The organism is Pseudocitrobacter faecalis (genome assembly GCF_965231525.1).
Taxonomy (GTDB): Bacteria; Pseudomonadota; Gammaproteobacteria; order Enterobacterales; family Enterobacteriaceae; genus Pseudocitrobacter; species Pseudocitrobacter faecalis.
Genome location: NZ_CBDDNJ010000002.1, coordinates 3,624,230 through 3,739,572, shown reverse-complemented (window position 1 = coordinate 3,739,572; position 115,343 = coordinate 3,624,230). Strand labels below are relative to the sequence as shown.

Genomic DNA, 115,343 nt, shown 5'->3' with positions numbered 1-115,343 from the left:
AATACCCATCGTGGTCTCGGCTACAGTCTGGTGAAAGCCTGATGCGCATCGGCATGCGCGTACTGCTGGGCTACTTTTTGATTGTGGCGGTGGCGGGCTGGTTTGTGTTGTCGATCTTCGTGCAGGAGATCAAACCCGGCGTGAGGCGCGCAACGGAAGGGACGCTGATTGACACCGCCACGCTGCTGGCGGCGCTGGCGCGTGACGACATGCTGGCGGGTAACCCGGCGCAGGGCAAACTGGCGCAGGCTTTTCGTCAACTGAGCACGCAGCCGTTCCGCGCCAATATCAGCGGTATCCATAAAGTTCGCAATGAGTATCACGTCTACATGACCGATGCGCAGGGGCGGGTGGTCTTTGACTCGGCCAACATTGCCGTCGGGCAGGACTACTCTCGCTGGAATGACGTTTGGCTCACGCTGCGTGGGGAATACGGCGCGCGCAGCACTGCGCAGGATCCCCGCGATCCTGAAAGTACGGTGATGTACGTCGCCGCGCCGATTGTTGATGAGGGTAAGATCATCGGCGTACTCAGCGTTGGCAAACCTAACGCCGCCATCGCGCCGGTGATTAAGCGTAGCGAGCGTCGCATGCTGTGGGCGGCAGGCGCGCTGCTGGGCATTGCGTTGCTGATTGGCGGCGGCGTGATTCTGTGGATCAACCGTTCTATCGGTAAGCTGGTGCACTATGCCGACTCGGTCACGCATGAACAACCGGTCCCGTTACCGGAACTGGGCAGCAGTGAACTGCGCAAGCTGGCGCAGGCGCTGGAAAGTATGCGCCTGAAGCTGGAAGGCAAAAATTATATCGAGCAGTACGTTTATGCCCTCACGCACGAGCTTAAAAGCCCGCTGGCGGCGATTCGCGGTGCGGCGGAGATCTTACGCGAAGGGCCGCCGCCGGAGGTTGTGGCGCGCTTTACAGACAATATTCTTCAGCAGAATGCACGCATGCAGGTGCTGGTGGAAACGTTGTTGCGCCAGGCTCGGCTGGAGAATCGCCAGGAAATTACGCTCGCCCCGGTGTCTGTGGCAACAATATTCAACCAGCTACAGGAATCACGTAGCGTCACGTTGGCGGCGAAACAAATTGCGCTGCATGTCGAACCTACTACCCTGAGCGTGGCGGCGGATGAAGCCCTGCTGATGCAGGCGATGGGCAATCTGCTGGATAACGCGATCGATTTTACGCCTGAGGAGGGCTGTATCACTCTTTGCGCCGAGACGCAGGGCGACAGCGTGATGCTGAAGGTGATCGACACAGGCTGTGGTATTCCCGAGTTTGCTCTGTCGCGCATCTTCGAGCGTTTTTATTCGCTGCCGCGCGCCAGTGGCCACAAAAGCAGCGGCCTGGGGCTGGCATTTGTCAGCGAAGTCGCGCGCCTGCATCACGGCGACGCCCGATTACATAACCGCGAGCAGGGCGGTGTGGAAGCTACGCTCACACTTCACCGGCACTTCACATAACTTCAAATTCACCGCACATAGCCCGTTTACTCTGCTGCCATTGCAAAGGAGAAGGTTATGTCGAAATCAAAATCACCGCTGGTTGTAAAAACCGTTACCCTGATAGGCACAATGCTGGTGCTGTTCATTCCGCTGATGGTTATCAGGGGATTGATTGTTGAGCGTGCCGATTACCGTGGCGAAGTGGAAGAAGCGATTAGCCGGAGCACCAGCGGCCCGCAGAAGTTGGTCGGGCCGCTGATCGCGATTCCGGTGACGGAAATGTATACCACGCTGGAAAATAACCACGAAGTCTCACAAAAGCGCACGTTTATTCATTTCTGGCTGCCGGAGTCGTTAATGGTTGAGGGCAATCAGAACGTCGAACCGCGTAAAGTGGGTATATATGAAGGGCAGGTGTGGAAAACGGACGTCAACATTAAGGCCGAGTTTGATACTTCGCGGCTGGAGAGTCTCAATCACGCCAATATTACATTAGGGAAACCGTTTATGGTGATGGCTGTGGGCGATACGCGTGGCATTGGCGTGGTGAATGCGCCAGGCCTGGAAGGAACGCCGCTGCAGGTTGAGCCCGGCACCGGAATTTCCGGGGAGCCGCAGGGGCTGCATGTTCAGTTGCCGGATTTCCCGTTCACACCGAAGAAATTTAACCTCGACTTCTCGTTGGTTCTGAGTGGCACGGGCAATTTTTCTGTCGTTCCTCTTGGGCGGAACAGCGAACTGGTGCTTAATAGCAACTGGCCGCATCCGAACTTTATCGGCGATTTCCTGCCCGTGAAACGGGAAGTCAGCCCCACCGGTTTTCAGGCGCGTTGGCAAAGCAGCTGGTTTGCCAATAATCTGGGGGAGCAGTTCGCCGATGCCGACAAATTTGCCTCACCGGATCTGCCTTCGTTTAACGTTGCCGTCGCAACGCCCGCCGATCACTATCAACTGACCGATCGTGCCACCAAATATGCGCTTTTGCTGATTGCCCTGACCTTTACGGCCTTCTTCGTCTTTGAAATGCTTACCGGGCGGCGCATGCATCCAATACAGTATCTGCTGGTAGGACTGTCGCTGGTGATGTTCTACTTTTTGCTGCTGGCGTTGTCGGAGCACATCGGCTTTACCACGGCATGGGTAGCCGCGAGCCTGGTCGGGGCGTTAATGAATGGTGTCTATTTGCAGGCAGTGCTGAAAAGCTGGCGTAGCAGCCTGTTATTTACGCTGGCGTTGCTGGTTCTTGATGGTGTGATGTGTGCGCTGTTGCGTTCAGAGGAAAGTTCGTTGCTGCTGGGAACGGGCGTACTGCTGATGGCATTGTGCGGCGTGATGTTCCTGACGCGCAATCTGGACTGGTACGCGCTGGGGTCGCCAAAAGCGGCAGGGCTGCGGGAGAGTGATGAGCTGCGAATCTGGAAATAAGCCTTTGCAGGCCCGGTAAGCGAAACATCACCGGGCTGCTTCTGGATAACCCACAAAAACGAAAACGGCGCTTAACGCGCCGTTTTTAATTATTCCTGCAGTTCGCCGCAGAAGCGGTAACCTTCACCATGAATGGTGGCAATGATTTCCGGCGTGTCCGGCGTAGATTCGAAATGCTTACGAATACGACGAATGGTCACGTCAACGGTGCGGTCATGCGGCTTCAGCTCGCGACCGGTCATTTTCTTCAGCAGTTCAGCACGAGACTGAATTTTGCCAGGGTTTTCGCAGAAGTGCAGCATCGCGCGGAATTCGCTACGCGGCAGCTTATACTGCTCACCGTTAGGGCTCACCAGAGAACGGCTGTTGATGTCCAGTTCCCAACCGTTGAACTTGTAGCTTTCCACGCTGCGACGTTCCTCGCTAACGGTACCCAGGTTCATGGTACGAGAAAGCAGGTTACGTGCACGGATGGTCAGTTCACGCGGGTTGAACGGTTTAGTGATGTAATCGTCAGCACCGATTTCCAGGCCGAGGATTTTGTCGACTTCATTGTCGCGCCCGGTCAGGAACATCAGCGCTACGTTTGCTTGCTCGCGCAGTTCGCGTGCCAGCAGAAGGCCGTTTTTCCCTGGCAGGTTGATATCCATGATCACCAGGTTGATATCATTTTCAGAGAGGATCTGATGCATTTCCGCGCCATCGGTCGCTTCGAAAACATCGTAGCCTTCTGCTTCGAAAATACTTTTTAACGTGTTGCGTGTTACCAACTCGTCTTCAACGATAAGAATGTGCGGGGTCTGCATGTTTGCTACCTAAATTGCCAACTAAATCGAAACAGGAAGTACAAAAGTCCCTGACCTGCCTGATGCATGTCGTAAATTAACATCACCGGCGTAACATGACTAAAGTACGTAATTGCGTTCTTGATGCACTTTCCATCAACGTCAACAACATCATTAGCTTGGTCGTGGGTACTTTCCCTCTGGACCCGACAGTGTCAAAAACGGTTGTCATCCTAACCATTTTAACAGCAACATAACAGGCTAAGAGGGGCCAGACAGCCAATAAACCTACGCTTCGTTGACATATATCAAGTTCAATTGTAGCACGTTAACAGTTTGGTGAAATCATCGCTGCTAAATGCTAACGCTTATCACATTTTTTCCACAACTCAATTAGTTGCGTAGATTAACTGATAAAGGCGTTGAATCCAATGATGATGATCTAAAAGGCACGAAAATAGTATTTATAAACATGAGGATATATAAGCTCTGTTAACATTAAAACACATAGTTTCCATCATGAATAGTTTAGTATCTTTTATATGTTATGAAACATCATTTCAGTGATTTTTGTTGCAATTATGTAAATTCGCGCTGCGCAATATGTTGAACTACATCACATTTTTGCCGCATCACCCGTCAGAAAGAGAACTTTAAATGCGCTTATCGATAGTGCTGGTTTCACCAGCAAGAGCTGAAAATATCGGCGCCGCCGCAAGAGCCATGAAAACCATGGGGTTTAGCGACCTGCGCATCGTGGATAGCGAGGCCCACCTTGAGCCCGCAACCCGCTGGGTCGCACATGGATCTGGCGATATCATTGATAACATCACCTGCTACTCCACTCTTGCCGATGCGCTGCATAATGTTGATTTTACTGTCGCTACGACCGCGCGTAGCCGGGCAAAGTTCCATTACTACGCCACGCCGCAGGAACTTTTGCCGATGCTTGCGGAAAAAGCGCAGTGGATGGGACACGCCGCGCTGGTGTTTGGCCGCGAAGATTCCGGGCTGACCAACGATGAACTGGCGCTGGCTGACGTGTTGACTGGCGTGCCGATGGTAGCCGATTACCCATCGCTGAACCTCGGCCAGGCGGTGATGGTGTACTGTTATCAGCTCTCTTCTCTGTTGCAGCATGCGCCGCAACCGGTCGCCCCCGGAGGTGAAAACCAGCTGCAGGCATTACGTGCGAGAATCACCGCGCTGCTGTCTCAACTTGAGGTCGCCGATGATGTAAAACTGGCTGACTGGCTGCAACAGCGGATCGGCTTACTTGAACAGCGCGATACGGCAATGTTGCATCGTTTGCTGCACGATATTGAAAAAAAACTCACAGAGTAAAATCCTGTTAGTTTTTTGTTTTTTAGCGTGACGGTCTATATTGTTGCGGAAGTGTTGGGCTATAAAGTTAGAAATTCCCGCCTCAATGGCGGGATGTGAAGTGGTTGCGAAACGTGACGAACTTAAAAATTCGTTGACTTAAGCGGTCAGATACTTTAACCAATATAGATACAGCGCACAGACAGCGTAAAAATAACAGAGCACACAACATCCATGATTCGCATCAGCATGATTATCACCATGACAACCACCACTATTACCACAGGTAACGGTGCGGGCTGACGCGTACAGGAAACACAGAAAAAAGCCCGCACCTAAACAGTGCGGGCTTTTTTTTCGACCAAAGGTAACGAGGTAACAACCATGCGAGTCTTGAAGTTCGGCGGTACATCAGTGGCAAATGCAGAGCGTTTTCTGCGTGTTGCCGATATCCTGGAGAGTAATGCCAGACAGGGGCAGGTTGCGACCGTGCTCTCTGCCCCGGCGAAAATCACTAACCACCTGGTGGCGATGATTGAGAAAACCATCGGCGGGGTGGATGCCCTCTCCAATATCGACGATGCCGAACGCATTTTTTCCGAACTTCTTCAGGGGCTTGCTGCGGCCCAGCCAGGATTCCCGCTGGCTGAACTGAAACAAACGGTCGACAGCGAATTTGCCCAAATCAAACATATTCTGCATGGTATCAGCCTGCTGGGTCAGTGCCCGGATGGCGTTAACGCCGGGCTCATTTGCCGGGGCGAGAAACTCTCTATCGCCATCATGGCGGGGCTGCTGCGTGCTCGCGGCCACAACGTGACGGTTATCGATCCGGTCGAAAAGCTGCTGGCGACCGGCCATTACCTTGAATCTACCGTGGATATCGCCGAATCCACTCGTCGCATTGCGGCAAGTCAAATCCCATCTGACCACATGATCCTGATGGCCGGGTTCACCGCAGGTAATGAGAAGGGGGAACTGGTTGTACTGGGGCGTAATGGCTCCGATTATTCGGCTGCCGTACTCGCTGCCTGTCTGCGTGCCGACTGTTGTGAGATCTGGACTGATGTCGATGGCGTGTATACCTGCGACCCGAGACAGGTACCCGACGCTCGCCTGCTGAAGAGTATGTCGTATCAGGAGGCCATGGAGCTCTCCTACTTCGGCGCGAAAGTCCTTCACCCCCGTACCATTGCCCCCATCGCTCAATTCCAGATCCCTTGCCTGATTAAAAACACCGGAAACCCACAAGCGCCAGGTACACTCATTGGTGGCAGCAGTAGCGAAGATGATTTGCCGGTGAAAGGGATCTCTAACCTTAATAACATGGCGATGTTCAGCGTCTCCGGCCCGGGTATGAAGGGCATGGTGGGCATGGCGGCGCGCGTGTTCGCGACCATGTCGCGTGCGGGCATCTCCGTGGTTCTTATTACCCAATCCTCCTCCGAATACAGCATCAGTTTCTGTGTGCCACAAAGCGACTGTGCGCGGGCGAAGAAAGCGATGGAAGATGAATTCTACCTGGAGCTGAAAGAAGGGCTACTGGAGCCGCTGGCGATCATGGAACGGCTGGCGATTATCTCCGTGGTTGGTGATGGAATGCGCACCCTGCGTGGGATCTCGGCGAAGTTCTTTGCCGCGCTGGCGCGTGCCAATATCAACATTGTGGCGATTGCTCAGGGCTCGTCTGAGCGCTCTATTTCTGTGGTGGTCAGCAACGATGACGCGACAACCGGCGTTCGCGTTACGCACCAGATGCTGTTCAACACCGATCAGGTGATTGAAGTGTTTGTGGTGGGCGTCGGCGGCGTCGGCGGGGCGCTGCTGGAACAAATCAAGCGCCAGCAGGCGTGGCTGAAAAACAAACATATCGACCTGCGTGTGTGCGGCGTGGCGAATTCAAAAGCGCTGCTCACCAGTGTGCACGGCCTGAATCTTGAAAACTGGCAAGCGGAACTGGCGGAAGCAAAAGAGCCGTTTAACCTTGGCCGCCTGATTCGCCTGGTGAAAGAGTACCACTTGCTTAACCCGGTGATTGTTGACTGTACCTCCAGCCAGGCTGTTGCCGATCAGTATGCTGACTTCCTGCGCGAAGGCTTCCACGTGGTCACGCCGAACAAAAAGGCGAACACCTCGTCGATGGATTACTATCACCAGTTGCGTCACGCGGCAGAGAAATCGCGCCGCAAATTCCTCTATGACACTAACGTCGGCGCGGGCCTGCCGGTGATTGAAAACCTGCAAAACCTGCTTAATGCGGGTGATGAGCTGCAACGCTTCTCAGGCATTCTTTCCGGCTCCCTGTCGTTTATCTTCGGCAAGCTGGACGAAGGCATGAGTTTCTCTGAAGCGACGAAAGTGGCGCGCGAAATGGGTTATACCGAACCGGACCCGCGTGATGACCTCTCAGGGATGGACGTGGCACGTAAGCTACTTATTTTAGCCCGCGAAACCGGACGTAGCCTTGAATTGAGTGATATGGTGGTGGAGTCGGTGCTGCCAGAAAGCTTTGATGCTTCAGGTGACACCGAAAGCTTTATGGCCCGCCTGCCGCAGCTCGACGACGTGTTTTCCGCCCGTGTGGCGAAAGCGCGTGATGAAGGCAAAGTGCTGCGCTACGTCGGTAACATCGATGAAGACGGCGTGTGTCGCGTGAAGATTGACGCTGTTGATGGCAACGATCCGCTCTATAAAGTCAAAAACGGCGAGAACGCGCTGGCGTTTTACAGCCACTATTATCAACCGCTGCCGCTGGTGCTACGCGGCTACGGTGCGGGGAACGACGTCACGGCCGCCGGGGTGTTCGCTGACCTGTTACGTACCCTGTCATGGAAGTTAGGAGTTTAAGATGGTCAAAGTATATGCCCCGGCTTCCAGTGCCAACATGAGCGTCGGGTTCGATGTATTAGGCGCGGCGGTGACGCCCGTCGACGGAAGCCTGTTGGGTGATAACGTGTCGGTAGACGCGGCGGAAAGCTTCAGCCTGCGTAATGTTGGACGCTTTGCCGATAAATTACCGACTGAGCCAAAAGAGAATATTGTTTATCAGTGCTGGGAACGTTACTGCCAGGAAATCGGGAAAACCGTTCCGGTGGCGATGACGCTTGAAAAAAACATGCCGATTGGCTCCGGGCTGGGTTCCAGCGCCTGTTCCGTAGTGGCAGCGCTGGTGGCGCTGAATGAATTTTGCGGCAAGCCGCTGGAGGAAAGCCGCATGCTGGCCCTGATGGGCGAGATGGAAGGGCGCATTTCCGGCAGCGTGCACTACGACAACGTTGCGCCGTGCTATCTGGGCGGCATGCAGTTGATGATTGAAGAGAACGGCATCATCAGCCAGCAGGTTCCGGGGTTTGATGAATGGTTGTGGGTGCTGGCGTATCCCGGCATCAAAGTGTCGACGGCGGAAGCGCGGGCGATTCTGCCAGCCCAGTATCGCCGTCAGGACTGTATTGCGCATGGCCGCCATCTGGCCGGCTTTATTCATGCCTGTTATTCCCGTCAGCCTTTGCTGGCGGCGAAATTGATGAAAGATGTGATTGCCGAACCGTATCGCACTAAGCTGCTGCCTGGCTTTAGCCAGGCACGTCAGGCGGTGGCGGAAATTGGTGCACTCGCTTGCGGTATTTCCGGTTCCGGGCCGACCTTGTTCGCCCTGTGTGATAAGCCGGACACGGCGCAGCGCGTGGCCGACTGGCTGGGCAAACATTATCTGCAAAATCAGGAAGGCTTCGTTCATATTTGCCGGCTGGACACGGCGGGCGCACGAGTAGTGGGATAACCGATGAAACTCTATAACTTAAAAGATCACAACGAGCAGGTCAGCTTCGCGCAGGCCATCACCCAGGGCCTGGGCAAGAATCAGGGGCTGTTTTTTCCGCACGACCTGCCGGAGTTCAACCTCACCGAGGTGGATGAGATGCTGGAAATGGACTTCGTGCCGCGAAGCGCGAAAATCCTCTCCGCGTTCATCGGCGATGAAATCCCTCAGGAGCTGCTGGAAGAGCGCGTTCGCGCCGCTTTTGCTTTCCCGGCACCCGTAAGCCAGGTGCAGGAAGACGTCGGTTGTCTGGAGCTCTTCCATGGCCCGACCCTGGCATTCAAAGACTTTGGCGGTCGCTTTATGGCGCAGATGCTGACCCATATCAGCGGCGACAAACCGGTCACCATCCTGACGGCGACGTCTGGTGATACCGGCGCGGCGGTGGCCCACGCGTTTTATGGCCTGCCGAACGTACGCGTGGTTATCCTTTACCCGCGTGGCAAAATCAGCCCGTTGCAGGAAAAACTGTTCTGTACCCTGGGTGGCAACATTGAAACAGTCGCAATCGACGGCGATTTTGATGCCTGCCAGGCGCTGGTGAAACAGGCATTTGATGACGAAGAGCTGAAAGCGGCGCTGGGGCTTAACTCGGCTAACTCGATCAACATCAGCCGCCTGCTGGCGCAGATTTGCTACTACTTTGAAGCCGTGGCGCAACTGCCGCAGGAAGCCCGTAACCAACTGGTGGTCTCGGTGCCAAGCGGTAACTTCGGTGACCTGACCGCAGGCCTGCTGGCGAAATCCCTTGGCCTGCCGGTGAAACGCTTTATCGCCGCCACTAACGTCAATGACACCGTACCGCGCTTCCTGCAACAGGGCGAGTGGGCGCCGAAAGCGACGCAGGCGACGCTGTCTAACGCCATGGACGTCAGCCAGCCGAACAACTGGCCGCGTGTGGAAGAGTTGTTCCGCCGTAAAATCTGGCGTCTGAACGAGCTGGGTTACGCCGCAGTGGATGATGAAACCACCCAAGCCACCATGCGCGAACTGCGCGAGCTGGGGTATCTGTCTGAACCTCACGCGGCGGTGGCTTACCGCGCGCTGCGCGATCAGCTCAACCCAGGCGAATATGGTCTGTTCCTCGGCACGGCGCATCCGGCGAAGTTTAAAGAGAGTGTGGAAGAGATTCTGCAGGAAACGCTGCCGCTGCCGAAAGCGCTGGCAGACCGCGCCGACCTGCCGCTGCTCTCCCACAATCTGCCGGCGGATTTCGCCGCGCTGCGCCAGTTGATGATGAGCAAGGCGTAATCTGCAGGTGTCCTCTCCTGATTGCCCGTGAAGCGGGCAATTATGGAGAGAATGTGGAAGGAAAAAGCAGGAAAAACGCAGAAATTACCAATAGATGCGGGCGATCGCAGAATAGGATTGCGGAGAATAACAACCGTCGTCCTATAAGGTTATTCTTATCGCATGGCCCAGAAGGGGAATGATGAATGAGGAATTACCTATGTCGAAGTTGAAACCTGTGATCATTGCACTCTCTATGATGCTGGCGGCTCCGGCGATGGTTCATGCAGCAGAAATCACCCTGGTGCCTTCCGTGAAGCTCCAGATTGGCGACCGTGATAATAACGGTAATTACTGGGATGGCGCCCACTGGCGCGACCGCGATTACTGGAATAACCACTATGAGTGGCGCGATAATCGCTGGCATGCGCATAAGCCACCAAAGCCGCATCATGATAATCGTGATAAGAACAAACATTACGATAAACATGGCGGCCCCGGTAATCACGGTGGTAAAAATGATTATCGCCCTGGTCAGGGGAACGGGCATCGTTAACATTGTTACGGCGCGGTATTTACCGCGCCGTTTTGTTTATGCCTGCTCGTGACGTTTGAACACCAGCTCATCCGGAGCGGATGACGTCTCGTCAAAGAAATACCCTTCGCTATTAAACGTCGACAGCTGTTCTGGCTTCGTCAGGCGATTCTCAATAATAAAGCGACTCATCAACCCGCGCGCTTTCTTGGCATAGAAGCTAATGACTTTGAACTTGCCGTTTTTCTCATCGAGGAAGACCGGCTTGATGATGCGGCCCTTCAGCGCCTTCGGTTTAACGGATTTGAAATACTCATCGGATGCCAGGTTCACGACGATGTCATCGCCTTGTGCTGCCAGCGCCGCGTTCAGTTTCTCCGTGATGATGTCGCCCCAGAACTGGTAGAGATCTTTGCCGCGTGCGTTTTCCAGACGGATACCCATTTCAAGGCGGTAAGGCTGCATTAAGTCCAGCGGGCGCAAAACGCCGTACAGGCCCGAAAGCATGCGCAGATGCTGCTGGGCAAAGTCAAAATCCGCCTCGCTAAACGTTTCCGCCTGCAAGCCTGTGTAGACGTCGCCCTTAAAGGCCAGAATCGCCTGACGGGCGTTGTCCGGGGTGAAATCAGGCTGCCAGTCGTGGAAGCGGGTCGCGTTGAGATCCGCCAGCTTGTCACTAATGCCCATCAACTTTTTGATTTGCGGCGCGGAAAGTTTCCGCGCTTCGCGAATCAGCTGTTGAGAGTGATCCAGCAGCTCGGGCTGGGTGTAGCGTGTGGTCGCCAGCTCGCTTTGATAATCGAGCGTCTTCGCGGGGGAGATCAGAATCAGCATATCCAGTCCTTACTAAAAATTTCACTCAACTTTAACAAAAAAAGCGGGTGAGCGGATCGATTGCTGTGATTGCCGCGCTATTCACGCGGCGGTTCATCCCACGCGCCAGGGGCCAGTTGCTGTTCGATATCGGGATAATAGCGGGCATTAAACACCGGGCGAACGCCAAGTTTACGCTGGCGCAGGTAGTCGCGGGCGATGATGCGTACCACCGGTGAGAGCAGTAACAGGGCGGTCAGGTTAGTGATTGCCATTAGCGCCATAATGATATCCGCGAGTTGCCATACCACCGGCAGGCTGAGCAAACTGCCCACCAATACCATTGCCAGGGTAATCATACGCAGAATCCAGATACTTACACGATTATGCAGGTTCAAAAAGGCTAAATTATTTTTTGCATACAGGTAGTTGGCGGTGATAGAGGTTAATGCGAACAGCGTCATAATGAACGCGACAAAGCCAGCGCCCCAGCTTCCTACCAGCACGTTCATCGACTGCTGAATCAGATGAATTCCGCTATGTGTGACAATCTCAGTATCATGCCCTGACAGCAGAACCACCATTGCGCTGGCGGTGCAGATAATAATGGTATCGATGAATACGCCAATCATTTGCACAATACCTTGTGCAGCCGGATGAGGAGGCCAGGAGGCTGCCGCGGCAGCAATATTAGGGGTGGAGCCCATTCCGGCTTCATTGGAAAACATGCCACGTTGAAAACCGTTGGTTAACGCCTGACTCACAGTGTAACCGACCGCCCCGGCTCCCGCTTCCTGCCAGCCAAACGCGCTGCGAATGATCATTTCAATAATGGCCGGGATTTCAACGATATGCCAAAGACTAATAAGCAGACTGGCACAAACCCAGAGGAGCGCCATGACCGGGGCGAGCCATTGCATGACGCGTGCGAGTTGCTGCAAACTGCGGGTAATTAACACTAATATGACCAGCCCACCAACGATGCCACTGAGCAGTTTCGGCGTATCAAAGGCAAACTCCAGTGCGCGCGCCATCGAGTTTGCCTGTACCGTGTTGAAAATCAGGCCATAGGCGAGCAGCAGGAAAACGGAAAACACGACGCCCATCCAGCGCATTCCCAGACCGCGCGCCATATACCATGCGGGGCCACCGCGAAAATGGCCGTTGGTATCTTTCTCTTTATAAAGCTGTGCCAGCGACGACTCCGCAAAGCTGCTCGCCATCCCGACGAAGGCCGATACCCACATCCAGAATACCGCGCCCGGGCCGCCAACGGTGATGGCAATCGCAACACCGGCAAGATTTCCGCTACCCACTCGTGCGGCAAGGCTGACGCACAGTACCTGGAAAGAGGTGAGCCCGCCTGCCTGGGGCGTCAGACTCCCAAGCAGGCTGCGCCAAAATTTGCGTATATAGCGAAACTGGACGTAACCGGTACGCCAGGTAAACCAGACTCCGCATCCGAGGAGCAGGTAAATCATCACGGAACCCCAAAGGATTTCGCCGATAAAAGATAGGAAATCAGGCATTAAACGTCCTCTTGTTTATGCCGAAACAGGGGCTCGATGTGCAAAATAACCGCGAAAAGCACGATTCGATTCAGCCCGTGTAAGCGTTACCAATTAAAGGGCAAACCGTTGCCAGCCCTGAATGTTGAATGAATCAGTTTATCATACTCTGCCCTCTTGGGGCTCCGGCAGTTGCGCTCAAAGTGGGGCGTGATATCATCGAAGAAGACCGGTTACATCCCCCTAACAGCTGTTTAAAGAGAAACACTATCATGACGGACAAATTGACATCTCTACGTCAGTACACAACCGTAGTGGCTGACACCGGAGACATCGCGGCGATGAAGCTGTATCAGCCTCAGGATGCGACGACTAACCCTTCTCTGATTCTGGGCGCCGCTCAGATCCCTGAGTATCGTAAACTGATCGACGAAGCGATTGCCTGGGCGCGTAGCCAGAGTAGCGATCGTGCGCAGCAGGTTGTCGATGCCACCGATAAGCTGGCCGTAAACATTGGCCTGGAAATTCTGAAACTGGTCCCTGGCCGTATCTCCACCGAAGTGGATGCGCGTCTTTCTTATGACACCGACGCGTCTATCGCTAAAGCGAAACGCCTGATCAAACTGTACAACGATGCGGGTATCAGCAATGACCGTATCCTGATCAAACTGGCGTCCACCTGGCAGGGCATTCGTGCCGCTGAGCAGCTGGAAAAAGACGGTATCAACTGTAACCTGACGCTGCTGTTCTCCTTCGCACAGGCGCGCGCGTGTGCTGAAGCAGGCGTTTACCTGATCTCTCCGTTCGTGGGACGCATCCTTGACTGGTATAAATCCAATACCGACAAGAAAGAGTATGCACCGGCAGAAGATCCGGGCGTGGTTTCCGTAAGCGAAATCTACGAATATTACAAACAGCACGGCTATGAAACGGTCGTGATGGGCGCAAGCTTCCGTAATATCGGCGAAATCCTGGAACTGGCTGGCTGTGACCGCCTGACTATCGCTCCGGCACTGCTGAAAGAGCTGTCTGAAAGCGAAGGCGCTATCGAGCGTAAACTGGCCTACACCGGCGAAGTGAAAGCGCGTCCGGCGCGTATCACCGAGTCTGAGTTCCTGTGGCAGCACAACCAGGATCCGATGGCCGTTGATAAACTGGCGGAAGGTATCCGTAAGTTTGCAATCGACCAGGAAAAACTGGAAAAAATGATCGGCGACCTGCTGTAATTCAGTCTTAGGTTCCGCACAAATAACCCGCGCTTCGTTGTGAAGGCGGGTTATTTTTTTATCTGTGTCATGCGATCGCCCGTTATTCCCGTGTATCATTTCGCTTAACAGTACATGTTTGAACGGAATGACTATGAACACTTTACGTATCGGCCTGGTATCCATCTCTGACCGCGCCTCCAGCGGCGTTTATCAGGATAAAGGTATCCCGGCGCTCGAAGCGTGGCTGAGCAAAGCGCTGACCACCCCTTTTGAACTCCAGACGCGCCTTATCCCCGATGAGCAGCCGATCATTGAGCAAACCCTGTGCGAGCTGGTGGATGAAATGAGTTGTCACCTGGTGTTGACGACGGGGGGGACGGGCCCGGCGCGTCGCGATGTGACGCCGGATGCCACGCTGGCAATTGCCGACCGTGTGATGCCGGGCTTTGGTGAACAGATGCGCCAGGTGAGCCTGCACTTCGTGCCGACCGCTATCCTCTCCCGCCAGGTTGGGGTGATCCGCAAACAGGCGTTAATCCTTAATCTGCCGGGTCAGCCGAAAGCGATTGAAGAAACGCTGGAAGGCGTTAAAGACGCGGAAGGTAAGGTGTTGGTCAACGGTATTTTTGCCAGTGTGCCCTACTGCGTGCAGTTGCTGGAAGGGCCGTATATTGAAACCGACAGTCAGGTGGTAGCAGCTTTTCGCCCGAAAAGCGCGCGCCGCGAAACGAACGCCTGAAAGTAACGCATTCCTGAGATAACCTTCCGCCCCGCTGGAGTGGAAAATTCCTTACGGTATATTAACTTTTAGTTTACATATGCCGTAAGGGGCGAAGGTTTCATGTCACACTATGCACGACCTCTCAATCGACAGGATTACAAAACCCTGACGCTCGCTGCCCTTGGTGGGGCGCTTGAGTTTTACGATTTCATCATTTTCGTCTTCTTCGCGGCCGTCATTGGCGAGCTTTTCTTTCCGGCGGATATCCCAGAATGGCTACGCCAGGTGCAAACCTTTGGCATCTTCGCGGCGGGTTATCTGGCGCGCCCGTTAGGTGGCATTGTGATGGCGCACTTCGGCGATATCGTCGGGCGTAAGAAGATGTTTACCCTGAGTATTCTGCTGATGGCCGTGCCGACGCTGGCGATCGGCCTGCTGCCAACCTATGCCAGCGCCGGACTTGTGGCCCCGCTGCTTCTGCTATTAATGCGCATTCTCCAGGGCGCGGCTATTGGTGGCGAAGTCCCGGGTGCATGGGTGTTTGTCGCAGAACACGTGCCTGCTCGCCGAATTGGTATCGCCTGCGGAACGCTGACGGCAGGGCTAACGGTTGGCATTCTGCTGGGTTCCGTGGTGGCAACGTTAATTAACACTAGCATGACAGCGCAAACAATTCATGAAGGTGGCTGGCGAATTCCGTTCCTGCTGGGCGGTGCATTTGGCCTCGTGGCCATGTACCTGCGGCGTTGGTTGCAGGAAACGCCTATTTTTCTCGAAATGCAGCAGCGCAAGGCTCTGGCACAGGAGTTGCCCGTGAAGGCCGTGGTGGTTCGTCACCGAAAGGCGGTGGTGATCTCAATGCTGCTGACCTGGCTGCTCTCCGCTGGAATAGTGGTCGTGATCCTGATGTCGCCGGTCTGGCTGCAAAAGCACTATGGCTTTGCGCCTGCGCTGACGCTTCAGGCTAACAGTCTGGCGACGGTAATGCTTTGCGTAGGTTGTCTGCTTGCCGGGCTGGCGGTGGATAAATGGGGAGCCAGCCGTACCTTTATCCCAGGCAGCCTGCTGCTGGGGCTCTCCAGTTGGGTTTTCTACCATTTTGCCGGGCTCAGCGCGCAGCATCTGTTTGTGCTTTATGGGCTGGTCGGCTTGTGCGTCGGCGTGGTCGGCGCGGTGCCTTACGTCATGGTGCGCGCGTTTCCCCCGGCGGTGCGTTTTAGCGGGATCTCCTTTTCTTATAACGTTTCGTACGCCATTTTTGGTGGCCTGACGCCTGTGGTGGTGACGTTGCTGATGACTGTCTCGCCGCTGGCTCCGGCATGGTACGTACTGGCATTGTCGTTACTGGGGTTGGTGCTGGGCATCGCGCTGCGCCAGGATGGTCAACGGGCGCAGGAAGAGGGGAATTACGAGCAGGCTTCCAGATTAGATACGCATTCCTGACAAGTGCGCGCGGCGGGTGGATACTGCGCCGCGAATCAGCTTAACAGGAGAACACGATGACAGGGAAAGTCTCCACTGGGCCGCACGATGCGTTTTTTCGCCAGGTGATGACGCAGCCCGATGCGGCGCGCGATTTTTTGGATATACATCTTCCGCGAGATTTACGCACGATGTGTGACTTAAGCACACTTCAGTTGGAGTCCGGTAACTTCATTGAAGATGACTTGCGCGCCCGCTATTCCGATGTGCTGTGGTCGGTGCAGATGAACCAGCAACAAGGTTACCTCTACGCGCTGATTGAGCATCAAAGTAAACCGGATAAACAGATGACCCAACGGCTGATGCGTTACTCGCTGGCGGCGATGCAGCGGCATATTGAAGCGGGTCATGAAACGTTGCCGGTGGTTGTCCCCATTCTTTTTTACCACGGCGCGACGCGGCCCTACCCCTACTCAATGTGCTGGTTTGATGCATTTTCAGATGCTGAGCTGGCAAAACGGGTCTACACGGCTCCCTTTCCGTTAGTTGATATTACCGAAGTCCCGGATGACGCTATCCTTACCCATCGGCGCATCGCGATCCTTGAGTTCCTGCAAAAGCATATCCGCCAGCGCGATCTGATGGCCTTGACGGCATCGCTGGTCAAGCTTTTGCAGGCGGGATACACTTCGGACAGTCAGCTGAGAACGGCGCTGACGTATATCCTACAGGTCGGTTTCACCGAAGATAAAAACGCATTTATTCGCGAGCTGGCGAAAGGCGTATCGCAACAGGGAGAGGTTATCATGACATTGGCTGAGGAACTGAGGCAGGAAGGTCTGGTGCAGGGGCTTGAACAAGGGATTGAGCAAGGTCTGGAAAAAGGCCGCGAAGAAGCCACCTTTAGAATCGCTCAAGCAATGATCGCGAGCGGTCTCGATCGGTTACAGGTTTTACAGTTGACTGGATTATCGGAAGAGAAACTGGAAACGCTGGCGCACTAACGCCCGATATTGCTCCTGCCCGCGGGCAGGAGCAACAACAATTAGTGAGATTCACCAATCGGCAGTACGGTGCGGCCAAACTGTTCGTTCAGCACTTCACCCATCGCCAGATAGATGGCGCTGGCACCGCAGACCAGGCCAATCCAGCCTGCAACATGGACGATGCTTTCGTTATCCACCAGGTGGCCGATTGCCAGCAGGGCAAACAGCACGGTCAGGCTCAGGAAGACGAACTGCAACGCGCGCGCGCCTTTGAGCGTACCGAAGAACATGAACAGTGTGAAGACGCCCCACAGGCCCAGGTACACACCCAGGAAATGGGCGTTAGCCGCGTCAGCCAGGCCCATTTTCGGCAGCAGCAGAATCGCAACCAGCGTCAGCCAGAAAGAACCGTAAGAGGTAAAGGCGGTTAAACCGAAGGTATTGCCTTTCTTAAATTCCAGCAGGCCAGCAAAAATTTGCGCGATACCGCCGTAAAAAATGCCCATCGCCAGGATGATGCCATCCATCGGGAAAAGCCCAATATTGTGCAGGTTCAGCAAAATAGTGGTCATGCCGAAACCCATCAGACCCAGCGGAGCCGGATTAGCCAACTTAGTGTTGCCCATAATTCCTCAAAAAAATCATCATTAAATGGTGAAATAATTTTCCCGCGCAACAATACAGGCAGCGGGGCGCGGCATAATAATCAGGCGAAGTGTGGCTGTCTATGATCTGATCAGGGGAAAATGAAATATTTCCCCCTTTTATCATTGATGCGCGTTTAAACGCGCGTTTTCGACGACTCGCCGCAGACAGGCGATACGCAATACGGCGGGGATCGTCACCCGATAAGCGCTGCCGCTCATGGCTTTCACACCGTTGACGGCCGCGCCAACCGGGCCGCCAAGCCCCGCACCGCGCATCATGCCATGACCAATCACGCTGACAGCGGCGTGGGTGCGCAAAATATGGCCGAGTTGATCCCCGAGCAAGTGTGAAACCCCGTGTGCCAGCTTCGGGGAGTGGATAAGCTGGGGTAATACCGTTTCAAGCTCATGAACCCGGCATTCAACAGCTTCCAGAAAACGACCCTTCTGCGCATCGGTCATTTTTTTCCAGCAACGGCGAATAAAATGTGCCAGCAGTTCATGCTCTATTTCCCATGTGGACATCGTTTTGTCCGCTTTCAAACTCAACCGCTTTGCGACGTCGATAAGGATTGCGCGATACAGCTTCCCGTGCCCGCGAAATTTATTGGCGATACTGTCTCCGCCAAAATGCTGAAGTTCACCGGCGATCAACTGCCAGTTTTGCCGGTGTCGTGCCGGATGACCGTCCATCGCCATAAAGAGTTCGTTATGTAACAGGCTGCTGGATAAACGGCGTTTACCTTTTTCATTGTGGGTGAGCAGCCGGGCGAAACTTTCCAGTTGCTCCTCACTACAGTGCTGAAGAAACTGCAGGTCGTCATCGTTAAGATAGGGGACGTTCATAAATTACTGACTATTTAGTATGTGGATGACAGGCGAAGTTAGTCATCGCCGATAATTTTCAGCGTCGCCATATCGGAGGAGTTCACCGTATGGCCGGAGAAGGTGATTTTTGACACGCAGCGTTTGTTGTCATTGTCGCTGTTTATGTTGATCCACTCCGTGGTAATACCTTCCTTCAGTTCTGATGGCACCGATAAGCTCTGGCTGGCGCTTCTGGCCGCTTTAAAGTAGACCGAGGCACCGCTAAGCTGCGCATCACCGTGGTCGACGGTAATCTGGATACGTTTCACAACCCGGCACACGGGCAATTTAAGCGTCAGATCGTTGGTTTCGTTACGGGGAAGTGCCACCACGCCCAGCAGTTTGTGATCGTTGGCATGGGCCACGTTGACCAGCAGCAGGCTCAACAACAGGCTGGCGGAGGCATGAGTGAATGGCGTCATGATTATCCTTGGCATGAAAAGGGGGTTATGCCCCGGAGGATAATCATTTCACTCAGCCGGTGTTGCGCTTTTAGTGCCGGTTTCGTTTTTATTATCAATCGTTTAGTGAATGTATTTTGTTTGATTCATTCATTCTACAAATGAAGTGTCGAAAACTTTGCTTTCGGTCTATCGCGTTTTTCTCTGCCCGGTGTTTAGCAATACAAAAAAATTTTTATCTTTCCCCCTTGATGGATGCGGTTACGACCCCATCTTGTAGTCAACCGCAGTGGTGAGTCTGAAAAAAAACGATTCAGGGTAGTTGAAACGGCACGTTTCGCCCTTATTACAGATTCACAACCACATGTTGACCGAATTTTTAGTGGAGACGTTTAGATGGGTAAAATTATTGGTATCGACCTGGGTACTACCAACTCTTGTGTAGCGATTATGGATGGCACTACTGCACGTGTGCTGGAGAACGCCGAGGGCGATCGCACCACACCTTCTATCATTGCTTATACCCAGGATGGTGAAACTCTGGTTGGTCAGCCGGCTAAACGTCAGGCAGTGACAAACCCGCAAAACACCCTGTTTGCGATTAAACGCCTGATTGGCCGCCGCTTCCAGGACGAAGAAGTTCAGCGTGACGTTTCTATCATGCCGTACAAAATCGTTGCCGCAGACAATGGCGACGCATGGCTGGATGTGAAAGGCACCAAAACTGCACCGCCGCAGATCTCTGCTGAAGTGCTGAAAAAAATGAAGAAAACGGCTGAAGATTACCTGGGCGAACCGGTAACGGAAGCGGTTATCACCGTACCTGCATACTTCAACGATGCTCAGCGTCAGGCGACCAAAGATGCTGGCCGTATCGCAGGTCTGGAAGTCAAGCGTATCATCAACGAACCAACCGCTGCAGCGCTGGCTTACGGTCTGGATAAAGAAGTTGGCAACCGTACTATCGCGGTTTACGACCTGGGTGGTGGTACCTTCGATATCTCTATTATCGAAATCGACGAAGTTGACGGCGAAAAAACCTTCGAAGTTCTGGCAACCAACGGTGATACCCACCTGGGTGGTGAAGACTTCGATACCCGTCTGATCAACTACCTCGTTGACGAGTTTAAGAAAGATCAGGGCATTGACCTGCGTAACGACCCGCTGGCCATGCAGCGCCTGAAAGAAGCGGCAGAAAAAGCGAAAATCGAGCTTTCTTCCGCTCAGCAGACCGACGTGAACCTGCCGTACATCACCGCAGACGCGACCGGTCCGAAACACATGAACATTAAAGTGACGCGTGCGAAACTGGAAAGTCTGGTTGAAGATCTGGTTAACCGTTCTATCGACCCGCTGAAAGTCGCACTGCAGGACGCTGGCCTGTCCGTATCTGATATCAACGAGGTTATCCTCGTGGGTGGTCAGACACGTATGCCAATGGTTCAGAAAAAAGTTGCTGAATTCTTTGGTAAAGAGCCGCGTAAAGACGTGAACCCGGATGAAGCAGTAGCAATTGGTGCTGCGGTTCAGGGTGGTGTACTGACCGGTGAAGTGAAAGACGTACTGCTGCTGGACGTTACCCCGCTTTCTCTGGGTATCGAAACCATGGGCGGCGTAATGACGGCGCTGATCAACAAAAACACCACTATCCCGACGAAACACAGCCAGGTGTTCTCTACCGCTGAAGACAACCAGTCTGCGGTAACCATCCATGTGTTGCAGGGTGAACGTAAACGTGCGTCTGATAACAAATCTCTGGGTCAGTTTAACCTGGATGGTATTAACCCGGCACCGCGCGGCATGCCGCAGATCGAAGTGACCTTCGATATCGATGCTGACGGTATCCTGCACGTTTCCGCGAAAGACAAAAACAGCGGTAAAGAGCAGAAAATTACCATTAAGGCTTCTTCCGGCTTGAACGAAGAAGAGATTCAGAAAATGGTTCAGGAAGCTGAAGCGAACGCCGAATCTGACCGTAAGTTCGAAGAACTGGTTCAGACGCGTAACCAGGGCGACCATCTGCTGCACAGCACCCGTAAGCAGGTTGAAGAAGCAGGCGAACAGCTGCCGGCTGATGACAAAACCGCTATCGAGTCTGCACTGACCGCGCTGGAAACGTCGCTGAAAGGCGAAGACAAAGCCGATATCGAAGCGAAAATGCAGGCGCTGGCGCAGGTTTCTCAGAAACTGATGGAAATCGCACAGCAACAGCACGCTCAGCAGCAGGCAGGTGCAGCAGGTGCTGACGCTTCCGCGAACAATGCTAAAGATGACGACGTTGTCGACGCAGAGTTCGAAGAAGTAAAAGATAAAAAATAATCGCCCTTTGATTGGGTAATTACTGACACGGGCGAAGAGGGTTTCCTCTCCGCCCGTTCATGCATGTTAGGGGCAGATAAAAAACAATGGCAAAGCAAGACTATTATGAGATTTTGGGCGTTTCCAAAACAGCGGAAGAGCGTGAAATCAAAAAGGCGTACAAGCGCCTGGCCATGAAATATCACCCAGACCGCAACCAGGGTGATAAAGAGGCCGAAGCCAAATTTAAAGAAATTAAAGAGGCTTACGAAATCCTGACCGACGCGCAGAAGCGCGCGGCCTACGACCAGTACGGTCATGCTGCTTTTGAACAAGGCGGTATGGGCGGTGGCGGCGGCTTTGGCGGCGGCGCTGATTTCAGTGATATCTTTGGTGACGTATTTGGCGATATCTTCGGCGGCGGTCGTGGCCGTCAGCGTGCTTCACGCGGTGCCGACCTACGCTACAACATGGAATTGACTCTTGAAGAAGCGGTCCGTGGTGTCACCAAAGAGATCCGCATCCCGACACTGGAAGAGTGCGATGTCTGCCACGGCAGCGGTGCCAAAGCCGGTACCCAGCCGCAAACTTGCCCAACCTGTCATGGTGCAGGCCAGGTGCAGATGCGTCAGGGCTTCTTCGCCGTACAGCAGACCTGTCCTCACTGTCAGGGGCGCGGTACGCTTATCAAAGATCCGTGCAATAAATGCCATGGTCATGGTCGCGTTGAGAAGACCAAAACCCTGTCGGTTAAAATCCCGGCGGGTGTGGATACCGGCGACCGCATTCGTCTTTCCGGCGAAGGTGAAGCAGGTGAGCACGGCGCACCGGCAGGCGATCTGTACGTTCAGGTACAGGTAAAACAGCATGCCATCTTCGAGCGTGAAGGTAACAACCTGTATTGCGAAGTGCCGATTAACTTCGCCATGGCGGCTCTGGGCGGCGAAATCGAAGTGCCGACGCTCGACGGTCGCGTAAACCTGAAAGTGCCTGGTGAAACTCAGACTGGCAAGCTGTTCCGCATGCGTGGGAAAGGGGTGAAATCCGTCCGAGGTGGCGCGCAGGGCGACCTGCTCTGCCGCGTGGTGGTGGAGACGCCGGTTGGCCTGAACGACAAGCAGAAACAGTTGCTGAAAGAGTTGCAGGAAAGTTTTGGTGGCCCGACGGGTGAGAAAAACAGCCCGCGCTCTAAAAGCTTCTTCGATGGCGTGAAAAAGTTCTTTGATGATCTGACGCGCTAACCTTCTGCCTAAGCAGTAAAACCTGAAACCCCGTGCCTGCATGGGGTTTTTTTCTTTCGGCCAACTGAATAAGCTGCCGCACCCCGCAAAAATCATTTCGTAAAAACTGAGTTATAATCCAGTTATAAACTGATTTTGCCGATCTTTCTTTCGCGATACCCTAGTTTAATCGATGAATAAGCAGTAAAAGAGAGAGTAAAAGTGAAACATTTACAGCGTTTCTTTCACAGTGATGCTTCTGGCGGGATTATCCTGATTATCGCGGCAAGCCTCGCCATGCTTCTGGCTAACATGGGCGCGACCAGCGCTCTCTACCATGCTTTCCTGGATACGCCGGTCCAGTTGAAAGTGGGCGCGCTTGAAATCAATAAAAACATGCTGCTGTGGATCAACGATGCGTTGATGGCGGTCTTCTTCCTGCTGATTGGCCTTGAGGTCAAGCGCGAGATGGTTGAAGGCGCGCTGGCGACGCGTCGGCAGGCGATATTCCCGGTGGTGGCTGCACTGGGTGGCATGGTGGTGCCAGCGCTGGTCTATCTGGCGTTCAACTTCCAGGATCCAATCGCCAGCAGCGGTTGGGCTATTCCGGCGGCGACGGATATTGCGTTTGCCTTAGGTGTGCTGGCGCTACTCGGTAGCCGCGTGCCAGCGTCGTTAAAAATCTTCCTGATGGCGCTGGCGATTATTGATGATCTGGGCGCGATCGTCATTATTGCGCTGTTTTATACCCATGATTTGTCGCTGTTGTCCCTGGCGGTTGCGGCAGCGGCCATTGCGGTGCTGGCGATTCTCAACGTCAGTGGTGTGCGCCGCACCGGGCTCTATATTCTGGTGGGCGTGATCCTCTGGACGGCTGTGCTGAAATCGGGCGTGCACGCCACGCTTGCCGGGGTGATTGTCGGCTTCTTTATTCCGCTGAAAACGGAAAACGGTAAATCACCGGCTAAACAGCTGGAACATGTGCTTCACCCCTGGGTGGCGTTTATGATTCTGCCACTGTTCGCCTTTGCTAATGCGGGCGTATCTCTCCAGGGCGTGACGCTGGAAGGACTGACCTCGCTGTTGCCGCTGGGCATCATTGCGGGTCTGTTTATCGGTAAGCCGCTGGGGATTTCACTCTTCTGCTGGCTGGCCCTGAAATTTAAGCTGGCGCGTCTGCCGGAAGGGGCGAATTTCTCGCAAATTATGGCAGTCGGTTTGCTGTGCGGTATTGGTTTTACCATGTCTATCTTTATTGCCAGCCTGGCGTTTGGCGCGGTCGATCCAGAGCTGATTATCTGGGCGAAACTGGGCATTCTGCTGGGGTCACTGCTGTCGGCGGTGGTGGGATACAGTTTGTTGCGTATGCATCTCAAACCTGAGCAGGCATAATTAGTGTGAATGATATGCCGGATGGCGGCTACGCTAATCCGGCCTACCGAAGCGTGTAGGTCGGATTCGGGTCAGTGCCATCCGATATGATGACGAATTCAGGGAGGAAACCGCAGGTGTCGCACATTAACTACAACCATCTCTATTACTTCTGGCACGTCTATAAAGAGGGCTCGGTCGTCGGCGCGGCAGAGGCGCTGTATCTGACACCGCAGACTATCACCGGGCAGATCAAAGCGCTCGAAGAACGTTTACAGGGCAAGCTTTTCAAACGCAAAGGGCGCGGTATTGAGCCCAGTGAACTGGGTGAACTGGTGTTTCGCTACGCCGACAAGATGTTCACCCTGAGCCAGGAGATGCTCGATATCATCAACTACCGCAAAGAGTCAAACCTGCTGTTCGATGTGGGCGTGGCGGATGCGTTGTCTAAACGGCTGGTGAGTGGGGTGCTGGACGCGGCCGTTGTGGAAGATGAACAAATTCACCTGCGTTGTTTTGAATCGACGCACGAGATGCTGCTGGAGCAGCTCAGCCAGCACAAGCTGGATATGATTATTTCCGATTGTCCAATCGACTCCACCCAGCAGGAAGGGCTGTTTTCGGTGAAGATTGGCGAATGTGGCGTCAGTTTCTGGTGCATGAACCCGCCGCCGGAGAAACCGTTTCCTGCCTGCCTGGAAGAGCGTCGTTTGTTAATACCAGGCCGCCGCTCAATGCTCGGGCGCAAACTGTTGAACTGGTTCAACACTCAGGGCCTGAAAGTTGAAATTCTCGGTGAGTTTGACGATGCCGCATTAATGAAAGCGTTTGGCTCAGCGCACAACGCGATTTTCGTGGCACCGACGCTTTACGGGCACGATTTCTTTGCTGATGAGAGCATTATTGAGATTGGCAGGATGGAAAGCGTGATGGAGGAGTACCATGCCATATTTGCTGAGCGAATGATTCAGCATCCGGCGGTGCAACGTATTTGTAACCGGGACTATTCCGCGCTGTTTGCGCTTGCACAATAAAACACAGACGTAAAAAAACCCGCACGAGGCGGGTTTTTTCAACAAAGCGATAACAAGCGGGCGATTAAGCCAGTTTGTTGATCTGAGCGGTCAGGTTTGCTTTATGACGCGCAGCTTTGTTTTTGTGGATCAGACCTTTAGCAGCCTGACGGTCCACGATCGGTTGCATTTCGTTAAATGCTTTAACTGCAGCAGCTTTGTCGCCAGCTTCGATTGCTGCGTATACTTTCTTGATGAAAGTACGCATCATAGAGCGACGGCTTGCGTTGTGCTTGCGAGCCTTTTCAGACTGAACGGCGCGCTTCTTAGCTGATTTGATATTAGCCAAGGTCCAACTCCCAAATGTGTTCTATATGGACAATTCAAAGGCCGAGGAATATGCCCGTTTAGCCTTCTTTTGTCAATGGATTTGTGCAAATAAGCGCCGTTAATGTATCAACGCTTCATTACGTATTGATGGCGCAGGATTCTACCAGCTTGTGGTCGATGAATACAGCCTTTCCGGCATAAAATTCGCACGACCGGCACAGATTTTCTTGCCTTTTATCGTGATGCTGATGAAATCATTGTCTCTTTCCCTGTACAAGGTGCAATCGCCGGTTAACGTCGACTGCTGTACAAGGTATACTTTGGCGATTTTCACTCTTTTGAGCCAGACATGAAGCTGATACGCGGCATACATAATCTCAGTCAGGCCCCACACGGGTGTGTGCTGACCATTGGAAATTTCGACGGTGTGCATCGTGGCCACCAGGCGTTGCTACAGGGTCTGCGTGCCGAAGGGCGTGCGCGTAATCTGCCTGTCGTGGTGATGATTTTCGAACCGCAGCCGCTGGAGCTGTTTGCGGGCGATAAGTCCCCCGCACGTCTGACGCGTCTGCGTGAAAAGCTGCGCTATCTGGCCGAGAGCGGCGTCGATTATGTCGTCTGTCTGCGTTTTGATCGTCGCTTTGCCGCGCTGAGCGCACAGGACTTTATCCGCGACCTGCTGGTGAAGCGTTTAGGTGTCCAGTTTTTAGCGGTGGGTGATGATTTCCGCTTTGGCGCTGGTCGGCAGGGTGATTTCTTGTTATTACAGAAGGCGGGCGCTGAGTTCGGCTTTGATGTCACCAGTACACAAACCTTCTGTGAAGGTGGCGTACGTATCAGCAGCACCGCCGTGCGCCAGGCGCTGGCGGATGACCAGCTCGAACTGGCTGAAAATTTATTGGGGCATCCTTTTACTATCTCCGGGCGCGTGGTGCACGGCGATGAGTTGGGGCGCACCATTGGTTTCCCGACGGCGAATTTACCGCTGCGCCGTCAGGTCTCCCCGGTTAAAGGGGTCTATGCGGTAGAAGTGACGGGGCTTGGCGACAAATCTTATACAGGTGTCGCCAATATCGGTACCCGCCCAACGGTTGCGGGCGTGCGTCAGCAACTGGAAGTGCATCTGTTGGACGTTGTAATGGACCTCTACGGTCGCCATATAGACGTTATCCTGCGTAAAAAAATACGCAATGAGCAGCGATTTGCATCGCTGGATGAGCTAAAAGCGCAAATCGCGCGTGACGAATTAACGGCCCGCGAATTTTTTGGGCTTTCAAAACCGGCTTAATGCCTGAATACGTTTAAATACGGAATCGAGAATCTAATGAGTGACTATAAATCTACCCTGAATTTGCCGGAAACAGGGTTCCCGATGCGCGGCGATCTCGCCAAGCGCGAACCGGGAATGCTGGCGCGTTGGACCGAAGATGACCTGTACGGCATCATTCGTGCCGCGAAAAAGGGCAAAAAAACCTTCATTCTGCATGATGGCCCTCCTTATGCGAATGGCAGCATTCATATTGGTCACTCTGTAAACAAGATTCTCAAAGACATTATTATTAAGTCCAAAGGTCTGGCGGGTTACGACTCTCCGTACGTACCGGGCTGGGACTGCCATGGCCTGCCAATTGAACTGAAAGTCGAACAAGAGTTCGGTAAACCGGGCGAGAAGTTCACCGCCGCTGAGTTCCGCGCGAAATGCCGTGAATACGCTGCAGGCCAGGTGGATGGTCAACGTAAAGACTTTATCCGTTTGGGCGTGCTGGGCGACTGGCAGCATCCGTACCTGACCATGGATTTCAAAACCGAAGCCAACATTATTCGTGCGCTCGGTAAAATCATCCACAACGGCCACATGCTGAAAGGCGCGAAGCCGGTTCACTGGTGCGTCGACTGTCGTTCCGCGCTGGCTGAAGCGGAAGTGGAATACTATGACAAAACCTCTCCGTCCATCGACGTGGCCTTCCACGCGGTTGACGCGGATGCGGTAAAAGCGAAATTCGGTGTTGCCAACGTCAACGGCCCGGTGTCTCTGGTTATCTGGACCACCACCCCGTGGACGCTGCCAGCAAACCGCGCCATCTCGCTCTCTAAAGAGTTCGACTATGCGCTGGTGCAGGTTGACGGCCAGGCCGTTATCGTGGCGAAAGATCTGCTCGATGGCGTAATGAAACGCATCGGCGCGGCGGATTACACCGTGCTGGGCACCGTAAACGGCGCTGAGCTTGAACTGATGCGCTTCCAGCATCCGTTCATGGGCTTCGACGTACCGGCGATTCTGGGTGACCACGTTACACTGGACGCGGGGACCGGTGCGGTGCATACCGCCGGTGGTCACGGCCCGGACGACTACACTATCAGCCAGAAATATGGTCTGGAAATCGCTAACCCGGTTGGCCCGGATGGCGCCTACCTGGCGGGTACGTACCCAGGTCTGGATGGTGTTAACGTCTTTAAAGCGAACGATAAAATCGTTGAACTGCTGCAAGAGAAAGGCGCACTGCTGCACGTTGAAAAAATGCAGCACAGCTACCCTTGCTGCTGGCGTCACAAAACGCCGATCATCTTCCGTGCGACCCCGCAGTGGTTCATCAGCATGGATCAGAAAGGCCTGCGTATTCAGTCGCTCAAAGAGATCGACCGCATCGAGCAGGATGGTCTGGCGAAAGAAAATCTGAGCGGTTGGATCCCGGCCTGGGGTAAAGCGCGCATCGAATCGATGGTTGCGAATCGCCCTGACTGGTGTATCTCCCGTCAGCGTACCTGGGGCGTACCGATGTCGCTGTTCGTGCATAAAGACACGGAAGAGCTGCACCCGCGTACCACTGAACTTATCGAAGAAGTGGCGAAATACGTTGAGAAAGACGGTATTCAGGCGTGGTGGGATCTCGACCCGCGTGACATCCTCGGCGATGACGCAGATAACTACGTGAAAGTGCCGGATACCCTGGACGTGTGGTTTGACTCCGGGTCAACCAGCTACTCCGTGGTTGACGCGCGTCCGGAATTTGGCGGCCATACGCCGGATATGTATCTGGAAGGTTCTGACCAGCATCGCGGTTGGTTCATGTCTTCCCTGATGATCTCCACGGCGATGAAAGGCAAAGCGCCTTACCGTCAGGTACTGACCCACGGCTTCACCGTCGATGGTCAGGGCCGTAAGATGTCTAAATCCATCGGTAACACTGTTTCTCCGCAGGACGTGATGAACAAGCTGGGCGCGGATATCCTGCGTCTGTGGGTGGCATCGACTGACTACACCGGCGAAATGGCCGTTTCTGACGAAATCCTGAAACGTGCTGCCGATAGCTATCGTCGTATCCGCAACACCGCGCGCTTCCTGCTGGCGAACCTGAATGGTTTCGATCCGGCGAAAGACATGGTGAAACCGGAAGAGATGGTGGTACTGGATCGCTGGGCGGTAGGCTGCGCGAAAGAAGCGCAGGAAGACATCCTGAAAGCGTACGAATCCTACGACTTCCACGAAGTGGTACAGCGTCTGATGCGTTTCTGCTCCGTTGAAATGGGCTCGTTCTATCTCGACATCATCAAAGACCGCCAGTACACCGCGAAAGCAGACAGCGTGGCGCGTCGTAGCTGCCAGACTGCGCTGTATCACATCGCCGAAGCGCTGGTGCGCTGGATGGCACCGATCATGTCCTTCACCGCAGATGAAATCTGGGGCTACCTGCCGGGCGATCGCGAGAAATACGTGTTCGCCGGGGAATGGTATGAAGGCCTGTTTGGTCTGGGCGAAACCGAAGCCATGAACGACGGCTTCTGGGACGTGCTGCTGCAGGTGCGTGGCGAAGTGAACAAAGTCATTGAACAGGCACGTGCGGATAAGAAAGTCGGCGGTTCTCTGGAAGCGGCAGTGACCCTGTACGCGGAACCTGAACTGGCGGCGAAACTGACTGCGCTGGGCGAAGAACTGCGATTTGTCCTGTTGACCTCCGGTGCGAACGTTGCGGAATATAGTGCCGCACCTGCTGATGCTCAGCAGAGCGAATTGCTCAAAGGGCTGAAAGTGTCCCTGAGCAAAGCCGAAGGTGAGAAATGCCCGCGCTGCTGGCATTACACCCAGGACGTCGGCAAGGTGGCGGAACACGCAGATATCTGTGGACGCTGTGTCAGCAACATCGCCGGTGATGGCGAAAAACGTAAGTTTGCCTGATGAGTAAATCGATGTGTTCAACAGGGCTACGCTGGCTGTGGCTGGTGGTAGTCGTGCTGATTATCGATCTGGGCAGCAAATTCCTGATCCTCCAGAACTTTGCTCTGGGGGATACGGTTTCGCTGTTCCCGTCGCTTAATCTGCATTATGCGCGTAACTATGGCGCGGCATTTAGCTTCCTCGCTGACAGCGGTGGCTGGCAGCGTTGGTTCTTTGCTGGCATCGCTATCGGTATCTGCGTGGCGCTGACGGTGCTGATGTACCGCTCAAAGGCGACCCAGAAGCTCAATAACATCGCCTATGCGCTGATTATTGGCGGCGCGCTGGGTAACCTGTTTGACCGCCTGTGGCACGGCTTCGTGGTCGATATGATCGACTTCTACGTCGGCGACTGGCACTTTGCCACCTTCAACCTGGCCGATAGCGCAATCTGCGTCGGTGCAGCGTTGATCGTGCTGGAAGGTTTCTTACCTTCCAAAGAGAAAAAAGCCGCATAAAAAAATGCCGGATGGCGCTGGCGCTTATCCGGCCTACAATATATTGCGAACCTTGTAGGCCCGGTAAGCGTAGTGCTACCGGGCAGACAGGCGGCGCCATTTTAAAGAGCAAACCTGCATGTCTGAATCTGTACAGAGCAACAGCGCCGTTCTGGTGCATTTCTCACTGAAACTCGATGACGGTTCTACCGCCGAATCGACCCGCAACAACGGCAAACCGGCGCTGTTCCGCCTGGGCGATGGCTCGCTCTCTGAAGGGCTGGAACAACATCTGCTGGGCCTGAAAGCGGGTGACAAAAAAGAATTTTCTCTGGAGCCGGATGCCGCGTTTGGCGTCTCGTCGCCAGACCTGATTCAGTACTTCTCCCGCCGTGAGTTTATGGATGCGGGCGAACCTGAAATCGGTGCAATCATGCTCTTTACCGCTATGGATGGCAGCGAGATGCCAGGCGTGATCCGTGAAATCAACGGCGACTCTATCACCGTTGATTTCAACCATCCGCTGGCCGACCATACCGTTCATTTTGATATTGAAGTACTGGAGATCGATCCGGTACTGGAGGCCTGAAATGCAGATCCTGTTGGCTAATCCGCGCGGTTTTTGCGCGGGTGTAGACCGCGCTATCAGCATTGTTGAAAACGCGCTGGCGATTTATGGCGCGCCAATCTACGTGCGTCATGAAGTGGTACACAACCGTTATGTGGTCGACAGCCTGCGCGAGCGCGGGGCGATTTTCATCGAACAGATCAGCGAAGTACCCGACGGCGCGATTCTGATTTTCTCCGCTCACGGCGTTTCTCAGGCTGTGCGCAACGAAGCGAAAAGTCGCGATCTGACCGTTTTCGACGCGACCTGCCCGCTGGTGACTAAAGTGCATATGGAAGTGGCTCGCGCCAGCCGTCGTGGTGAAGAGTCGATTCTGATTGGTCACGCCGGTCATCCGGAAGTCGAAGGCACGATGGGCCAGTACAGCAACCCGGAAGGGGGAATGTACCTGGTCGAATCGCCGGAAGATGTCTGGACACTGGAGGTTAAAAACGACGCAAAACTGTCGTTTATGACTCAGACGACGCTCTCTGTTGACGATACCTCTGACGTTATCGACGCGCTGCGTAAACGCTTCCCGAAAATCGTTGGCCCACGTAAAGATGATATCTGCTACGCCACCACTAACCGTCAGGAAGCCGTACGCTCGCTGGCCGAACAGGCTGACGTGGTGCTGGTCGTGGGGTCGAAAAACTCCTCGAACTCCAACCGCCTGGCGGAACTGGCACAGCGGATGGGCAAAGCGGCCTATCTGATTGATGACGCGACGGATATTCAGGAAGAGTGGGTGAAAGGCGCCGCCTGTGTCGGCGTGACCGCTGGCGCGTCTGCGCCGGATATCCTGGTGCAGAATGTGATTGCGCGCCTGCAAACCCTCGGGGGCGGCGAAGCCATCCCGCTGGAAGGGCGCGAAGAGAACATTGTTTTCGAAGTGCCGCGGGAACTGCGTGTGGATGTTCGTGAAGTCGAGTAAGTTATTCCCTTCATAAATATGACAAGATGCCAGACTTAATGTCTGGCATTTTTTTATGGAGGAAATATGCGCCTGCCGATTATTCTCGATACCGACCCTGGCATCGACGATGCCGCCGCCATTGCGGCTGCGTTGTTTGCCCCGGAACTGGATCTCCAGCTAATGACGACTGTGGCGGGCAACGTTTCCGTCGAAAAAACCACGCGTAACGCTCTCCAGTTGCTGCATTTCTGGGAGGCGAACGTTCCGCTGGCTCAGGGGGCGGCAACGCCGCTGGTGCGTCCGCTACGCGATGCGGCCTATGTGCACGGGCAGTCCGGTATGGAAGGTTACGACTTTACCGAACATCAGCGTCAACCGCTGGAGAAACCCGCTTTTATCGCCATTCGTGATGCGCTGATGCACTCACCGGAACCTGTCACACTGGTTGCCATCGGCCCACTCACCAATATCGCGCTGCTGCTTTCTCAATTCCCGGAGTGCAAATTCAATATCCGTCGCCTGGTGATTATGGGCGGCTCGGCGGGGCGCGGTAACTTCACGCCAAACGCCGAATTTAATATCGCCATCGACCCGGAAGCCGCTGCGCAAGTTTTCCAGAGTGGGCTGGAAATTGTGATGTGCGGTCTGGATGTGACTAACCAGGCGGTGCTAACGCCGGAATATCTGGCAACCCTTCCGGCGCTCAACAAAACCGGAAAAATGCTGCATTCGCTCTTCAGCCACTACCGCAGCGGCAGTATGCAAAGCGGCCTGCGCATGCACGATCTCTGTGCTATCGCCTGGCTGGTACGGCCGAAACTGTTCACTCTGAAACCCTGTTTTGTCGCCGTCGAGACTCAGGGAACCTACACCGCCGGAACCACTGTGGTGGATATTGAGGGACGACTTGGGCAACCTGCGAATGTGCAGGTTGCGCTGGGGCTGGATGTGGAAGGGTTCCGTGAGTGGGTAGCGGAGGTGTTGCGGCTGGCACCTTAATCGTCTTCTTATGCTATGAATAATTCTGTTGGGAAACGGAGATAATTTAGACACTTTCCATTTGAACGGTGGAAAAGTGTCAGGTTTACGCTTTAACCTTTCAGCTTTACCCATGATTCGTCCTTCCCGATGAATCATGGCTTTTACTGATATTCCCCTCTGTTTATCATTTAATTCTAATTATGGGCGTTTTCGGCTGGCGGCCTCCGGGCGGGCTGGTTACTCTGAGAACGGTTTACGCAAAATTAACAAAAGAGAATAGCTATGCATGATGCACAAATCCGTGTCGCCATTGCCGGGGCCGGGGGACGTATGGGGCGCCAGTTAATTCAGGCGGCGATGGCAATGGACGGCGTTCAGTTGGGCGCGGCGCTGGAGCGCGAAGGTTCCAGCCTGCTGGGTAGTGATGCGGGTGAGCTGGCGGGTGCGGGGAAAACCGGTGTGACCGTTCAGAGCAGCCTGGACGCGGTTAAAGATGATTTTGATGTCTTTATCGATTTTACCCGCCCGGAAGGCACGCTGACGCATTTGGCGTTCTGCCGTGAACACGGGAAAGGCATGGTTATCGGAACCACCGGTTTTGATGATGCCGGCAAGCAGGCGATTCGCGATGCCTCTCAGGATATCGCGATTGTCTTTGCCGCTAACTTCAGCGTTGGCGTGAACGTCATGCTGAAGCTGCTGGAGAAAGCCGCCAAAGTGATGGGCGACTATACCGACATCGAAATCATTGAAGCGCACCATCGTCATAAAGTGGACGCCCCATCAGGCACGGCGCTGGCAATGGGTGAGGCGATTGCGTCTGCGCTGGATAAAGATCTGAAAGAGTGTGCCGTATACAGCCGCGAAGGCTATACGGGCGAACGTGTGCCTGGCACGATCGGTTTTGCGACCGTACGTGCGGGCGATATCGTCGGCGAACATACGGCGATGTTCGCCGATATTGGCGAGCGCGTTGAGATTACGCATAAGGCCTCCAGCCGTATGACCTTTGCTAACGGGGCGGTGCGTTCGGCTTTGTGGCTTAAATCGAAGCAAAGTGGTCTTTTTGATATGCGTGATGTGCTTAATCTTAATGAATTATAGTATTTATTACCCATCGTGATGTGGTATTGCAGTCAGTAAGTTATTGATTGCATAGGGCGATATTTTATCGCCCTTTATTTTATCTATCTCATATGAATTAAGAGGTGAGAGGCTAAAAATATTCACTTATCTCTGTGATAATGGTTATTTAAATGTAAATTTTGACCATCTGGTCTACTTTTTCCCTGCCCTGTCCTGTTTTTAACATTCTTTCAGCCCCGCAAGCGTTTTCTGATGTGAGTTAGATGATCTTTTTGCCTGTTAAAAGCGCCAGTTAAAGCCAGTGGCGCAAAATAATAATAAAAAATGCCCTTTAAGGTAGACTTTTGTCTGGGCTCTCTCTAGAATGCCGCCGTTTGCCAGAAATTCAAAGGTAAGCAGATTTGCATTGATTTATGTCACTGTCGTGAATTAATATGCAAATAAAGTGAGTGAATATTCTCTGGAGGGTGTTTTGATTAAGTCAGCGCTATTGGTTCTGGAAGACGGAACCCAGTTTCACGGTCGGGCCATAGGGGCAACAGGTTCGGCGGTTGGGGAAGTCGTTTTCAATACTTCAATGACCGGTTATCAAGAAATCCTCACTGATCCTTCCTATTCCCGCCAAATCGTTACTCTTACTTATCCTCATATCGGCAATGTCGGCACCAATGCTGCTGACGAAGAGTCTTCTCAGGTTCATGCGCAGGGTCTGGTTATCCGCGACCTGCCGCTGATTGCCAGCAACTACCGCAATACTGAAGACCTCTCTTCCTACCTGAAGCGCCATAACATTGTGGCGATTGCCGATATCGATACGCGTAAGCTGACGCGTCTGCTGCGCGAGAAGGGTGCGCAGAACGGTTGCATCATCGCTGGGGATAACCTCGATGCGGCGCTGGCGCTGGAAAAAGCGCGTGCGTTCCCGGGCCTGAACGGAATGGACCTGGCGAAAGAAGTTACCACCCGCGAATCCTACAGCTGGACGCAGGGGAGCTGGACGCTGGCAGAAGAATTGCCGGAAGCGAAAAAAGAAGAAGAGCTGCCATTCCACGTCGTTGCCTACGATTTTGGCGCGAAACGCAATATTCTGCGCATGCTGGTTGACCGTGGCTGCCGCCTGACCATCGTACCGGCGCAAACTTCTGCGGAAGAGGTGCTGAAGATGAACCCGGACGGCGTGTTCCTTTCTAACGGCCCGGGCGACCCGGCTCCGTGCGATTACGCGATTACCGCGATTCAGAAATTCCTCGAAACCGACATTCCGGTATTCGGCATCTGCCTCGGCCATCAGTTACTGGCGCTGGCGAGCGGTGCGAAGACCATCAAGATGAAGTTCGGCCACCACGGCGGCAACCATCCGGTGAAAGATATCGATAAGAATGTGGTGATGATCACCGCACAGAACCACGGTTTTGCGGTGGATGAAGCGACGCTGCCTGAAAATCTGCGCGTGACGCATAAATCCCTGTTCGACGGCACCCTACAGGGGATTCATCGTACCGATAAGCCCGCGTTCAGTTTCCAGGGACACCCGGAAGCGAGCCCAGGCCCGCACGATGCTGCACCGCTGTTCGACCACTTTATCGAGCTTATCGAGCAATACCGTCAGTCCGCGAAATAATCAGGAGTTATAAGAGCCATGCCAAAACGTACAGACATAAAAAGTATCCTGATTCTGGGTGCGGGCCCGATTGTTATCGGCCAGGCGTGTGAGTTTGACTACTCTGGCGCGCAAGCCTGTAAAGCGCTGCGTGAAGAGGGTTACCGCGTCATTCTGGTGAACTCCAACCCGGCAACCATCATGACCGACCCGGAAATGGCGGATGCGACCTACATCGAGCCGATTCACTGGGAAGTGGTGCGCAAGATTATTGAGAAAGAGCGTCCGGATGCGGTGCTGCCGACCATGGGCGGCCAGACGGCGCTGAACTGCGCGCTGGAACTGGAGCGTCAGGGCGTGCTGGAAGAGTTCGGTGTCACCATGATTGGTGCGACCGCCGATGCGATTGATAAAGCAGAAGACCGCCGCCGTTTCGACGTGGCGATGAAGAAAATCGGCCTTGATACCGCACGTTCAGGTATCGCGCACACCATGGAAGAAGCGCTGGTGGTTGCCGCTGACGTTGGCTTCCCGTGCATTATTCGCCCTAGCTTCACGATGGGTGGCACCGGTGGCGGCATCGCTTATAACCGCGAAGAGTTCGAAGAAATCTGCGAACGCGGTCTGGATCTCTCCCCGACTAACGAGCTGCTGATTGATGAATCGCTGATCGGCTGGAAAGAGTACGAGATGGAAGTGGTGCGTGATAAAAACGACAACTGCATCATCGTCTGCTCCATCGAAAACTTTGATGCGATGGGCATCCACACCGGTGACTCCATCACCGTAGCACCAGCCCAGACGCTGACCGATAAAGAATACCAAATCATGCGTAACGCCTCGATGGCGGTACTGCGTGAAATCGGCGTGGAAACTGGCGGCTCCAACGTCCAGTTTGCGGTGAACCCGAAAAACGGTCGTCTGATTGTTATCGAAATGAACCCGCGTGTGTCTCGCTCCTCCGCGCTGGCTTCAAAAGCCACGGGGTTCCCGATTGCTAAAGTGGCGGCGAAACTGGCGGTAGGTTATACCCTCGACGAGCTGATGAACGACATCACCGGTGGCCGTACTCCGGCTTCCTTCGAACCGTCCATCGACTACGTGGTCACCAAAATTCCTCGCTTCAACTTTGAGAAATTCGCCGGTGCTAACGACCGTCTGACCACTCAGATGAAATCGGTTGGTGAAGTCATGGCGATTGGTCGCACGCAGCAGGAATCGCTGCAAAAAGCCTTGCGCGGCCTGGAAGTGGGCGCGACAGGTTTTGACCCGAAAGTCAGCCTCGATGACCCGGAAGCGCTGACCAAAATTCGCCGCGAGCTAAAAGACGCTGGCGCAGAGCGTATCTGGTATATCGCCGATGCGTTCCGTGCGGGCCTGTCTGTAGACGGTGTCTTCAATCTGACCAACATCGACCGCTGGTTCCTGGTGCAAATTGAAGAGCTGGTGCGCCTGGAAGAAAAAGTGGCGGAAGTCGGCATCAACGGCCTCGACGCGGACTTCCTGCGTCAGCTGAAACGCAAAGGCTTTGCCGACGCGCGTCTGGCTAAACTGGCGGGCGTGCGCGAAGCGGAAATCCGCAAGCTGCGTGACCAGTACAATCTGCACCCGGTCTACAAGCGTGTGGATACCTGCGCGGCAGAATTTGCCACCGACACCGCATACATGTATTCCACCTATGAAGAAGAGTGCGAATCCAACCCGTCCACCCGTGACAAAATCATGGTTCTCGGCGGCGGCCCGAACCGTATCGGTCAGGGTATCGAATTCGACTACTGCTGCGTACACGCCTCGCTGGCGCTGCGCGAAGACGGTTACGAGACCATCATGGTTAACTGTAACCCGGAAACTGTTTCTACCGACTACGACACTTCCGACCGTCTCTACTTCGAGCCGGTAACCCTGGAAGACGTGCTGGAAATCGTGCGTATCGAGAAGCCGAAGGGCGTTATCGTGCAGTACGGCGGTCAGACCCCGCTGAAACTGGCGCGCGCGCTGGAAGCGGCTGGTGTACCGGTTATCGGTACCAGCCCGGATGCTATCGACCGTGCGGAAGACCGTGAACGCTTCCAGCATGCGGTTGACCGTCTGAAACTGAAACAACCGGCAAACGCCACCGTTACCGCGATCGAAATGGCGGTGGAGAAAGCGAAAGAGATTGGTTACCCGCTGGTGGTGCGCCCGTCCTACGTTCTCGGTGGGCGCGCAATGGAAATCGTTTACGACGAAGCCGACCTGAAGCGCTACTTCCAGACCGCTGTCAGCGTATCTAACGACGCGCCGGTACTGCTCGACCGCTTCCTGGACGATGCGGTAGAAGTGGATGTGGACGCCATCTGCGACGGCGAAATGGTGCTGATTGGCGGCATCATGGAGCACATCGAGCAGGCGGGCGTGCACTCCGGTGACTCCGCCTGTTCTCTGCCAGCGTACACGCTGAGCCAGGAAATTCAGGATGTGATGCGCCAGCAGGTGCAGAAACTGGCCTTTGAACTGCAGGTTCGCGGTCTGATGAACGTCCAGTTTGCGGTGAAAGACAACGAAGTCTACCTGATTGAAGTTAACCCGCGTGCAGCGCGTACTGTACCGTTCGTCTCCAAAGCGACCGGTGTTCCGCTGGCGAAAGTGGCGGCACGCGTAATGGCAGGCAAAACGCTGGCCGAACAGGGCGTAACCAAAGAAATCATCCCGCCGTACTACTCCGTGAAAGAAGTGGTGCTGCCGTTCAACAAATTCCCGGGCGTTGATCCGCTGTTAGGGCCAGAGATGCGCTCTACCGGGGAAGTGATGGGCGTGGGCCGCACGTTCGCAGAAGCTTTTGCGAAAGCGCAACTGGGCAGTAACTCCACCATGAAGAAACAGGGCCGCGCACTGCTCTCCGTGCGCGAAGGCGACAAAGAACGTGTTGTCGACCTGGCGGCGAAACTGCTGAAGCATGGTTTTGAGCTGGACGCGACGCACGGCACGGCGATTGTGCTGGGCGAAGCGGGGATCAACCCACGTCTGGTGAACAAGGTGCATGAAGGTCGTCCGCACATTCAGGACCGTATCAAGAATGGCGAATACACCTACATCATCAACACTACTGCGGGTCGTCAGGCGATTGAAGACTCCAAGTTGATTCGCCGCAGCGCGTTGCAGTACAAGGTGCATTACGACACCACCCTGAACGGCGGTTTCGCAACCTCCATGGCGCTGAATGCGGATGCGAAAGAGAAAGTGATTTCGGTGCAGGAAATGCACGCGCAAATTACGAAGTAAGCGCATTTCTCGCGACGGTTTAAACGGTTCCTGAAAAGGAACCGTTTTTTTTCGCCTTCAGATCATTCCAGGTGCCTTAATCTCTTTTCAATGTAACAACCACGATTTAGATCACATCCCTAAACATTTAAGTCGCATACCATTTCACATAACCCTGATTTTAGTGTGGCTTAATGTTAGCAGGCCATAACAGATTTTTAATTCGTAAAAATGGTGTGAATATGAGTGAACAATGTGTTGGTAAGCCACTCTACTTGTTAATTGCCGAATGGATCATGGCAGAAGATCGTTGGGTAACCGCAAGAGAGATCTCCATTCATTTCGATATTGAACACAGCAAAGCGATTAATACACTTTCCTATATTCTCTCTGAGGTGGGAGAAATTAGCTGTGAAGTCAAAATGATCCCCAATAAGCTGGAGGGGCGAGGGTGTCAGTGCCAGCGGTTGGTAAAAGTGGTGGCTATTGATTCTCAGCTTTATGACCGAGTCAATCATCATGTGCGGGAAAAAATGGCTGGCGTGAGGAAAACGCCGCATATATCTGCGGTACCGCCAGCCGGGCTTAATCGTGAGCAAAAATGGCAAATGATGTTGTCTAAGAGTATGCGTCGATAAGACCGCATCGCCGGATGGTTTTGTGCCATCCGGCAACATCAGCGTTTCGGTTGTACCTCCGTCGTGCCTTTCAGGCGCGGTCGATTTTCTTCCTTTTCGGTTAACGGTTCGGTTAAGCGTAATCCTGCTATGCAGCGCGCCGCCAGATCCTGATATTCCTGCGTGTTGAGGCGCTTCCAGTGCATCTCTTCGTCAGTGACTTCTCGCAAAAAGCGTGCCGGAGAGCCGACCAGAATTTGCCGGGGCGTACCGATATAACCCGCTTTCACAAAGCTCATGGCGGCGACAATGCTCTCATCGCCAATCACTGCGCCGTCCATGATGACGCTGTTCATACCGACTAAAGCATCGCGGCCAATCACGCAGCCGTGAAGAATCGCGCCGTGGCCGATATGGCCGTTTTCGCGCACGATGGTGTCGGTATCACAGTAACCGTGCATGATGCAGCCATCCTGGAGGTTTGAACCGGCCTCAAGAATTAACCGCCCGTAATCGCCGCGCAGCGCAGCGTGCGGGCCGACGTAGACGCCCGCGCCGATAATGACGTCGCCAATCAGCACCGCGCTGGGGTGGACGTAAGCCTGTGGGTGAACGACGGGGATCAGGCCTTCAAAGGCGTATATGCTCATGTTGACTCCTGTGCCGGGAATTGCCGGATGGCGGCGTGAACGCCTTATCCGGCCTGCGAGGGCATTGCCGAATTAACGCCCCTTCCACACCGGTTCGCGTTTTTCAGCGAACGCTAATGGTCCTTCAATAGCATCTTCGGAATGCAGCACCGCCGGGTAATGTTTTAACGCACCGCTACGCATGAAACGGTAACCCTCTTCAACGGGCATTTCGCTGGTGGTGCGGTAAATCTCTTTCAACGCCGCCAGTGCCAGCGGGGCGCTTTGCACCAGTTGCTGAGCCAGTTCGCGGGCGCTTGCCATCAGTTCCGGTTGCGCTACCACGCGGTTCACGATGCCCCAACGTTGAGCTTCTTCCGCCGTCATGCGACGCCCGGTCATGACCATTTCGTTGAGGATTGCCGGAGGCAGATATTTCGGCAGACGCAACACGCCGCCGCTGTCCGGAACGATACCGAGTTTGGCTTCCGGAAGGGCAAAACTGGCGTTTTCCGCACACAGGATAAAATCAGCGGCCAGCGCCAGTTCGAAGCCACCGCCAAAGGCGTAGCCGTTCACGGCGGCAATAACCGGTTTATCAAGGTCAAAAATTTCGGTTAACCCGGCGAACCCGCCTGGGCCGAAATCGGCGTCTGGCGCTTCCCCCTCAGCGGCGGCTTTCAGATCCCATCCCGCAGAGAAAAATTTCTCGCCTGCGCCGGTAATAATGGCGACGCGCAGCGTCGGGTCATCGCGAAAATTAAGGAAAACTTCGCCCATTTCGAAACTGGTTTTCGCATCGATGGCATTGGCTTTTGGGCGATCCAGGGTTATTTCCAGAATCGCGCCGTTACGGGTCAGATGTAATGAATCACTCATGTTCCACTCCTTTTTCTGTTTTCTACGGGCAATAGCGGCCCCACAAAAACAGGTGCGTTTTTGTTTTCAGAGAATATTCAGCGGCATGACTGCCGCCAGCGTCGTTACTTCAGGTTCTTCTTAATTATTTTCCCTGAGCAGTTACGGGGCAGGTCGGTTCTGATCTCCATATAAGACGGCACTTTAAATTTCGCCATATGCGTTTCGCAGAAGCGGAAAAACTCTTCCTGACTTAAGGTTTCTCCTTCATTGAGTACGACAAAGGCTTTTATGGCTTCGTCGCGAATATCGTCTTTAATACCAATCACCACGATGTCCTGAATTTTGGGATGCGCAGCGATAATATTTTCCAGCTCGACGCAGGAGACGTTTTCACCCCCGCGTTTAATCATGTTGCAGCGGCGGTCAATAAAATAGAAAAAGCCTTCCTCGTCGTAGTAGCCGGAATCGCCGGTGTGTAGCCAGCCATCCGCCTGCAATGTGCTGGCGGTGGCATCCGGGCGCAGATAGTACTCTTTAAAGAGCGTCTTCCCCGGCTCGCCTTTAATGCAAATTTCACCGATTTCGCCCGGCGGCAATGGTCGGTTCTGGTCATCGCGAATTTCTGCCTGGTAGCAAAAACCGGGGCGGCCAATCGACGGCCAGCGACGTTTGTCACCGGGCCTGTCGCCAATAATGCCGACGATGGTTTCCGTCATGCCATATGAGGTGAGCAGCCGTACGCCAAATCGCTCGATAAACGCGTCTTTCTCCGCGACCGATAGATTCAGGTAATACATCACTTCGCGCAGGCGATGCTGACGGTCGGTCGGCGCAGGCGGCTGTACCATCAGCGTGCGGATCATCATCGGAATGCATTCCGTGACTGTAGCGCCGTAGTGACGAACCTGTCTCCAGAAGGCGCGGGCGCTGTATTTTTCAATCAGCACAAACGTCGCCCCGGCGGAAAAGGCCGCCATCGCCGCGGTACACTGGCAGTCGATGTGGAACGCGGGCATCACCGTCAGATAAACATCATCAGCGCGTAACGCACACTGCCACGAGGAGTAATAACCCGCAAAACGCAGGTTATAGTGGGTGATCACCACACCTTTAGGGCGCGACGTGGTGCCTGAGGTAAACAGAATTTCGGCGGTATCTTCCGGGCTTAACGGCGGCGCATAGCGTAGTGTGGCTGGCTGCTCTGCCTTAAGGCGCTGAAAATCAAACTCTTCGTCTTCACCATCTATCAGGCAGATCGTTTCCAGTTGGGTGGAATGCGCCGCGCGAATCTGGCGATACATCGGGTAAAAACGTGTGGAGGTCACCAGCAGGCGTGCCTGACAGTGATGCAGAATCCATGCGCTCTCTTCCTGTAACAGCCGAGCGTTAATTGGCACCATAATCGCGCCGATTTTGGCCAGCCCAAACCAGCAGAAAATAAACTCCGGGCAGTTATCGAGATGCAGGGCAACCTTGTCGCCTTTACGCACGCCCAGGGCGTGAAACAGGTTTGCCGTGCGCGTGATTTCCACATCGAGCGCTGCATAACTGAATTGCTGCACTTCGCCCGCGCAGGATTCCACTATCAGCGCCGTTTTCTCACCGTAAACTTCCGCCAGACAATCCCACATCTGCCGCACGTGTTGCCCGCCAACCATATCCATTGCGCATTCACCCACAAAATAGTCCTGGTGGTTAGCCGGGGGCCCGGCTAACGCATCCTGTTAATCCTCAACTTTGGCCAGCCCTTTGCCGACCAGCGCCTGAATATCGCTCTCGCTGTAGCCGATATTTTTCAGAATGGCGGCGGTGTCCATGCCGTGCGACGGCATTCCACGCCAGATTTTCCCTGGGTTGTTTTTAAATTTGGGCATTACGTTCGGGCCTTTGCAGGTGCGACCGTCCATGGTTTGCCATTCGGTGATGGATTCTCGAGCGACGTACTGTGGGTTGCCTTCCAGTTCAGGGATGGTCAGCACTTTGGCGCAGGCAATATGCAGTTCGGCAAAGCGAGCCTGGACCTCAGCGATGGTGTGCGCCGCCAACCATTCATCAAGCTTCTCTTCTACCAGTGGACCATAGGGACACTCAATGCGATGGATCAACTGTGTGCCTTCTGGTACTTCTGGCGTACCCAGAATGTGCGCGAGACCAATATCTTTAAAACATTCATTGATTTGAGTGATGCCTACTAACTCCATTACGATGTAGCCATCGGCGCATTTGTAAAGCCCGCAGCCGGCGTAATAGGGGTCTTTCCCTTTGGTCATGCGCGGGCAGATTTCACCCCCGTTGAAGTAGTCCATCATGAAGTACTGGCCCATACGGAGCATGACTTCGTACATTGCGATATCGATGCTTTCGCCTTTGCCCGTTTCGCGCACTTTATGCAGCGCCGCGAGGGCGGAGGTGGTGGCGGTCAACCCCGAGAAATAGTCTGCGGTGTAGGGGAACGCGGGCATGGGCTGGTCAACATCGCCGTTCTGAATCAGGTAGCCGCTAAAGGCCTGGGCGATGGTGTTATAGGCCGGAAGGTTGGTGTACTCCTCTGTTCCGTACTGGCCGAAGCCGGAAAGGTGGGCGATAACCAGTTTAGGGTTGTGCTGCCACAGAACTTCGTCGGTGATGCCGCGACGGGCAAATGCCGGGCCTTTGCTGGCTTCGATAAAGATATCGGTGGTTTCCATTAATTTCAGAAACGCTTCGCGGCCTACGTCTTTGAAAATATTGAGCGACAGCGCGCGCAGGTTGCGGCGTGAAAGCTGCGGGTAGTTCGGTTGCACGCGAATGGTGTCGGCCCAGGCGACGTTTTCAATCCAGATAACTTCTGCGCCCCATTCGGCAAACATCTGCCCGGCGAACGGCCCGGCAATTTCGATCCCCGAGAAGACAACCCGTAATCCGGCCAGAGGCCCGAATGTCGGCATAGGTAGGTGGTTCATAACATAGCTCCTGACAGATTTTGTAGGCCTGATAAGCGAAGCACATCAGGCATCGGTGCACGATTGCCGGATGCGGTGTAAACACCTTATCCGGCCTACGAAACGTGCCTTATCAACGATATTGTTTCAGCACGGCACGCCCCAGCGTCAGGATCTGCATTTCATCAGAGCCGCCGGAGACGCGGTCAACGCGCAGGTCACGCCAGAAACGGGTGATGCGGTGATTACCCGCGATACCTACGCCGCCCAGCACCTGCATAGCCGTATCGACAACCTCAAACGCGGCGTTGGCGCAGAAGTATTTGCACATCGCAGCATCACCAGAGGTGATTGTGCCGTTATCCGCTTTCCAGGCTGCTTCAAAGAGCATGTTTTTCATGGCGTTGAGTTTGATAGCCATGTGCGCGAACTTCTCCTGAATCAACTGGAAGCGGCCAATGGTTTCGCCAAACTGCACGCGCTGGTTAGCGTAACGAGCGGCGTCTTCAAAGGCGCACATCGCGGTGCCGTAGTTGGTCAGCGCCACCAGGAAGCGTTCGTGGTCAAACTCCTCTTTCACACGATTGAAGCCGTTGCCTTCGCGGCCAAACATGTCTTTTTCTTCCAGCTCAACGTCGTCGAAGGTCAGCTCGCAGCAGCTATCCATACGCAGGCCGAGTTTTTCCAGCTTGTTGATCTTGATGCCCGGTTTGCTCATGTCGACACACCATTCGGTGTAAATCGCTTTGTCCGGCGATGCCCCATCGCGCGCCATCACCACCACGTACGGGGTATACGCGCTACTGGTGATAAAACATTTGCTGCCGTTAAGGTAGACCTTGCCGTTTTTGCGGGTGTAGGTGGTTTTCAGGCTGCCGACGTCAGAGCCCGCGCCCGGTTCGGTAATCGCCGAGTTCCACATCTGTTTCCCGGTGCCCTGGAAGGCCATGATCTTGTCGATCTGCTCCTGGGTGCCTTCGCGCAGGAAGGTGTTGAAGCCGCCCGGCAATTGATAGAGCACGTAGGTTGGCGCGCCGAGGCGGCCCAGTTCCATCCATACCGCCGCGACGGTGACGAACCCAGCGTCCAGTCCACCGTGTTCTTCCGGCAGCAGCAGGCTGTCGATACCCATATCGGCCAGCGCTTTGACAAAACGTTCCGGGTAGACGCTGTCGCGATCGCACTCGGCGAAATAGGCTTCCCAGTTTTCACTCGCCATCAGTTCACGAATACCGGCGACAAACAATTCCTGCTCATCATTCAAATTGAAATCCATCTTCTAACCTCTTAATCGTGTTGGGTTTAATTAGTCTTTCCAGTGTTGCTTCGCGTCTTTGATAAAGGAGAGCGTCACCATGATGTTGACGAAGAACAGCGGGCAGCCGCCGGCGATAATCGCCGTTTGTATCGGTTTGAGGCCGCCGAGCGCCAGCAGGACAATACCGATAATGCCAACCAGGATTGACCAGCCGATACGCACCAGCAGCGGTGGCTCTTCGCCATCGCGCACTTCGCGACAGGTGGACATCGCCAGGGTGTAGGAGCAGGCGTTAATCAGCGTGACGGTGGCAATAAAGCAGAGGATGAAGAATCCCCACATGGTGGCGGTGCTGAGCGGTAACGCGGCCCAGGTTTCGATGATGGCGCGCGCCACGCCGTGTTGTTCAATCAGTTGCGGAATGTTGAGGATGTTTTTATCCATCAGCAGCAGGGTGTTGCTGCCAAGGACGGTCCACAAAATCCAGGTCGATGCGGTCAGGCCCAGTACCATACCGAAGCAGAGCTCACGCACGGTACGGCCACGGGAAATACGCGCGAGGAAGATACTCATCTGGATAGCGTAAATCACCCACCATGCCCAGTAGAACACCGTCCAGCCCTGCGGGAAGCCGCCTTTACCAATCGCGTCGGTATAGAACAGCATGCGCGGCAGATACATCAGCAGCATCCCGACGGAGTCGGTGAAGTAGTTCATGATGAAACTGGCGCCGCTGACGATAAACACCCAGCCCAGCATCAGGAAGCTTAAGTAGCTGCGCACGTCACTGGCGATCCTGACCCCTTTTTGCAGGCCGCAGGCGACGCAGATGGCGTTCAGGATAATCCAGCAGGTGATGATGATGGCGTCGAGTTGCAGCGTATGCGGAATGCCAAACAGCCACTGCATACACTCGGTGACCAGCGGTGTCGCCAGACCCAGGCTGGTGCCCATCGCGAAGATTAACGCCACCAGGTAGAAGTTATCGACGACGGTACCGAACAGACCTTTCGCGTGTTTTTCGCCAACCAGCGGCACCAGCGTGGAGCTGGGGCGAATCACGTCCATCTTGCGAACAAAGAAGAAGTAAGCAAACGCTACGGAGAGGAAGCTATAGGTTGCCCACGGCAGCGGGCCCCAGTGGAACAAGCTATACGCCAGGCCAATCTCTTTTGCCCCGGTCGAGTTAGGCGCAAGTGCGAACGGCGGTGTGGAGATGTAGTAGTAGATTTCGATGGAGCCCCAGAACAGCACGGCAGCTGACGTACAGGAGGCGAACATCATAAAAATCCAGCTCGCGGTGCTGAATTCCGGCGGTTCGTTACCGAGTTTCTTTTTGGCGTACGGGCCAAACACCAGCCAGAACCAACCAAACAGCATGACGACCATGTACCATTCAAATGCCCAACCCCAGACATTGGTGACATAGCTAAATACGGCATTAATAACGATGTTCGCTGCGTCGAGATCGCGAACGGTTAGCCAACAAAGTATTCCAACAATAATTAGCGGCGGGAAAAAAACCTTCGGCTCTATTCCTGACTTTCTCTTTTCATTTTTCATGAGTCAATTCCACTGTGAAGACTAAAATTATTTAGCGTTCCCGGTTGTTCCATTTTTTGTCTATTATTGTTAATAATTTATTAATAACTATTTAACCTCAAAGTGGCGTTAGAAAGTAATTCATAATGGGTATTCAAATTCGTGCGTTCTGTGATGGGTGTCACGCTTTGTTGGATGGGCTTTTTTGTCACCCGTTTTGTATTTATCTGTTAATTTTCAATAACTTGATTATGTATTTTTGACGATTTTAGGGTGTTAACTTTCAATATTGGTGATCCGTTAAACACTATTGAAATTTTTATCAATAAATACTTACCGTTCAATATTGTTGAGATAGATAACATTATTGAAAGTTGTATTTTTCAGCGTGTGACATTTTCAATATTGGTGATTATTGTTTTATTTCCGAATTAAAGTGCGTGATATCTATATTTACCACCGCCGATATGGACGATGATCCCTTCATGATTTCTGGAGATGCAATGAAGATAATTACTTGCTACAAGTGCGTGCCTGATGAACAGGATATTGCGATCAATAACGCTGATGGTTCATTAGATTTCAGCAAAGCAGATGCGAAGATTAGCCAGTACGATCTCAACGCCATCGAAGCCGCTTGCCAGTTAAAACAACAGGCCGCAGACGCTCAGGTGATTGCCATGAGCGTGGGCGGTAAGGCGCTGACCAACGTCAAAGGCCGCAAAGATGTGCTCTCTCGCGGGCCGGATGAACTGGTTGTGGTGATTGACGATCAATTCGAACGCGCGCTGCCGCAACACACCGCCGCCGCGCTGGCCGCCGCGGCACAGAAGTCCGGCTTTGATCTGATGCTGTGCGGTGACGGATCCTCTGACCTTTATGCGCAGCAGGTGAGCCTGCTGGTGGGCGAAACCCTGGGTATCCCGGCAGTGAACGGTGTCAGCAAGATCCTGTCACTGACCGACAACACGCTCACCGTTGAGCGCGAGCTGGAAGATGAAACCGAAACGCTGGCTATCCCGCTGCCGGCGGTCGTGGCTGTCTCAACCGATATCAATACCCCACAGATTCCTTCAATGAAAGCCATTCTGGGCGCGGCGAAAAAACCGGTTCAGGTGTGGTCGCCGGCGGATATTGGCTTCACCGCGCAGGAAAGCACCTCTTCGCAGCAGGTTGCCGCACCGAAACAGCGCGAGCGTCAGCGCATCATCATTGAAGGCGATGGCGAAGAACAGATAGCCAACTTTGTCGATCATCTGCGCAAAATCATTAACTAATAGGGGATGTTATGAGCAAGTTTTCCAGTGTCTGGGTATTCAGCGATACCCCTTCTCGCCTGCCGGAACTGATGAGTGGTGCACAGGTATTAGGCGAAAAAATCCATACGTTCACCCTCAGCGACGCGGACAGCGCGCTGGCGTTCCAGTTGGGTGCGAATCAGGTATGGCAACTGTGTGGCAAGCCGGACGATCGCATGATGGAAGATTATGCGGGCGTGATGGCCGACACCATCCGCCAGCAGGGCGCCAATGGTCTCGTGCTGTTGCCAAACAGCCGTCGCGGCAAATTGCTGGCGGCGAAACTCGGCTTCCGCTTGTCGGCGGCAGTCTCTAACGATGCCAGTGCGGTTGTGGCGCAAGAGGGTAGCGTTGCGATTAAACACATGGTGTATGGCGGCCTGGCGATTGGCGAAGAGACGATCCGCTCGCCGTTTGCGGTGATGACACTCAGTAGCGGAACGTTTGATGCCGTACAGCCGAATCCGTCTCTTAGCGGCGAGGCGCAGAAAGTTGAATGGCAAGCGCCTGCGGTGGCCATTACCCGCACGGCGACGAAGCCGCGTCAGAGCAGCAACGTCGACCTGGACAAAGCGCGTCTGGTGGTCAGCGTGGGTCGCGGTATCGGTAGCAAAGAGAATATCCCGCTTGCCGAGGCGCTGTGTCAGGCGATAGGCGCTGAGCTTGCTTGCTCACGTCCGGTGGCGGAAAACGAAAAATGGATGGAGCACGAGCGCTATGTTGGCATCTCCAACCTGATGCTGAAACCGGAGCTTTATCTGGCGGTCGGTATTTCCGGGCAGATCCAGCATATGGTTGGCGCGAACGGTGCGCAGACGATCTGTGCGATCAACAAAGATAAAAACGCGCCGATCTTCCAGTATGCCGACTACGGCATCGTGGGCGATCTGATGAAGATCCTGCCTGAGCTGACCCGCGCGTTAGCGCGCTAGCGCCTTTGTACAGGGCGTTTCGCGCCCTGTCTTCTGACTTCTGGAGTGGTTATGTCTGAAGATATCTTTGATGCCATTATCGTCGGCGCCGGGCTTGCGGGTTCGGTGGCGGCGCTGGTGCTGGCCCGTGAAGGCGCGGATGTGCTGGTTATCGAACGCGGTAACGCTGCGGGCGCGAAAAATGTCACCGGTGGGCGTATTTATGCCCATAGCCTGGAGCGCATCATTCCTGGCTTTGCCGACACCGCGCCCGTTGAGCGGCGCATCACCCATGAAAAACTCGCCTTTATGACCGAAAAAGGGGCGATGACCATGGACTATCTCAATGCCGACGAGGCGAGTGCGTCGCAGGTCTCTTATTCGGTACTGCGCAGTAAATTTGATGCCTGGCTGATGGCGCAGGCGGAAGAGGCGGGCGCGCAGCTGATCACCGGGATCCGCGTCGATAACGTTGTGCAGCGCGACGGTAAAGTGGTCGGTGTGGAAGCTGATGGCGATATTCTCGAAGCGAACGTGGTGATCCTTGCCGATGGCGTGAATTCGCTGCTGGCGGAAAAACTCGGTATGGCGAAGCGCGTGGATGCCGCCAACGTGGCCGTCGGGGTGAAAGAACTGATCGAACTGCCGAAATCGGTGATTGAAGATCGCTTCCAGCTTCAGGGCAACGAAGGCGCGGCCTGTCTGTTTGCCGGATCGCCGACCGATGGCCTGATGGGCGGCGGGTTCCTCTATACCAATGAAGACACGCTTTCGCTGGGTCTGGTCTGTGGCTTGCACCATCTGAAAGATGCAAAGAAATCGGTACCGCAGATGCTGGAAGATTTTAAACAGCACCCGGCGGTCGCACCGCTGATCGCGGGCGGAAAAATGGTGGAGTATTCAGCGCACGTGGTACCAGAAGCGGGCATGAATATGCAGCCGGAACTGATCGGTGACGGCGTATTAATCGCCGGTGACGCTGCCGGCATGTGCATGAACCTTGGCTTTACCATTCGTGGCATGGATCTGGCGGTGGCGGCGGGGGAAGCGGCGGCGAAAGCGGTGTTATCCGCGAAACACAATAATGACTTCAGCCGCAATGGCCTGGCTTCTTATCGCCAGCATCTGGACAACGGCCCGATGCGCGACATGCGCATGTATCAGCGCCTGCCCGCGTTCCTTGATAACCCACGTATGTTTACCCGTTACCCGGAAATGGTGGTGGGTGTGGCACGCGATCTGTTCACCATTGATGGCAGCGCGCCGGTACCGATGCGCAAGAAAATCCTTCAGCATGCGAAGAAAGTGGGCTTTATCAATCTGATGAAGGACGGCATTAAAGGAGTGACCGTACTATGACTTCCCCTGTGAACGTCGACGTCAAACTGGGCGTCAATAAATTCAATGTTGATGAAGAGAACCCGCACATCATTTTGAAAGCAGACCCCGATAAAGCGGCGCTGGAGGTGCTGGTAAAAGCCTGCCCCGCCGGGCTGTATAAAAAGCAGGATGACGGCAGCGTGCGGTTTGATTACGCCGGGTGTCTGGAGTGTGGAACCTGCCGCATTCTTGGCCTGGATACGGCGCTGGAAAAATGGGAATACCCGCGCGGCACATTTGGCGTGGAATTTCGCTATGGGTGAGGTTTGTGCCGGATGTATGAAAATCACGTATTTTTCCAGGCCGGATAAGGCGTAGCCGCCATCCGGCAAGGTAACCCACAGGACACCACCATGCCGCAGCCCAGAAACTTTGATGACATCAAATTCTCCTCTATTCACCGCAGAATTATGCTGTGGGGAAGCGGCGGGCCGTTTCTTGATGGGTACGTTCTGGTGATAATCGGCGTTGCGCTCGAGCAGCTCACGCCATTCCTGAAACTGGACGCAGAATGGATTGGCTTGCTGGGCGCGGCGACGCTGGCGGGGTTATTCGTCGGTACCACGCTGTTTGGCTACATTTCCGATAAGGTCGGACGGCGTAAAATGTTTCTGATCGATATCATCGCTATTGGGTTGATATCGGTTGCCACCATGTTTGTCTCCTCGCCCGTTGAGTTGCTGGTAATGCGCGTACTGATTGGCATTGTGATTGGCGCGGATTACCCTATCGCTACCTCCATGATCACCGAGTTTTCCAACACCCGTCAGCGTGCGTTCTCTATCGGTTTTATCGCCGCGATGTGGTATGTCGGCGCGACCTGTGCCAACCTGGTGGGATACTGTTTGTATGAGGTCGAAGGCGGCTGGCGCTGGATGCTCGGCAGCGCGTTTATTCCTTGCCTGATCATACTGATTGGCCGTTTCGACCTGCCGGAATCGCCGCGCTGGCTGCTGCGTAAGGGGCGGGTGGAAGAGTGCCAGCAGATGATGATCAAACTGTTTGGCGAGCCCGTGACCTTCGATGATGAACCGCCGAAAGAGACGCGCTTCCTGCAACTCTTCAATCGCCGTCACTTCCCCTTTGTACTGTTTGTCGCCGCCATCTGGACGTGCCAGGTGATCCCCATGTTCGCTATCTACACCTTCGGGCCGCAAATCGTTGGCCTGTTGGGCTGGGAGCAGGGCAGAAGTGCCGCACTCGGCAACGTGGTAATTAGTCTCTTCTTTATGCTGGGCTGCGTGCCGGCGATGTTCTGGCTTAACAGCGTCGGGCGGCGAATGCTGCTTATCGGCAGTTTTTTAATGATGACGCTGGCGCTGGCCTTACTCGGCGTGGTGTCTAATCTGGGGATTGGGCTGGTGGTGTTCGCGTTTGCGGTGTACGCGTTTTTCTCCGGCGGGCCGGGTATTTTGCAATGGCTCTATCCTAATGAGCTTTTCCCAACGGACATTCGCGCATCTGCCGTAGGGGTGATTATGTCGCTGAGTCGCGTGGGAACAATTATCTCGACCTGGGCGCTGCCAGTATTTATTGCCCGCTACGGGATTAATAATGTGATGCTGATTGGCGCGGGAATTTCCTTCGTTGGGCTGACCATTTCCGTGATGTTCGCACCTGAAACGCGGGGAATGTCGCTGACGCAGACGGCGAACATGACGATTCGCGGGAAGTCTGTTTCCTGAAAGAGACCTTAGGAGTGTTCTGGTTCTGTTATGTACTTCAGCACGTTAGTCTATAGTTAACAATTAATTGACATAAGACGTCTGAGAACAGGGAGAACATCATGCAAAAACGTATCGTAATCACCTCTATTTTAACTGCCGCAGCACTGTTCACCGTCGCGGGCTGTTCATCGAATCAGTCTGTGAAAACTACCGATGGCCGCACGATCGTAACTGACGGCAAGCCGCAGGTGGATGATGACACCGGACTGGTCTCTTATGAAAATGCTGAAACCGGCAAAACTGAGCAGATTAACCGTGACCAGGTTAAATCTATGAACGAGCTCAACAACTGATTTTGATTTGACGATGGGTGGCGGCGGCCACCCACGTGCCCACCGCACAACTCCCCCCTAATTGTTCTGTTAGCCAGGCTCCTGGCGGTCTACACTGTTGCTGTTACATAACAATAATGCAGTGATAACAGGCTAAACATGATTCTCATTATTTATGCGCATCCTTATCCGCAGCACTCGCATGCGAATAAGCGGATGCTTGATCAGGTAAGGACGCTGGACGACGTAGAGATTCGCTCGCTCTACAGCCTCTATCCAGATTTCAATATCGATATCGCCGCGGAGCAGGATGCACTGAGTCGCGCCGACCTCATCATCCTTCAACACCCCATGCAGTGGTACAGCATGCCGCCACTCCTTAAGCTATGGATGGACAAAGTGCTGTCGCACGGCTGGGCGTATGGTCATGGCGGAACCGCGCTGCACGGCAAAAGTATGCTCTGGGCGGTCACCACGGGTGGGGCGGAAAGCCATTTTGAGATTGGCTCCCACCCTGGGTTCGATGTGCTGGCGCAGCCGCTGGAAGCGACGGCGATTTACTGTGGCCTGAAATGGTTGCCGCCGTTTACGCTTCATAGCACCTTTATCTGTGACGAAGAAACGCTGCAGGCGAAGGCGCGTCACTACAAACAGCGTTTGCTGGCCTGGCAGGAGGATAATCGTGGATAACCATACTCTGATTCAGGCGCTGATTTATCTGGGCTCCGCGGCGCTGATTGTGCCGATTGCGGTTCGTCTCGGCCTGGGCTCGGTGCTGGGCTACTTGATTGCCGGCTGTATTATCGGCCCGTGGGGCTTCCGTCTGGTGACGGATGCCGAATCTATTCTGCACTTTGCGGAAATCGGCGTGGTGCTGATGCTGTTTGTCATCGGCCTTGAACTCGACCCGAAACGGTTGTGGAAACTGCGCGCCTCGGTCTTCGGCGGTGGCCTGCTGCAAATGGTGGTGTGCGGCGTGTTGATTGGCCTGTTCTGTATGTTCCTTGGCCTGCGCTGGCAGGTGGCGGAACTGATCGGCATGACGCTGGCGCTCTCATCAACGGCGATTGCCATGCAGGCGATGAACGAGCGTAACTTGACCGTCTCCCAGGTCGGGCGTAGCGCGTTTGCGGTGCTGCTGTTCCAGGATATCGCGGCAATCCCGCTGGTGGCGATGATTCCGCTACTGGCAACCAGCGGCGCATCCACCACGCTGGGCGCATTTGCGTTTTCTGCGCTTAAGGTTGCAGGGGCACTGGTGCTGGTTGTCCTGCTGGGGCGCTACGTCACGCGCCCGGTGCTGCGTTTTGTGGCGCGTTCCGGCCTGCGCGAAGTGTTCAGCGCCGTGGCGCTGTTCCTGGTCTTCGGCTTCGGTTTGCTGCTGGAAGAAGTGGGTTTGTCGATGGCGATGGGCGCGTTTCTGGCGGGTGTACTGCTGGCGAGTTCCGAGTATCGACACGCGCTGGAAAGCGATATTGAACCGTTCAAAGGCTTGCTGCTGGGGCTGTTCTTCATTGGCGTCGGCATGTCTATCGACTTTGGTACGCTTATCGATCATCCGCTGCGCATCATTACGCTGTTGTTTGGCTTCCTGATTATCAAATCGGTAATGTTGTGGCTTATCGCTAAACCCTTGCAGGTGCCGCGCTCGCAGCGTGCCTGGTTTGCGGTGCTGCTGGGGCAGGGGAGTGAATTCGCGTTCGTGGTCTTTGGCGCGGCGCAGATGGCGAACGTGCTGGATGCTGACTGGGCGAAAGCTCTGACGCTGGCGGTTGCCTTGTCGATGGCGGCGACGCCGATTCTGCTGGTACTGCTGACCCGTATGGAAGCACGTAAAAGCGGCGGTGAGCAGCGTGAAGCGGATCAGATTGATGAAGAGCAGCCGCGCGTAATTATTGCGGGCTTTGGTCGTTATGGTCAGATTACCGGTCGTCTGCTGCTCTCCAGCGGCGTGAAAATGGTGATCCTCGATCACGATCCAGACCACGTTGATACCCTGCGTAAATTCGACATGAAGGTCTTTTACGGCGATGCGACGCGCGTCGATATGCTGGAATCCGCCGGGGCCGCGAAAGCGGAAGTCCTGATTAACGCTATTGACGATCCGCAAACCAGCTTACAGTTGACTGAACTGGTGAAAGAGCACTTCCCGAACCTGACGATTATCGCCCGCGCACGCGACGTCGAGCATTACATTCAACTGCGTCAGGCCGGGGTGGAATCGCCGGAACGTGAAACCTTCGAAGGCGCGTTGAAATCGGGCCGCATGGCGCTGGAGTCGCTGGGGCTGGGTGCTTATGAGGCGCGTGAACGCGCTGATCTGTTCCGCCGCTTTAACACGCGTATGGTGGAAGAGATGGTGGAAATGGCTGAGAGCGATGCGTCGACGCGTGCGGCGGTGTTCAAACGCACCAGCGCGATGCTGACGGAAATCATCAATGAAGATCGCAATCATCTGTCGGTTATCCAGCGTCACGGCTGGCAGGGAACGGAAGAGGGCAAACACAGCGGCAACCCCGCGGATGAGCCTGAAGTGAAGCCGTCCGCCTGATAGTCAAAATGTGATGTTACGCAGGGTTTACGGCTAACTCGCTGTTTCTACTTACCTGTAATGCTGGCGGTCCACTTCACTCCCGTGGGCTCGCCAGCAATTCTGAAAATTTTCGTATTCTTTACTCTGCGCCCAGTCGACGAAAGATTATGCTTTCCGTATAGTGGCGACAATTTTTTTGTATCCGGGAAACACTCAATGATCAGTCTGATTGCTGCGCTAGCGGTAGATCGCGTCATCGGCATGGAAAACGCCATGCCCTGGAATCTCCCCGCCGATCTGGCGTGGTTTAAACGCAACACGCTTAACAAACCTGTCGTGATGGGTCGCCTGACCTGGGAATCGATCGGTCGCCCGCTGCCGGGCCGTAAAAACATCGTTATCAGCAGCCAGCCGGGTACTGACGATCGCGTCCAGTGGGTGAAATCGGTGGATGAAGCCATTGCCGCCTGCGGCGATGTCGAAGAAATTATGGTGATTGGCGGCGGTCGTATTTACGAGCAGTTCCTGCCGAAAGCGCACAAGCTGTATCTGACGCATATTGATGCGGAAGTGGAAGGCGACACGCACTTCCCGGATTACGATCCGGACCAGTGGGAATCCGTGTTTAGCGAATTCCACGACGCGGATGAGCAGAATTCGCATAGTTATTGTTTTGAGATTTTAGAGCGCCGATAGGGGCCCTCACCCCGGCCCTCTCCCACAGGGAGAGGGAGAAAATCGGTGCCGGGTTCAATATTGAGCAGAGACGTTTCCCTCTCCTTGTGGGAGAGGGTTAGGGTGAGGGGTCAGGACGCCACAGCCTCGCCCATTCTTGGATCGATATGTCGATTCGACGCCTGAGTGAAATACTGCTTATCTTCCCAGCGCAGGCAGGTTAAGTCCCCGCCCCAGCAACATCCCGTATCCAGTGCATAGACGCCTTCCGGCGTACCACGACCTTCCAGAGACGCCCAGTGGCCAAACACCACGCTGTACTCATCCGTGACCGGCCCGGGAATCGCAAACCAGGGTTTCAGCGGCGCAGGGGCGTTTTCCGGCGCTTCTTTGGTGTACATATCGAGTTGCCCGTTCGGGAAACAGTAGCGCATGCGGGTGAAGGCATTAGTGATAAACCGCAGACGCGCCAGGCCAGTTAACTGCGGCGACCAGTTATTCGGCATATCGCCATACATCGCATCGAGGAAGAAGGGATAGGAGTCGCTCGACAGCACGGCTTCAACGTCACGCGCGCACTGTTTCGCGGTTTCCATGTCCCATTGCGGCGTGAACCCGGCGTGAGCCATCACCAGTTTCTTCTCTTCATCTACCTGCATCAGTGGCTGGCGACGTAGCCAGTTGAGCAGGTCGTCAGCGTCTGGCGCTTCCAGCAGCGCGTTAAGACGGTCTTTGGGCTTATTGCGGCTGATCCCCGCAAACACCGCCAGCAGATGCAGGTCATGGTTGCCGAGAACAATACGTACGTTATCGCCCATCGATTTGACATAGCGCAGCACGTCCAGAGAGCCGGGGCCGCGCGCGACCAGATCGCCGGTCAGCCACAGCGTGTCTGTCCCTGGAGTAAACTCCACCTGATCGAGCAATGCGATCAACTCATCAAAGCAACCGTGAATGTCGCCAATAAGGTATGTAGCCATGTGTTTTTAATGGATTAGTGTCGGGACAAAGAGACGGAATACGGGAATGTCGATAGAGAACGGATTGCCGTCGATATCGACCATTTCATAGTGGCCCTGCATGGTGCCAAGCGGGGTTTCCAGTACCGCGCCGCTGGTGTACTGATATTCGTCACCGGGGGCGATATGCGGCTGGACGCCAACGACGCCCTCGCCTTGTACTTCGGTTTCACGGCCATGACCGTTGGTAATAAGCCAGTAACGACTCAGTAGCTGAACCTGAGTTCGCCCGAGGTTGCGGATGGTTACCGTGTAAGCGAAGACATAACGCTCTTCTTCCGGTAGAGACTGCGATTCAATGTAAACACTTTGAACCTGGACGCAAACTCGAGGCGAATCAATCATGGTCTAGCTCTCCTTCGGCGGCGCGTTCTCTGCCAGATAGTTGGCCATCTTGCAGTACTGCGCAACAGAGATATTTTCTGCCCGCATGGTCGGATCGACGCCCAGTTCTGTCAGAACTTCAACGCTGAACAGGTTGCCGAGACTGTTGCGGATCGTTTTACGACGCTGGTTAAACGCCTCTGTGGTGATGCGGCTCAGCACGCGAACGTCTTTCACCGGATACGGCATGGTGCTGTGCGGCACCAGACGCACGACGGCGGAATCGACTTTAGGCGGTGGCGTAAAGGCGCTCGGCGGCACTTCGAGTACCGGGATAACCTGGCAGTAATACTGCGCCATCACCGTTAAACGACCATACGCCTTGCTGTTCGGGCCTGCAACCAGACGGTTAACCACCTCTTTTTGCAACATGAAGTGCATGTCGGCGATCGCATTAGTATAGCTAAACAGATGGAACATCAGCGGCGTCGAGATGTTATACGGCAGGTTGCCGAAGACGCGTAGTGGCTGACCCAGTGTTTGTGAAAGCTCACCGAAATTCATGGTCATGGCATCCTGCTGATAAATGGTCAGCTTTGGCCCCAGGAACGGGTGGGTTTTCAGACGTGCGGCAAGGTCACGGTCAAGTTCGATGACGGTCAGTTCGTCAAGGCGTTCGCCAACCGGCTCAGTCAATGCGGCAAGACCCGGGCCGATTTCAACCATCGCCTGGCCTTTTTGCGGATTGATCGCCGAAACGATGCTGTCGATAACGAACTGATCGTTAAGGAAGTTTTGCCCGAAGCGTTTACGGGCTAAGTGGCCCTGGTGGACTCGATTATTCATTTAGAGTTAACAATCATTTTGATGGCGAGATTAAGCGCCGTAATAAAACTGCCGACCTCTGCTTTTCCGTGGCCTGCCAGTTCAAGGGCTGTGCCGTGGTCAACAGAGGTTCGAATAAAGGGTAAACCGAGGGTGATATTCACGCCACGGCCAAAGCCCTGGTATTTTAGCACGGGTAGGCCCTGATCGTGGTACATTGCGAGCACCGCGTCGGCATTATCAAGATACTTGGGCTGGAAAAGGGTATCGGCAGGCAGCGGCCCACTCAGATTCATGCCTTTCGCGCGCAGCGTATTCAGCACCGGGATAATGGTGTCTATCTCTTCCGTCCCCATATGACCGCCTTCTCCCGCATGCGGGTTGAGGCCGCACACCAGAATATGCGGATGGGCGATGCCAAATTTGGTTTGCAGGTCGTGATGCAAAATGGTGATCACTTCGTCGAGCAAGTCGACCGTGATTGCATCGCTCACGTCCTTTAATGGCAGGTGTGTCGTCGCCAGCGCCACACGCAGTTCTTCCGTCGCCAGCATCATCACCACTTTCGCCGCGTGCGAGCGCTCTTCAAAGAACTCCGTATGCCCGGTAAAAGGCACGCCCGCGTCGTTAATGATGCCCTTATGTACCGGCCCGGTAATCAAAGCGGCAAATTCACCACTCAGGCAGCCGTCACAGGCGCGTGCCAGCGTATCCACCACATAGTGACCATTCTGCACGTTAAGCTCGCCAGGCGTCACTGGCGCGCGTAGCGGCACAGAAAGCAGGGTGAGCGTACCGGCGCGTTGCGGTTGGGCGGATTCGTTAGGGGAGTAAGGCAGAAGAGAAAGCGGAAGGCCGAGAAGCGTGGCTCGCTCACTGAGGAGTGCGCCATCGGCGCACACCACCAGTTCAACGGGCCAATCGCGCTGGGCGAGCTGGATAACCAGATCCGGACCAATCCCGGCGGGTTCGCCGGGCGTGATCACCACACGATGGGTTGTCGTCATTAGTTGCTCAGAATTTTGACATAGGCGCTGGCGCGCTGTTCCTGCATCCAGGTTGCCGCTTCTTCAGAGAACTTACGGTTCATCAGCATGCGGTAGGCTTTGTCTTTCTGCGCGGCATCGGTGCGGTCAACCTTACGGGTGTCCAGCAATTCGATTAAGTGCCAGCCGAAAGAGGAGTGAACCGGAGCGCTCATCTGGCCTTTATTCAGTTTCATCAGCGCATCGCGGAATGCAGGATCGTACATATCCGGCGTTGCCCAACCTAAATCGCCGCCCTGGTTGGCAGAACCGGGATCCTGAGACAGCTCTTTTGCCGCTTTATCGAAGGTGGTTTTACCGCTACGAATATCGGCGGCAACCTGCTCAAGCTTCACGCGTGCCTGTTCGTCGGTCATGATGGGCGACGGTTTCAGCAGAATGTGGCGAGAGTGCACTTCGGTCACGGAGATGCTTTGAGAGCCGCCGCGCATATCGTTGATTTTCAGGATATGGAAGCCAACGCCGGAACGAATCGGGCCAACGATATCGCCTTTTTTGGCGGTAGTCAGCGCCTGAGCAAAGATGCCCGGCAGCTCCTGAATGCGCCCCCAACCCATTTGGCCGCCTTTCAGCGCCTGCTGGTCAGCAGAGTAGGAGATAGCGAGTTTGCCAAAATCCGCACCGCCGCGCGCCTGCTCAACGATGGATTCTGCCTGGCTTTGTGCTTCGTTCACCTGGTCAGAAGAGGGGTTTTCCGGCAGCGGGATCAGGATGTGACTCAGATTCAGTTCAGTGCTGGCATCGTTCTGGTCGCCAATCTGGCTTGCCAGCGCGTCCACTTCCTGCGGCAGGACGGAAACGCGACGACGCACTTCGTTGTTACGCACTTCAGAGATGATCATCTCTTTGCGGATCTGATCACGATAGGTGCTGTAGTTCAGCCCATCGTAAGCCAGACGGCTGCGCATCTGATCCGTTGTCATGTTGTTCTGCTTCGCGATGTTGGCGATAGCTTGATCCAACTGATCGTCAGAAATTTTGATGCCCATTTTCTGACCCATCTGCAACATGATCTGATCCATGATCAGACGTTCCAGAATCTGGTGGCGCAGAGTCGCGTCGTCCGGCAGTTGTTGTCCTGCCTGGCCGGCGTTGAGTTTGACGGATTGCATCAGACCGTTGACGTCGCTCTCAAGTACGACACCATTGTTTACGACGGCTGCTACTTTATCGACAACCTGCGGGGCGGCGAAACTGGTATTCGCGACTAACGCGATACCAAGAAGCAGCGTTTTCCAGTTCTTCATACTTTTTCCATTTCAATTAACAAACCGCTCGGCGGCTTAAGTTTCTGTCAGTGTCGTTACAGCGAGTTCTGGTACGGCAGAATATTCGAACGCAGCATTTGCTGGGTACCCAGACCATAGTTCGAACTCAATCCACGAAGCTCAATATTAAAGCCGATTACGTTATCGTATACGGCGTGATCTTTCGCCCCTTCGTTATCCCAGCCGTTCAGCTTACGTTCGTAGCCAACACGGATGGCATAGCAGCAGGAGTTATACTGCACACCCAGCATTTGATCGGCCGGTTTGTGGCTGTTGGTGTCGAAGTAGTACGCGCCAACAACAGACCAGCGATCGGCGATCGGCCAACTGGCTATACCGCCCACCTGAGAAATCCCGTTCTTATACTGCTCTGACGTCGAGTAGTTAGACGGTAATGTCGCCTGGATATATTCCGGGCTGGCATAACGGTAGCTCAGCTGGACTAAACGATCCTGGTCACGGCGATACTCAAGGGTAGTACTGCTGGTGGAGATGTTATCCAGACGTTTATCGTACTGGATGCCGCCACGCAGGCCCCAACGGTCGGTCAGACGTAAATAGGTGTCTCCCGCCCACACCAGTGAACCGGTGTTGTTATCATTTTGCCAGGTCGTTGTATCATCACCGGTACGAGACTCGGTGAAATAGTAGATTTGACCAATAGAAACGTTAAAACGTTCAACCGCAGACTCATCATAAACGCGAGATGTGAGACCGGTCGTCACCTGGTTGGCTGACGCAATGCGGTCAAGGCCGCCGTAGGTACGGTCACGGAACAGCCCGCTGTAGTCGGATTGCAGCAGCGATGAGTCGTAGTTGTAGATGTTGCTTTGATCGCGATATGGCACGTAGAGGTACTGTGCGCGCGGTTCCAGCGTCTGGGTATAACCCGCAGACCAGTCCATATCGCGCTCAAACACCATTTTGCCGTCGACTTTAAACTGCGGCATCACACGGTTAACCGAGTCATCGTACCGGGTGTTTTCAACGTTCTTTTGTTGATAATGAGTAGCTAACAGCTTCGCTTCGGTATTCAGGCTACCCCAACCGTTAGACAGCGGCAGGTTTATCGTCGGCTCAAGGTGCAGACGCGTCGCTTCCGGACGATCGCTGTTGGTGTTAACAAAATTCACCGCCTGACCGTAGATACGCGTATCGAACGGCCCCACATCGTTTTGATAGAAGTTTACATCCAGCTGCGGCTCGGCAGAGTAAGAGTTACTGTTGGTTCGGTCGAAGACCTGGAACTGTTTTGTCGACACGGTGGCGTCGAAGTTCTGCACCGCATAGCCAACGCTGAATTTTTGCGTCGCGTAGCCGTCGGTACTGGAGCCGTACTTGGAGTCAAAGTCGTTGAAATAGTTCGGGTCGCTGACTTTGGTGTAGTCGACGTTAAAGCGCCACACCTGATCCAGCACGCCGGCATGACGCCAGTAGAACATCCAGCGACGGCTGTTATCGTCATCCGGGTGCTCATCGCTGTAGACTTTATCCGACGGCAGATAGTCGAGTTCCATCAAACCCGCGCCCGCCTTGGTCAGATAGCGGAACTCGTTTTCCCACATGATGCCGCCACGTCGGTGCATATAGTGCGGCGTGATGGTCGCATCCATGTTCGGCGCGATGTTCCAGTAGTACGGCAAGTAGAACTCAAAGTAGTTCTTGGTGCTGTACCGGGCATTGGGGATCAGGAAGCCGGAACGACGCTTATCGCCGATCGGTAACTGTAAATAAGGGCTATAAAAAATCGGAACCGGGCCCACTTTAAAACGGGCGTTCCAGATTTCCGCAACTTCTTCTTCACGGTCCTGAATAACTTCAGAACCAACAACGCTCCAGGTATTGGAACCCGGCAGACATGACGTGAAGGTACCGTTTTCGAGAATGGTATAACGGTTTTCGCCGCGCTGTTTCATCAGATCCGCTGTTCCGCGGCCCTGGCGACCCACCATCTGGTAATCACCTTCCCAGACGTTGGTATCTTTGGTATTGAGATTCGACCAGGCTTTCGGACCTTTCAGGATCACCTGGTTATCGTCATAGTGTACATTACCGAGGGCATCAACCGTGCGCACGGGCGCAGTCTGGCCTTCAGGCTGTTTTTGATGAAGCTGAACTTCATCTGCCTGCAAGCGGCTATTTCCCTGGTTGATATCGACATTGCCCGTAAACACCGCGTTATCAGGGTAATTCCCTTTTGCGTGATCGGCGTTAATGGTGACAGGCAGATCGTTGGTCTCGCCTTTCACTAATGGACGGTCGTAGCTCGGCACGCCTAGCATACATTGCGAAGCGAGATCGGCAGCCATGCCCTGCTGGCTGTACAAGGCACTGGCAATCATCGTCGCCAGGAGGGTGGGAATACGTTTTTTCATACGTTGTATTTGTTGTTCCGTCATCTATAGCATTGCGGCTTGCAAACGGTCAGAGACTAACGTACTCAACGGCTTGACGCTAGTACTTATCCTGCCCGTCCCGGCCAGAGGTGTTAGGCACGGCATTGAATGACGGGTATGATAATGCATATTTTAGCCGCTGGCATGACGATTTGGGGAGTATATGCAGTATTGGGGTAAAGTGATTGGTGTGGCCATCGCCTTAATGATGGGTGGCGGGTTCTGGGGCGTCGTCCTCGGTTTACTCGTGGGACACATGTTTGATAAGGCGCGCAGCCGCCGGATGAACTGGTTTGCGAATCAACAGGAGCGTCAGTCCCTCTTCTTTTCCACCACCTTTGAAGTCATGGGCCACCTGACCAAATCGAAAGGGCGTGTTACGGAGGCGGATATTCATATCGCCAGCCTGTTGATGGACAGAATGAATCTGCACGGTGCATCGCGTACCGCAGCGCAGCAAGCGTTTCGTGTGGGCAAATCAGATAACTACCCGCTGCGCGAAAAAATGCGTCAGTTCCGTAGCGTCTGCTTTGGTCGTTTCGATCTGATTAGGATGTTTCTTGAAATTCAGATTCAGGCGGCATTTGCCGACGGTTCATTGCATCCAAATGAACGCGATGTGCTGTATGTGATTGCCGAAGAACTCGGGATTTCACGCGCGCAGTTCGATCAGTTCCTGCGCATGATGCAGGGCGGGGCGCAGTTTGGTGGCGGTTATCAGCAGCAATCTCAAGGCGCAGGCGGCTGGCAACAGGCGCAGCGTGGCCCGACGCTGGAAGATGCCTGTAATGTGCTCGGCGTGAAAAGTACTGACGATGCGACGACCATTAAACGTGCGTACCGCAAGCTGATGAGCGAACATCATCCGGATAAACTGGTGGCGAAAGGTTTACCGCCGGAAATGATGGAGATGGCGAAGCAAAAAGCGCAGGAAATTCAGAGTGCGTACGAGCTGATTAAGGAACAGAAAGGGTTTAAGTAAGATTGTGTGGTGGGCGCCCCTCACCCTAACCCTCTCCCACAGGGAGAGGGAACAGACGGTGCGGTTTTCTCCCTCTCCCTGCGGGAGAGGGCCGGGGTGAGGGCATCAGCCCGCAGAGGCCTCAAAAATCCACCGGCGCTTTAAACGTCATACTGTTGCCAAACGCCGGATGCGTAATCGTCAGCGTCTGTGCATGTAGCAACAGACGTGGAGCCATCGCCAGCGCTTCGGGTGTCGCGTAAAAGCGGTCGCCCAGAATGGGATGCCCTAACGCCAGCATATGCACGCGCAACTGGTGCGAGCGCCCGGTAATCGGCTTTAGCAACACGCGGGCGGTATTGTCGTCCGCGTACTCCAGCACTTCATACTCGGTCTGCGCCGCTTTGCCGGTTTCATAACACACCTTCTGCTTAGGCCGGTTCGGCCAGTCGCAAATCAGCGGTAAATCCACCAGACCCTCTTCCGGCTTCGGATGTCCCCAAACGCGCGCCACGTACTGCTTTTTCGGCTCGCGTTCGCGGAACTGACGTTTAAGCTCACGCTCAGCCGCTTTGGTCAGGGCCACCACAATGACGCCGCTGGTTGCCATATCCAGTCGATGGACGGATTCGGCCTGCGGATAGTCGCGCTGCACACGCAGCATCACGCTGTCTTTATGCTCTTCCTGACGGCCCGGCACGGACAACAAGCCGCTCGGCTTGTTGACCACCATAATGTGCTCGTCCTGATAGAGAATAACCAGCCACGGATCCTGCGGCGGATTGTAGTTTTCCATTCCCATAGCGGGCTCCTGTTACTGGTGCGTCACGACGATCAGGCGCAGCGCATCCAGACGCCAGGCAGCCTGTGACAGGCTTTCCATCACCTGCTGGCGGTTGCTTTCGATAGCGGAAAGCTCGTCATCACGAATGTTCGGGTTGACCGCTTTCAGGGCTTCAAGACGCGATAGTTCGGCACTCAGTTTTTCATCTGCTTCACTGCGCGCCGAATCAATCAGCGCCTGCGCGGCTTTGGCAATCTGGCCTTCGCCCAGTTGCAGAATCGCGTGAACGTCCTGCTGTACTGCATTGACCAGCTTGCTGCCCGTGTGGCGGTTTACCGCGCTAAGCTGACGGTTAAAGGTTTCAAACTCGACCTGAGCCGCCAGATTATTGCCGTTTTTATCCAGCAGCATGCGCACCGGCGTTGGCGGCAGGAAGCGGTTGAGCTGCAGTTGTTTCGGCGCATTGGCTTCCACGACGTAAATCAGTTCAACCAGCAGCGTTCCAACCGGCAGCGCTTTGTTTTTCAGCAGGGAAATGGTGCTGCTGCCCGTATCGCCGGAGAGGATCAGATCCAGACCATTATGAATAATCGGATGTTCCCAGGTCAGGAACTGCGCATCTTCGCGGGACAGCGCAATGTCACGCTCGAAGGTGACGGTGCAGCCATCTTCCGGCAGGCCCGGGAAATCCGGCACCAGCATGTGGTCGGATGGGGTCAGGACAATCAGGTTTTCCCCGCGATCGTCCTGGTTGATGCCCACGATATCAAACAGGTTCATGGCAAAGGCGATCAGGTTGGTATCGTCATCCTGCTCTTCAATGCTCTCGGCCAGCGCCTGCGCTTTCTCGCCGCCGTTGGAATGGATTTCCAGCAGACGGTCGCGGCCCTGTTCCAGCTGCGCTTTCAGCGCGTCATGCTGTTCGCGACAGGTTTTAATCAGCTCGTCAAAGCCGTCAGTGTTTTCCGGCGCGGCTAAGTAGTTGATCAACTGATCGTGCACGCTGTCATAGATGGTGCGGCCCGTCGGGCAGGTATGCTCGAACGCGTCCAGACCTTCATGGAACCAGCGCACCAGCACGGACTGCGCGGTGCGTTCCAGATACGGCACGTGGATCTGAATATCGTGCGCCTGACCAATACGGTCCAGACGACCAATACGCTGCTCCAGCAGATCCGGGTTGAACGGCAGGTCGAACATCACCAGATTGCTGGCAAACTGGAAGTTACGGCCTTCTGAACCGATTTCAGAGCACAGCAGCACCTGCGCGCCGCTGTCTTCTTCAGCAAACCAGGCCGCTGCGCGATCGCGTTCGATAATCGACATCCCTTCGTGGAACACGGCGGCGCGAATGCCTTCACGCTCGCGCAATACCTGTTCCAGTTGCAGCGCGGTGGCGGCTTTGGCGCAAATCACCAGCACTTTCTGTGAGCGGTGGCTGGTCAGGTAACCCATCAGCCATTCCACACGCGGATCGAAGTTCCACCAGGTGCCAGTATCCCCTTCAAATTCCTGATAAATCTGCTCCGGATAAAGCATATCGCGAGCGCGTTCTTCCGCACTTTTGCGCGCGCCCATAATGCCGGAGACTTTAATCGCGGTTTGATACTGTGTCGGCAACGGCAGTTTAATGGTGTGCAGCTCGCGTTTTGGGAAGCCCTTCACGCCGTTACGGGTGTTACGGAACAGCACGCGGCTGGTGCCGTGGCGATCCATCAGCATGCTGATCAGTTCCTGGCGCGCGGCTTCTGCACCGTCGCGGTCGCTGTTCGCCGTTTGCAGCAGGGCTTCGATATCCTGCTCGCCAATCAGTTCGCCCAGCGTGTTCAACTCGTCGTTGCTGAGTTTGTTGCCCGCCAGCAGTAGCGCGACCGCGTCGGCCACCGGGCGATAGTTTTTCTGTTCTTCGACAAACTGCTCAAAATCGTGGAAGCGGTTCGGGTCGAGCAGGCGCAGTCGGGCAAAGTGGCTCTCCATCCCCAGCTGTTCCGGCGTTGCGGTTAGCAACAGAACGCCCGGCACGCGTTCAGCCAGTTGTTCGATGCACTGATATTCACGGCTTGGCGCGTCTTCGCTCCACACCAGGTGATGCGCTTCATCGACCACCATGATGTCCCATTCGGCGTCGCACAGGTGCTCCAGGCGTTGCTTGTTGCGGCGCACGAAGTCCAGCGAGCAAATGACCAGTTGTTCGGTTTCAAACGGGTTATAGGCGTCGTGCTGCGCTTCGGCATAGCGCTCATCGTCAAACAGCGCAAAGCGCAGGTTGAAGCGGCGCAGCATCTCAACCAGCCACTGGTGCTGGAGGGTTTCCGGCACGATGATCAGCACGCGCTGAGCGGCGCCTGAAAGCAACTGTTGATGCAGGATCATCCCGGCTTCGATGGTTTTCCCCAAACCCACTTCATCGGCCAACAGCACGCGCGGTGCGTGGCGACGACCCACATCGTGGGCGATGTTGAGCTGGTGAGGGATCAGGCTGGTACGCTGCCCACGCAGGCCGCTGTAAGGCATGCGGTACTGCTCGCTCTGATATTTACGCGCACGGTAGCGCAGGGCAAAGCGATCCATACGGTCGATTTGCCCGGCAAACAGGCGATCTTGTGGTTTACTGAAAACCAGTTTGCTGTCGAGCAGTACTTCACGCAGCACCACATTGGCTTCTTCGGTATCCAGACGGGTGCCGACGTAGGCCAGCAGGCCTTTTTCTTCAATAACTTCATCAACGTGCAACTGCCAGCCATCATGGCTTGTGATCGTGTCGCCAGGATTGAACATCACGCGGGTCACGGGGGAGTCGCTACGAGCATACAGACGGTTCTCTCCGGTCGCCGGAAAGAGCAGGGTGACGGTGCGTGCATCCATTGCAACTACAGTACCAAGTCCCAGTTCGCTTTCTGTATCGCTGATCCAGCGTTGACCAAGTGTAAAAGGCATAAGTGTTCGGCTCTATCTCTTTGTAAATTGCAGGCAATACCCATCCACCGCCTGAAGGAGAGGCGGCGAATGAATGAGGTCCAGGAATGGAAAGGGCGCTATGGTACTGGATGGCGCGGCGTTAGTCACCTGTCAAAATAGCCCCAGTTGCCCCGTCACTATTGTAGCAAAATCGTCGTCGACAAAGGGGAGAATTCCTTCGGCGACTGGCGCTAATTGTTTCGTCAGATAGTGCTCGTAATCGAGCGGCGACTGTTGATAATCCCGCGGCTCCGGGCCGCTGGTAGTCCAGACATATTTGATGCTGCCGCGTTGCTGATATTGCAGCGGGCGGCCGAGGCGTGCGTTGTGTTCGTCCGCCAGACGCGCGGCGCGCACATGCGGCGGCACGTTGCGCTGATAGTCAGCCAGCGGACGGCGCAGGCGCTTGCGGTAGACCAGCTTACTGTCGAGTTTGCCCGACATCAGGTTATCGATGGTTTCAAGAATATAGTCGCGGTAAGGCTCGTTGCGGAAGATACGCAGATAGAGTTCCTGCTGGAACTGTTGTGCCAGCGGCGTCCAGTCGGTGCGCACTGTTTCAAGGCCCTTATAAAGCATTCTTTGTTCATTGCCTTCCTGAATCATACCTGCGTAGCGTTTTTTACTGCCCGTGTCGGCGCCGCGAATGGTTGGCATCAGGAAGCGACAAAAGTGAGTTTCAAACTCCAGCTCCAGCGCGCTGGTTAAGCCCGATTTTTGGAGCTCATCGGCCCACCACTGGTTAACAAACTCAACGAGATCGCGGCCAATTTTCGCCGCGGCGTTTTCATCATGTGCTTTTTTAAGCCACACAAAGGTCGAGTCCGTATCGCCGTAGATCACGTCGTAACCTTTGGACTCGATAAGTGCTTTGGTCTGGCGCATGATCGCGTGTCCGCGCATGGTGATCGACGACGCCAGGCGCGGATCGAAAAAGCGACAGGCGCTGGTGCCGAGCACGCCGTAAAACGCGTTCATGATGATCTTCAGCGCCTGCGAGAGCGGTTTGTTTTTATGCTGTTTGGCGTCATCGCGAGCGTGCCAGATTTGGCCGACGATCCCCGGCAAGCAGTGTTTTTCACGCGAGAACCAGGCACCGAGAAAACCTTCGGTGCTGTGTTTTGCATCCGGCTGATTCATACCTTCAACCAGCCCAACCGGGTCAATCAAAAATGAACGGATAATCGACGGATACAGGCTTTTGTAATCGAGCACCAGCACCGAATCGTACAAACCGGGGCGCGAGTCCATCACGTAGCCGCCGGGGCTCGCCTGTGGCGGTACTTCGCCTAAATTGGGCGCGACGTATCCCAGACGATGCATACGCGGAAAATAGAGGTGGCAGAAGGCGGCGACAGAACCACCGTGGCGGTCGACCGCCAGACCGTTGACGGTAGCGCGTTCCAGCAGGAACGGCATGATCTCCGTTTTGTGGAAGATTTGTGTCACCAGTTCGCAGTCTTTGAGGTTATATTTTGCCAGTGCGGGCTTATCTTCGGCGAAACGGCGGTCAATTTCGTCCATACGATCCCACGGATTATCAATCGCCTTACCTTCACCTAACAGCTCCTGCGCCACCGCTTCCAGTGAAAATGAAGAAAAGTTCCAGAACGCGGACTTCAGCGCTTCAATGCCGTCGAGAATCAGCCGCCCGTTAGCCTGGGCGAAGAAGACGCCATTCTTAAACCCGTGTTCGCGCCACTCCAGCTCGCTATTGCCACGCCCCAGCATCAGCGGAATACGGTAGCGCTCGGCGTGTTTTTGTAGGACGCGTAAATCGAACTGCACCACGTTCCAGCCGATAATCACATCCGGATCGTGCTGAGCGAACCAGGCATTCAGTTTTTCTAAAAGTTGCGGGCGGCTGGCGACATATTCCAGCTCAAAATCTATTTCCGAGGCTTCACCGTTGGCCGGGCCGAGCATGTAGACCACGCGCTGACCGCAACCTTCAATGCCGATGCAATACAGCTCGCCGTGGCGGGTCGTTTCGATATCGATAGAGGCCCACTTCAGCGTCGGGCGATAGGTGTCATGAGGTTTTAGCCGTGCATTCACCAGACCATGACCGCGCGCGTCGCCATCGAACCACACCGGTGCAGTGATAAAGCGTTCCATGAGATAGCGTTCCGGCGGGCGAATGTCGGCTTCATAAACGGTGATGCCGTTTTCGCGCAGCAGTTTATCGAGGCGCATCAACTGGCGATGAGAGCGGCAGTAGAGGCCAAATACCGGCTGGCGGTGAAAATCTTTTAAGGTGAGAGGAGCAAGGCGGGCATCGCGCTCACCCTGTAACAGGCGCTCCGTCTGCGCGCGTTGCGCTTCTGGAATAAAGGCAACCGACTCCTGCGGTGGCAGCGTCACGGCGAGCGGGCCGGCATCCGTCGCCAGCCAGAAGGTGACTTCTGTCCCCTGGGGAGTGTCCCGCCAGTGGCGGGTTAAGATAAAGCCAGCTTGCGCCTGCGCCACACGTGTTTCTCACCTGATGAATAAGCGCTGATTATAACCTGGTTTTATTGCTTTTAACTGGTTTTTTGTACAGGTGCGTTTTCAATAGGACTGAAATTTGCCCGGCTCGCTTTCGCAGAAAAACGCCACCTGCTCACACAGCGACTGGTATTCGGAAAAAATCACCCACTTTGTACCGTGCCCATATCCCAGAAACCAGGTGGTTTTCTTCCCTGCGTGGTCCGTGATCGCCAGATGGTATTTTTTATTCATCGGGTAAATATTAGGTGTGAGTTTTATGCTTTCAATGCTTGCCCACTGCCAGGTTTTATTATCAAGGGTGATGGCATCTGCATTGAGCACAATCTGTGACGGCGTTCTTGATTTTATCCAGTAAGAATAAAGAAATATTGCCAGGGCCAGTAGCAGCTCTGCAACCAGCGTCACGCCAAGCGCGCCTAAGGCCATGGAGAGAAACGGTACGCCGATAAACATTGAAAAAATCAGTAGAATCAGCAGGCTGACTGGGATGGTTGCCACAATAAAAAAGTTGTCTTCCAGCACAATACGAAAGATTAATTTTTTATTCAGAGAATATTTAATTTCAGGGGGCACGTTATTTATCCTGATTCATTCTTAATATGAATGAATGCTTATTTTTAAGGATGGATAAAATAGCGTGCCTTTAAATAAAGTTAAAGAGCGGTTTTAAGCAGAGTAAAAATAAAAGATGGTCTGATTACAGACCATCTTCGTATTACTGCCCGTAATACGCCTTCGCGCCATGCTTACGCAGATAGTGCTTATCCAAGAGCGTTTGCTGCATGTCCGGCAATTGCGGGGCAAGCTGGCGGCAGAAGATACCTATATAGGCCACTTCTTCCAGCACGATGGCGTTATGTACCGCGTCTTCCGCGTTTTTCCCCCACGCGAACGGGCCGTGGGAATGTACCAGCACGCCCGGCATTTGCGCGGCGTCGATGCCCTGTTTTTCAAAGGTTTCGACAATCACGTTACCGGTTTCCCATTCGTACTCGCCGTTGATTTCCGCATCGGTCATTTTGCGTGTGCAGGGAATGGTGCCATAGAAATAGTCTGCGTGAGTGGTGCCGGTCGCAGGTATGGCTTGCCCCGCCTGCGCCCAGATGGTGGCGTGACGGGAGTGGGTGTGCACTATGCCGCCGATGGTGGGAAATGCCTGGTAGAGCAGGCGATGCGTTGGGGTGTCGGAAGACGGTTTTTTGTTGCCTTCCACCACCTCGCCGGTGGCGATGCTGACCACTACCATATCGTCGGCGGTCATTACGCTGTAATCGACGCCGGAAGGTTTAATCACAAAAACACCTTTCTCCCGATCGACGGCGCTGACGTTGCCCCAGGTGAGGGTGACCAGGTTATGTTTTGGCAGCGCCAGGTTAGCGTCGAGCACCTGGCGTTTGAGATCTTCTAACATGTTGGCTCCTGATAGTGCCTTTTACCCTCACCCTAACCCTCTCCCTGAGGGAGAGGGGACAGACTGTGCGGGTGTGGGGAGAGGGCCGGGGTGAGAGTGTTAACGACGTAATCCGTAATAAACCTCGTTCCAGCGCAGCGCGTCTTTAAACGCGGGCAGGCGGGTGTCGTTGTCGATAACCGTAATCTCGATACCGTGCAGCTCAGCGAACTGGCGCATATCGTCCAGCGTCAGGGCGTGGCTGAACACGGTATGGTGCGCGCCGCCGCCGATGATCCACGCTTCGGAAGCAGTTTGCAGATCCGGCTGCGCTTTCCACAGGGCGTTGGCGACCGGCAATTTCGGCAGATCGTGCGGGGTTGCTACCGTTTCGATGGTGTTGACCAGCAGACGGAAACGATCGCCCAGATCCACCAGGCTTGCGACAATTGCCGGGCCGGTTTGGGTGTTGAAGATCAAACGAGCCGGATCGGCTTTGCCACCGATACCCAGCGGCTGCACATCGAGGATCGGTTTCTCTTCCACCGCGATCGACGGACAGACTTCCAGCATGTGCGAGCCGAGCACCAGGTCGTTGCCGTTGTCGAAGTGGTAGGTGTAATCCTCCATAAAGGAGGTGCCGCCCTGCAGACCGGTTGACATCACCTTCATGATGCGAAGCAGAGCGGCGGTTTTCCAGTCGCCTTCGCCCGCAAAGCCATAGCCCTGCTGCATCAGACGTTGTACCGCCAGGCCCGGAAGTTGTTTCAGGCCATGGAGATCTTCAAATGTGGTTGTGAAAGCATGGAACCCTCCCTCTTCGAGGAAGCGCTTCATCCCAAGCTCAATACGCGCGGCGTCCAGCACGTTCTGGCGTTTGTCGCCGTTGATTTGCGCGGCAGGTGTCAGGCGGTAGCTGCTTTCGTATTCGTCGACCAGTGCGTTGATATCGCCATCGCTCACCGCGTTGACCACCTGCACCAGGTCGCCCACCGCCCAGGTATTGACGGAGAAACCAAACTTAATTTGTGCCGCGACTTTATCGCCGTCGGTGACGGCCACTTCACGCATGTTGTCGCCAAAGCGGCACACTTTCAGGTGACGGGTATCTTGCTTAGAAACCGCCTGACGCATCCACGCACCGATACGTTCGTGCGCGTTTTTATCCTGCCAGTGACCGGTCACCACGCTGTGCTGCTGACGCATACGCGCGCCGATAAAGCCGAATTCACGGCCGCCGTGCGCGGTCTGGTTCAGGTTCATAAAGTCCATATCGATGCTGTCCCACGGCAGGGAGGCATTGAACTGGGTATGGAATTGCAGCAGCGGTTTGTTGAGGATGGTCAGGCCGTTGATCCACATTTTCGCCGGCGAGAAGGTGTGCAGCCACACCACCATGCCCGCACATTTGTCGTCGTAGTTGGCATCACGGCAAATCGCGGTGATCTCATCCGGGCGCGTGCCCAGCGGTTTCAGCACCAGTTTGCACGGTAGTTTTGCTTCCGCATTCAGGGCATTAACCACCTGTTCCGCGTGCTGTGTTACCTGGCGCAGTGCTTCCGGCCCGTAAAGGTGCTGGCTGCCAATTACAAACCAGACTTCATAATTATTAAAAATGGTCATCGTCGTATCCTTAATGAGTCAGCGCTGCTGTGGCGGACGGCGCGGTAGCCGATGGTGCAGCGACAGGGAGATAGTGTTGTTCGGCGCTCAGCGCCCATTGCTGGTAGCGCTGATAAAGCTCTTCAAAGCGCTGCGCCTGCTGTGGGCGTGGCTGGAGGGTGCTTTCGACGCGGCTGGCCATCAACGCCTGAGCGGCAGGAATATCGCGGTAAACACCCGCGGCGACGGCGGCGAAGATGGCGGCGCCCAGCGCGCAGCACTGGTCAGAAGCGACAATCTGCAACGGACGGTTGAGGACGTCGCAGCAGGCCTGCATGATGACGCGGTTTTTACGCGCGATGCCGCCCAGCGCCATCACGTTATTCACCGGGATACCCTGGCGGGTGAAGCACTCCATAATGGCGCGCGCGCCAAAGGCGGTGGCGGCAATTAGCCCGCCAAACAGCGCCGGTGCGTCGGTGGCCAGGTTCAGGTCGGTGATCACCCCCTTCAGACGCTGGTTAGCGTTTGGCGTACGGCGACCGTTAAACCAGTCCAGCACGACGGGTAAATGATCGAGAGACGGATTATTGGCCCAGGCTTCGGTCAGCGCAGGCAGCAACTGTTTCTGGCTCTCTTTAATCTGGGTTTTCAGTTCAGGATGCTGAGCGGCAAGTTGCTCCAGCGGCCAGCCCAGTACACGGCCAAACCACGCATAGATATCGCCAAACGCCGACTGGCCCGCTTCCATACCGATAAAATCAGGCACTACGCTGCCGTCAACCTGGCCGCAAATGCCTTTCACCGTGCGATCGCCTACGCTCTCTTTCTCCGCGACAAGGATGTCGCAGGTGGAGGTGCCGATGACTTTCACCAGCGCGTTAGGCTGTGCGCCCGCGCCGACGGCGCCCATATGGCAGTCAAATGCGCCTCCGGAAATCACTACTTTTTCAGATAACCCCAGACGCTGTGCCCATTCAGCGGTCAGCGTACCCACCGGAACGTCGGCGGTCAGGGTATCGGTAAAGAGCGGGCAGGGAAGATGCTGGTTGAGGATTGGGTCGAGTTCATCAAAGAATGACGCCGGTGGCAGGCCGCCCCAGCTTTCATGCCACAGGGATTTATGCCCGGCGCTACAGCGGCCACGGCGAATATCCTGCGGGCGCGTAGTGCCGGAAAGCAGCGCCGGAACCCAGTCACACAGCTCAATCCACGACGCGGCAGCCTGCGCGACTGCGCGGTCTTCGCGAGTGACGTGCAGGATTTTCGCCCAGAACCATTCGCTGGAGTAGATGCCGCCAATGTAGCGCGAGTAGTCTTCTTTGCCCGGCTGATGACACAGGCGAGTGATGGCTTCGGCTTCTTCCACGGCGGTGTGGTCTTTCCACAGCACGAACATGGCGTTCGGGTTTTCGGCGAACTCGTCGCGCAGCGCCAATACGTTGCCGTCGGCGTCAATTGGCGCAGGGGTTGAACCGGTGCTGTCAACGCCAATCCCGACCACGTCGGCCCGTTGGGCGTCGGTGAGCTGTGCCAGCACGCTTTTCAGCGCGGCTTCCATCGACTCCATGTAGTCGCGCGGGTGGTGGCGAAAACGGTTATTCGGGGCGTCGCAGAAGCGGCCCTCCTGCCAGCGCGGATACCATTCAACGCTGGTGGCGATCTCTTCGCCATTCGCGCACTCCACTGCCAGGGCTCGCACTGAGTCGCTGCCAAAATCGAGGCCAATTGCGATTGCCATCGTGTCACTCCATCGTAATAAAACAGGATGGGTTAACACTAGCGATCGCCCGGAAAAATCGTCAGGCAGGAACCGCTAATCTTATGGATAATTTTGCTGTCACATCCCAAAGTGTGACGCTGTGCAAATATTCAATGTGGACTTTTCTGCCGTCTTTATAGACACTTCTGTTACACGCCAGAAACCGTACGGTTCGCGGAATTGTTATCAAAATCGCGGCTTGTCGCGGGGTTAAATGTTTATCGTGAGCGGTGATGGTTTGCACAGGTTGCCGGGAGGGGTGAAAACATGAATATGGATAATTGGTTTCTTCACAACATGCGGAGAGCGAACTAAAAATGCCTGAATTGCAAAACGATCCCCTGCTGCCGGGTTACTCCTTTAACGCGCACCTGGTCGCCGGGCTGACGCCGATTGATGCCGGCGGCTATCTCGATTTCTTTATCGACCGGCCGCTGGGCATGAAGGGATTTATCCTTAACCTGACGGTGAAAGGGGAAGGGGTGATTGAAAATCAGGGGCAACAGTTTATTTGTCGCGAAGGCGATATGCTGCTCTTTCCGCCAGGTGAAATTCATCACTACGGTCGTCATCCTGACGCCAGTGAATGGTATCACCAGTGGGTTTATTTTCGCCCCCGCGCTTACTGGCATGAATGGCTGAACTGGCCGACCATATTTGCGCAAACCGGTTTTTTCCGTCCGGATGAAACGCATCAGGCATCGATCTCCGCGCTGTTTGGGCAAATTATTGATGCCGGGCAGGGCGTCGGACGCTATTCAGAATTGCTGGCGATCAACCTGCTGGAACAGCTTCTGCTGCGACGGATGGAAGCCATTAATGAATCGCTGCATCCGCCGATGGATAACCGGGTACGCGATGCCTGCCAGTACATTAGCGATCACCTGGCCGATAGCCATTTTGATATCGCGAGCGTCGCCCAGCATGTGTGTTTGTCGCCGTCGCGCCTGTCACATCTGTTCCGTCAGCAGCTTGGTGTGAGCGTACTGAGCTGGCGCGAAGATCAACGCATCAGCCAGGCGAAGTTACTGCTCAGCACTACGCGTATGCCGATTGCTACCGTGGGGCGCAACGTTGGTTTTGAAGATCAGCTCTATTTTTCTCGCGTCTTTAAGAAATGTACTGGCGCCAGCCCGAGTGAATTCCGTGCGGGTTGTGAATAAAAAGTAAAGAAAAGGAAAGGCGGTGTGTCGGAAAGCGTCATTGCCAGTAAACTATTCAGACAATTGATGGCTTGACGAATGCGGGCGGGATCCCGAGAATCCCCGATTCGTTTTCAAACCGGGCACACTATGCAAGAACTGCTGGAACATTTTATTACCCAGTCAACCACTTACTCGCTGATTGCGGTGGGGCTGGTGGCTTTTCTGGAATCATTAGCGCTGGTCGGTCTGATTTTACCGGGAACGGTGATGATGGCGGGCCTGGGCGCACTGATTGGCAGCGGCGAGGTTAATTTCTGGCAGGCGTGGCTGGTCGGTATCGTCGGTTGTTTGCTGGGGGACTGGATCTCCTTCTGGCTCGGCTGGCGCTTTAAGAAGCCGCTGCATCGCTGGTCGTTTATGAAAAAGAACAAGGCGTTGCTCGATAAAACCGAGCACGCATTGCATCAGCACAGCATGTTCACCATTCTGGTCGGGCGCTTTGTCGGGCCAACGCGTCCGGTTGTACCGATGGTTGCCGGGATGCTTGACCTGCCGGTATCGAAGTTTATTCCGCCGAATATTATTGGTTGCCTGCTCTGGCCGCCGATTTACTTCCTGCCGGGAATTCTGGCGGGGGCCGCGATTGATATTCCTGCGGATATGCAGAGTGGCGGCTTTAAGTGGCTGCTGCTTGGTACGGCGCTGCTACTGTGGATTGCCGCGTGGTTGTGCTGGCGCCTATGGCGCAGTGGTAAAGCAGCAAAAGATCGTCTGACCGTTTACCTGCCGCGCCAGCGTTTATTGTGGGTAGCCCCGCTGATGCTCGGGGTGGGCGTCGTGGCGCTGGTGGCGGCTATACGTCATCCGTTGATGCCCGTTTACATCGATATTTTGCGTAAGGTGGTTGGCCTTTAGCGCAGTTTGCCGGATGGCGCAGCGATGCCGAGTAAATGCGATGCGCTGGCATGACCGCTTAATAATGCTGCGGTCTCGCCATCCCAGGCAATGCGCCCGTCGGCAACCACAATCGCACGCGGGGCAATCCGCGCCGCATCTTCCACGCTATGCGACACCATTAGCAGCGTGATTTGCTCGCGTTCGCATACCGTTTTCACCCGTTGCAGCATCTCCTGGCGCAGCGCCGGGTCGAGCGCGGAAAAAGGTTCATCCAGCAGCAAAATCGGCTGCTCACGCACCAGACAACGCGCCAGTGCGACACGCTGACGCTGGCCGCCAGAGAGTTCACCAGGCAGGCGCGCCAGCATCGACTCAAGCCCCATCTGCTGAGCGATAGCCTGCAATTTCTGCTTTTGCGCATCGTTCAGTTTCAGCGAGGGCGACATCCCCAGCCCGATGTTTTGCTGCACGCTCAGGTGGCTGAACAGGTTATTTTCCTGAAATAACATCGATACCGGGCGACGCGCGGGCGGCGTGCGGGTATGCATCTCGCCGTTAATCACAATTTCACCGCTGGCAGGCGTCAGAAAACCGGCAACCAGATTCAGCAGCGTACTTTTCCCCGCCCCGCTTGGCCCCAGTATGGCGATGAGCTCGCCCTGCGCCACGGAGAGACTAAAGCGCATCGGCAAATGCTGATAAAGCCAGGTCACATCATTGAGTTTTAGCATGGCGCCCCGGTAGTTTTTCAATCACGGTAAAAAGCAGGAAACAGAGCAGCAACAGCAGCAGGGCGGTCACCGCGCCATCCTGGCTGCGATAAGAGCCAATTTGCTGATAAAGATAAAACGGTAGCGTGCGGAAATCGTCATTGCCAAACAGCGCCACCACGCCGAAATCGCCAATCGACAGGACGCAGGCGAAAGCCAGCGCCTGAGCCAAAGGGCGTTTTAGCGCGCGCAGTTCCACTACCTTCAGGCGATTCAATCCGGTCAGCCCCAGCGACTCACACAGCGGTGTATAACGTGCGGTGATATCGCGCATCGGCGTTTCCAGCACTTTTAGCGCGTAGGGGATGGCCATCAGCGCATTGGCGAAAATCACGATGCCGTCGGCGGAATCGGGCAGCCCGATAGTGTTATTCAGCAGCAGGAAAAAGCCGGTCGCCAGCACAATCCCCGGCATGGCAAGAATCAACATGCCGCTCAGTTCGAGCGTCTGCCCGGCAAGCGGCGCGTTACGCGCACGCAGTTCGCGGCTGCTCCACAGCAGCATCATGGTCAGCACTACGCTGAGTACGCCAGCGGCGAGGGCGATGCGCAGCGAAGTCCACAGGGCCTGCCAGAGCGGTGGTTGTAGCAGGGCGTTGAGCATCGCCGGATTGACGCCATCGACCAGCACCGCCAGCAGCGGTGGCAGCATTAATAACAGGGCCAGCGTAATCAGCAGGCCATCGCTAAGACGGCTGTACAGACGATCGTCCGGGTCGCGCCAGCCCTGCATTTGCGTAGTACCGACGGCAATCGCCTTGCTCAGGCGCTGGCTAACCAGCACCAGCGTCAGGCAGCATGCCATCTGGATTAGCGCCAGCATCGCGGCTCGCGCGGGATCGTAATCAAAATTGAGCGCCTGATAGATGGCGAGTTCAATGGTGGTGGCTTTCGGCCCGCCGCCCAGTGAAAGCACGGTGGCGAAGCTTGCGAAGCAGAGCATAAAAATGAGCGCGCTGATGGGCAGAATTTGCCGGCGCAGCCACGGCCATTCAACGAAACGGAAGAAGTTAAAACCGCGCATCCCAAGCTGGGCGGCAAGCTGACGTTGTTCACCGGGGATTTGCTCAAGCGCCTGAAGCAGTAGGCGGGTCGCCATCGGCATATTGAAGAACACATGCGCCAGCAGTATGCCCTGCAATCCATAAGGCGAGAAATGCCACTCCAGCCCGAGTGATGCAAAAAGCTGCGCCAGCCAGCCCTGACGCCCGTAAACGCTAAGAATGCCGAATACCGCGACCAGAACGGGCAAAATCAGCGTCATGGCGCACAGGCGCAGCAAGGTTTCGCGGCCAGGGAAGCGACGGCGATAGAGCGCGCGGGCGAGGAAAATCCCGGGCACAACCGACAGTAGCGCAGAAAGAAACGCCTGCCAGAAGGAGAAACGCACGACATGCCAGAGATAACTGTCCGCCAGCAACGCGCGCCAGCTGGCATCCGGTGCGCTTAACCAGAGAGCGAGAAAGGCGGCCAGCGCCACGGCGACGATAAGCGTCGCCGCCGTCACGCCTGGCCAAATCCAGCCGGGAATTAGCGGCTGACGGCGCGTTGCCATGTCGCGATCCAGTTCTGACGCTGCGCGGCGACCTCCTGCGGGGTAAATTCCAGAGCCGTTTCTGGTTTAGCGAGCGACTCAAAGCCTGCGGGCAGCGTCACGTCAGCCACCGGATACATCCAGTTGCCCGTTGGGATAGCCTGCTGGAATGCCGGAGAGACCATAAATTTCAGGAACTTCTCGGCTAATTCAGGCTGTTTGCTGGCGGCGGTGCGCGCCGCCACTTCCACCTGCAAATAATGCCCCTCGGCGAATGCAGCCGCGGCGTAGTTATCTTTTTTCTCTTCGATAATGTGATACGCCGGAGAGGTGGTGTAGCTCAGCACCAGGTCACTTTCGCCTTTCAGGAACAAACCATAGGCTTCGCTCCACCCTTTGGTGACGGTGACAGTTTTCGCCGCCAGTTTTTGCCAGGCTTCGGCTGTTTTATCGCCATACACTTTTTGCATCCACAACAGCAGGCCAAGGCCCGGGGTGCTGGTGCGTGGATCCTGGTATATCACGCGCCATTTCTGGTCGCTTTCAACCAGCTCTTTCAGGCTTTTCGGCGGGTTCTTCAGTTTGTTTTTATCGTAAACGAAGGCGAAATAGCCGTAGTCGAAAGGAACAAAGGTGTCATCTTTCCAGCCCCCGGGCACGGTGACGGCGCTTGCCGGAACGCCACTTTTGGCGAACAGGTTTGTCTGGCTGGCGGCTTGCAGCAGATTGTTATCGAGCCCCAGCACCACGTCGGCTTTGCTCTTTTTCCCTTCCATGCGCAGGCGGTTAAGCAGCGAGACGCCATCTTCCAGTGCCACGAATTTCAGCTCGCAGTCACAGTCGGCTTCAAAGGCTTTTTTCACCACCGGGCCAGGGCCCCAGTCGGCGGCGAAGGAGTCATAGGTGTAAACCGTGAGCACCGGTTTGGCGAAAGCTGGCATGGCGAGAAGCGCCAGCAGCGGCAGACATTTTTTTAACACTTTGCACCTCAGTAAGCAGGTGGCAAAGGATTTTGAGTTGGCCTCAAATCCCTCCGCCGGCGTTATCCGGATCAGGTTCGACGGGTTTAATCTCAGCTCAGACACGTCATCCTGCGAGTGGCCTCGGCGTTGGCTGCGCTCCTTCACCCCAGTCACATAGTTATCTATGCTCCTGGGGATTCACTCGCTTGCCGCCTTGATGCCACTCACATGATTTAGTGTCTGTTTTTATGCACCCCGTTGAGTAGCTCGCTATTGTAATGATTACGTGAATAAATCAAAAGCGCTATGGATCCGGCGGGGCGAACCACGCGGATTTAAAGTCGAACCAGCCCAGGGTGTTCATGCGCACGCCGCGCATACTGCGTTGCCCCTGAATGCGCAACCAGTGGTGGATAAGCGGCACAATCGCCTGCTGCTCCAGCAACTGCTTGCACCAGGTGGGGAGATCCAGTTCGCCTGCATGCCACTGTCGAATATCTGCCTGCCAGTCGCGCGCGATGCAGCGCTGAAGCAGCGGCACTTCGCAGAGATGCGCAAACAGCGAAAAATCGAGCGGCAGGGTAAAGTTAGCGCTGTTCAGCCACACATCGCTGACCATTTCGCCGCTATGCCACTGTTCATAGTCCACTTCGTTAACTTCAAGTGTGACCTGATGTTCAGCCAGCAGCTGCGCCATGATGCGGGCAATGACTTTATGTTCGACGTGGTCGCGATAGAAACCGATGGTGATGCGCTCCAGCCCGGCGGGTTTTTCGTGGGTTTTACTGTGTGCGTGGTGCCAGCGCGGCAGCAGGCCGTAGGCCGGGAACCAGTACTGTTGGTACTGTTCGCTGGCGTGATAGAGCAGATTCGCCGGGGCCAGCACGTGGCTTAGCCACTGGCGTACGTGCTGATTCGCGCCGCGCGATGAGCGGGCGTCAAACAGCAGATAGTAGCAGCCCTCTTCAAGGCGGCTTTCGACGGCTTCTTCGCTCTGGGTCGTGCCCTGTAACGTCAGGCCGCAACTGAGATCTTCCGCAACGTCAGGTAATACCCAAACATTCACTTCATCTATTAATGCGCGAAAACCGAAATAGTCTTCGAAGGCGTGGATTTTGAGCTGATTCTGGTTATTGCGCACCACCGCGTAAGGGCCGGTGCCCACGGGCTGGCGGGAGAAATGCGGCATGGATGACCACTCGTGCGGCAGGATCATTGCCGGAGTATGGCCGAGCAGCCACGGCAGCCAGCGGTCTGCGTGGGAGAGATGGATATCCAGCGTCCATGCGGTGGGTGACACTATTTGAGTGATATGAGAATAGAGCGGCTGCGCGTTAATGCGTTCCAGCGAATGGATGATGTCTTCCATTTCCAGTTCGCGCCCATGATGGAAATGAATGCCGGGACGCAAATAAAAGCGCCAGTGCACAGGGGAAATTTCCTTCCAGTGGTGCGCAATATCGGCTTCCAGTTCCCCGTTTTCCTCATTTATGCGGGTCAGGGCGCTGAAAATTTGTCGCGCGATATGGGTTTCAGAGCGGCGCAACGCCGTGCCGGGCAACAAATTTTGCATCGGGCGATAGTAGAGCACACGCAAAATGTGCCGCCCCTGCCGGAAGCTGCGGCCCAGGTGGGAAACCAGCATCTGTCGCACCGTTGACTTGTCGCCAACCAGTTGCACCAGTTGGTCGATACGATCCTGCTCCAGCAGGTCTTCCGCCCGCTGCTGCTGAAGCGCCAGACCAGTATAAAGGAAGGTTAAACGCGAACGTTTACCCCGCCCGGCCTCGGCTTCCCAGGTCAGCCAGCCGCGCGCTTCCATGGTGTTTAACAGGGTTCGCATATGGCGACGCGAGCAACTCAGTAGCTCCGCCAGTTCGTTTAGCGTCGTTTCCTGCGCTTTGCCGTCGCAGCATTGCCACAGACGGATGAATTGTTGTTGCAGTCGACCAGAAGGCATAAAAGAGGAACTCCTGATAAAAACTCAGCAATTTATTAATCCCTATATTAAGCCAATAATCAATCTCGATGAAGCGGGGAGGTGAATATGAAGAGGTCAACCACAGGTCAGTTTTATCAACACTATTTTTACGCAACACGTCATGTTTCCTGGCTGGCCCGCCAGATGGCAGGGATGCGATTCATAATGCTTGATGATCTGATGCAGTGGGAGGTTACGCGCTCGACCTCTGAACACTAAATCGCCAAATCATGTGTGACTGAGTATTTGCCAGCAGGTATTATCTGCTGGCTTTTTTTATTTCTCGCGCGCTAAAGGATTTCTCATGCTCTGGATTATGACGATGGGACGACGTCTCAACGGTGTCTACGCGGCCTTTATGTTGGTGGCGTTTATGATGGGCGTGGCGGGGGCGCTGCAGGCGCCGACGCTGAGCCTGTTTCTTAGCCGGGAAGTCGGCGCTCAGCCATTTTGGGTGGGGCTGTTTTACACGGTCAACGCCATCGCCGGGATTCTGGTTAGCCTGTGGCTGGCGAAACGCTCCGACAGCCAGGGCGATCGTCGCAAGCTTATTATGTTCTGCTGCCTGATGGCGGTGGGGAATGCGCTGCTGTTTGCTTTTAATCGCCACTATTTAACGCTCATCACCTGCGGTGTATTGCTGGCTTCAATCGCTAACGCCGCGATGCCGCAGCTATTTGCGCTGGCGCGTGAATATGCCGACAGTTCGGCGCGGGAAGTGGTCATGTTCAGCTCGGTGATGCGTGCACAGCTTTCGCTGGCATGGGTCATTGGCCCGCCGCTGGCGTTTATGCTGGCGCTGAATTATGGCTTTACGATGATGTTCGCCATTGCCGCCGGGATTTTTGCCATCAGCCTGGCGATGATTGCGCTGATGCTGCCCTCGGTGGCGCGTATTGAACAGGCGGCGGACGTTGAAATCACCCAGGTGAGCGGCTGGAACGATCCTAACGTACGGATGCTGTTTATCGCGTCTACGCTGATGTGGACCTGTAATACCATGTATATCATCGATATGCCGCTGTGGATCAGCAGCGATCTCGGTCTGCCGGACAAGCTGGCGGGGATCCTGATGGGCACGGCCGCCGGGCTGGAAATTCCGGCGATGATCCTCGCGGGGTATTACGTCAAACGCTTTGGCAAGCGTCGTATGATGGTGACATCGGTGGCCTTTGGCGTGCTGTTTTATGTCGGGTTGATACTGTTCCACAGCGAAACGGCACTGCTGATTTTGCAACTGTTCAACGCGGTGTTTATCGGGATTGTCGCCGGGATTGGCATGCTGTGGTTCCAGGATCTGATGCCGGGGCGTGCGGGCTCGGCGACGACGCTCTTTACCAACAGTATTTCCACGGGCGTGATTCTGGCCGGGGTTATCCAGGGGGCCATTGCACAGAGTTTTGGTCATGCGATGGTGTATTGGGTAATTGCCGGAATTTCACTTGTCACGCTGTTTATGACCAGCCGGGTGAAGGACGTTTAAGAGGGTGCACTCTTTGGTTGCCGGATGCGCTGCGCTTATCCGGCCTACGAAGGTGGTACCTTGTAGGCCGGAAAAAGCGCTGCTGTGCTAGCGCATAAACGCCGGCTGCTTATTCTCATACGCCGAAATAGCGTCTTCGTGTTGCAGCGTCAGGCCGATGCTGTCCAGACCATTCAGCATGCAGTGGCGGCGGAAGTCATCAATCTTAAAGCTGTAAGATTTGTCGCCCGCTTTCACCACCTGCGCTTCCAGATCCACCTCAAAGGTGATGCCCGGATTTGCCTGTACCAGCGCGAACAGTTCATCAACTTCCGCATCGCTGAGCGTTACCGGCAGCAACTGGTTGTTAAAGCTGTTGCCGTAGAAGATATCAGCGAAGCTTGGGGCAATGACCACTTTAAAGCCATAATCGGTTAACGCCCACGGTGCATGCTCGCGCGAGGAGCCACAGCCAAAGTTTTCCCGCGCCAGCAGGATAGACGCGCCTTTATAAACCGGGAAGTTCAGCACGAATTCCGGGTTTGGCTGCTCGCCTTTATCGTCCAGGAAGCGCCAGTCGTTGAACAGATGCGCGCCAAAGCCGGTGCGCGTCACTTTCTGCAAAAACTGCTTAGGAATGATGGCGTCAGTATCGACGTTCGCCGCGTCCAGCGGAACCACCAGCCCGGTATGTTGGGTAAATTTCTCTGCCATGATGGTTTCCTTATTTCAGACTGCGAATATCGGCGAAGTGGCCGCTAACGGCGGCTGCCGCTGCCATTGCCGGGCTGACCAGATGCGTGCGGCCACCACGGCCCTGACGGCCTTCAAAGTTACGGTTGCTGGTGGATGCGCAGCGTTCGCCTGGGTTCAGGCGGTCGTTGTTCATCGCCAGACACATGGAGCAGCCCGGTAAGCGCCACTCAAAGCCTGCTTCGATAAAGATCTTATCCAGACCTTCCGCTTCCGCCTGCGCTTTCACCGGGCCGGAGCCTGGCACCACCAGCGCCTGTACGCCGGGTGCGACTTTACGCCCTTTGGCAATTTCTGCCGCCGCACGCAAATCTTCAATACGCGAGTTGGTACAGGATCCAATAAATACTTTATCGATCGCCACTTCCGTCAGCGGCACGCCAGATTTCAGACCCATATAGGCCAGCGCTTTTTCCGCTGAGGCGCGTTCAACCGGATCGGCAAACGAGGCCGGATCAGGGATATTGTCATTTACCGAGATCACCTGACCAGGGTTGGTGCCCCAGGTGACCTGCGGAGCGATCTCTTCTGCCTGCAAGGTGACGGTGGCGTCAAATTTCGCACCTTCATCCGTATGCAGGCTTTTCCAGTACGCGACAGCATCGTCGAAATCTTTCTCTTTCGGTGCGTGCAGGCGACCTTTCACGTAGTTGAAGGTGGTCTCATCCGGGGCGACCAGACCCGCTTTAGCGCCCATTTCAATCGCCATATTACACAGGGTCATGCGGCCTTCCATGCTCAGCGCACGGATGGCGTCACCACAGAATTCAACCACATATCCGGTACCACCGGCGCTGCCGGTTTTGCCGATAATCGCCAGCACGATATCTTTTGCGGTGATGCCCGGTGCGGCGGTGCCTTTCACTTCAATCTTCATGGTTTTGGCGCGGCCCTGTTTCAGGGTTTGCGTCGCCAGCACGTGTTCCACTTCGGAGGTGCCAATACCAAACGCCAGCGCGCCAAACGCGCCGTGGGTGGCCGTGTGGGAGTCGCCACAGACGATGGTCATGCCCGGCAGGGTGATCCCCTGTTCCGGCCCCATCACGTGCACGATGCCCTGATAGGGATGATTCAGGTCGTACAGCTCAACGCCGAACGCTTTACAGTTTTTAATCAGCTCCTGCATCTGGATGCGGGCCATCTCGCCGGAGGCATTGATATCTTTGGTTTGCGTCGAAACGTTATGATCCATAGTGGCGAAGGTTTTACCCGGCTGACGCACCGGGCGATTGTGCGCACGCAGGCCGTCAAACGCCTGCGGAGACGTCACTTCGTGCACCAGATGACGGTCGATGTACAGCAGCGGTGTTTCGCTGGGCGCTTCATAAACCACATGGGCATCGAACAATTTTTCATACAGCGTCTTTGCCATGATTACACCCCTTCAGCGATATAGCGGGCCACGATATCGCCCATTTCATCAGTACTGACTGCCGCGCCGCCGCGTGCTAAATCGCCGGTACGGATACCTTCTTCCAGTGCGCGGTTAATCGCGTTTTCAATGGCATCCGCCGCGTCGTTAGCATCCAGGCTGTAGCGCAGCAGCAGCGCCAGCGACAGGATCTGGGCAATCGGGTTGGCGATATTTTTCCCGGCGATATCCGGCGCAGAACCGCCCGCAGGTTCATACAGGCCAAAACCTTGCTCGTTCAGGCTGGCGGACGGAAGCATGCCCATCGAGCCGGTGATCATCGCGCATTCGTCAGAGAGAATGTCGCCGAACAGGTTGGAGCACAGCACCACGTCAAACTGCGACGGATCTTTAATCATCTGCATGGTGGCGTTGTCGATATACATGTGGTTCAGTTCCACATCCGCATATTCACGGCCAATTTCGGTAACGATCTCACGCCACAGAATGGAGGACTGCAACACGTTGGACTTATCAATTGAAGTCACTTTGTGACGGCGTTTACGCGCTGATTCAAACGCGATGCGCGCGATACGCTCGATTTCGAAACGGTGATACACCTCAGTATCAAACGCTTTTTCATACTGACCGCTGCCTTCGCGGCCTTTCGGCTGACCGAAGTAGATACCGCCGGTCAGTTCACGCACGCACAGAATGTCGAAACCGTTGGCGGCAATATCGGCGCGCAGCGGGCAAAACTCTTCCAGCCCCTGATACAGTTTTGCCGGACGCAGGTTGCTGAACAGTTTGAAATGCTTACGCAGCGGCAACAGTGCCCCGCGCTCAGGTTGATCGTTTGGCGGCAGGTGTTCCCATTTCGGGCCGCCTACGGAGCCAAACAGCACGGCGTCAGCCTGCTCGCAACCTTCCACGGTGGCTTTCGGCAGCGGTGTACCGTGATTATCAATCGCGATACCGCCCACGTCGTAGTGGCTGGTGGTGATGCGCATATCGAAACGCTGACGAATCGCTTCCAGTACTTTCAAAGCCTGTGTCATCACTTCCGGGCCAATACCGTCACCTGGTAACACAGCAATATGGTAATTCTTCGACATTACACGGTTTCCTTTTTGTTCTCTTTATTCTGAGCTTTGCGTTGTAACTCTTTTTCGACTTCAGCGGCGCGCCAGATGTTATTCAGCACGTGAACCATTGCTTTCGCGGAGGACTCAACGATATCCGTCGCCAGGCCGACACCGTGGAAGCGACGACCATTGTGGGTGACGACGATATCCACCTGGCCCAGCGCATCTTTGCCGTGGCCTTTGGCGCTCAAGCCGTATTTCACCAGTTCGATATCGTATTGCGTGATACGGTTAATCGCGTGGTAAATGGCGTCGACCGGGCCGTTGCCGTTGGCGGCTTCGGCTTTCACTTCATCACCGCACGCCAGCTTAACCGAGGCGGTGGCAATATCGCTGGAGCCTGACTGCACGCTGAAGTAGTCCAGCCGGAAATGCTCTGGCTCTTCCTGCTGCTTGTTGATGAACGCCAGCGCTTCCAGGTCGTAATCAAAGACCTGGCCTTTTTTGTCTGCCAGCTTCAGGAAGGCGTCGTACAGCTGATCCATGCTGTAGTCGGACTCTTTGTAGCCCATCTCGTCCATGCGGTGTTTCACTGCCGCACGTCCTGAGCGTGAGGTCAGGTTCAGTTGCACCTGATTCAGGCCGATGGATTCCGGGGTCATGATTTCGTAGTTTTCGCGGTTTTTCAGCACGCCGTCCTGGTGAATACCGGAGGAGTGGGCGAAGGCGCCGCTGCCGATGATCGCTTTGTTCGCCGGAATCGGCATATTGCAGATCTGGCTGACGGTCTGGCTGGTACGCCAGATTTCGTGGTGGTTGATGTTGGTGTGCAGATTCATGATGTCTTTGCGCACCTTAATCGCCATGATGACCTCTTCCAGCGAGCAGTTACCGGCACGTTCGCCGATACCGTTCATCGCGCCTTCGACCTGACGCGCGCCGGCGTGGACTGCGGCGATAGCGTTGCCAACGGCCAGACCTAAATCGTCATGGGTGTGAACGGAGATAATCGCTTTATCAATGTTCGGTACACGCTCATACAGGCCGGTAATAATGTTGCCGAACTCGAACGGCATGGTGTAGCCCACGGTGTCCGGGATATTAATGGTGGTGGCCCCAGCGTTAATTGCCGCTTCGACTACGCGCGCTAACTGGTCAATCGGGGTACGGCCAGCATCTTCACAAGAGAACTCGACGTCGTCGGTGTAGTTACGCGCACGTTTAACCATATAGACCGCGCGTTCAATCACCTCATCCAGCGTGCTGCGCAGCTTGGTGGCGATGTGCATTGGCGAGGTGGCGATAAAGGTATGAATACGAAATGCTTCCGCCACTTTCAGGGATTCGGCAGCCACGTCAATGTCGTGCTCAACACAGCGGGCTAATGCGCAGACGCGGCTATTTTTGATGCTACGCGCGATGGTCTGTACCGATTCGAAGTCGCCCGGTGAAGAGACCGGAAACCCGACTTCCATCACGTCGACGCCCATACGCTCAAGGGCAAAGGCAATCTGCAGTTTTTCTTTTACACTCAGGCTTGCCTGTAACGCCTGTTCGCCGTCACGTAAGGTGGTATCGAAGATAATGACTTGTTGGCTCATGTTTGAGGTCCTTAGTTCACTTGGGGCGCCTTGCTACGAGCGAAAAAAAACCCGCGCAACGGCGCGGGTTCTGATGCTTACTGGATGATGACTTAACGCTTAACGTCGTCCAGCAGTCTACCGCGCACAAAAGAGGCGTTTAGTAGTAGTAGACCGTTGAAACGAGTAGTGCGGATCATTGTCGTCATGCTCCAGATGAATTCGATATGCTTTTAGTGGTACTGGATATGATGATTGATGTCAACACCCGGTGGTTAAAAGCCTCTGCCAATGACCTTTTTGGTTGGGGGTTAAATTAGCTTATTGTGCTGACGAATGTCACAAATTCCAGAGGATCCTTTTTTTGACGGGTAATCATTTTTATATTTTGTCGCAAATAAAAATATTTGCTGCTAATTGCTTACGATGTTGTCACTGTCAGGGGGCTAACTTATCGCTCTGATTCAATGGCCTTTCTTGTTCTTAAACATTTTTATTGTGAATGTATCAGAAGGGAAATTGCTAAGAAAACGTTAAAGATTTTCAATGCGAAATATAACAGTTTAATAAAACTTAAAGTATCGTTAATTATTCGTGCTGTTGTTTATTTACCAAATCTATGGGTAAACTATTTGCAATTAGTTTCTTTGATGTGAATGCCATTATTGACCGGAGCAATCGGTGCCTCTCTGGCCTTTATGAATTCCTAATTTTATCAATTTCTCTTTTTTGGATCTTATATGCATGGTAAATCATATTGTCATAATATATTTCTGCGATTTTGCAAAGGGAGTTTAGCATGACAGTGGAGTCAGAAAGTGTAGTAATGAAACCGGAACAGCATAGCGGTAATCTTCATGAAAGCAGCAAACCTCAACTTAGAATGGTGGACCTCAATTTGCTGACCGTGTTTGACGCCGTCATGCAGGAACAAAATATTACTCGTGCCGCGCATATGCTGGGAATGTCGCAGCCCGCAGTCAGTAACGCAGTGGCGCGTTTGAAGGTAATGTTTAATGATGAGCTATTTGTGCGCTATGGTCGTGGTATTCAGCCGACCGCTCGTGCATTCCAGCTTTTCGGTTCTGTTCGCCAGGCCTTACAACTGGTGCAAAACGAACTGCCAGGATCGGGTTTTGAACCTGTTAGCAGCGAACGCGTCTTTAATCTTTGCGTATGTAGCCCACTGGATAACTATTTAACGTCGATTATTTTTAACCGCGTTGCAGAAATAGCGCCGAATATTCATTTAGTATTTAAGTCATCCTTAAACCAGAATACCGAACATCAGCTACGCTACCAGGAAATTGAATTCGTTCTGGGATATGAAGAGTTCCGTCGCCCGGAATTTGCCTGTGTACCGTTATTTAATGATGAGATGGTGCTGGTGGTCAGTAAAAAACATCCGCGCATTAATGGGCCGTTGACTGAAAATCTGGTTTACCAGGAAGAGCATGCCGTGGTAGCGCTGGATCGCTACGCGTCCTTTAGCCAGCCGTGGTATGACACGCCGGATAAACAAAGCCGTATTGCCTATCAGGGGATGGCGTTGATCAGCGTATTAAATGTGGTGTCGCAAACACATCTTGTCGCCATTGCACCGCGCTGGCTGGCAGAAGAGTTTTCCGAGAAACTGGCGCTGCAGGTTCTGCCGCTGCCAATGAAGGTAAATAGCCGTACGTGCTTCCTTTCCTGGCATGAGGCTGCTGGCAGAGACCGCGGTCATCAGTGGATGGAAGAATTACTGATTAATGTTTGTCGTCATCAGTAATCATGAACAATCACCGGATGCGAAAGCATCCGGTTTGTTTTGTATTGGATATAAAATCAAGAATTTTATTCTGTTGTTATTCGCGGCGATTTGTCTGCGAGCGTAAAAAAATGGAGGTTTTGCTACGAAACGCGTATTCCTCCGAGTATCTGCCAAACGCTTTTCTTATCGTTGAATGATTCCACCGCCTTTATTGTTATTTGCTCTCATTTCTGCTTTTTCCCCTTTAAGACTCCGTCGTTACGCCGATTGCCTGCCTGATGATGAGCGGTTATGTTGTTGGATTAGGGTAATGACATATGTCTGCGCGGTCAGTTGGCTGACCGTGCGGCATGATTGCGCGGAAATGAGTTCTGCCATCATCAAAATATCAGCCTGGAGGCAAACCATGGAGATGTTGTCTGGCGCCGAGATGGTCGTCCGGTCGTTAATCGATCAGGGCGTGAAGCAGGTCTTTGGCTATCCTGGGGGCGCGGTCCTCGATATCTACGATGCGCTACATACTGTTGGCGGAATCGATCATGTGCTGGTGCGCCATGAGCAGGCGGCGGTACATATGGCGGATGGTCTTGCGCGCGCGACCGGCGAAGTGGGTGTGGTGCTGGTGACATCCGGGCCAGGCGCAACCAACGCGATTACCGGTATTGCCACCGCATATATGGACTCTATCCCGCTGGTGGTGCTTTCCGGTCAGGTGGCGACCTCGCTGATTGGCTATGACGCTTTCCAGGAGTGCGACATGGTGGGGATCTCCCGCCCGGTGGTGAAACACAGCTTCCTGGTGAAGCAGACGGAAGATATTCCGGGTGTGCTGAAAAAAGCCTTCTGGCTGGCGGCCAGCGGCCGCCCTGGCCCGGTCGTCGTGGATCTGCCAAAAGATATTCTCAACCCGGCGAATAAGCTGCCATATCACTATCCTGATTCGGTCAGCATGCGCTCCTATAACCCGACGACCACCGGGCATAAAGGGCAAATCAAGCGCGCGCTGCAAACGCTGGTCGCGGCCAAAAAACCGGTGGTTTACGTTGGCGGCGGGGCGGTCAACGCCGGGTGTCATGAACAGTTACGCACGCTTATTGAAAAACTGAATCTGCCGGTGGCGTCATCGCTGATGGGGCTCGGCGCATTTCCCGCCACGCATCAGCAGGCGCTGGGGATGCTGGGCATGCACGGCACGTACGAAGCCAACATGACGATGCACAATTCCGATGTCATCTTCGCCGTTGGCGTGCGCTTTGACGATCGCACCACCAACAATCTGGCGAAGTACTGCCCGGATGCCACCGTGCTGCACATTGATATCGATCCGACGTCGATCTCGAAAACCGTCGCAGCGGATATTCCGATCGTTGGCGATGCGCGGCTGGTGCTGGAGCAGATGCTGGAACTGTTGGATCAAGAAGATGCGCAGCAGCCGCTGGATGAGATCCGCGACTGGTGGCAACAGATCGAACAGTGGCGCGCGCGTCACTGCCTGAGCTACGACAAAAACAGCGATCAAATCAAACCACAGGCGGTCATCGAAACGATCTGGCGTCTGACAGAAGGTGAGGCTTACGTCACCTCTGACGTGGGGCAGCATCAGATGTTCGCCGCACTCTATTATCCCTTTGCCAAACCGCGCCGTTGGATCAACTCCGGCGGTCTCGGCACGATGGGCTTTGGCCTGCCCGCCGCGCTGGGCGTGAAAATGGCGCTGCCGGACGAAACGGTCATCTGCGTGACCGGTGATGGCAGTATTCAGATGAATATTCAGGAACTCTCCACCGCCTTGCAGTACAACCTGCCGGTGCTGGTGCTGAACCTGAATAACGGTTACCTCGGCATGGTGAAGCAGTGGCAGGACATGATCTATTCCGGTCGCCACTCACAATCCTATATGCAATCGTTACCGGATTTCGTGCGTCTGGCGGAAGCCTATGGGCACGTGGGGATCCGCATTACGACGCCTGATGAGCTGGAAAGCAAACTCGCGCAGGCGCTGGAGCAGGTGCGCAGTAACCGTCTGGTGTTTGTCGATGTGGCGGTTGATGGCAGTGAGCATGTCTATCCGATGCATATTCGCGGTGGCGGAATGGACGAGATGTGGTTGAGTAAAACGGAGAGAACCTGATTATGCGCCGGATATTATCTGTATTACTGGAAAACGAATCGGGCGCGTTGTCGCGCGTGATTGGCCTTTTCTCCCAGCGTGGCTACAACATTGAGAGCCTGACCGTTGCGCCAACCGATGATCCAACGCTTTCACGCATGACCATTCAAACGGTCGGCGATGACAAAGCCATTGAGCAGATTGAAAAGCAACTGCACAAGCTTGTGGATGTGTTACGGGTGAATGAAATCGGCCAGGGCGCGTACGTTGAGCGTGAAATTATGCTGGTGAAAGTGCAGGCCAGCGGATATGGGCGCGACGAAGTGAAACGCAACACGGAAATCTTCCGCGGGCAGATTATCGACGTCACGCCCTCTATTTATACCGTTCAACTGGCGGGCACCAGCGACAAGCTGGATGCCTTCCTCGCGTCGCTGCGCGATGTCGCCAGAATCGTTGAAGTGGCGCGTTCCGGTGTCGTGGGGCTGTCGCGTGGCGATAAGATCATGCGTTAGTGCAGAACTCATCCGTTTTACGTAGCCCAGCGTCGTGTTGGGCTTTTTTTTGCGAAACGGGCAGTAACTGCGAACAAAAGCTATTGCCGCTGCCAGGATTCTGCGGTTAGATGTTATAAATTTTATTCCATAATTTAACAATGGTTATGGATTGTACAAGTTAAGCAAGGGGCAATTGTGAAACTGGATGAAATCGCCCGGCTTGCCGGTGTGTCACGAACCACCGCCAGCTATGTGATTAACGGAAAGGCCAAGCAGTATCGCGTCAGTGATAAAACAGTCGAAAAAGTGATGGCAGTCGTGCGCGAGCATAACTACCATCCTAACGCCGTCGCTGCCGGATTACGTGCGGGACGCACGCGTTCCATCGGGCTGGTTATTCCCGACCTGGAAAACACCAGCTACACCCGCATTGCGAACTATCTTGAACGCCAGGCGCGCCAGCGCGGGTATCAGTTGTTGATCGCCTGCTCTGAAGACCAGCCCGACAACGAGATGCGCTGTATTGAGCATCTGCTGCAACGTCAGGTCGATGCCATTATCGTTTCCACTTCTCTGCCGCCGGAACATCCTTTCTATCAGCGTTGGGCGAATGACTCATTCCCCATCGTCGCACTGGATCGCGCGCTGGATCGCGAACATTTCACCAGCGTTGTCGGGGCCGATCAGGACGATGCTGAAATGCTGGCGGAAGAGCTGCGCAAATTCCCGGCAGAAACGGTTCTCTATTTAGGCGCATTACCGGAACTCTCTGTCAGCTTCCTGCGTGAGCAGGGCTTCCGTACCGCGTGGAAAGATGACCCTCGCGAAGTGCACTATCTTTATGCCAATAGTTATGAACGCGAAGCCGCGGCGGCGCTGTTTGAAAAGTGGCTGGAAACCCATCCCATGCCGGATGCGCTGTTCACAACGTCATTTGCCTTGTTGCAGGGCGTGATGGATGTCACGCTGCGTCGCGAAGGGAAGCTGCCTTCGGAACTGGCGATTGCGACCTTTGGCGATAATGAACTGCTCGATTTCCTGCAATGCCCGGTGCTTGCTGTGGCGCAGCGTCATCGCGATGTCGCCGAACGCGTGCTGGAGATTGTTCTGGCAAGCCTTGATGAACCGCGTAAACCGAAGCCAGGTCTGAGCCGTATCCGTCGTAACCTCTACCGTCGGGGTAGCCTGAGCCGTCGTTAATCCTGCTGGCGATAGAGCCTTAATATGTCTTTATCGCCAGATCATTAGCTACCTTATATTATTCAGAATAATCCTCATTTTTTTAAGGTTCTTATTTCATTTACCGCATTATCCGTTTGATACGCCGTCGATTAAGTAAATAGAAAGTAAAATTAACTCGATTATGAATTATTTTGTTACATTCACATCTGTGAATGCTGAAATAACAGCCACTTCTTCAGACCGTGCTCCGCGCCGCGCCACACAAGCCTTTTAAATACCGATAACGGACATAACAAGGACTGTTAACGGGCATCAGAATGTCCTAAAATGCCGTCCGCGTCGCAAACTGACACTTTATATATTCTATTGACGATATTTAGTGACCTTAAAATGTTACGAATCTGTTGAGTTTTTTTCTTACACATATTCATGACGTTAATTTGCCTCGACAGTAGTACGGAATTTAATCGGGGCTATTAATGGCCGCAAACAGTGGGTTTTTAAGCTCCGTTGGCATAGATGCTGGCTTGACAAGCTTTTCCTCTGCTCCGTAAACTCCTTCAGGTGGGAATTTGTGGGTTAAAGTGGCGAGAAGGGGTGAAGCTGGCATGTTCCGGGGGGCAACGTTAGTTAATCTCGACAGCAAAGGGCGTTTAGCCGTCCCTACCCGGTATCGGGATACGCTGATTGAGAACGCTACCGGTCAAATGGTGTGCACCATTGACATCCATCACCCATGCCTGTTGCTTTACCCCCTGCCCGAATGGGAAATCATCGAGCAAAAACTCTCGCGTTTGTCGAGCATGAATCCCGCAGAGCGCCGCGTACAGCGGTTGTTGTTAGGGCATGCCAGCGAATGCCAAATGGATAACGCGGGGCGACTCTTGATCGCACCGGTTTTACGGCAACATGCCGGATTGACAAAAGAAGTGATGCTGGTCGGGCAGTTCAATAAGTTTGAACTGTGGGATGAAACGACCTGGTATCAACGGGTCAGGGAAGATATCGACGCTGAGCAAACCGCTTCAGACGCGCTTTCGGAACGGTTGCAGGATTTGTCCTTATAAAATGATGGAAACTTTTAAACATAAAACGGTACTGCTGGACGACGCCGTCAACGGCCTGAATATTCGTCCGGATGGTATCTACATTGATGGTACTTTTGGTCGCGGTGGCCATTCGCGTCTTATCCTCTCGCAGCTTGGCGAGCAGGGTCGACTGCTGGCTATCGATCGCGACCCGCAGGCTATTGCCGTCGCAAACACCATTGATGATCCTCGCTTCTCCATCATTCATGGGCCTTTCTCCGCGTTGGCTGATTATGTTAGTGAGCGCGAACTTACAGGCAAGATCGACGGTATTCTGCTCGATCTTGGTGTCTCATCACCGCAGCTTGACGATGCTGAGCGCGGCTTCTCTTTCATGCGCGACGGGCCGCTGGATATGCGCATGGATCCAACGCGTGGCCAGTCTGCCGCCGAGTGGCTGCAAACAGCGGACGAAGCGGATATCGCCTGGGTGATTAAAACCTACGGCGAAGAACGTTTCGGCAAGCGTATTGCTCGCGCCATCGTTGAACGTAACCGCATTGAACCCATGACCCGCACCAAAGAACTGGCGGAAGTGGTGGCGGCGGCGATGCCGGTGAAAGACAAATTCAAACATCCCGCGACCCGTACCTTCCAGGCGGTGCGCATCTGGGTAAACAGTGAACTGGAGGAGATAGAGCAGGCGCTAAAAGGCTCGCTCGACGTGCTGGCCCCGGGTGGGCGGCTGTCGATTATCAGTTTCCACTCGCTGGAAGACCGTATTGTGAAGCGCTTTATGCGCGAACAAAGCCGCGGTCCGCAGGTTCCGGCAGGGTTACCGATGACCGAAGAGCAACTCAGGAAACTGGGTGGCCGTCATTTGCGAGCATTAGGCAAGTTGATGCCGGGCGAAGAAGAAGTGGCTGAAAATCCACGTGCCCGTAGTTCAGTGCTGCGTATCGCAGAAAGGACGAACGCATGATCAGCAGAGTGACAGAAGCCCTAAGCAAAGTTAAGGGATCGATTGGAAGTAACGAGCGCCATGCCTTGCCTGGCGTCATCGGAGACGATCTTTTGCGGTTTGGGAAGCTGCCACTCTGCCTGTTCATTTGCATCATTGTTACGGCTGTCACCGTGGTGACGACGGCGCACCATACCCGTTTGTTAACCGCGCAGCGTGAGCAGCTGGTGCTGGAACGTGATGCGCTGGATATCGAATGGCGCAACCTGATTTTAGAAGAGAACGCCCTCGGCGATCATAGCCGGGTTGAGCGTATCGCCACGGAAAAGTTGCAAATGCAACATGTTGATCCGTCAAAAGAAAATATAGTTGTACAGAAATAAGGATTATCGCAACGCATGAAAGCAGCGGGAAAGACGCTTAAACCAAAACGTCAGGAAGAACAGGCCAACTTTATCAGTTGGCGTTTTGCGTTGCTGTGCGGCTGTATTCTGGTGGCTCTCGGCTTCCTGCTGGGACGTGTTGCCTGGTTGCAGATAATCAACCCGGATATGCTGGTGCGCCAGGGCGATATGCGCTCCCTGCGCGTTCAGGAAGTGTCAACTTCTCGCGGCATGATCACCGATCGTTCTGGCCGTCCGCTGGCGGTGAGCGTACCGGTAAAAGCGATTTGGGCCGACCCGAAAGAAGTGCATGATGCGGGTGGCGTGAGCGTGGGCGATCGCTGGAATGCGCTCTCCACCGCGCTGAATCTGCCGCTGGATCAACTGGCGAGCCGTATCAATGCTAACCCGAAAGGGCGCTTTATCTACCTTGCTCGCCAGGTTAACCCTGACATGGCGGACTACATCAAAAAACTCAAACTGCCGGGCATTCATCTGCGCGAAGAGTCGCGCCGTTACTATCCGTCAGGCGAAGTTACCTCTCATCTCATTGGCTTCACTAACGTCGATAGCCAGGGGATCGAAGGCGTCGAAAAGAGCTTTGATAAATGGCTGACCGGGCAACCGGGCGAACGTATCGTGCGTAAAGACCGCTACGGGCGCGTTATCGAGGATATCTCCTCAACGGATAGCCAGGCGGCGCACAACCTTGCGTTGAGTATCGATGAACGCTTACAGGCGCTGGTGTACCGCGAACTGAACAACGCCGTGGCGTTTAACAAAGCGGAATCGGGCAGTGCAGTGCTGGTGGATGTAAACACGGGCGAAGTGCTGGCGATGGCGAACAGCCCATCCTATAACCCGAACAACTTCTCCGGCACGGCTAAAGACACCATGCGTAACCGCGCCATTACCGACGTGTTTGAACCGGGTTCAACGGTTAAACCGATGGTGGTGATGACCGCCTTACAGCGTGGCGTGGTGCGCGAAAACACCGTGCTGAATACCATTCCTTACCGGATTAACGGCCACGAAATTAAAGACGTGGCGCGCTACAGCGAATTGACCCTGACCGGGGTACTACAGAAGTCGAGTAACGTCGGTGTTTCCAAGCTGGCGTTAGCGATGCCGTCCTCAGCGTTAGTAGAGACTTACTCACGTTTTGGATTGGGAAAAGCGACCAATTTGGGGTTGGTCGGAGAACGCAGTGGCTTATATCCTCAAAAACAACGGTGGTCTGACATAGAGAGGGCCACCTTCTCTTTCGGCTACGGGCTAATGGTAACGCCGTTACAGTTAGCGCGAGTCTACGCAACGATAGGCAGCTACGGGATTTACCGCCCGCTGTCGATAACCAAAGTTGACCCCCCGGTTCCTGGCGAACGTATTTTCCCGGAATCCATTGTACGTACCGTGGTTCACATGATGGAAAGCGTGGCGCTGCCTGGCGGCGGCGGCGTGAAAGCAGCGATCAAAGGCTATCGCATCGCCATCAAAACCGGTACGGCGAAAAAAGTGGGGCCAGACGGGCGTTACATCAACAAATATATTGCTTACACCGCGGGCGTTGCGCCAGCCAGCCAGCCGCGTTTCGCGCTGGTGGTGGTCATCAACGACCCGCAGGCAGGTAAATACTACGGCGGCGCCGTTTCCGCGCCGGTCTTCGGTGCCATCATGGGCGGCGTTCTGCGCACCATGAACATCGAGCCGGATGCGCTGGCAACGGGCGAAAAAAGTGAATTTGTGATTAATCAAGGCGAGGGAACAGGTGGCAGATCGTAATTTGCGCGACCTTCTCGCTCCATGGGTGCCAAATGCGCCGGAGCGAGCACTGCGAGAGATGACACTCGACAGCCGTGTGGCTGCATCGGGCGATCTCTTCGTAGCGGTGGTAGGTCATCAGGCGGACGGGCGTCGTTATATCCCGCAGGCAATTGCGCAAGGTGTAGCTGCCATTATAGCCGAGGCAAAAGATGAAGCGACCGATGGCGAAATCCGTGAAATGCACGGCGTCCCGGTTATCTACCTCAGCCAGTTAACGGAGCGTTTATCGGCTCTGGCCGGGCGCTTTTACCATGAACCCTCTGACCGTTTGCGCCTTGTGGGCGTGACCGGAACCAACGGTAAAACCACTACCACCCAACTTCTGGCGCAGTGGGGGCAATTGCTGGGCGAAACCAGCGCGGTGATGGGTACGGTCGGTAACGGCCTGCTGGGTAAAGTGATCCCAACAGAAAATACCACCGGTTCAGCGGTTGATGTTCAGCATGTACTCTCCGGCCTGGCAGACCAGGGCGCGACGCTTGCGGCAATGGAAGTCTCTTCCCACGGTCTGGTACAGCATCGTGTGGCGGCGTTGAAATTTGTGGCTTCTGTATTTACCAACCTGAGCCGCGATCACCTTGATTATCACGGTGATATGGAACATTACGAAGCGGCGAAATGGCTGCTCTACTCCACGCACCACTGCGGTCAGGCGATTGTTAACGCCGACGACGAAGTGGGCCGTCGCTGGCTGGCAAAACTGCCGGACGCGGTTGCGGTGTCGATGGAAGACCACATCAACCCGAATTGCCACGGGCGCTGGTTAAAAGCGACCGAGGTGAACTATCACGACAGCGGCGCAACCATCCGTTTCAGCTCAAGTTGGGGTAACGGTGAAATCGAAAGCCGTCTGATGGGCGCATTCAACGTCAGCAACCTGTTGCTGGCGCTGGCTACACTGCTGGCACTGGGTTATCCGCTGGCGGAACTGTTGAAAACCGCGTCCAGCCTGCAACCGGTTTGCGGGCGTATGGAAGTGTTTAGCGCGCCGGGTAAACCGACAGTCGTTGTTGATTACGCTCACACGCCGGATGCACTGGAAAAAGCGCTCGAAGCGGCGCGTCTGCACTGCGCTGGCAAGCTTTGGTGCGTCTTTGGCTGCGGTGGCGATCGTGATAAAGGCAAACGTCCGCTGATGGGCGCGATTGCCGAGCAGTTTGCGGATATCGCGGTCGTTACCGATGACAACCCGCGTACCGAAGAGCCGCGAGCCATCATCAACGACATTCTGGCGGGCATGCTTGATGCCGGCCACGCCAAAGTGGTGGAAGGACGTGCGCAAGCGGTCACTAACGCCATCATGCAGGCGAAGCCTGATGATCTGGTGTTGCTGGCCGGTAAAGGCCATGAAGATTATCAAATTGTCGGCACTCAACATCTCGACTATTCCGACCGTGTAACCGCAGCGCGTCTGCTGGGAGTGATCGCATGATTAGCGTAACGCTTAGCGAACTGGCAGGCATCCTGCACGGGGAACTGAACGGGTCTGACCTGCGTATCGACGATGTCACCACCGATACGCGTAAATTAACACCAGGCTGCCTGTTTGTGGCGCTGAAGGGCGAGCGTTTCGATGCCCACGATTTCGTTGAAAAAGCGAAAGAGGGTGGGGCGGGCGCGCTGTTAGTCAGCCGTAAACTGGATATCGACCTGCCGCAACTGGTGGTGAAAGATACCCGTCTGGCGTTTGGTGAACTGGCGGCATGGGTTCGCCAGCAGGTGCCAACGCGCGTTGTCGCGCTGACCGGCTCCTCCGGCAAAACGTCGGTAAAAGAGATGACCGCCGCCATTCTTAGCCAGTGCGGCAACACGCTGTATACCGCGGGCAACCTCAATAATGACATCGGTGTGCCGATGACATTGCTGCGCCTGACGAAAGAACACGAATACGCGGTGATTGAACTGGGGGCTAACCATCAGGGTGAAATCGCCTGGACGGTGAGCCTGACTCGCCCGGAAGCGGCGCTGGTGAACAACCTCGCGGCAGCACATTTAGAAGGGTTCGGTTCGCTGGCAGGTGTGGCGAAAGCCAAGGGTGAGATTTTCACCGGCCTACCGGTTAACGGCATCGCGATTCTGAATGCCGACAACAACGACTGGCTGAACTGGCAGTCGATTATTGGCTCGCGCAAAGTGTGGCGCTTTTCGCCGAATGCGGCGAACAGCGATTTCACGGCCACCAATATCCACGTCACCAGCCATGGCACAGAATTTACGCTGCAAACGCCAACCGGTGATGTCGACGTACTGCTGCCGCTGCCGGGTCGCCACAACATCGCCAACGCGCTGGCCGCCACGGCACTGGCGATGGCGGTAGGTGCAGACTTAAACGCGGTGAAAGCCGGGCTGGCGAAGCTGACTTCCGTTCCGGGGCGTCTGTTCCCCATTCACCTGAGCGACACCCAACTGCTGCTCGACGACTCCTACAACGCCAACGTCGGTTCGATGACCGCCGCGGTGCAGGTGCTCGAAGAGATGCCGGGTTATCGCGTGCTGGTGGTTGGCGATATGGCCGAACTGGGTGCGGAAAGCGAAGCGTGCCACATACAGGTTGGCGAAGCCGCGAAAACGGCGGGCATCGATAAAGTCTTAAGCGTTGGTGAATTAAGTCAGGCAATCAGTTCTGCCAGCGGCGTCGGCGAGCATTTCACCGACAAAGCAGCAGCCATTGCGCGCCTTAAAACGCTCATTAATGAACAGCAAACCCTCACCATTCTGGTGAAAGGATCACGTAGTGCCGCCATGGAAGAGGTAGTACGCGCATTACAGGAGAACGGGACATGTTAGTTTGGCTGGCCGAACATTTGGTCAAATATTATTCCGGCTTTAACGTCTTTTCCTATCTGACGTTTCGCGCCATTGTCAGCCTGCTGACCGCGCTGTTCATCTCATTGTGGATGGGCCCGCGCATGATCGCCCATTTGCAGAAACTCTCCTTCGGCCAGGTCGTGCGTAACGACGGCCCGGAATCGCACTTCAGTAAACGCGGCACGCCGACAATGGGTGGGATCATGATCCTCACCGCGATTGTGGTTTCCGTGCTGCTGTGGGCTTATCCGTCCAACCCGTACGTCTGGTGTGTGCTGGTGGTGCTGGTGGGCTACGGCATTATTGGTTTTGTCGATGACTATCGCAAAGTTGTCCGTAAAGACACTAAAGGCCTGATTGCGCGCTGGAAATATTTCTGGATGTCGGTGATTGCGCTGGGCGTAGCGTTCGCGCTGTATCTGGCCGGCAAAGATACTCCCGCCACCCAACTGGTGGTGCCGTTCTTTAAAGATGTGATGCCTCAGTTGGGGCTGTTCTACATTTTGCTGGCCTATTTCGTCGTGGTTGGCACCGGTAACGCGGTTAACCTGACGGATGGTCTGGATGGCTTAGCGATTATGCCAACCGTCTTTGTTGCCGGTGGTTTCGCGCTGGTGGCCTGGGCGACCGGTAACATGAACTTCGCTAACTATCTGCATATTCCTTATCTGCGGCATGCGGGGGAGTTGGTTATCGTCTGCACTGCGATTGTCGGGGCGGGGTTGGGCTTCCTGTGGTTTAACACCTATCCGGCGCAGGTCTTTATGGGCGACGTCGGTTCGCTGGCGCTGGGCGGCGCGCTGGGCATTATCGCCGTGCTGCTGCGTCAGGAATTCCTGCTGGTGATTATGGGCGGCGTGTTTGTGGTTGAAACGCTGTCGGTAATTTTGCAGGTCGGTTCCTTCAAGCTGCGCGGTCAGCGCATCTTCCGTATGGCACCGATTCATCACCACTATGAACTGAAAGGCTGGCCGGAACCGCGCGTTATTGTGCGCTTCTGGATTATTTCGCTGATGCTGGTCCTGATCGGCCTGGCTACGCTGAAGGTGCGTTAATCATGGCAGATTACCAGGGTAAAAATGTTGTCATTATCGGTCTTGGTTTGACCGGGCTCTCCTGCGTCGATTTCTTCATGGCGCGTGGCGTAACGCCGCGCGTGATGGATACGCGAGCCACTCCCCCTGGGCTGGATAAACTGCCGGAAGAGGTTGAGCGTTACGTTGGTAGTCTGAATGATGACTGGTTGCTGGCTGCGGATTTGATTGTCGCCAGCCCCGGCATCGCGCTGGCGCACCCGTCTCTGAGCGCAGCGGCTGACGCTGGCGTCGAGATAGTAGGTGATATCGAACTCTTCTGCCGTGAAGCGCAAGCGCCGATTGTGGCCATTACTGGTTCAAACGGCAAAAGTACCGTCACCACGCTGGTCGGCGAAATGGCGAAAGCGGCGGGCGTAAACGTCGGTGTTGGCGGCAATATTGGTTTGCCCGCACTGATGCTGCTTGACCCGGCGCGTGAACTTTATGTTCTGGAGCTTTCAAGCTTCCAACTGGAAACCACGTCCAGCCTGCAGGCTGCGGCGGCAACCATTCTTAACGTCACTGAAGATCATATGGACCGCTATCCGTTTGGCCTGCAGCAATATCGTGCTGCCAAACTGCGCGTCTATGAAAATGCCAAAACCTGCGTGGTGAACGCTGATGATGCGTTGACCATGCCGATTCGCGGCGCGGATGAGCGCTGCGTGAGCTTTGGCGTCGATGTCGGGGATTACCACCTGAATCGCCAGCAGGGTGAAACCTGGCTGCGTGTAAAAGGTGAAAAAGTTCTCAACGTCAAAGAGATGACCCTCACCGGCCAGCATAATTACAGTAATGCGCTGGCGGCATTGGCGCTGGCGGATGCTGTTGGCCTGCCGCGAGCCAGTAGCCTGAAGGCGTTGACCACCTTCGCTGGGCTGGCGCATCGTTTCCAGGTGGTGCTGAATCACAATGGCGTTCGCTGGATCAACGACTCAAAAGCGACCAATGTCGGCAGTACGGAAGCCGCGCTGAACGGCTTACACGTTGACGGCACGCTCTGGCTGCTGCTGGGGGGCGACGGGAAATCCGCTGATTTCAGCCCGCTGGCTCGCTACCTGACCGGGGATAATATTCGTCTTTACTGCTTTGGCCGCGACGGTAGCGAGCTTGCCGCGTTACGCCCGGAGATCGCCACCGAAACGGAGACGATGGAACAGGCCATGCGCGCCATTGCGCCGCAACTGAAAGCGGGGGATATGGTGCTGCTGTCACCGGCTTGCGCCAGCCTCGATCAGTTTAAAAGCTTTGAGCAACGCGGCGACGTGTTTGCACGACTGGCGAAGGAGTTAGGTTGATGCGTTTATCCCTCCCGCGCCTGAAAATGCCTCGCCTGCCAGGATTTTTCATCCTGGCGTGGGTATTTGCCGCGCTGAAAGGCTGGGTGATGGGCTCCCGGGCACAGGATAACGACAGTCTGGTGATGTACGATCGCACCCTGCTGTGGCTAACCTTCGGCCTGGCGGCGATCGGTTTCATTATGGTGACCTCGGCATCCATGCCGGTTGGTCAGCGTCTGGCGAACGATCCTTTCCTGTTCGCCAAACGTGATGGTCTCTACATCGTTCTGGCGTTTGCGCTGGCCATGATTACGTTACGCCTGCCGATGGAGTTCTGGCAGCGCTACAGCACCTCGATGCTGATTGCGTCTATCGTCATGCTGTTGATTGTTCTGGTCGTCGGTAGCTCGGTTAACGGGGCATCGCGCTGGATTGCCTTCGGCCCGCTGCGTATTCAGCCGGCGGAGTTCACCAAGTTGTCTCTGTTCTGCTACATCGCCAACTACCTGGTGCGTAAAGCCGACGAAGTACGTAACAACCTGCGCGGCTTCTTAAAGCCGATGGGCGTCATTTTCGTGCTGGCGATTTTACTGCTGGCACAGCCGGATCTCGGTACGGTCGTTGTACTGTTCGTCACGACGCTTGCGATGCTGTTCCTGGCTGGCGCGAAGCTGTGGCAGTTCATCGCCATTATTGGGATGGGGATTTCGGCAGTGGTTCTGCTGATCCTCGCCGAGCCATACCGTATTCGTCGTGTGACCTCGTTCTGGAACCCGTGGGAAGATCCGTTTGGTAGTGGTTACCAGCTTACCCAATCACTGATGGCTTTTGGTCGCGGTGAAATGTGGGGGCAGGGACTGGGCAACTCGGTGCAAAAACTGGAGTATCTGCCGGAAGCGCATACCGACTTCATCTTCGCCATTATCGGCGAGGAACTCGGTTATATCGGTGTGGTACTGGCGCTTTTAATGGTATTCTTCGTCGCTTTCCGCGCGATGTCCATTGGGCGTAAAGCGCTGGAACTCAACCAGCGATTCGCCGGTTTTCTGGCCTGCGCCATTGGCGTGTGGTTTAGCTTCCAGGCGCTGGTAAACGTCGGCGCGGCAGCCGGTATGCTGCCGACTAAAGGTCTGACACTGCCACTTATCAGTTACGGTGGTTCCAGTCTGCTGATTATGTCGACGGCAATTATGTTCTTGTTACGTATAGATTATGAAACACGTCTGGAAAAAGCCCAGGCGTTTACCCGAGGTTCCAGATGAGCGGTGAAACGAAGCGGTTAATGGTGATGGCAGGCGGTACCGGCGGGCATGTGTTCCCCGGGCTGGCGGTTGCGCACCATTTAATGGACCAGGGCTGGCAAGTACGCTGGCTGGGTACCGCTGATCGTATGGAAGCGGATCTCGTGCCGAAACACGGTATCGAAATCGACTTTATTCGTATTTCTGGCTTGCGTGGCAAAGGTGTAAAAGCGTTACTGCTCGCGCCGCTGCGCATCTTTAATGCCTGGCGTCAGGCGCGCGCCATCATGAAACGCTTTAAGCCAGATGTCGTATTGGGCATGGGGGGCTATGTTTCTGGCCCGGGCGGTCTGGCGGCGTGGTCGCTGGGGATTCCCGTCGTGCTGCATGAACAGAATGGCATTGCTGGCCTGACCAACAAATGGCTGGCGAAGATCGCGAAAACCGTGATGCAGGCGTTTCCCGGCGCATTTCCTGATGCGGAAGTGGTGGGAAACCCGGTTCGCGTCGATGTGCTGGCGCTGCCGCTGCCGGAGCAGCGTCTGGCGGGGCGCGAAGGCCCGGTACGTGTTCTGGTGGTTGGCGGCTCTCAGGGCGCGCGCATCCTGAATCAGACCATGCCACAGGTGGCGTCGAAGCTGGGCGAAACCATAACCATCTGGCATCAGAGCGGTAAAGGCGCGCAGCAAACCGTCGAGCAGGCATATGAAGAAGCGGGTGAGCCGCAGCATAAAGTTACCGAGTTTATCGATGATATGGCTGCTGCATATGCCTGGGCTGATGTGGTGGTGTGCCGTTCCGGCGCGCTGACCGTCAGCGAAATCGCGGCGGCAGGCCTGCCAGCTATCTTTGTGCCGTTCCAGCATAAAGACAGACAGCAGTACTGGAATGCGCTGCCGCTTGAACAAGCTGGTGCGGCGAAGATTTATGAGCAACCGCAGTTTACCGCTGAAGCGGTTGCCACCACGCTCGAACGATGGGACCGCAAAACGCTGCTGGAAATGGCAGAACGCGCACGCGCGGCGGCTATCCCGGATGCAACCGAGCGAGTAGCAAAAGCAGTAAGCCTGGCAGCTCAGGCTTAACCCTCGCGGCGCGCGTTGCGCTGCACGAATTTTAGAAGTCGATGGCGTTGAGAGAATGAATACACAACAACTGGCGAAACTGCGTTCCATAGTGCCCGAGATGCGTCGCGTCCGGCACATTCACTTTGTGGGTATCGGCGGTGCCGGTATGGGCGGTATCGCCGAAGTTCTGGCCAACGAAGGTTATCAGATCAGCGGTTCCGATTTGGCGCCGAACCCGGTCACGCAGCAGTTGTCGCAGCTGGGCGCCACAATCTACTTTAACCACCGCCCGGAAAACGTCCGCGATGCGAGCGTGGTTGTGGTCTCCACGGCAATTTCTGCTGATAACCCGGAAATTGTTGCTGCCCATGAAGCGCGTATTCCGGTGATTCGCCGCGCTGAAATGCTGGCTGAACTGATGCGTTTTCGTCACGGCATCGCCATTGCCGGGACACACGGTAAAACGACCACCACCGCGATGGTCTCCAGTATTTATGCGGAAGCCGGGCTGGACCCGACTTTCGTGAACGGCGGTCTGGTAAAAGCCGCAGGCGTGCATGCGCGTCTGGGCCACAGCCGTTACCTGATTGCGGAAGCGGATGAGAGCGATGCGTCGTTCCTGCATCTGCAACCGATGGTGGCGATTGTCACCAATATTGAAGCCGACCACATGGATACTTACCAGGGCGACTTCGAGAATTTGAAGCAGACGTTTATCAACTTCCTGCACAACCTGCCGTTTTACGGCCGTGCAGTGATGTGTGTGGATGATCCGGTGATCCGCGAGCTGCTGCCGCGTGTAGGCCGTCAAACCACCACTTACGGTTTTAGCGATGATGCAGATGTGCGCGTTGAAGATTATCAGCAGGTGGGGCCGCAAGGGCACTTCACGCTGGTGCGTCAGGATAAAGAAAACCTGCACGTCACGCTGAATGCGCCGGGTCGCCACAATGCGCTGAACGCCGCCGCCGCCGTTGCGGTTGCTACAGAAGAGGGCATTGATGACGATGCCATTCTGCGCGCGCTGGAAAGTTTCCAGGGCACAGGCCGCCGCTTCGATTTCCTCGGCGAATATCCGCTGGACGAGGTGAACGGCAAAGCGGGTACTGCGATGCTGGTAGATGACTACGGCCATCACCCGACGGAAGTGGATGCCACCATTAAAGCCGCGCGCGCGGGCTGGCCGGATAAAAATCTGGTGATGGTATTCCAGCCGCACCGTTATACCCGTACGCGCGACCTGTACGATGATTTTGCCAACGTGCTGACGCAGGTTGATGCGCTGCTGATGCTGGATGTGTATCCGGCTGGCGAAGCACCGATTCCGGGCGCGGACAGCCGCTCGCTGTGCCGTACGATTCGCGGTCGCGGTAAAGTTGATCCGATTCTGGTCTCCGACCCGGCTCAGGTCGCTGAAATGCTGGCACCAGTGCTGACGGGTAACGACTTAGTGCTGATTCAGGGCGCTGGAAATATCGGCAAAATCGCGCGTAACTTAGCTGAAATCAAACTCAAGCCGCAAACACAGGAGGAAGAGCGTCATGGCTGATAAAATCGCTGTCCTTCTGGGCGGCACCTCCGCAGAGCGTGAGGTTTCGCTGAACTCCGGGGCTGCCGTGCTGGCTGGCCTGCGTGAGGCGGGTGTCGATGCGCATCCGGTCGACCCGAAAGAGGTTGATGTTACCCAGCTGAAAAACATGGGTTTTCAGAAAGCGTTTATTGCACTTCATGGCCGAGGCGGGGAAGATGGCACGCTACAGGGTTTACTGGAACTGTTAAAGCTCCCCTATACCGGCAGCGGCGTGATGGCATCGGCCATTTCTATGGACAAACTGCGCAGCAAACTGCTGTGGCAGGGCGCGGGTTTACCGGTCGCGCCATGGGTGGCGATCACGCGAAAAGAATTTGAATTAGGGCTTAATGACCAAGTAAAACAGCAACTTACAGCGCTTGGATTGCCGCTCATCGTTAAGCCGAGCCGTGAAGGCTCAAGCGTTGGGATGTCAAAAGTTAACGAGAGTGGTGATTTGACCCAGGCGTTAACGCTGGCGTTTCAACATGATGAAGAAGTTCTGGTGGAGAAATGGCTCAGTGGCCCCGAATTCACCGTTGCGGTGCTCGGAGAAGAAATTTTACCGTCAATTCGCATCCAACCTGCCGGAACCTTCTATGATTATGATGCGAAGTATCTCTCTGATGAGACGAAGTATTTCTGTCCTGGTTGTGAAGATAACGCTCAGGAAGCGGCAATGCAGTCTTTGGTGTCAAAAGCATGGACTGTTCTTGGCTGCCATGGCTGGGGGCGAATTGACGTAATGCAGGACAGTGACGGGCAGCTTTATCTCCTTGAGGCAAATACCTCGCCGGGGATGACCAGCCATAGTCTGGTGCCGATGGCGGCGCGTCAGGCGGGAATGAGCTTCTCGCAACTGGTAGTACGAATTCTGGACCTGGCGGGGTGATATGTCGCAGGCTGCGCTGAATACGCGGAACCGTGAAGAAGAAGAGTACAATTCTTCGCGGCGCAATAATGGAACGCGTCTTGCAGGAATTATCTTCCTGCTGACGGTGTTGTTGACCGTGTTGATTAGCGGCTGGGTCGTGCTGGGCTGGATGGAAGATGCACAACGGTTGCCTATCTCGAAACTGGTGGTCACCGGCGAGCGGCACTACACGCGTAACGACGACATCCGCCAGTCTATTCTGGCGCTCGGGTCGCCAGGAACCTTTATGACCCAGGACGTGAACATCGTTCAGGGGCAAATTGAACGTCTGCCGTGGATTAAGCAGGCGAGCGTAAGAAAGCAGTGGCCAGACGAATTGAAGATTCATCTGGTTGAATATGTGCCGATTGCACGTTGGAATGATCAGCATATGGTGGATGCCGAAGGCAACTCCTTCAGCGTACCCGCCGATCGCGCCAACAAGCAGAGTTTGCCCATGCTGTATGGCCCTGAAGGCAGCGAAAGCGAGGTCTTGCAGGGATACCGCGACATGGGAGCCGTGCTGGCGAAAGGGAAGTTCACATTAAAAGTGGCGGCAATGACGGCGCGCCGTTCCTGGCAGTTGACGTTGGGCGATGGTATTAAGCTCAATCTGGGACGGGGCGACACCATGAAGCGGCTTGAGCGCTTTTTAGAACTGTATCCGGTTCTTCAGCAGCAGGCGCAAACAGAAGGTAATCGGATTAGCTACGTTGATTTGCGCTATGACTCAGGGGCGTCAGTAGGTTGGGAGCCTGCCCCTGTCGAAGAAACCAGTCAACAACAGAATCAGGCACAGGCAGAACAACAATGATCAAGGCGACGGACAGAAAACTGGTAGTTGGACTGGAGATTGGCACCGCGAAGGTTGCCGCTTTAGTAGGGGAAGTTCTGCCCGACGGCATGGTCAATATCATCGGCGTGGGCAGTTGCCCATCGCGAGGTATGGACAAAGGCGGGGTAAATGACCTCGAGTCGGTAGTGAAATGCGTTCAGCGCGCTATCGACCAGGCAGAATTGATGGCGGATTGCCAGATCTCCTCTGTATATCTGGCGCTTTCCGGCAAGCACATAAGCTGTCAAAATGAGATTGGCATGGTGCCTATCTCAGAAGAAGAAGTGACGCAGGAAGATGTCGAAAATGTGGTGCATACGGCGAAATCCGTTCGCGTCCGCGATGAGCACCGCGTTTTGCACGTTATTCCGCAGGAATACGCAATTGATTACCAGGAAGGGATCAAAAATCCGGTTGGCTTGTCTGGCGTGCGTATGCAGGCCAAAGTACATCTGATTACCTGCCACAACGACATGGCGAAAAACATCGTCAAAGCCGTAGAGCGTTGTGGCCTGAAAGTTGACCAGTTGATATTTGCCGGGCTGGCAGCCAGTTATTCGGTTCTGACGGAAGATGAACGTGAGCTGGGCGTCTGCGTGGTGGATATCGGTGGTGGTACAATGGACATCGCCGTATATACTGGCGGGGCGCTGCGCCACACCAAAGTGATCCCCTACGCCGGGAACGTGGTCACCAGCGATATCGCTTACGCCTTCGGTACACCGCCGAGCGATGCCGAAGCGATTAAAGTGCGCCACGGTTGTGCACTGGGCTCCATTGTGGGCAAAGATGAGAGCGTTGAAGTGCCGAGCGTGGGGGGGCGTCCGCCGCGCAGCCTGCAGCGCCAGACGTTGGCAGAGGTGATTGAGCCGCGCTACACCGAGCTGCTCAATCTGGTCAACGAAGAAATTTTGCAGTTACAGGAACAGCTTCGCCAGCAGGGTGTCAAACATCACCTCGCTGCGGGGATTGTACTCACCGGTGGCGCGGCGCAAATTGAAGGCCTGGCGGCCTGCGCGCAGCGCGTGTTCCATACGCAGGTACGTATCGGCGCACCGCTGAACATCACGGGGTTGACGGATTACGCCCAGGAGCCGTATTACTCAACGGCAGTGGGCCTGCTGCACTACGGGAAAGAGTCCCACTTGAGTGGTGAAGCAGAAGTAGACAAGCGCGTAACCGCATCGGTTGGTTCATGGATTAAGCGATTGAACAGCTGGCTGCGAAAAGAGTTTTAATTTTTTTAAGAGAGCGCAGAAAATTAGCGCTTTCAGGCGACAGGCACATACACGATCTCCTTCTGGCTGTGGTAGAGCGGTCTGATTGAGAAAGTGTATAAAACGGAGAGAGACTATGTTTGAACCTATGGAACTGACCAACGACGCGGTGATTAAAGTCATCGGCGTCGGTGGCGGCGGCGGTAATGCCGTAGAGCACATGGTGCGTGAGCGCATCGAAGGTGTTGAATTCTTCGCAGTGAATACCGACGCTCAGGCGTTACGTAAAACTGCGGTTGGCCAGACTATCCAGATTGGTAGCGGTATTACCAAAGGTCTGGGTGCGGGTGCAAACCCGGAAGTGGGCCGTAACGCTGCTGATGAAGACCGTGAAGCACTGCGCGCCGCATTGGATGGCGCGGACATGGTCTTTATTGCCGCAGGTATGGGCGGCGGCACCGGTACGGGTGCCGCGCCGGTTGTGGCTGAAGTGGCTAAAGATTTGGGTATCCTGACTGTTGCTGTCGTGACCAAGCCTTTCAATTTTGAAGGCAAGAAGCGTATGGCCTTCGCGGAGCAGGGTATCACTGAACTGTCCAAACACGTGGACTCCCTGATCACCATCCCGAACGACAAGCTGCTGAAAGTGCTGGGTCGCGGTATTTCTCTGCTTGACGCTTTCGGCGCGGCAAACGACGTACTGAAAGGCGCGGTGCAAGGTATCGCCGAGCTAATTACCCGTCCGGGTCTGATGAACGTCGACTTTGCTGATGTGCGTACTGTGATGTCAGAAATGGGCTATGCAATGATGGGCTCTGGTCTGGCAAGCGGTGAAGATCGTGCTGAAGAAGCGGCTGAAATGGCGATCTCTTCCCCGCTTCTGGAAGATATCGACCTGTCTGGCGCGCGCGGCGTGCTGGTCAACATCACTGCTGGCTTCGATCTGCGTCTGGATGAGTTCGAGACTGTCGGTAACACTATCCGTGCATTTGCCTCGGATAATGCGACCGTGGTTATCGGTACTTCCCTTGACCCGGATATGAACGACGAACTGCGCGTGACTGTTGTTGCAACCGGTATTGGTATGGACAAACGTCCGGAAATTACCCTGGTGACCAACAAGCAGACTCAGCAGCCGGTTATGGATCGCTACCAGCAGCACGGTATGACCCCGCTGACGCAGGAGCAGAAACCAGCCGCGAAAGTGGTTAACGACAATACGCCGCAGACCACGAAAGAACCGGATTACCTGGATATTCCGGCGTTTTTACGTAAGCAGGCTGATTAAGAATTAGCTCAAAGTTGGGAATCCCCGCTCTTTGTGCTAAACTGCCCGTCCGAATGTATAGTACACTTCGGTTGGATAGTTAATTTGGCGAGATTATACGATGATCAAACAAAGGACACTTAAACGTATCGTTCAGGCGACTGGCGTCGGTTTACACACCGGCAAGAAAGTCACACTGACGTTACGCCCTGCGCCGGCCAATACCGGGGTCATCTATCGTCGCACCGACTTGAATCCACCGGTAGATTTTCCGGCCGATGCCAAATCTGTGCGTGATACAATGCTCTGTACTTGTCTGGTGAATGAGCATGACGTGCGGATTTCTACCGTTGAGCACCTCAACGCCGCATTGGCGGGGCTGGGTATCGACAACATCATTGTTGAAGTCGATGCGCCAGAAATCCCAATTATGGACGGCAGTGCTGCACCGTTCGTTTATCTGCTGCTGGATGCCGGCATCGATGAATTGAACTGTGCGAAGAAATTTGTTCGCATCAAAGAGACTGTACGTGTCGAAGATGGCGACAAATGGGCTGAATTCAAACCGTACAATGGTTTTTCGTTGGATTTTACCATCGACTTTAACCATCCGGCGATTGATGCCAGTACCCAGCGCTATGCAATGAACTTCTCTGCCGACGCCTTTATGCGCCAGATTAGTCGTGCACGTACCTTCGGTTTCATGCGTGATATCGAATATCTGCAGTCCCGTGGCCTGTGCCTGGGCGGCAGCTTCGATTGTGCCATCGTTGTTGACGATTATCGCGTACTGAACGAAGACGGTCTGCGTTTTGAGGACGAATTCGTTCGTCACAAAATGCTGGATGCGATCGGTGACTTGTTCATGTGTGGTCACAACATTATTGGTGCATTTACCGCGTTTAAATCCGGTCATGCGCTGAATAATAAACTTCTGCAGGCAGTCCTGGCCAAACAGGAAGCCTGGGAATATGTGACCTTCGAAGACGACGCTGAATTGCCGCTGGCGTTCAAAGCACCGACAATGGTTCTGGCATAAGCCTGACCATTTCATAAATTCGACTGGCAACCTGGCACTCTCTCCGGTCAGGGAACCAGTCTTTTTTTATTTCTGCCTTTTCATTTCCCTTTCTTGTGCGATCGCTGTTTTCTTGCGCACTTTTCCGCTGCTCTTATCGTCATTGATGCTGCTGTAATCAGGCATTAATGGTAATATGCACGGCATCATTCAAGCTGCCTCCGCGTTGACTGCGCTTGTTCACCCATGTCACGTACTTATGTACGCTCCACGGGATTCACTCGCTTGTCGCCTTGATGCAACTTGAATGATTTTGTGCAATTCTGTGCGCGGAAAATAATAATCTCTGGGGTAGACATTACGTGAGTGGGTTACTGACGCGTTGGCGACAGTTAGGTAGACGCTATTTCTGGCCGCATCTCCTGTTGGGGATGGTTGCTGCCAGTTTCGGCCTGCCTGCGCTCGCAAATAACGCCGAGCCTGCTTCGCCTGCCCGCGAGACGTCCAGCAATCATAACCCTGCCACGAAAGTCAATTTCACGCAGTTAGCCCTGCTGGAAGCGAACCGTCGCCCATCGTTTAGCGTTGATTACTGGCATCAGCATGCCATCCGCACGGTCATTCGCCACCTCTCATTTGCGATGGCGCCACAGGCACTGCCCGTTGCAGAAGCCTCGTCCACCACGCCATTGCAGGCCGCCCAGCATCTTGCTTTGCTGGACACCCTTAATGCGTTACTCACGGTTGAAAGCAAGCCGCCGGCCATTGTGCGTCAGGCCGCTGCTGCGCCGTCAGTCGCGCCCGCTGCTTTTAGCATCTCCGCATGGGTAAGCCAGGTTCAGGGCATCCGCGCTGGGCCGCAACGCCTCGTCTGAAAATAGTCGTCTTTCTTTTATTTTCCTGACTCCGCAACGCGGGGCGTTTGAGATTTTATTATGCTAATCAATTTATTAACGAAAGTATTTGGTAGTCGTAACGATCGTACCCTGCGCCGTATGCGCAAAGCGGTCACTGCAATTAACGCGATGGAACCGGAGATGGAAAAACTCTCCGATGACGAGCTGAAAGGCAAAACCGCGGAATTCCGCGCACGCCTGGAAAAAGGTGCCAGCCTGGAAAGCCTGCTTCCGGAAGCATTTGCCGTTGTCCGTGAAGCCAGTAAACGCGTCTTCGGCATGCGTCACTTCGACGTACAGCTGCTGGGTGGTATGGTACTTAACGATCGTTGCATCGCAGAAATGCGTACCGGTGAAGGTAAAACCCTTACCGCGACCCTGCCGGCGTATCTGAATGCGCTGACCGGTAAAGGGGTTCACGTCGTAACCGTCAACGACTATCTGGCGCAACGTGACGCCGAAAACAACCGTCCGCTGTTCGAATTCCTCGGCATGACCGTGGGGATCAACATGTCTGGCCTGCCTGCACCCGCAAAACGTGAAGCGTATGCGGCAGATATTACTTACGGTACTAACAACGAATACGGGTTTGACTACCTGCGCGACAACATGGCGTTCAGCCCTGAAGAGCGCGTACAGCGTAAACTGCACTATGCGCTGGTGGATGAGGTCGACTCCATCCTGATCGATGAAGCGCGTACCCCGCTTATCATTTCCGGCCCGGCTGAAGACAGCTCGGAAATGTATAAGAAAATGAACAAAATTATCCCGCATCTGGTACGTCAGGACAAAGAAGACTCCGACACTTTCCAGGGCGAAGGCCACTTCTCTGTCGATGAGAAAGCGCGTCAGGTCAACCTGACCGAGCGCGGCCTGGTACTGATTGAAGAACTGCTGGTGAAAGAAGGCATCATGGACGAAGGCGAGTCGCTGTACTCTCCGGGCAACATCATGCTGATGCACCACGTGACTGCCGCACTGCGCGCGCATGTGCTGTTCACCCGTGACGTTGACTACATCGTCAAAGATGGCGAAGTCATCATCGTCGATGAACACACTGGCCGTACTATGCAGGGACGTCGTTGGTCTGATGGCCTGCATCAGGCTGTGGAAGCCAAAGAAGGCGTGGAGATCCAGAACGAGAACCAGACGCTGGCCTCCATCACCTTCCAGAACTACTTCCGTCTGTATGAAAAACTGGCCGGTATGACCGGTACCGCCGATACGGAAGCCTTCGAATTCAGCTCTATCTACAAGCTGGATACCGTGGTGGTGCCGACCAACCGTCCGATGATTCGTAAAGACATGCCGGACCTGGTCTACATGACCGAAGCGGAAAAAATTCAGGCGATCATTGCAGACATTAAAGAGCGTACGGCTAATGGTCAGCCCGTCCTGGTCGGGACAATCTCCATCGAGAAATCCGAAGTGGTGTCTAACGAGCTGGTGAAGGCGGGCATCAAACATAACGTTCTGAACGCCAAATTCCACGCCAACGAAGCGGCGATTGTTGCTCAGGCAGGTTATCCGGCGGCAGTGACTATCGCCACCAACATGGCGGGGCGTGGTACCGATATTATGCTCGGCGGTAGCTGGCAGGCTGAAGTTGCCGCGCTGGAAAACCCAACCGAAGAGCAAATTGCGCAGATTAAAGCTGACTGGCAGGTACGCCACGACGCGGTGCTGGCGGCAGGTGGTCTGCACATTATTGGTACCGAGCGTCATGAATCTCGCCGTATCGATAACCAGTTGCGTGGTCGTTCGGGCCGTCAGGGCGACGCCGGTTCCTCTCGCTTCTACCTGTCGATGGAAGATGCGCTGATGCGTATTTTTGCCTCCGACCGTGTGTCCGGCATGATGCGTAAACTGGGTATGAAAGAAGGCGAAGCCATTGAGCACCCATGGGTGACCAAAGCGATTGCCAACGCACAGCGTAAAGTGGAAAGCCGCAACTTCGATATTCGTAAACAGCTGCTGGAATACGATGACGTCGCCAACGACCAGCGTCGCGCCATCTACACCCAGCGTAATGAACTGCTGGATGTGAGCGATGTTAGTGAAACCATCAACAGCATCCGCGAAGACGTGTTTAAAGCAACCATCGACGCGCATATTCCGCCGCAGTCGCTGGAAGAGATGTGGGACGTGCCTGGGCTGCAGGAACGTCTGAAAAATGACTTTGACCTCGACCTGCCGATCTCTGAATGGCTGGATAAAGAGCCGGAACTGCACGAAGAAACGCTGCGTGAGCGTATTCTGCAGAACGCTATTGAAGTTTATCAGCGTAAAGAAGAAGTGGTTGGTGCTGAAATGATGCGTCACTTCGAAAAAGGCGTGATGCTGCAAACCCTCGACTCCCTGTGGAAAGAGCATCTGGCGGCGATGGACTACCTGCGTCAGGGTATTCACCTGCGTGGTTATGCGCAGAAAGATCCAAAGCAGGAGTACAAACGCGAATCCTTCTCTATGTTCGCGGCGATGCTGGAATCTCTGAAATATGAAGTGATCAGCACGCTCAGCAAAGTACAGGTTCGCATGCCGGAAGAAGTGGAAGAGATGGAACAGCAGCGTCGTGAAGAGGCCGAGCGCCTGGCACAGATGCAGCAGCTTAGCCACCAGGACGAAAACACTGCGGCTGCACAGGAACTGGCAGCACAAACGGGCGAGCGTAAAATTGGCCGTAACGATCCGTGCCCGTGTGGTTCCGGTAAAAAATACAAACAGTGCCATGGCCGTCTGAGCTAAGGTCTGATAAAAAAGTAAAAGGCGCAGAGATCTGCGCCTTTTTTTTGGATGAGACAATATGAAAATACTGCAAATCGCCGTCGGCATTATTCGCAACGACGCGGGAGAGATTTACATTACCCAACGCGCCGCTGATGCTCACATGGCAAATAAATGGGAATTTCCGGGTGGTAAAATTGAAGCGGGTGAAACAGCCGAAGAGGCGATGATCCGCGAGCTTGAGGAAGAAGTTGGCATTACCGCCAGCGAGCCGCA

Annotated in this window: 99 protein-coding genes, 1 pseudogene and 1 other annotated feature (2 of these 101 running past the window's edge); of the genes and pseudogenes, 65 read left to right on the top strand and 35 right to left on the bottom strand. The window is 54.8% G+C overall.

From position 1 onward, the window contains the following. The 3 genes in view from creB to creD are tightly spaced (at most 57 nt apart) and all read left to right on the top strand, a layout consistent with a single transcriptional unit that may run on beyond the window. A protein-coding gene (gene creB / locus ACOXYR_RS18195; RefSeq protein ID WP_113858211.1) for a two-component system response regulator CreB crosses the window boundary here: on the top strand, window positions 1-42 show its 3' portion. 648 nt of this gene lie to the left of the window's left edge; only the last 42 of its 690 coding nucleotides appear in the window; its start codon lies beyond the left edge, outside the window; it ends in the stop codon at window positions 40-42. Then, on the top strand, window positions 42-1,466 hold the full coding sequence (gene creC / locus ACOXYR_RS18190; RefSeq protein WP_421356352.1) for a two-component system sensor histidine kinase CreC: 1,425 nt from the start codon (window positions 42-44) through the stop codon (window positions 1,464-1,466). The genes creB and creC overlap by 1 nt, the downstream gene beginning before the upstream one ends. A gap of 57 nt (window positions 1,467-1,523) precedes the next feature. Beyond that, window positions 1,524-2,873, top strand: coding sequence for a cell envelope integrity protein CreD (gene creD / locus ACOXYR_RS18185; protein WP_421356353.1), 1,350 nt, complete (start codon window positions 1,524-1,526; stop codon window positions 2,871-2,873). Window positions 2,874-2,962: 89 nt separating this feature from the next. Here creD and arcA read toward each other — a convergent pair whose 3' ends face one another. Next, complete coding sequence (gene arcA, locus ACOXYR_RS18180; RefSeq protein ID WP_015966004.1) at window positions 2,963-3,679, bottom strand: two-component system response regulator ArcA; 717 nt, start codon at window positions 3,677-3,679, stop codon at window positions 2,963-2,965. 95 nt (window positions 3,680-3,774) lie between these two features. Between arcA and yjjY the strand changes: the two genes are divergently transcribed. The 6 genes from yjjY to ACOXYR_RS18145 all read left to right on the top strand — a co-directional run bounded on the left by yjjY (window position 3,775) and on the right by ACOXYR_RS18145 (window position 10,584). Further along, window positions 3,775-3,915: a YjjY family protein gene (gene yjjY / locus ACOXYR_RS18175; RefSeq protein WP_001622273.1), complete on the top strand. Its 141-nt coding sequence runs from the start codon at window positions 3,775-3,777 to the stop codon at window positions 3,913-3,915. A 400-nt stretch (window positions 3,916-4,315) separates the two neighbouring features. Then, entirely contained in the window at window positions 4,316-5,002 is a 687-nt protein-coding gene (locus ACOXYR_RS18170; protein WP_189623703.1) for a tRNA/rRNA methyltransferase, read from the top strand. Window positions 5,003-5,222: 220 nt separating this feature from the next. Beyond that, window positions 5,223-5,340, top strand: a sequence feature (Thr leader region). A gap of 25 nt (window positions 5,341-5,365) precedes the next feature. After that, a complete protein-coding gene (gene thrA / locus ACOXYR_RS18160) occupies window positions 5,366-7,828 on the top strand; it encodes a bifunctional aspartate kinase/homoserine dehydrogenase I (RefSeq protein WP_108475472.1) in 2,463 nt (820 codons plus the stop codon). 1 nt (window position 7,829) lies between these two features. Continuing rightward, on the top strand, window positions 7,830-8,759 hold the full coding sequence (gene thrB, locus ACOXYR_RS18155; RefSeq protein ID WP_189623702.1) for a homoserine kinase: 930 nt from the start codon (window positions 7,830-7,832) through the stop codon (window positions 8,757-8,759). A 3-nt stretch (window positions 8,760-8,762) separates the two neighbouring features. Then, window positions 8,763-10,049: a threonine synthase gene (gene thrC / locus ACOXYR_RS18150; protein ID WP_421356354.1), complete on the top strand. Its 1,287-nt coding sequence runs from the start codon at window positions 8,763-8,765 to the stop codon at window positions 10,047-10,049. Window positions 10,050-10,248: 199 nt separating this feature from the next. Beyond that, complete coding sequence (locus ACOXYR_RS18145; RefSeq protein WP_421356355.1) at window positions 10,249-10,584, top strand: DUF2502 domain-containing protein; 336 nt, start codon at window positions 10,249-10,251, stop codon at window positions 10,582-10,584. A 36-nt stretch (window positions 10,585-10,620) separates the two neighbouring features. Here the strand turns inward: ACOXYR_RS18145 and yaaA are convergent, their stop codons facing one another. Together yaaA and ACOXYR_RS18135 are read right to left on the bottom strand one after the other, a co-directional pair. After that, the gene (gene yaaA / locus ACOXYR_RS18140; RefSeq protein WP_108475475.1) at window positions 10,621-11,397 is read right to left on the bottom strand and encodes a peroxide stress protein YaaA; all 777 of its coding nucleotides are present in this window, start codon (window positions 11,395-11,397) and stop codon (window positions 10,621-10,623) included. A gap of 77 nt (window positions 11,398-11,474) precedes the next feature. Continuing rightward, on the bottom strand, window positions 11,475-12,905 hold the full coding sequence (locus ACOXYR_RS18135; protein WP_421356356.1) for an alanine/glycine:cation symporter family protein: 1,431 nt from the start codon (window positions 12,903-12,905) through the stop codon (window positions 11,475-11,477). Between the two features lie 251 nt (window positions 12,906-13,156). Between ACOXYR_RS18135 and tal the strand changes: the two genes are divergently transcribed. From tal to ACOXYR_RS18115, 4 genes are all read left to right on the top strand, one after another. Further along, a complete protein-coding gene (gene tal / locus ACOXYR_RS18130) occupies window positions 13,157-14,110 on the top strand; it encodes a transaldolase (protein WP_108475477.1) in 954 nt (317 codons plus the stop codon). A gap of 133 nt (window positions 14,111-14,243) precedes the next feature. After that, a complete protein-coding gene (gene mog / locus ACOXYR_RS18125) occupies window positions 14,244-14,831 on the top strand; it encodes a molybdopterin adenylyltransferase (RefSeq protein ID WP_113858219.1) in 588 nt (195 codons plus the stop codon). A 102-nt stretch (window positions 14,832-14,933) separates the two neighbouring features. After that, window positions 14,934-16,256, top strand: a complete 1,323-nt coding sequence (locus tag ACOXYR_RS18120; protein ID WP_421356357.1) for an MFS transporter — start codon at window positions 14,934-14,936, stop codon at window positions 16,254-16,256. 56 nt (window positions 16,257-16,312) lie between these two features. Then, window positions 16,313-17,239, top strand: a complete 927-nt coding sequence (locus tag ACOXYR_RS18115) for an Rpn family recombination-promoting nuclease/putative transposase (protein ID WP_350436404.1) — start codon at window positions 16,313-16,315, stop codon at window positions 17,237-17,239. A 41-nt stretch (window positions 17,240-17,280) separates the two neighbouring features. Here ACOXYR_RS18115 and satP read toward each other — a convergent pair whose 3' ends face one another. From satP to ACOXYR_RS18100, 3 genes are all read right to left on the bottom strand, one after another. Next, on the bottom strand, window positions 17,281-17,847 hold the full coding sequence (gene satP / locus ACOXYR_RS18110; RefSeq protein WP_108475481.1) for an acetate uptake transporter: 567 nt from the start codon (window positions 17,845-17,847) through the stop codon (window positions 17,281-17,283). 141 nt (window positions 17,848-17,988) lie between these two features. Continuing rightward, a complete protein-coding gene (msyB, locus tag ACOXYR_RS18105; RefSeq protein ID WP_108475482.1) occupies window positions 17,989-18,714 on the bottom strand; it encodes an acidic protein MsyB in 726 nt (241 codons plus the stop codon). Between the two features lie 38 nt (window positions 18,715-18,752). Beyond that, window positions 18,753-19,157, bottom strand: coding sequence for a DUF2541 family protein (locus tag ACOXYR_RS18100; RefSeq protein ID WP_375876164.1), 405 nt, complete (start codon window positions 19,155-19,157; stop codon window positions 18,753-18,755). Between the two features lie 375 nt (window positions 19,158-19,532). Here ACOXYR_RS18100 and dnaK point away from each other — a divergent pair, with 375 nt between their 5' ends. From dnaK to nhaR, 4 genes are all read left to right on the top strand, one after another. After that, window positions 19,533-21,455 (top strand): molecular chaperone DnaK, encoded by a 1,923-nt coding sequence (gene dnaK, locus ACOXYR_RS18095; protein WP_421356358.1) that lies wholly within the window; start codon window positions 19,533-19,535, stop codon window positions 21,453-21,455. Window positions 21,456-21,541: 86 nt separating this feature from the next. After that, window positions 21,542-22,675 (top strand): molecular chaperone DnaJ, encoded by a 1,134-nt coding sequence (dnaJ, locus tag ACOXYR_RS18090; protein ID WP_015965988.1) that lies wholly within the window; start codon window positions 21,542-21,544, stop codon window positions 22,673-22,675. Between the two features lie 201 nt (window positions 22,676-22,876). Further along, window positions 22,877-24,046: a Na+/H+ antiporter NhaA gene (gene nhaA / locus ACOXYR_RS18085; RefSeq protein WP_421355773.1), complete on the top strand. Its 1,170-nt coding sequence runs from the start codon at window positions 22,877-22,879 to the stop codon at window positions 24,044-24,046. A gap of 116 nt (window positions 24,047-24,162) precedes the next feature. Then, window positions 24,163-25,059, top strand: a complete 897-nt coding sequence (gene nhaR / locus ACOXYR_RS18080; protein ID WP_108475485.1) for a transcriptional activator NhaR — start codon at window positions 24,163-24,165, stop codon at window positions 25,057-25,059. Between the two features lie 64 nt (window positions 25,060-25,123). Here the strand turns inward: nhaR and rpsT are convergent, their stop codons facing one another. Further along, complete coding sequence (gene rpsT / locus ACOXYR_RS18075; protein WP_041686324.1) at window positions 25,124-25,387, bottom strand: 30S ribosomal protein S20; 264 nt, start codon at window positions 25,385-25,387, stop codon at window positions 25,124-25,126. Between the two features lie 106 nt (window positions 25,388-25,493). Here rpsT and ACOXYR_RS18070 point away from each other — a divergent pair. From ACOXYR_RS18070 to caiF, 11 genes and pseudogenes are all read left to right on the top strand, one after another. Beyond that, window positions 25,494-25,710: pseudogene (locus tag ACOXYR_RS18070) on the top strand (DUF2575 domain-containing protein). Between the two features lie 7 nt (window positions 25,711-25,717). Then, on the top strand, window positions 25,718-26,656 hold the full coding sequence (gene ribF, locus ACOXYR_RS18065) for a bifunctional riboflavin kinase/FAD synthetase (protein ID WP_108475486.1): 939 nt from the start codon (window positions 25,718-25,720) through the stop codon (window positions 26,654-26,656). 36 nt (window positions 26,657-26,692) lie between these two features. Beyond that, entirely contained in the window at window positions 26,693-29,542 is a 2,850-nt protein-coding gene (gene ileS, locus ACOXYR_RS18060) for an isoleucine--tRNA ligase (protein WP_421355774.1), read from the top strand. Beyond that, complete coding sequence (gene lspA, locus ACOXYR_RS18055) at window positions 29,542-30,039, top strand: signal peptidase II (RefSeq protein ID WP_421355775.1); 498 nt, start codon at window positions 29,542-29,544, stop codon at window positions 30,037-30,039. Before ileS ends, lspA begins: the two co-directional genes overlap by 1 nt. Window positions 30,040-30,157: 118 nt before the next feature. Further along, complete coding sequence (gene fkpB / locus ACOXYR_RS18050) at window positions 30,158-30,607, top strand: FKBP-type peptidyl-prolyl cis-trans isomerase (protein ID WP_108475488.1); 450 nt, start codon at window positions 30,158-30,160, stop codon at window positions 30,605-30,607. 1 nt (window position 30,608) lies between these two features. Continuing rightward, a complete protein-coding gene (gene ispH / locus ACOXYR_RS18045; RefSeq protein ID WP_108475489.1) occupies window positions 30,609-31,559 on the top strand; it encodes a 4-hydroxy-3-methylbut-2-enyl diphosphate reductase in 951 nt (316 codons plus the stop codon). A gap of 66 nt (window positions 31,560-31,625) precedes the next feature. Continuing rightward, window positions 31,626-32,540, top strand: coding sequence for a ribonucleoside hydrolase RihC (gene rihC, locus ACOXYR_RS18040; protein ID WP_421355776.1), 915 nt, complete (start codon window positions 31,626-31,628; stop codon window positions 32,538-32,540). A 264-nt stretch (window positions 32,541-32,804) separates the two neighbouring features. Next, window positions 32,805-33,626: a 4-hydroxy-tetrahydrodipicolinate reductase gene (dapB, locus tag ACOXYR_RS18035; protein ID WP_113858227.1), complete on the top strand. Its 822-nt coding sequence runs from the start codon at window positions 32,805-32,807 to the stop codon at window positions 33,624-33,626. 454 nt (window positions 33,627-34,080) lie between these two features. Beyond that, window positions 34,081-35,229 (top strand): glutamine-hydrolyzing carbamoyl-phosphate synthase small subunit, encoded by a 1,149-nt coding sequence (gene carA, locus ACOXYR_RS18030; RefSeq protein ID WP_189623694.1) that lies wholly within the window; start codon window positions 34,081-34,083, stop codon window positions 35,227-35,229. A gap of 18 nt (window positions 35,230-35,247) precedes the next feature. Continuing rightward, on the top strand, window positions 35,248-38,469 hold the full coding sequence (gene carB / locus ACOXYR_RS18025) for a carbamoyl-phosphate synthase large subunit (protein WP_421355777.1): 3,222 nt from the start codon (window positions 35,248-35,250) through the stop codon (window positions 38,467-38,469). A gap of 221 nt (window positions 38,470-38,690) precedes the next feature. Continuing rightward, entirely contained in the window at window positions 38,691-39,086 is a 396-nt protein-coding gene (gene caiF, locus ACOXYR_RS18020) for a carnitine metabolism transcriptional regulator CaiF (protein ID WP_108475494.1), read from the top strand. Between the two features lie 38 nt (window positions 39,087-39,124). On the opposite strand, the gene caiE is transcribed toward caiF, so the two are convergent. The 6 genes from caiE to caiT all read right to left on the bottom strand — a co-directional run bounded on the left by caiE (window position 39,125) and on the right by caiT (window position 46,297). Beyond that, the gene (gene caiE / locus ACOXYR_RS18015; protein ID WP_421355778.1) at window positions 39,125-39,715 is read right to left on the bottom strand and encodes a carnitine operon protein CaiE; all 591 of its coding nucleotides are present in this window, start codon (window positions 39,713-39,715) and stop codon (window positions 39,125-39,127) included. A gap of 72 nt (window positions 39,716-39,787) precedes the next feature. After that, window positions 39,788-40,573, bottom strand: a complete 786-nt coding sequence (gene caiD, locus ACOXYR_RS18010; RefSeq protein WP_108475496.1) for a crotonobetainyl-CoA hydratase — start codon at window positions 40,571-40,573, stop codon at window positions 39,788-39,790. Window positions 40,574-40,677: 104 nt separating this feature from the next. Then, window positions 40,678-42,219, bottom strand: coding sequence for a crotonobetaine/carnitine-CoA ligase (gene caiC, locus ACOXYR_RS18005; RefSeq protein WP_421355812.1), 1,542 nt, complete (start codon window positions 42,217-42,219; stop codon window positions 40,678-40,680). A 60-nt stretch (window positions 42,220-42,279) separates the two neighbouring features. Further along, window positions 42,280-43,497 carry an L-carnitine CoA-transferase gene (caiB, locus tag ACOXYR_RS18000; RefSeq protein WP_421355779.1) on the bottom strand — a complete coding sequence of 406 codons (1,218 nt, stop codon included), beginning with the start codon at window positions 43,495-43,497 and terminating at the stop codon, window positions 42,280-42,282. Window positions 43,498-43,609: 112 nt separating this feature from the next. Further along, window positions 43,610-44,752, bottom strand: coding sequence for a crotonobetainyl-CoA dehydrogenase (gene caiA, locus ACOXYR_RS17995; protein ID WP_113858231.1), 1,143 nt, complete (start codon window positions 44,750-44,752; stop codon window positions 43,610-43,612). Window positions 44,753-44,782: 30 nt separating this feature from the next. Next, complete coding sequence (gene caiT / locus ACOXYR_RS17990; protein ID WP_421355780.1) at window positions 44,783-46,297, bottom strand: L-carnitine/gamma-butyrobetaine antiporter; 1,515 nt, start codon at window positions 46,295-46,297, stop codon at window positions 44,783-44,785. A 482-nt stretch (window positions 46,298-46,779) separates the two neighbouring features. On the opposite strand from caiT, the gene ACOXYR_RS17985 reads away from it, so the two are divergent. From ACOXYR_RS17985 to folA, 9 genes are all read left to right on the top strand, one after another. Beyond that, window positions 46,780-47,553 carry an electron transfer flavoprotein FixA gene (locus ACOXYR_RS17985; protein ID WP_421355781.1) on the top strand — a complete coding sequence of 258 codons (774 nt, stop codon included), beginning with the start codon at window positions 46,780-46,782 and terminating at the stop codon, window positions 47,551-47,553. Between the two features lie 11 nt (window positions 47,554-47,564). Further along, on the top strand, window positions 47,565-48,506 hold the full coding sequence (locus ACOXYR_RS17980) for an electron transfer flavoprotein subunit alpha/FixB family protein (RefSeq protein ID WP_421355782.1): 942 nt from the start codon (window positions 47,565-47,567) through the stop codon (window positions 48,504-48,506). A gap of 51 nt (window positions 48,507-48,557) precedes the next feature. Continuing rightward, window positions 48,558-49,844: an FAD-dependent oxidoreductase FixC gene (gene fixC / locus ACOXYR_RS17975; RefSeq protein ID WP_421355783.1), complete on the top strand. Its 1,287-nt coding sequence runs from the start codon at window positions 48,558-48,560 to the stop codon at window positions 49,842-49,844. Further along, a complete protein-coding gene (gene fixX, locus ACOXYR_RS17970) occupies window positions 49,841-50,128 on the top strand; it encodes a ferredoxin-like protein FixX (RefSeq protein ID WP_189623688.1) in 288 nt (95 codons plus the stop codon). Before fixC ends, fixX begins: the two co-directional genes overlap by 4 nt. 90 nt (window positions 50,129-50,218) lie before the next feature. Beyond that, window positions 50,219-51,550: an MFS transporter gene (locus tag ACOXYR_RS17965; protein ID WP_108475504.1), complete on the top strand. Its 1,332-nt coding sequence runs from the start codon at window positions 50,219-50,221 to the stop codon at window positions 51,548-51,550. A 101-nt stretch (window positions 51,551-51,651) separates the two neighbouring features. Next, window positions 51,652-51,885 carry a YgdI/YgdR family lipoprotein gene (locus ACOXYR_RS17960; protein ID WP_015965963.1) on the top strand — a complete coding sequence of 78 codons (234 nt, stop codon included), beginning with the start codon at window positions 51,652-51,654 and terminating at the stop codon, window positions 51,883-51,885. Window positions 51,886-52,023: 138 nt separating this feature from the next. Beyond that, entirely contained in the window at window positions 52,024-52,554 is a 531-nt protein-coding gene (kefF, locus tag ACOXYR_RS17955; RefSeq protein WP_108475505.1) for a glutathione-regulated potassium-efflux system oxidoreductase KefF, read from the top strand. Beyond that, window positions 52,547-54,415 carry a glutathione-regulated potassium-efflux system protein KefC gene (gene kefC / locus ACOXYR_RS17950; RefSeq protein ID WP_113858238.1) on the top strand — a complete coding sequence of 623 codons (1,869 nt, stop codon included), beginning with the start codon at window positions 52,547-52,549 and terminating at the stop codon, window positions 54,413-54,415. The genes kefF and kefC overlap by 8 nt, the downstream gene beginning before the upstream one ends. A gap of 198 nt (window positions 54,416-54,613) precedes the next feature. Then, window positions 54,614-55,093, top strand: coding sequence for a type 3 dihydrofolate reductase (gene folA / locus ACOXYR_RS17945; protein ID WP_108475507.1), 480 nt, complete (start codon window positions 54,614-54,616; stop codon window positions 55,091-55,093). Window positions 55,094-55,203: 110 nt separating this feature from the next. On the opposite strand, the gene apaH is transcribed toward folA, so the two are convergent. From apaH to lptD, 6 genes are read right to left on the bottom strand one after another with little or no spacing between them, the layout of a single operon-like run. Beyond that, entirely contained in the window at window positions 55,204-56,052 is an 849-nt protein-coding gene (gene apaH / locus ACOXYR_RS17940; protein WP_421355784.1) for a bis(5'-nucleosyl)-tetraphosphatase (symmetrical) ApaH, read from the bottom strand. A gap of 6 nt (window positions 56,053-56,058) precedes the next feature. Further along, window positions 56,059-56,436, bottom strand: a complete 378-nt coding sequence (apaG, locus tag ACOXYR_RS17935; protein WP_113858240.1) for a Co2+/Mg2+ efflux protein ApaG — start codon at window positions 56,434-56,436, stop codon at window positions 56,059-56,061. A gap of 3 nt (window positions 56,437-56,439) precedes the next feature. Beyond that, window positions 56,440-57,261 (bottom strand): 16S rRNA (adenine(1518)-N(6)/adenine(1519)-N(6))-dimethyltransferase RsmA, encoded by an 822-nt coding sequence (rsmA, locus tag ACOXYR_RS17930; RefSeq protein WP_108475510.1) that lies wholly within the window; start codon window positions 57,259-57,261, stop codon window positions 56,440-56,442. Beyond that, a complete protein-coding gene (pdxA, locus tag ACOXYR_RS17925) occupies window positions 57,258-58,247 on the bottom strand; it encodes a 4-hydroxythreonine-4-phosphate dehydrogenase PdxA (protein WP_113858242.1) in 990 nt (329 codons plus the stop codon). The genes rsmA and pdxA overlap by 4 nt, the downstream gene beginning before the upstream one ends. Beyond that, the gene (surA, locus tag ACOXYR_RS17920) at window positions 58,247-59,533 is read right to left on the bottom strand and encodes a peptidylprolyl isomerase SurA (RefSeq protein WP_108475512.1); all 1,287 of its coding nucleotides are present in this window, start codon (window positions 59,531-59,533) and stop codon (window positions 58,247-58,249) included. The genes pdxA and surA overlap by 1 nt, the downstream gene beginning before the upstream one ends. Before the next feature lie 56 nt (window positions 59,534-59,589). Then, window positions 59,590-61,929 carry an LPS assembly protein LptD gene (lptD, locus tag ACOXYR_RS17915; RefSeq protein ID WP_350436701.1) on the bottom strand — a complete coding sequence of 780 codons (2,340 nt, stop codon included), beginning with the start codon at window positions 61,927-61,929 and terminating at the stop codon, window positions 59,590-59,592. A 184-nt stretch (window positions 61,930-62,113) separates the two neighbouring features. Between lptD and djlA the strand changes: the two genes are divergently transcribed. Then, window positions 62,114-62,932 carry a co-chaperone DjlA gene (gene djlA / locus ACOXYR_RS17910; protein ID WP_108475514.1) on the top strand — a complete coding sequence of 273 codons (819 nt, stop codon included), beginning with the start codon at window positions 62,114-62,116 and terminating at the stop codon, window positions 62,930-62,932. Between the two features lie 121 nt (window positions 62,933-63,053). Here the strand turns inward: djlA and rluA are convergent, their stop codons facing one another. The 7 genes from rluA to araB all read right to left on the bottom strand — a co-directional run bounded on the left by rluA (window position 63,054) and on the right by araB (window position 73,876). Next, on the bottom strand, window positions 63,054-63,713 hold the full coding sequence (gene rluA, locus ACOXYR_RS17905; RefSeq protein WP_108475515.1) for a bifunctional tRNA pseudouridine(32) synthase/23S rRNA pseudouridine(746) synthase RluA: 660 nt from the start codon (window positions 63,711-63,713) through the stop codon (window positions 63,054-63,056). A 12-nt stretch (window positions 63,714-63,725) separates the two neighbouring features. Continuing rightward, entirely contained in the window at window positions 63,726-66,632 is a 2,907-nt protein-coding gene (gene rapA, locus ACOXYR_RS17900) for an RNA polymerase-associated protein RapA (RefSeq protein WP_113858245.1), read from the bottom strand. Between the two features lie 132 nt (window positions 66,633-66,764). Beyond that, window positions 66,765-69,122, bottom strand: coding sequence for a DNA polymerase II (gene polB, locus ACOXYR_RS17895; RefSeq protein WP_189623681.1), 2,358 nt, complete (start codon window positions 69,120-69,122; stop codon window positions 66,765-66,767). A gap of 81 nt (window positions 69,123-69,203) precedes the next feature. Continuing rightward, entirely contained in the window at window positions 69,204-69,716 is a 513-nt protein-coding gene (locus tag ACOXYR_RS17890) for a hypothetical protein (RefSeq protein ID WP_421355785.1), read from the bottom strand. A gap of 142 nt (window positions 69,717-69,858) precedes the next feature. Continuing rightward, entirely contained in the window at window positions 69,859-70,554 is a 696-nt protein-coding gene (gene araD, locus ACOXYR_RS17885; protein WP_421355786.1) for an L-ribulose-5-phosphate 4-epimerase, read from the bottom strand. A 99-nt stretch (window positions 70,555-70,653) separates the two neighbouring features. Next, entirely contained in the window at window positions 70,654-72,156 is a 1,503-nt protein-coding gene (gene araA / locus ACOXYR_RS17880) for an L-arabinose isomerase (RefSeq protein WP_421355787.1), read from the bottom strand. A gap of 10 nt (window positions 72,157-72,166) precedes the next feature. Further along, window positions 72,167-73,876, bottom strand: a complete 1,710-nt coding sequence (gene araB, locus ACOXYR_RS17875; RefSeq protein ID WP_189623678.1) for a ribulokinase — start codon at window positions 73,874-73,876, stop codon at window positions 72,167-72,169. Window positions 73,877-74,214: 338 nt separating this feature from the next. Between araB and araC the strand changes: the two genes are divergently transcribed. Continuing rightward, a complete protein-coding gene (gene araC, locus ACOXYR_RS17870) occupies window positions 74,215-75,060 on the top strand; it encodes an arabinose operon transcriptional regulator AraC (protein WP_108475523.1) in 846 nt (281 codons plus the stop codon). A gap of 129 nt (window positions 75,061-75,189) precedes the next feature. Next, a complete protein-coding gene (locus ACOXYR_RS17865; protein ID WP_108475524.1) occupies window positions 75,190-75,957 on the top strand; it encodes a DedA family protein in 768 nt (255 codons plus the stop codon). On the opposite strand, the gene thiQ is transcribed toward ACOXYR_RS17865, so the two are convergent. From thiQ to sgrR, 4 genes are all read right to left on the bottom strand, one after another. Then, a complete protein-coding gene (gene thiQ / locus ACOXYR_RS17860; protein WP_407732057.1) occupies window positions 75,954-76,670 on the bottom strand; it encodes a thiamine ABC transporter ATP-binding protein ThiQ in 717 nt (238 codons plus the stop codon). The genes ACOXYR_RS17865 and thiQ overlap by 4 nt on opposite strands. Next, window positions 76,654-78,264, bottom strand: a complete 1,611-nt coding sequence (gene thiP, locus ACOXYR_RS17855) for a thiamine/thiamine pyrophosphate ABC transporter permease ThiP (protein WP_189623675.1) — start codon at window positions 78,262-78,264, stop codon at window positions 76,654-76,656. Before thiP ends, thiQ begins: the two co-directional genes overlap by 17 nt. Beyond that, the gene (gene thiB, locus ACOXYR_RS17850) at window positions 78,240-79,223 is read right to left on the bottom strand and encodes a thiamine ABC transporter substrate binding subunit (protein WP_421355788.1); all 984 of its coding nucleotides are present in this window, start codon (window positions 79,221-79,223) and stop codon (window positions 78,240-78,242) included. Before thiB ends, thiP begins: the two co-directional genes overlap by 25 nt. Before the next feature lie 286 nt (window positions 79,224-79,509). Beyond that, window positions 79,510-81,165, bottom strand: a complete 1,656-nt coding sequence (gene sgrR / locus ACOXYR_RS17845; protein ID WP_350436959.1) for an HTH-type transcriptional regulator SgrR — start codon at window positions 81,163-81,165, stop codon at window positions 79,510-79,512. Between the two features lie 87 nt (window positions 81,166-81,252). Between sgrR and sgrT the strand changes: the two genes are divergently transcribed. Together sgrT and ACOXYR_RS17835 are read left to right on the top strand one after the other, a co-directional pair. Continuing rightward, the gene (sgrT, locus tag ACOXYR_RS17840) at window positions 81,253-81,405 is read left to right on the top strand and encodes a glucose uptake inhibitor SgrT (RefSeq protein ID WP_108475528.1); all 153 of its coding nucleotides are present in this window, start codon (window positions 81,253-81,255) and stop codon (window positions 81,403-81,405) included. A gap of 85 nt (window positions 81,406-81,490) precedes the next feature. Continuing rightward, window positions 81,491-82,669 carry a sugar efflux transporter gene (locus tag ACOXYR_RS17835; protein ID WP_108475529.1) on the top strand — a complete coding sequence of 393 codons (1,179 nt, stop codon included), beginning with the start codon at window positions 81,491-81,493 and terminating at the stop codon, window positions 82,667-82,669. Between the two features lie 87 nt (window positions 82,670-82,756). On the opposite strand, the gene leuD is transcribed toward ACOXYR_RS17835, so the two are convergent. From leuD to leuL, 5 genes are all read right to left on the bottom strand, one after another. After that, window positions 82,757-83,362 (bottom strand): 3-isopropylmalate dehydratase small subunit, encoded by a 606-nt coding sequence (gene leuD, locus ACOXYR_RS17830; RefSeq protein WP_108475530.1) that lies wholly within the window; start codon window positions 83,360-83,362, stop codon window positions 82,757-82,759. Window positions 83,363-83,372: 10 nt separating this feature from the next. After that, window positions 83,373-84,773, bottom strand: a complete 1,401-nt coding sequence (leuC, locus tag ACOXYR_RS17825) for a 3-isopropylmalate dehydratase large subunit (protein ID WP_421355789.1) — start codon at window positions 84,771-84,773, stop codon at window positions 83,373-83,375. A 2-nt stretch (window positions 84,774-84,775) separates the two neighbouring features. Then, entirely contained in the window at window positions 84,776-85,867 is a 1,092-nt protein-coding gene (gene leuB, locus ACOXYR_RS17820) for a 3-isopropylmalate dehydrogenase (RefSeq protein ID WP_015965936.1), read from the bottom strand. Continuing rightward, a complete protein-coding gene (gene leuA, locus ACOXYR_RS17815; protein WP_113858255.1) occupies window positions 85,867-87,438 on the bottom strand; it encodes a 2-isopropylmalate synthase in 1,572 nt (523 codons plus the stop codon). The genes leuB and leuA overlap by 1 nt, the downstream gene beginning before the upstream one ends. 92 nt (window positions 87,439-87,530) lie before the next feature. Then, window positions 87,531-87,617 (bottom strand): leu operon leader peptide, encoded by an 87-nt coding sequence (gene leuL / locus ACOXYR_RS17810; protein ID WP_108475533.1) that lies wholly within the window; start codon window positions 87,615-87,617, stop codon window positions 87,531-87,533. Window positions 87,618-88,216: 599 nt separating this feature from the next. Here leuL and leuO point away from each other — a divergent pair. From leuO to mutT, 23 genes are all read left to right on the top strand, one after another. Next, complete coding sequence (gene leuO / locus ACOXYR_RS17805; RefSeq protein WP_108475534.1) at window positions 88,217-89,188, top strand: transcriptional regulator LeuO; 972 nt, start codon at window positions 88,217-88,219, stop codon at window positions 89,186-89,188. Window positions 89,189-89,576: 388 nt separating this feature from the next. Beyond that, window positions 89,577-91,301, top strand: a complete 1,725-nt coding sequence (ilvI, locus tag ACOXYR_RS17800) for an acetolactate synthase 3 large subunit (RefSeq protein WP_108475535.1) — start codon at window positions 89,577-89,579, stop codon at window positions 91,299-91,301. Window positions 91,302-91,303: 2 nt separating this feature from the next. After that, window positions 91,304-91,795, top strand: a complete 492-nt coding sequence (gene ilvN / locus ACOXYR_RS17795) for an acetolactate synthase small subunit (RefSeq protein ID WP_015965932.1) — start codon at window positions 91,304-91,306, stop codon at window positions 91,793-91,795. A gap of 177 nt (window positions 91,796-91,972) precedes the next feature. Beyond that, window positions 91,973-92,977 (top strand): catabolite repressor/activator, encoded by a 1,005-nt coding sequence (gene cra / locus ACOXYR_RS17790; protein WP_108475536.1) that lies wholly within the window; start codon window positions 91,973-91,975, stop codon window positions 92,975-92,977. Window positions 92,978-93,567: 590 nt separating this feature from the next. Beyond that, window positions 93,568-94,026: a division/cell wall cluster transcriptional repressor MraZ gene (gene mraZ, locus ACOXYR_RS17785; protein ID WP_041686318.1), complete on the top strand. Its 459-nt coding sequence runs from the start codon at window positions 93,568-93,570 to the stop codon at window positions 94,024-94,026. Window position 94,027: 1 nt separating this feature from the next. After that, complete coding sequence (rsmH, locus tag ACOXYR_RS17780; protein WP_108475537.1) at window positions 94,028-94,969, top strand: 16S rRNA (cytosine(1402)-N(4))-methyltransferase RsmH; 942 nt, start codon at window positions 94,028-94,030, stop codon at window positions 94,967-94,969. Then, window positions 94,966-95,331, top strand: a complete 366-nt coding sequence (ftsL, locus tag ACOXYR_RS17775) for a cell division protein FtsL (RefSeq protein WP_015965928.1) — start codon at window positions 94,966-94,968, stop codon at window positions 95,329-95,331. Before rsmH ends, ftsL begins: the two co-directional genes overlap by 4 nt. Window positions 95,332-95,346: 15 nt before the next feature. Next, window positions 95,347-97,113 carry a peptidoglycan glycosyltransferase FtsI gene (ftsI, locus tag ACOXYR_RS17770; RefSeq protein WP_108475538.1) on the top strand — a complete coding sequence of 589 codons (1,767 nt, stop codon included), beginning with the start codon at window positions 95,347-95,349 and terminating at the stop codon, window positions 97,111-97,113. Then, window positions 97,100-98,587, top strand: coding sequence for a UDP-N-acetylmuramoyl-L-alanyl-D-glutamate--2,6-diaminopimelate ligase (murE, locus tag ACOXYR_RS17765; RefSeq protein WP_421355790.1), 1,488 nt, complete (start codon window positions 97,100-97,102; stop codon window positions 98,585-98,587). Before ftsI ends, murE begins: the two co-directional genes overlap by 14 nt. Further along, window positions 98,584-99,942, top strand: a complete 1,359-nt coding sequence (murF, locus tag ACOXYR_RS17760) for a UDP-N-acetylmuramoyl-tripeptide--D-alanyl-D-alanine ligase (protein WP_421355791.1) — start codon at window positions 98,584-98,586, stop codon at window positions 99,940-99,942. Before murE ends, murF begins: the two co-directional genes overlap by 4 nt. Next, the gene (mraY, locus tag ACOXYR_RS17755; RefSeq protein WP_015965924.1) at window positions 99,936-101,018 is read left to right on the top strand and encodes a phospho-N-acetylmuramoyl-pentapeptide-transferase; all 1,083 of its coding nucleotides are present in this window, start codon (window positions 99,936-99,938) and stop codon (window positions 101,016-101,018) included. The genes murF and mraY overlap by 7 nt, the downstream gene beginning before the upstream one ends. A gap of 2 nt (window positions 101,019-101,020) precedes the next feature. Further along, complete coding sequence (murD, locus tag ACOXYR_RS17750; RefSeq protein WP_421355792.1) at window positions 101,021-102,337, top strand: UDP-N-acetylmuramoyl-L-alanine--D-glutamate ligase; 1,317 nt, start codon at window positions 101,021-101,023, stop codon at window positions 102,335-102,337. Then, the gene (gene ftsW, locus ACOXYR_RS17745; protein WP_015965922.1) at window positions 102,337-103,581 is read left to right on the top strand and encodes a cell division protein FtsW; all 1,245 of its coding nucleotides are present in this window, start codon (window positions 102,337-102,339) and stop codon (window positions 103,579-103,581) included. Before murD ends, ftsW begins: the two co-directional genes overlap by 1 nt. After that, window positions 103,578-104,645 (top strand): undecaprenyldiphospho-muramoylpentapeptide beta-N-acetylglucosaminyltransferase, encoded by a 1,068-nt coding sequence (gene murG, locus ACOXYR_RS17740; RefSeq protein WP_108475543.1) that lies wholly within the window; start codon window positions 103,578-103,580, stop codon window positions 104,643-104,645. The genes ftsW and murG overlap by 4 nt, the downstream gene beginning before the upstream one ends. 55 nt (window positions 104,646-104,700) lie before the next feature. Next, complete coding sequence (murC, locus tag ACOXYR_RS17735) at window positions 104,701-106,176, top strand: UDP-N-acetylmuramate--L-alanine ligase (RefSeq protein ID WP_108475544.1); 1,476 nt, start codon at window positions 104,701-104,703, stop codon at window positions 106,174-106,176. Beyond that, window positions 106,169-107,089, top strand: coding sequence for a D-alanine--D-alanine ligase (locus ACOXYR_RS17730; protein ID WP_113858260.1), 921 nt, complete (start codon window positions 106,169-106,171; stop codon window positions 107,087-107,089). Before murC ends, ACOXYR_RS17730 begins: the two co-directional genes overlap by 8 nt. Before the next feature lies 1 nt (window position 107,090). Next, window positions 107,091-107,924 (top strand): cell division protein FtsQ, encoded by an 834-nt coding sequence (gene ftsQ, locus ACOXYR_RS17725; RefSeq protein WP_108475546.1) that lies wholly within the window; start codon window positions 107,091-107,093, stop codon window positions 107,922-107,924. Then, a complete protein-coding gene (gene ftsA, locus ACOXYR_RS17720) occupies window positions 107,921-109,183 on the top strand; it encodes a cell division protein FtsA (RefSeq protein WP_015965917.1) in 1,263 nt (420 codons plus the stop codon). The genes ftsQ and ftsA overlap by 4 nt, the downstream gene beginning before the upstream one ends. A 115-nt stretch (window positions 109,184-109,298) precedes the next feature. Next, on the top strand, window positions 109,299-110,450 hold the full coding sequence (gene ftsZ / locus ACOXYR_RS17715; protein ID WP_015965916.1) for a cell division protein FtsZ: 1,152 nt from the start codon (window positions 109,299-109,301) through the stop codon (window positions 110,448-110,450). Between the two features lie 100 nt (window positions 110,451-110,550). After that, window positions 110,551-111,468, top strand: a complete 918-nt coding sequence (gene lpxC / locus ACOXYR_RS17710) for a UDP-3-O-acyl-N-acetylglucosamine deacetylase (RefSeq protein ID WP_108475547.1) — start codon at window positions 110,551-110,553, stop codon at window positions 111,466-111,468. 341 nt (window positions 111,469-111,809) lie between these two features. Continuing rightward, a complete protein-coding gene (gene secM, locus ACOXYR_RS17705) occupies window positions 111,810-112,322 on the top strand; it encodes a secA translation cis-regulator SecM (protein ID WP_421355793.1) in 513 nt (170 codons plus the stop codon). 60 nt (window positions 112,323-112,382) lie between these two features. Beyond that, window positions 112,383-115,088 carry a preprotein translocase subunit SecA gene (gene secA / locus ACOXYR_RS17700; RefSeq protein ID WP_113858262.1) on the top strand — a complete coding sequence of 902 codons (2,706 nt, stop codon included), beginning with the start codon at window positions 112,383-112,385 and terminating at the stop codon, window positions 115,086-115,088. 58 nt (window positions 115,089-115,146) lie between these two features. Then, window positions 115,147-115,343: the beginning of an 8-oxo-dGTP diphosphatase MutT gene (mutT, locus tag ACOXYR_RS17695; RefSeq protein WP_421355794.1), read on the top strand. The gene runs 202 nt beyond the window's last position; only the first 197 of its 399 coding nucleotides appear in the window; its start codon is at window positions 115,147-115,149; the stop codon falls past the right edge of the window.

Bases quoted from the DNA above. Each gene is read 5' to 3' on its own strand.
- creC (WP_421356352.1), top strand. From the start codon at position 42: ATGCGCATCGGCATGCGCGTACTGCTGGGCTACTTTTTGATTGTGGCG.
- creD (WP_421356353.1), top strand. From the start codon at position 1,524: ATGTCGAAATCAAAATCACCGCTGGTTGTAAAAACCGTTACCCTGATA.
- arcA (WP_015966004.1), bottom strand. From the start codon at position 3,679: ATGCAGACCCCGCACATTCTTATCGTTGAAGACGAGTTGGTAACACGC.
- yjjY (WP_001622273.1), top strand. From the start codon at position 3,775: ATGACTAAAGTACGTAATTGCGTTCTTGATGCACTTTCCATCAACGTC.
- ACOXYR_RS18170 (WP_189623703.1), top strand. From the start codon at position 4,316: ATGCGCTTATCGATAGTGCTGGTTTCACCAGCAAGAGCTGAAAATATC.
- thrA (WP_108475472.1), top strand. From the start codon at position 5,366: ATGCGAGTCTTGAAGTTCGGCGGTACATCAGTGGCAAATGCAGAGCGT.
- thrB (WP_189623702.1), top strand. From the start codon at position 7,830: ATGGTCAAAGTATATGCCCCGGCTTCCAGTGCCAACATGAGCGTCGGG.
- thrC (WP_421356354.1), top strand. From the start codon at position 8,763: ATGAAACTCTATAACTTAAAAGATCACAACGAGCAGGTCAGCTTCGCG.
- ACOXYR_RS18145 (WP_421356355.1), top strand. From the start codon at position 10,249: ATGTCGAAGTTGAAACCTGTGATCATTGCACTCTCTATGATGCTGGCG.
- yaaA (WP_108475475.1), bottom strand. From the start codon at position 11,397: ATGCTGATTCTGATCTCCCCCGCGAAGACGCTCGATTATCAAAGCGAG.
- ACOXYR_RS18135 (WP_421356356.1), bottom strand. From the start codon at position 12,905: ATGCCTGATTTCCTATCTTTTATCGGCGAAATCCTTTGGGGTTCCGTG.
- tal (WP_108475477.1), top strand. From the start codon at position 13,157: ATGACGGACAAATTGACATCTCTACGTCAGTACACAACCGTAGTGGCT.
- mog (WP_113858219.1), top strand. From the start codon at position 14,244: ATGAACACTTTACGTATCGGCCTGGTATCCATCTCTGACCGCGCCTCC.
- ACOXYR_RS18120 (WP_421356357.1), top strand. From the start codon at position 14,934: ATGTCACACTATGCACGACCTCTCAATCGACAGGATTACAAAACCCTG.
- ACOXYR_RS18115 (WP_350436404.1), top strand. From the start codon at position 16,313: ATGACAGGGAAAGTCTCCACTGGGCCGCACGATGCGTTTTTTCGCCAG.
- satP (WP_108475481.1), bottom strand. From the start codon at position 17,847: ATGGGCAACACTAAGTTGGCTAATCCGGCTCCGCTGGGTCTGATGGGT.
- msyB (WP_108475482.1), bottom strand. From the start codon at position 18,714: ATGAACGTCCCCTATCTTAACGATGACGACCTGCAGTTTCTTCAGCAC.
- ACOXYR_RS18100 (WP_375876164.1), bottom strand. From the start codon at position 19,157: ATGACGCCATTCACTCATGCCTCCGCCAGCCTGTTGTTGAGCCTGCTG.
- dnaK (WP_421356358.1), top strand. From the start codon at position 19,533: ATGGGTAAAATTATTGGTATCGACCTGGGTACTACCAACTCTTGTGTA.
- dnaJ (WP_015965988.1), top strand. From the start codon at position 21,542: ATGGCAAAGCAAGACTATTATGAGATTTTGGGCGTTTCCAAAACAGCG.
- ribF (WP_108475486.1), top strand. From the start codon at position 25,718: ATGAAGCTGATACGCGGCATACATAATCTCAGTCAGGCCCCACACGGG.
- ileS (WP_421355774.1), top strand. From the start codon at position 26,693: ATGAGTGACTATAAATCTACCCTGAATTTGCCGGAAACAGGGTTCCCG.
- lspA (WP_421355775.1), top strand. From the start codon at position 29,542: ATGAGTAAATCGATGTGTTCAACAGGGCTACGCTGGCTGTGGCTGGTG.
- fkpB (WP_108475488.1), top strand. From the start codon at position 30,158: ATGTCTGAATCTGTACAGAGCAACAGCGCCGTTCTGGTGCATTTCTCA.
- ispH (WP_108475489.1), top strand. From the start codon at position 30,609: ATGCAGATCCTGTTGGCTAATCCGCGCGGTTTTTGCGCGGGTGTAGAC.
- rihC (WP_421355776.1), top strand. From the start codon at position 31,626: ATGCGCCTGCCGATTATTCTCGATACCGACCCTGGCATCGACGATGCC.
- dapB (WP_113858227.1), top strand. From the start codon at position 32,805: ATGCATGATGCACAAATCCGTGTCGCCATTGCCGGGGCCGGGGGACGT.
- carB (WP_421355777.1), top strand. From the start codon at position 35,248: ATGCCAAAACGTACAGACATAAAAAGTATCCTGATTCTGGGTGCGGGC.
- caiF (WP_108475494.1), top strand. From the start codon at position 38,691: ATGAGTGAACAATGTGTTGGTAAGCCACTCTACTTGTTAATTGCCGAA.
- caiE (WP_421355778.1), bottom strand. From the start codon at position 39,715: ATGAGCATATACGCCTTTGAAGGCCTGATCCCCGTCGTTCACCCACAG.
- caiD (WP_108475496.1), bottom strand. From the start codon at position 40,573: ATGAGTGATTCATTACATCTGACCCGTAACGGCGCGATTCTGGAAATA.
- caiC (WP_421355812.1), bottom strand. From the start codon at position 42,219: ATGGATATGGTTGGCGGGCAACACGTGCGGCAGATGTGGGATTGTCTG.
- caiB (WP_421355779.1), bottom strand. From the start codon at position 43,497: ATGAACCACCTACCTATGCCGACATTCGGGCCTCTGGCCGGATTACGG.
- caiA (WP_113858231.1), bottom strand. From the start codon at position 44,752: ATGGATTTCAATTTGAATGATGAGCAGGAATTGTTTGTCGCCGGTATT.
- caiT (WP_421355780.1), bottom strand. From the start codon at position 46,297: ATGAAAAATGAAAAGAGAAAGTCAGGAATAGAGCCGAAGGTTTTTTTC.
- ACOXYR_RS17985 (WP_421355781.1), top strand. From the start codon at position 46,780: ATGAAGATAATTACTTGCTACAAGTGCGTGCCTGATGAACAGGATATT.
- ACOXYR_RS17980 (WP_421355782.1), top strand. From the start codon at position 47,565: ATGAGCAAGTTTTCCAGTGTCTGGGTATTCAGCGATACCCCTTCTCGC.
- fixC (WP_421355783.1), top strand. From the start codon at position 48,558: ATGTCTGAAGATATCTTTGATGCCATTATCGTCGGCGCCGGGCTTGCG.
- fixX (WP_189623688.1), top strand. From the start codon at position 49,841: ATGACTTCCCCTGTGAACGTCGACGTCAAACTGGGCGTCAATAAATTC.
- ACOXYR_RS17965 (WP_108475504.1), top strand. From the start codon at position 50,219: ATGCCGCAGCCCAGAAACTTTGATGACATCAAATTCTCCTCTATTCAC.
- ACOXYR_RS17960 (WP_015965963.1), top strand. From the start codon at position 51,652: ATGCAAAAACGTATCGTAATCACCTCTATTTTAACTGCCGCAGCACTG.
- kefF (WP_108475505.1), top strand. From the start codon at position 52,024: ATGATTCTCATTATTTATGCGCATCCTTATCCGCAGCACTCGCATGCG.
- folA (WP_108475507.1), top strand. From the start codon at position 54,614: ATGATCAGTCTGATTGCTGCGCTAGCGGTAGATCGCGTCATCGGCATG.
- apaH (WP_421355784.1), bottom strand. From the start codon at position 56,052: ATGGCTACATACCTTATTGGCGACATTCACGGTTGCTTTGATGAGTTG.
- apaG (WP_113858240.1), bottom strand. From the start codon at position 56,436: ATGATTGATTCGCCTCGAGTTTGCGTCCAGGTTCAAAGTGTTTACATT.
- rsmA (WP_108475510.1), bottom strand. From the start codon at position 57,261: ATGAATAATCGAGTCCACCAGGGCCACTTAGCCCGTAAACGCTTCGGG.
- pdxA (WP_113858242.1), bottom strand. From the start codon at position 58,247: ATGACGACAACCCATCGTGTGGTGATCACGCCCGGCGAACCCGCCGGG.
- surA (WP_108475512.1), bottom strand. From the start codon at position 59,533: ATGAAGAACTGGAAAACGCTGCTTCTTGGTATCGCGTTAGTCGCGAAT.
- lptD (WP_350436701.1), bottom strand. From the start codon at position 61,929: ATGAAAAAACGTATTCCCACCCTCCTGGCGACGATGATTGCCAGTGCC.
- djlA (WP_108475514.1), top strand. From the start codon at position 62,114: ATGCAGTATTGGGGTAAAGTGATTGGTGTGGCCATCGCCTTAATGATG.
- rluA (WP_108475515.1), bottom strand. From the start codon at position 63,713: ATGGGAATGGAAAACTACAATCCGCCGCAGGATCCGTGGCTGGTTATT.
- rapA (WP_113858245.1), bottom strand. From the start codon at position 66,632: ATGCCTTTTACACTTGGTCAACGCTGGATCAGCGATACAGAAAGCGAA.
- araD (WP_421355786.1), bottom strand. From the start codon at position 70,554: ATGTTAGAAGATCTCAAACGCCAGGTGCTCGACGCTAACCTGGCGCTG.
- araA (WP_421355787.1), bottom strand. From the start codon at position 72,156: ATGACCATTTTTAATAATTATGAAGTCTGGTTTGTAATTGGCAGCCAG.
- araB (WP_189623678.1), bottom strand. From the start codon at position 73,876: ATGGCAATCGCAATTGGCCTCGATTTTGGCAGCGACTCAGTGCGAGCC.
- araC (WP_108475523.1), top strand. From the start codon at position 74,215: ATGCCTGAATTGCAAAACGATCCCCTGCTGCCGGGTTACTCCTTTAAC.
- ACOXYR_RS17865 (WP_108475524.1), top strand. From the start codon at position 75,190: ATGCAAGAACTGCTGGAACATTTTATTACCCAGTCAACCACTTACTCG.
- thiQ (WP_407732057.1), bottom strand. From the start codon at position 76,670: ATGCTAAAACTCAATGATGTGACCTGGCTTTATCAGCATTTGCCGATG.
- thiP (WP_189623675.1), bottom strand. From the start codon at position 78,264: ATGGCAACGCGCCGTCAGCCGCTAATTCCCGGCTGGATTTGGCCAGGC.
- sgrR (WP_350436959.1), bottom strand. From the start codon at position 81,165: ATGCCTTCTGGTCGACTGCAACAACAATTCATCCGTCTGTGGCAATGC.
- sgrT (WP_108475528.1), top strand. From the start codon at position 81,253: ATGAAGAGGTCAACCACAGGTCAGTTTTATCAACACTATTTTTACGCA.
- ACOXYR_RS17835 (WP_108475529.1), top strand. From the start codon at position 81,491: ATGCTCTGGATTATGACGATGGGACGACGTCTCAACGGTGTCTACGCG.
- leuD (WP_108475530.1), bottom strand. From the start codon at position 83,362: ATGGCAGAGAAATTTACCCAACATACCGGGCTGGTGGTTCCGCTGGAC.
- leuC (WP_421355789.1), bottom strand. From the start codon at position 84,773: ATGGCAAAGACGCTGTATGAAAAATTGTTCGATGCCCATGTGGTTTAT.
- leuB (WP_015965936.1), bottom strand. From the start codon at position 85,867: ATGTCGAAGAATTACCATATTGCTGTGTTACCAGGTGACGGTATTGGC.
- leuA (WP_113858255.1), bottom strand. From the start codon at position 87,438: ATGAGCCAACAAGTCATTATCTTCGATACCACCTTACGTGACGGCGAA.
- leuL (WP_108475533.1), bottom strand. From the start codon at position 87,617: ATGATCCGCACTACTCGTTTCAACGGTCTACTACTACTAAACGCCTCT.
- leuO (WP_108475534.1), top strand. From the start codon at position 88,217: ATGACAGTGGAGTCAGAAAGTGTAGTAATGAAACCGGAACAGCATAGC.
- ilvI (WP_108475535.1), top strand. From the start codon at position 89,577: ATGGAGATGTTGTCTGGCGCCGAGATGGTCGTCCGGTCGTTAATCGAT.
- ilvN (WP_015965932.1), top strand. From the start codon at position 91,304: ATGCGCCGGATATTATCTGTATTACTGGAAAACGAATCGGGCGCGTTG.
- mraZ (WP_041686318.1), top strand. From the start codon at position 93,568: ATGTTCCGGGGGGCAACGTTAGTTAATCTCGACAGCAAAGGGCGTTTA.
- rsmH (WP_108475537.1), top strand. From the start codon at position 94,028: ATGATGGAAACTTTTAAACATAAAACGGTACTGCTGGACGACGCCGTC.
- ftsL (WP_015965928.1), top strand. From the start codon at position 94,966: ATGATCAGCAGAGTGACAGAAGCCCTAAGCAAAGTTAAGGGATCGATT.
- ftsI (WP_108475538.1), top strand. From the start codon at position 95,347: ATGAAAGCAGCGGGAAAGACGCTTAAACCAAAACGTCAGGAAGAACAG.
- murF (WP_421355791.1), top strand. From the start codon at position 98,584: ATGATTAGCGTAACGCTTAGCGAACTGGCAGGCATCCTGCACGGGGAA.
- mraY (WP_015965924.1), top strand. From the start codon at position 99,936: ATGTTAGTTTGGCTGGCCGAACATTTGGTCAAATATTATTCCGGCTTT.
- murD (WP_421355792.1), top strand. From the start codon at position 101,021: ATGGCAGATTACCAGGGTAAAAATGTTGTCATTATCGGTCTTGGTTTG.
- ftsW (WP_015965922.1), top strand. From the start codon at position 102,337: ATGCGTTTATCCCTCCCGCGCCTGAAAATGCCTCGCCTGCCAGGATTT.
- murG (WP_108475543.1), top strand. From the start codon at position 103,578: ATGAGCGGTGAAACGAAGCGGTTAATGGTGATGGCAGGCGGTACCGGC.
- murC (WP_108475544.1), top strand. From the start codon at position 104,701: ATGAATACACAACAACTGGCGAAACTGCGTTCCATAGTGCCCGAGATG.
- ACOXYR_RS17730 (WP_113858260.1), top strand. From the start codon at position 106,169: ATGGCTGATAAAATCGCTGTCCTTCTGGGCGGCACCTCCGCAGAGCGT.
- ftsQ (WP_108475546.1), top strand. From the start codon at position 107,091: ATGTCGCAGGCTGCGCTGAATACGCGGAACCGTGAAGAAGAAGAGTAC.
- ftsA (WP_015965917.1), top strand. From the start codon at position 107,921: ATGATCAAGGCGACGGACAGAAAACTGGTAGTTGGACTGGAGATTGGC.
- ftsZ (WP_015965916.1), top strand. From the start codon at position 109,299: ATGTTTGAACCTATGGAACTGACCAACGACGCGGTGATTAAAGTCATC.
- lpxC (WP_108475547.1), top strand. From the start codon at position 110,551: ATGATCAAACAAAGGACACTTAAACGTATCGTTCAGGCGACTGGCGTC.
- secA (WP_113858262.1), top strand. From the start codon at position 112,383: ATGCTAATCAATTTATTAACGAAAGTATTTGGTAGTCGTAACGATCGT.